At 35.2% G+C, this 115,343-nt stretch carries 118 protein-coding genes, 1 tRNA gene, 1 other RNA gene, 1 riboswitch and 2 other annotated features (1 of these 123 running past the window's edge); of the genes, 103 read left to right on the top strand and 17 right to left on the bottom strand.

Features of this window, described 5'->3' with window-relative positions:
• A riboswitch (FMN riboswitch) is annotated at positions 1 to 108 on the top strand (it extends 13 nt beyond the left edge of the window).
• Positions 109 to 190: 82 nt separating this feature from the next.
• The 9 genes from J3U50_RS02430 to J3U50_RS02390 all read left to right on the top strand — a co-directional run bounded on the left by J3U50_RS02430 (position 191) and on the right by J3U50_RS02390 (position 9,041).
• Positions 191 to 772 (top strand): ECF transporter S component, encoded by a 582-nt coding sequence (locus J3U50_RS02430; protein ID WP_301945495.1) that lies wholly within the window; start codon positions 191 to 193, stop codon positions 770 to 772.
• Between the two features lie 3 nt (positions 773 to 775).
• A complete protein-coding gene (locus J3U50_RS02425) occupies positions 776 to 1,813 on the top strand; it encodes a helix-turn-helix domain-containing protein (RefSeq protein ID WP_301945494.1) in 1,038 nt (345 codons plus the stop codon).
• Positions 1,803 to 3,248 carry an ATP-dependent DNA helicase RecQ gene (locus tag J3U50_RS02420; RefSeq protein ID WP_054608196.1) on the top strand — a complete coding sequence of 482 codons (1,446 nt, stop codon included), beginning with the start codon at positions 1,803 to 1,805 and terminating at the stop codon, positions 3,246 to 3,248. Before J3U50_RS02425 ends, J3U50_RS02420 begins: the two co-directional genes overlap by 11 nt.
• Positions 3,249 to 3,298: 50 nt before the next feature.
• Positions 3,299 to 3,865: a LysM domain-containing protein gene (locus J3U50_RS02415; protein WP_054608195.1), complete on the top strand. Its 567-nt coding sequence runs from the start codon at positions 3,299 to 3,301 to the stop codon at positions 3,863 to 3,865.
• Positions 3,866 to 3,886: 21 nt separating this feature from the next.
• On the top strand, positions 3,887 to 4,567 hold the full coding sequence (gene cmk / locus J3U50_RS02410; protein WP_034530802.1) for a (d)CMP kinase: 681 nt from the start codon (positions 3,887 to 3,889) through the stop codon (positions 4,565 to 4,567).
• Between the two features lie 77 nt (positions 4,568 to 4,644).
• Positions 4,645 to 5,862, top strand: a complete 1,218-nt coding sequence (gene rpsA / locus J3U50_RS02405; RefSeq protein ID WP_301945493.1) for a 30S ribosomal protein S1 — start codon at positions 4,645 to 4,647, stop codon at positions 5,860 to 5,862.
• 79 nt (positions 5,863 to 5,941) lie between these two features.
• Positions 5,942 to 7,249 carry a ribosome biogenesis GTPase Der gene (gene der / locus J3U50_RS02400; RefSeq protein WP_034530806.1) on the top strand — a complete coding sequence of 436 codons (1,308 nt, stop codon included), beginning with the start codon at positions 5,942 to 5,944 and terminating at the stop codon, positions 7,247 to 7,249.
• A gap of 173 nt (positions 7,250 to 7,422) precedes the next feature.
• Positions 7,423 to 7,698, top strand: a complete 276-nt coding sequence (locus J3U50_RS02395) for an HU family DNA-binding protein (RefSeq protein WP_034530808.1) — start codon at positions 7,423 to 7,425, stop codon at positions 7,696 to 7,698.
• Between the two features lie 80 nt (positions 7,699 to 7,778).
• Complete coding sequence (locus J3U50_RS02390) at positions 7,779 to 9,041, top strand: lipopolysaccharide assembly protein LapB (protein WP_301945492.1); 1,263 nt, start codon at positions 7,779 to 7,781, stop codon at positions 9,039 to 9,041.
• Here J3U50_RS02390 and J3U50_RS02385 read toward each other — a convergent pair.
• Positions 9,038 to 9,859, bottom strand: a complete 822-nt coding sequence (locus J3U50_RS02385; protein WP_301945491.1) for a phage integrase N-terminal SAM-like domain-containing protein — start codon at positions 9,857 to 9,859, stop codon at positions 9,038 to 9,040. The two genes, J3U50_RS02390 and J3U50_RS02385, sit on opposite strands and share 4 nt — an antisense overlap.
• Positions 9,860 to 9,987: 128 nt before the next feature.
• Here J3U50_RS02385 and J3U50_RS02380 point away from each other — a divergent pair, with 128 nt between their 5' ends.
• The 13 genes from J3U50_RS02380 (at position 9,988) to J3U50_RS02320 (ending at position 23,061) form a co-directional block, all read left to right on the top strand.
• A complete protein-coding gene (locus J3U50_RS02380) occupies positions 9,988 to 11,196 on the top strand; it encodes a CCA tRNA nucleotidyltransferase (protein WP_263504913.1) in 1,209 nt (402 codons plus the stop codon).
• A gap of 4 nt (positions 11,197 to 11,200) precedes the next feature.
• The gene (locus J3U50_RS02375) at positions 11,201 to 13,105 is read left to right on the top strand and encodes an ABC-F family ATP-binding cassette domain-containing protein (RefSeq protein WP_263504912.1); all 1,905 of its coding nucleotides are present in this window, start codon (positions 11,201 to 11,203) and stop codon (positions 13,103 to 13,105) included.
• 10 nt (positions 13,106 to 13,115) lie between these two features.
• Positions 13,116 to 14,066, top strand: coding sequence for a thymidylate synthase (locus J3U50_RS02370; RefSeq protein ID WP_263504911.1), 951 nt, complete (start codon positions 13,116 to 13,118; stop codon positions 14,064 to 14,066).
• Between the two features lie 22 nt (positions 14,067 to 14,088).
• Positions 14,089 to 14,580: a dihydrofolate reductase gene (locus J3U50_RS02365; protein WP_053791792.1), complete on the top strand. Its 492-nt coding sequence runs from the start codon at positions 14,089 to 14,091 to the stop codon at positions 14,578 to 14,580.
• Positions 14,581 to 14,636: 56 nt separating this feature from the next.
• A complete protein-coding gene (locus J3U50_RS02360; protein WP_301945490.1) occupies positions 14,637 to 15,521 on the top strand; it encodes a GDSL-type esterase/lipase family protein in 885 nt (294 codons plus the stop codon).
• A gap of 11 nt (positions 15,522 to 15,532) precedes the next feature.
• Positions 15,533 to 16,123 (top strand): YpmS family protein, encoded by a 591-nt coding sequence (locus J3U50_RS02355; RefSeq protein WP_301945489.1) that lies wholly within the window; start codon positions 15,533 to 15,535, stop codon positions 16,121 to 16,123.
• 10 nt (positions 16,124 to 16,133) lie between these two features.
• Positions 16,134 to 16,352, top strand: a complete 219-nt coding sequence (locus tag J3U50_RS02350; RefSeq protein WP_034530821.1) for a YozE family protein — start codon at positions 16,134 to 16,136, stop codon at positions 16,350 to 16,352.
• 83 nt (positions 16,353 to 16,435) lie between these two features.
• Positions 16,436 to 17,293, top strand: coding sequence for a ribosome biogenesis GTPase YlqF (gene ylqF / locus J3U50_RS02345; RefSeq protein ID WP_301945488.1), 858 nt, complete (start codon positions 16,436 to 16,438; stop codon positions 17,291 to 17,293).
• A gap of 2 nt (positions 17,294 to 17,295) precedes the next feature.
• The gene (locus tag J3U50_RS02340; RefSeq protein ID WP_301945487.1) at positions 17,296 to 18,060 is read left to right on the top strand and encodes a ribonuclease HII; all 765 of its coding nucleotides are present in this window, start codon (positions 17,296 to 17,298) and stop codon (positions 18,058 to 18,060) included.
• A 40-nt stretch (positions 18,061 to 18,100) separates the two neighbouring features.
• Positions 18,101 to 18,979, top strand: a complete 879-nt coding sequence (dprA, locus tag J3U50_RS02335) for a DNA-processing protein DprA (protein ID WP_301945486.1) — start codon at positions 18,101 to 18,103, stop codon at positions 18,977 to 18,979.
• Positions 18,980 to 19,031: 52 nt separating this feature from the next.
• Positions 19,032 to 21,140: a type I DNA topoisomerase gene (topA, locus tag J3U50_RS02330; RefSeq protein WP_054608185.1), complete on the top strand. Its 2,109-nt coding sequence runs from the start codon at positions 19,032 to 19,034 to the stop codon at positions 21,138 to 21,140.
• A 66-nt stretch (positions 21,141 to 21,206) separates the two neighbouring features.
• Positions 21,207 to 22,118 (top strand): tyrosine recombinase XerC, encoded by a 912-nt coding sequence (gene xerC / locus J3U50_RS02325; RefSeq protein ID WP_054608184.1) that lies wholly within the window; start codon positions 21,207 to 21,209, stop codon positions 22,116 to 22,118.
• A gap of 67 nt (positions 22,119 to 22,185) precedes the next feature.
• On the top strand, positions 22,186 to 23,061 hold the full coding sequence (locus J3U50_RS02320) for an aldose 1-epimerase family protein (protein WP_237756980.1): 876 nt from the start codon (positions 22,186 to 22,188) through the stop codon (positions 23,059 to 23,061).
• 45 nt (positions 23,062 to 23,106) lie between these two features.
• Here the strand turns inward: J3U50_RS02320 and yidC are convergent, their stop codons facing one another.
• Both yidC and J3U50_RS02310 read right to left on the bottom strand, forming a co-directional pair.
• Entirely contained in the window at positions 23,107 to 24,036 is a 930-nt protein-coding gene (gene yidC / locus J3U50_RS02315) for a membrane protein insertase YidC (RefSeq protein ID WP_054608183.1), read from the bottom strand.
• 75 nt (positions 24,037 to 24,111) lie between these two features.
• Entirely contained in the window at positions 24,112 to 24,387 is a 276-nt protein-coding gene (locus J3U50_RS02310) for an acylphosphatase (protein ID WP_054608182.1), read from the bottom strand.
• A 102-nt stretch (positions 24,388 to 24,489) separates the two neighbouring features.
• On the opposite strand from J3U50_RS02310, the gene J3U50_RS02305 reads away from it, so the two are divergent.
• From J3U50_RS02305 to greA, 8 genes are all read left to right on the top strand, one after another.
• Positions 24,490 to 25,260: an RNA methyltransferase gene (locus tag J3U50_RS02305; RefSeq protein WP_034530835.1), complete on the top strand. Its 771-nt coding sequence runs from the start codon at positions 24,490 to 24,492 to the stop codon at positions 25,258 to 25,260.
• A gap of 24 nt (positions 25,261 to 25,284) precedes the next feature.
• Positions 25,285 to 25,812, top strand: a complete 528-nt coding sequence (locus tag J3U50_RS02300; protein WP_034535299.1) for a hypothetical protein — start codon at positions 25,285 to 25,287, stop codon at positions 25,810 to 25,812.
• Positions 25,791 to 26,138, top strand: coding sequence for a helix-turn-helix domain-containing protein (locus J3U50_RS02295; RefSeq protein ID WP_301945485.1), 348 nt, complete (start codon positions 25,791 to 25,793; stop codon positions 26,136 to 26,138). Before J3U50_RS02300 ends, J3U50_RS02295 begins: the two co-directional genes overlap by 22 nt.
• 35 nt (positions 26,139 to 26,173) lie before the next feature.
• Positions 26,174 to 26,392: a binding site (T-box leader), on the top strand.
• A 39-nt stretch (positions 26,393 to 26,431) separates the two neighbouring features.
• A complete protein-coding gene (gene pheS, locus J3U50_RS02290) occupies positions 26,432 to 27,472 on the top strand; it encodes a phenylalanine--tRNA ligase subunit alpha (RefSeq protein ID WP_054608180.1) in 1,041 nt (346 codons plus the stop codon).
• A gap of 12 nt (positions 27,473 to 27,484) precedes the next feature.
• Positions 27,485 to 29,896, top strand: coding sequence for a phenylalanine--tRNA ligase subunit beta (gene pheT, locus J3U50_RS02285; RefSeq protein WP_301945484.1), 2,412 nt, complete (start codon positions 27,485 to 27,487; stop codon positions 29,894 to 29,896).
• 22 nt (positions 29,897 to 29,918) lie between these two features.
• Entirely contained in the window at positions 29,919 to 31,043 is a 1,125-nt protein-coding gene (mltG, locus tag J3U50_RS02280; RefSeq protein WP_054608178.1) for an endolytic transglycosylase MltG, read from the top strand.
• 21 nt (positions 31,044 to 31,064) lie between these two features.
• Positions 31,065 to 31,739, top strand: a complete 675-nt coding sequence (udk, locus tag J3U50_RS02275; protein ID WP_034530846.1) for a uridine kinase — start codon at positions 31,065 to 31,067, stop codon at positions 31,737 to 31,739.
• A 22-nt stretch (positions 31,740 to 31,761) separates the two neighbouring features.
• Positions 31,762 to 32,238 carry a transcription elongation factor GreA gene (gene greA / locus J3U50_RS02270; RefSeq protein ID WP_034530847.1) on the top strand — a complete coding sequence of 159 codons (477 nt, stop codon included), beginning with the start codon at positions 31,762 to 31,764 and terminating at the stop codon, positions 32,236 to 32,238.
• A 42-nt stretch (positions 32,239 to 32,280) separates the two neighbouring features.
• Here greA and J3U50_RS02265 read toward each other — a convergent pair whose 3' ends face one another.
• Positions 32,281 to 34,878, bottom strand: coding sequence for a YfhO family protein (locus J3U50_RS02265; protein ID WP_301945483.1), 2,598 nt, complete (start codon positions 34,876 to 34,878; stop codon positions 32,281 to 32,283).
• Between the two features lie 113 nt (positions 34,879 to 34,991).
• Here J3U50_RS02265 and J3U50_RS02260 point away from each other — a divergent pair, with 113 nt between their 5' ends.
• The 7 genes from J3U50_RS02260 to J3U50_RS02230 all read left to right on the top strand — a co-directional run bounded on the left by J3U50_RS02260 (position 34,992) and on the right by J3U50_RS02230 (position 40,219).
• Positions 34,992 to 37,055 (top strand): penicillin-binding protein 2, encoded by a 2,064-nt coding sequence (locus J3U50_RS02260; RefSeq protein ID WP_054608176.1) that lies wholly within the window; start codon positions 34,992 to 34,994, stop codon positions 37,053 to 37,055.
• A gap of 135 nt (positions 37,056 to 37,190) precedes the next feature.
• On the top strand, positions 37,191 to 37,340 hold the full coding sequence (gene rpmG, locus J3U50_RS02255; RefSeq protein ID WP_034530852.1) for a 50S ribosomal protein L33: 150 nt from the start codon (positions 37,191 to 37,193) through the stop codon (positions 37,338 to 37,340).
• A gap of 53 nt (positions 37,341 to 37,393) precedes the next feature.
• Complete coding sequence (locus J3U50_RS02250) at positions 37,394 to 37,936, top strand: 5-formyltetrahydrofolate cyclo-ligase (protein ID WP_081006894.1); 543 nt, start codon at positions 37,394 to 37,396, stop codon at positions 37,934 to 37,936.
• A 34-nt stretch (positions 37,937 to 37,970) separates the two neighbouring features.
• Positions 37,971 to 38,597 (top strand): rhomboid family intramembrane serine protease, encoded by a 627-nt coding sequence (locus tag J3U50_RS02245; RefSeq protein ID WP_054608283.1) that lies wholly within the window; start codon positions 37,971 to 37,973, stop codon positions 38,595 to 38,597.
• Positions 38,598 to 38,627: 30 nt separating this feature from the next.
• Positions 38,628 to 38,825: a YqgQ family protein gene (locus J3U50_RS02240; RefSeq protein WP_034530853.1), complete on the top strand. Its 198-nt coding sequence runs from the start codon at positions 38,628 to 38,630 to the stop codon at positions 38,823 to 38,825.
• Positions 38,826 to 38,849: 24 nt separating this feature from the next.
• Entirely contained in the window at positions 38,850 to 39,818 is a 969-nt protein-coding gene (locus tag J3U50_RS02235; RefSeq protein ID WP_034530854.1) for an ROK family glucokinase, read from the top strand.
• Between the two features lie 20 nt (positions 39,819 to 39,838).
• On the top strand, positions 39,839 to 40,219 hold the full coding sequence (locus J3U50_RS02230; RefSeq protein WP_054608175.1) for a rhodanese-like domain-containing protein: 381 nt from the start codon (positions 39,839 to 39,841) through the stop codon (positions 40,217 to 40,219).
• A 50-nt stretch (positions 40,220 to 40,269) separates the two neighbouring features.
• Here J3U50_RS02230 and J3U50_RS02225 read toward each other — a convergent pair whose 3' ends face one another.
• Complete coding sequence (locus J3U50_RS02225) at positions 40,270 to 40,446, bottom strand: DUF3042 family protein (protein ID WP_034531052.1); 177 nt, start codon at positions 40,444 to 40,446, stop codon at positions 40,270 to 40,272.
• Between the two features lie 135 nt (positions 40,447 to 40,581).
• Between J3U50_RS02225 and miaA the strand changes: the two genes are divergently transcribed.
• The 28 genes from miaA to J3U50_RS02085 all read left to right on the top strand — a co-directional run bounded on the left by miaA (position 40,582) and on the right by J3U50_RS02085 (position 64,631).
• Positions 40,582 to 41,511: a tRNA (adenosine(37)-N6)-dimethylallyltransferase MiaA gene (gene miaA, locus J3U50_RS02220; RefSeq protein ID WP_301945482.1), complete on the top strand. Its 930-nt coding sequence runs from the start codon at positions 40,582 to 40,584 to the stop codon at positions 41,509 to 41,511.
• 77 nt (positions 41,512 to 41,588) lie between these two features.
• Positions 41,589 to 41,957, top strand: coding sequence for a MerR family transcriptional regulator (locus J3U50_RS02215; RefSeq protein ID WP_053791775.1), 369 nt, complete (start codon positions 41,589 to 41,591; stop codon positions 41,955 to 41,957).
• Between the two features lie 36 nt (positions 41,958 to 41,993).
• On the top strand, positions 41,994 to 43,337 hold the full coding sequence (gene glnA / locus J3U50_RS02210) for a type I glutamate--ammonia ligase (protein ID WP_034531055.1): 1,344 nt from the start codon (positions 41,994 to 41,996) through the stop codon (positions 43,335 to 43,337).
• 91 nt (positions 43,338 to 43,428) lie between these two features.
• Positions 43,429 to 43,941 carry a hypothetical protein gene (locus J3U50_RS02205; RefSeq protein ID WP_054608173.1) on the top strand — a complete coding sequence of 171 codons (513 nt, stop codon included), beginning with the start codon at positions 43,429 to 43,431 and terminating at the stop codon, positions 43,939 to 43,941.
• A gap of 75 nt (positions 43,942 to 44,016) precedes the next feature.
• Positions 44,017 to 44,090, top strand: a tRNA-Arg gene (locus tag J3U50_RS02200).
• 98 nt (positions 44,091 to 44,188) lie between these two features.
• Positions 44,189 to 44,265, top strand: a sequence feature (ribosomal protein L21 leader region).
• 18 nt (positions 44,266 to 44,283) lie between these two features.
• A complete protein-coding gene (gene rplU, locus J3U50_RS02195; RefSeq protein WP_034531057.1) occupies positions 44,284 to 44,592 on the top strand; it encodes a 50S ribosomal protein L21 in 309 nt (102 codons plus the stop codon).
• 14 nt (positions 44,593 to 44,606) lie between these two features.
• Positions 44,607 to 44,951: a ribosomal-processing cysteine protease Prp gene (locus J3U50_RS02190; protein ID WP_301945481.1), complete on the top strand. Its 345-nt coding sequence runs from the start codon at positions 44,607 to 44,609 to the stop codon at positions 44,949 to 44,951.
• A 21-nt stretch (positions 44,952 to 44,972) separates the two neighbouring features.
• Positions 44,973 to 45,269: a 50S ribosomal protein L27 gene (gene rpmA, locus J3U50_RS02185; protein ID WP_034531059.1), complete on the top strand. Its 297-nt coding sequence runs from the start codon at positions 44,973 to 44,975 to the stop codon at positions 45,267 to 45,269.
• Positions 45,270 to 45,441: 172 nt separating this feature from the next.
• On the top strand, positions 45,442 to 46,005 hold the full coding sequence (gene efp, locus J3U50_RS02180) for an elongation factor P (RefSeq protein WP_034531060.1): 564 nt from the start codon (positions 45,442 to 45,444) through the stop codon (positions 46,003 to 46,005).
• Positions 46,006 to 46,050: 45 nt separating this feature from the next.
• A complete protein-coding gene (locus J3U50_RS02175) occupies positions 46,051 to 46,488 on the top strand; it encodes an Asp23/Gls24 family envelope stress response protein (protein WP_034531061.1) in 438 nt (145 codons plus the stop codon).
• Positions 46,488 to 46,889 carry a transcription antitermination factor NusB gene (nusB, locus tag J3U50_RS02170; RefSeq protein ID WP_034531062.1) on the top strand — a complete coding sequence of 134 codons (402 nt, stop codon included), beginning with the start codon at positions 46,488 to 46,490 and terminating at the stop codon, positions 46,887 to 46,889. Before J3U50_RS02175 ends, nusB begins: the two co-directional genes overlap by 1 nt.
• Positions 46,890 to 46,989: 100 nt before the next feature.
• Positions 46,990 to 47,847: a bifunctional 5,10-methylenetetrahydrofolate dehydrogenase/5,10-methenyltetrahydrofolate cyclohydrolase gene (locus J3U50_RS02165; protein ID WP_187155376.1), complete on the top strand. Its 858-nt coding sequence runs from the start codon at positions 46,990 to 46,992 to the stop codon at positions 47,845 to 47,847.
• Positions 47,840 to 49,180, top strand: coding sequence for an exodeoxyribonuclease VII large subunit (xseA, locus tag J3U50_RS02160; RefSeq protein ID WP_301945480.1), 1,341 nt, complete (start codon positions 47,840 to 47,842; stop codon positions 49,178 to 49,180). Before J3U50_RS02165 ends, xseA begins: the two co-directional genes overlap by 8 nt.
• Positions 49,180 to 49,410 carry an exodeoxyribonuclease VII small subunit gene (locus J3U50_RS02155; RefSeq protein WP_034531065.1) on the top strand — a complete coding sequence of 77 codons (231 nt, stop codon included), beginning with the start codon at positions 49,180 to 49,182 and terminating at the stop codon, positions 49,408 to 49,410. Before xseA ends, J3U50_RS02155 begins: the two co-directional genes overlap by 1 nt.
• Positions 49,410 to 50,303 (top strand): polyprenyl synthetase family protein, encoded by an 894-nt coding sequence (locus tag J3U50_RS02150; protein WP_054608171.1) that lies wholly within the window; start codon positions 49,410 to 49,412, stop codon positions 50,301 to 50,303. The genes J3U50_RS02155 and J3U50_RS02150 overlap by 1 nt, the downstream gene beginning before the upstream one ends.
• Positions 50,304 to 50,314: 11 nt before the next feature.
• Positions 50,315 to 51,121 carry a TlyA family RNA methyltransferase gene (locus J3U50_RS02145; protein WP_034531067.1) on the top strand — a complete coding sequence of 269 codons (807 nt, stop codon included), beginning with the start codon at positions 50,315 to 50,317 and terminating at the stop codon, positions 51,119 to 51,121.
• 18 nt (positions 51,122 to 51,139) lie between these two features.
• Positions 51,140 to 52,831, top strand: coding sequence for a DNA repair protein RecN (gene recN / locus J3U50_RS02140; RefSeq protein WP_301945479.1), 1,692 nt, complete (start codon positions 51,140 to 51,142; stop codon positions 52,829 to 52,831).
• 63 nt (positions 52,832 to 52,894) lie between these two features.
• Positions 52,895 to 53,512 carry a guanylate kinase gene (gmk, locus tag J3U50_RS02135; RefSeq protein ID WP_034531069.1) on the top strand — a complete coding sequence of 206 codons (618 nt, stop codon included), beginning with the start codon at positions 52,895 to 52,897 and terminating at the stop codon, positions 53,510 to 53,512.
• Positions 53,512 to 53,715, top strand: a complete 204-nt coding sequence (gene rpoZ, locus J3U50_RS02130; RefSeq protein WP_041152297.1) for a DNA-directed RNA polymerase subunit omega — start codon at positions 53,512 to 53,514, stop codon at positions 53,713 to 53,715. Before gmk ends, rpoZ begins: the two co-directional genes overlap by 1 nt.
• A 97-nt stretch (positions 53,716 to 53,812) precedes the next feature.
• Positions 53,813 to 55,003, top strand: coding sequence for a bifunctional phosphopantothenoylcysteine decarboxylase/phosphopantothenate--cysteine ligase CoaBC (coaBC, locus tag J3U50_RS02125; protein WP_368042533.1), 1,191 nt, complete (start codon positions 53,813 to 53,815; stop codon positions 55,001 to 55,003).
• A gap of 18 nt (positions 55,004 to 55,021) precedes the next feature.
• The gene (gene priA, locus J3U50_RS02120) at positions 55,022 to 57,436 is read left to right on the top strand and encodes a primosomal protein N' (protein WP_301945477.1); all 2,415 of its coding nucleotides are present in this window, start codon (positions 55,022 to 55,024) and stop codon (positions 57,434 to 57,436) included.
• A gap of 13 nt (positions 57,437 to 57,449) precedes the next feature.
• The gene (gene fmt / locus J3U50_RS02115; protein ID WP_054608168.1) at positions 57,450 to 58,406 is read left to right on the top strand and encodes a methionyl-tRNA formyltransferase; all 957 of its coding nucleotides are present in this window, start codon (positions 57,450 to 57,452) and stop codon (positions 58,404 to 58,406) included.
• Complete coding sequence (gene rsmB / locus J3U50_RS02110) at positions 58,396 to 59,733, top strand: 16S rRNA (cytosine(967)-C(5))-methyltransferase RsmB (RefSeq protein ID WP_301945476.1); 1,338 nt, start codon at positions 58,396 to 58,398, stop codon at positions 59,731 to 59,733. Before fmt ends, rsmB begins: the two co-directional genes overlap by 11 nt.
• Positions 59,734 to 59,735: 2 nt before the next feature.
• Positions 59,736 to 60,467, top strand: coding sequence for a Stp1/IreP family PP2C-type Ser/Thr phosphatase (locus J3U50_RS02105; protein ID WP_301945475.1), 732 nt, complete (start codon positions 59,736 to 59,738; stop codon positions 60,465 to 60,467).
• Between the two features lie 12 nt (positions 60,468 to 60,479).
• A complete protein-coding gene (pknB, locus tag J3U50_RS02100; protein ID WP_054608165.1) occupies positions 60,480 to 62,375 on the top strand; it encodes a Stk1 family PASTA domain-containing Ser/Thr kinase in 1,896 nt (631 codons plus the stop codon).
• 45 nt (positions 62,376 to 62,420) lie between these two features.
• Positions 62,421 to 63,320 (top strand): ribosome small subunit-dependent GTPase A, encoded by a 900-nt coding sequence (rsgA, locus tag J3U50_RS02095; protein ID WP_301945474.1) that lies wholly within the window; start codon positions 62,421 to 62,423, stop codon positions 63,318 to 63,320.
• A gap of 10 nt (positions 63,321 to 63,330) precedes the next feature.
• On the top strand, positions 63,331 to 63,981 hold the full coding sequence (gene rpe, locus J3U50_RS02090; protein ID WP_053791762.1) for a ribulose-phosphate 3-epimerase: 651 nt from the start codon (positions 63,331 to 63,333) through the stop codon (positions 63,979 to 63,981).
• A gap of 2 nt (positions 63,982 to 63,983) precedes the next feature.
• The gene (locus tag J3U50_RS02085; RefSeq protein ID WP_301945473.1) at positions 63,984 to 64,631 is read left to right on the top strand and encodes a thiamine diphosphokinase; all 648 of its coding nucleotides are present in this window, start codon (positions 63,984 to 63,986) and stop codon (positions 64,629 to 64,631) included.
• A gap of 87 nt (positions 64,632 to 64,718) precedes the next feature.
• Here J3U50_RS02085 and rpmB read toward each other — a convergent pair whose 3' ends face one another.
• Complete coding sequence (gene rpmB, locus J3U50_RS02080) at positions 64,719 to 64,904, bottom strand: 50S ribosomal protein L28 (RefSeq protein ID WP_034531080.1); 186 nt, start codon at positions 64,902 to 64,904, stop codon at positions 64,719 to 64,721.
• A 227-nt stretch (positions 64,905 to 65,131) separates the two neighbouring features.
• Between rpmB and J3U50_RS02075 the strand changes: the two genes are divergently transcribed.
• The 18 genes from J3U50_RS02075 (at position 65,132) to rplS (ending at position 83,155) form a co-directional block, all read left to right on the top strand.
• Entirely contained in the window at positions 65,132 to 65,491 is a 360-nt protein-coding gene (locus tag J3U50_RS02075; RefSeq protein ID WP_034531081.1) for an Asp23/Gls24 family envelope stress response protein, read from the top strand.
• A gap of 55 nt (positions 65,492 to 65,546) precedes the next feature.
• Entirely contained in the window at positions 65,547 to 67,184 is a 1,638-nt protein-coding gene (locus J3U50_RS02070; RefSeq protein ID WP_301945552.1) for a DAK2 domain-containing protein, read from the top strand.
• 51 nt (positions 67,185 to 67,235) lie between these two features.
• Positions 67,236 to 69,269 (top strand): ATP-dependent DNA helicase RecG, encoded by a 2,034-nt coding sequence (gene recG / locus J3U50_RS02065; protein ID WP_301945472.1) that lies wholly within the window; start codon positions 67,236 to 67,238, stop codon positions 69,267 to 69,269.
• Positions 69,270 to 69,282: 13 nt separating this feature from the next.
• The gene (plsX, locus tag J3U50_RS02060) at positions 69,283 to 70,323 is read left to right on the top strand and encodes a phosphate acyltransferase PlsX (RefSeq protein WP_053791758.1); all 1,041 of its coding nucleotides are present in this window, start codon (positions 69,283 to 69,285) and stop codon (positions 70,321 to 70,323) included.
• 49 nt (positions 70,324 to 70,372) lie between these two features.
• Complete coding sequence (gene acpP / locus J3U50_RS02055; RefSeq protein WP_034531085.1) at positions 70,373 to 70,621, top strand: acyl carrier protein; 249 nt, start codon at positions 70,373 to 70,375, stop codon at positions 70,619 to 70,621.
• Between the two features lie 62 nt (positions 70,622 to 70,683).
• Positions 70,684 to 71,376 carry a ribonuclease III gene (rnc, locus tag J3U50_RS02050; protein ID WP_034531086.1) on the top strand — a complete coding sequence of 231 codons (693 nt, stop codon included), beginning with the start codon at positions 70,684 to 70,686 and terminating at the stop codon, positions 71,374 to 71,376.
• A 21-nt stretch (positions 71,377 to 71,397) separates the two neighbouring features.
• Positions 71,398 to 74,949 carry a chromosome segregation protein SMC gene (smc, locus tag J3U50_RS02045; protein WP_301945471.1) on the top strand — a complete coding sequence of 1,184 codons (3,552 nt, stop codon included), beginning with the start codon at positions 71,398 to 71,400 and terminating at the stop codon, positions 74,947 to 74,949.
• Between the two features lie 3 nt (positions 74,950 to 74,952).
• Positions 74,953 to 76,176, top strand: coding sequence for a signal recognition particle-docking protein FtsY (gene ftsY, locus J3U50_RS02040; protein WP_301945470.1), 1,224 nt, complete (start codon positions 74,953 to 74,955; stop codon positions 76,174 to 76,176).
• Positions 76,177 to 76,201: 25 nt separating this feature from the next.
• On the top strand, positions 76,202 to 76,543 hold the full coding sequence (locus tag J3U50_RS02035) for a putative DNA-binding protein (RefSeq protein ID WP_034531089.1): 342 nt from the start codon (positions 76,202 to 76,204) through the stop codon (positions 76,541 to 76,543).
• A 14-nt stretch (positions 76,544 to 76,557) separates the two neighbouring features.
• Entirely contained in the window at positions 76,558 to 78,036 is a 1,479-nt protein-coding gene (gene ffh / locus J3U50_RS02030; RefSeq protein WP_301945469.1) for a signal recognition particle protein, read from the top strand.
• 53 nt (positions 78,037 to 78,089) lie between these two features.
• Positions 78,090 to 79,190: an ATP-binding protein gene (locus J3U50_RS02025; RefSeq protein WP_301945468.1), complete on the top strand. Its 1,101-nt coding sequence runs from the start codon at positions 78,090 to 78,092 to the stop codon at positions 79,188 to 79,190.
• Positions 79,191 to 79,195: 5 nt separating this feature from the next.
• The gene (locus J3U50_RS02020; protein ID WP_301945467.1) at positions 79,196 to 80,425 is read left to right on the top strand and encodes a VWA-like domain-containing protein; all 1,230 of its coding nucleotides are present in this window, start codon (positions 79,196 to 79,198) and stop codon (positions 80,423 to 80,425) included.
• Positions 80,426 to 80,429: 4 nt separating this feature from the next.
• Positions 80,430 to 80,717, top strand: a complete 288-nt coding sequence (locus J3U50_RS02015) for a hypothetical protein (RefSeq protein WP_054608154.1) — start codon at positions 80,430 to 80,432, stop codon at positions 80,715 to 80,717.
• Positions 80,718 to 80,809: 92 nt separating this feature from the next.
• Positions 80,810 to 81,085 carry a 30S ribosomal protein S16 gene (rpsP, locus tag J3U50_RS02010; protein WP_034531094.1) on the top strand — a complete coding sequence of 92 codons (276 nt, stop codon included), beginning with the start codon at positions 80,810 to 80,812 and terminating at the stop codon, positions 81,083 to 81,085.
• A gap of 13 nt (positions 81,086 to 81,098) precedes the next feature.
• Positions 81,099 to 81,356 carry a KH domain-containing protein gene (locus J3U50_RS02005; RefSeq protein WP_034531095.1) on the top strand — a complete coding sequence of 86 codons (258 nt, stop codon included), beginning with the start codon at positions 81,099 to 81,101 and terminating at the stop codon, positions 81,354 to 81,356.
• 55 nt (positions 81,357 to 81,411) lie between these two features.
• Positions 81,412 to 81,936, top strand: a complete 525-nt coding sequence (gene rimM, locus J3U50_RS02000; protein WP_034533544.1) for a ribosome maturation factor RimM — start codon at positions 81,412 to 81,414, stop codon at positions 81,934 to 81,936.
• Positions 81,926 to 82,672 carry a tRNA (guanosine(37)-N1)-methyltransferase TrmD gene (gene trmD, locus J3U50_RS01995; protein WP_054608153.1) on the top strand — a complete coding sequence of 249 codons (747 nt, stop codon included), beginning with the start codon at positions 81,926 to 81,928 and terminating at the stop codon, positions 82,670 to 82,672. Before rimM ends, trmD begins: the two co-directional genes overlap by 11 nt.
• Before the next feature lie 126 nt (positions 82,673 to 82,798).
• Positions 82,799 to 83,155, top strand: a complete 357-nt coding sequence (rplS, locus tag J3U50_RS01990; RefSeq protein WP_034531098.1) for a 50S ribosomal protein L19 — start codon at positions 82,799 to 82,801, stop codon at positions 83,153 to 83,155.
• Positions 83,156 to 83,246: 91 nt separating this feature from the next.
• Here rplS and J3U50_RS01985 read toward each other — a convergent pair whose 3' ends face one another.
• Positions 83,247 to 84,677 carry a C69 family dipeptidase gene (locus J3U50_RS01985; RefSeq protein WP_054608152.1) on the bottom strand — a complete coding sequence of 477 codons (1,431 nt, stop codon included), beginning with the start codon at positions 84,675 to 84,677 and terminating at the stop codon, positions 83,247 to 83,249.
• 117 nt (positions 84,678 to 84,794) lie between these two features.
• Here J3U50_RS01985 and J3U50_RS01980 point away from each other — a divergent pair, with 117 nt between their 5' ends.
• Together J3U50_RS01980 and glpK are read left to right on the top strand one after the other, a co-directional pair.
• Positions 84,795 to 84,983 (top strand): 2-hydroxymuconate tautomerase, encoded by a 189-nt coding sequence (locus J3U50_RS01980; RefSeq protein WP_034531102.1) that lies wholly within the window; start codon positions 84,795 to 84,797, stop codon positions 84,981 to 84,983.
• Positions 84,984 to 84,999: 16 nt separating this feature from the next.
• Positions 85,000 to 86,505: a glycerol kinase GlpK gene (glpK, locus tag J3U50_RS01975; RefSeq protein WP_301945466.1), complete on the top strand. Its 1,506-nt coding sequence runs from the start codon at positions 85,000 to 85,002 to the stop codon at positions 86,503 to 86,505.
• A 37-nt stretch (positions 86,506 to 86,542) separates the two neighbouring features.
• Here the strand turns inward: glpK and J3U50_RS01970 are convergent, their stop codons facing one another.
• Complete coding sequence (locus J3U50_RS01970; RefSeq protein ID WP_054608150.1) at positions 86,543 to 87,349, bottom strand: Cof-type HAD-IIB family hydrolase; 807 nt, start codon at positions 87,347 to 87,349, stop codon at positions 86,543 to 86,545.
• An 86-nt stretch (positions 87,350 to 87,435) separates the two neighbouring features.
• On the opposite strand from J3U50_RS01970, the gene J3U50_RS01965 reads away from it, so the two are divergent.
• The 3 genes from J3U50_RS01965 (at position 87,436) to J3U50_RS01955 (ending at position 91,265) form a co-directional block, all read left to right on the top strand.
• A complete protein-coding gene (locus tag J3U50_RS01965) occupies positions 87,436 to 88,779 on the top strand; it encodes an RsmF rRNA methyltransferase first C-terminal domain-containing protein (protein ID WP_301945465.1) in 1,344 nt (447 codons plus the stop codon).
• A 149-nt stretch (positions 88,780 to 88,928) separates the two neighbouring features.
• Positions 88,929 to 89,723, top strand: a complete 795-nt coding sequence (locus J3U50_RS01960) for a zinc ribbon domain-containing protein (protein ID WP_248597263.1) — start codon at positions 88,929 to 88,931, stop codon at positions 89,721 to 89,723.
• A 21-nt stretch (positions 89,724 to 89,744) separates the two neighbouring features.
• Positions 89,745 to 91,265 carry a zinc ribbon domain-containing protein gene (locus J3U50_RS01955; RefSeq protein WP_301945464.1) on the top strand — a complete coding sequence of 507 codons (1,521 nt, stop codon included), beginning with the start codon at positions 89,745 to 89,747 and terminating at the stop codon, positions 91,263 to 91,265.
• Between the two features lie 149 nt (positions 91,266 to 91,414).
• On the opposite strand, the gene fni is transcribed toward J3U50_RS01955, so the two are convergent.
• The 4 genes from fni to mvk are packed head-to-tail and all read right to left on the bottom strand — an operon-like array spanning position 91,415 to position 95,460.
• Positions 91,415 to 92,452, bottom strand: a complete 1,038-nt coding sequence (gene fni, locus J3U50_RS01950) for a type 2 isopentenyl-diphosphate Delta-isomerase (protein WP_301945463.1) — start codon at positions 92,450 to 92,452, stop codon at positions 91,415 to 91,417.
• Positions 92,453 to 92,455: 3 nt separating this feature from the next.
• Positions 92,456 to 93,520, bottom strand: a complete 1,065-nt coding sequence (locus J3U50_RS01945) for a phosphomevalonate kinase (RefSeq protein WP_301945462.1) — start codon at positions 93,518 to 93,520, stop codon at positions 92,456 to 92,458.
• 20 nt (positions 93,521 to 93,540) lie between these two features.
• Positions 93,541 to 94,509, bottom strand: coding sequence for a diphosphomevalonate decarboxylase (gene mvaD / locus J3U50_RS01940; RefSeq protein WP_054608144.1), 969 nt, complete (start codon positions 94,507 to 94,509; stop codon positions 93,541 to 93,543).
• Positions 94,510 to 94,530: 21 nt separating this feature from the next.
• Positions 94,531 to 95,460, bottom strand: coding sequence for a mevalonate kinase (gene mvk, locus J3U50_RS01935; protein ID WP_237756978.1), 930 nt, complete (start codon positions 95,458 to 95,460; stop codon positions 94,531 to 94,533).
• A gap of 159 nt (positions 95,461 to 95,619) precedes the next feature.
• Here mvk and J3U50_RS01930 point away from each other — a divergent pair, with 159 nt between their 5' ends.
• Genes J3U50_RS01930 through J3U50_RS01920 form a run of 3 tightly spaced genes read left to right on the top strand, consistent with a single transcriptional unit; the run spans position 95,620 to position 99,597 of the window.
• Complete coding sequence (locus J3U50_RS01930; RefSeq protein WP_054608143.1) at positions 95,620 to 98,328, top strand: exonuclease domain-containing protein; 2,709 nt, start codon at positions 95,620 to 95,622, stop codon at positions 98,326 to 98,328.
• Between the two features lie 12 nt (positions 98,329 to 98,340).
• Positions 98,341 to 98,844: a DUF5590 domain-containing protein gene (locus J3U50_RS01925; RefSeq protein WP_301945461.1), complete on the top strand. Its 504-nt coding sequence runs from the start codon at positions 98,341 to 98,343 to the stop codon at positions 98,842 to 98,844.
• Positions 98,845 to 98,862: 18 nt separating this feature from the next.
• Positions 98,863 to 99,597, top strand: a complete 735-nt coding sequence (locus tag J3U50_RS01920) for a DnaD domain-containing protein (RefSeq protein WP_054608141.1) — start codon at positions 98,863 to 98,865, stop codon at positions 99,595 to 99,597.
• A 45-nt stretch (positions 99,598 to 99,642) separates the two neighbouring features.
• Here J3U50_RS01920 and J3U50_RS01915 read toward each other — a convergent pair whose 3' ends face one another.
• A complete protein-coding gene (locus tag J3U50_RS01915; RefSeq protein WP_301945460.1) occupies positions 99,643 to 101,961 on the bottom strand; it encodes a PBP1A family penicillin-binding protein in 2,319 nt (772 codons plus the stop codon).
• A 19-nt stretch (positions 101,962 to 101,980) separates the two neighbouring features.
• A complete protein-coding gene (gene recU, locus J3U50_RS01910; RefSeq protein WP_054608139.1) occupies positions 101,981 to 102,592 on the bottom strand; it encodes a Holliday junction resolvase RecU in 612 nt (203 codons plus the stop codon).
• A 101-nt stretch (positions 102,593 to 102,693) separates the two neighbouring features.
• On the opposite strand from recU, the gene J3U50_RS01905 reads away from it, so the two are divergent.
• From J3U50_RS01905 to J3U50_RS01885, 5 genes are all read left to right on the top strand, one after another.
• On the top strand, positions 102,694 to 103,260 hold the full coding sequence (locus J3U50_RS01905) for a DUF1273 domain-containing protein (protein ID WP_301945551.1): 567 nt from the start codon (positions 102,694 to 102,696) through the stop codon (positions 103,258 to 103,260).
• A gap of 69 nt (positions 103,261 to 103,329) precedes the next feature.
• A complete protein-coding gene (gene gpsB, locus J3U50_RS01900) occupies positions 103,330 to 103,716 on the top strand; it encodes a cell division regulator GpsB (RefSeq protein WP_034531132.1) in 387 nt (128 codons plus the stop codon).
• Positions 103,717 to 103,734: 18 nt separating this feature from the next.
• Positions 103,735 to 104,110: RNase P RNA component class B (gene rnpB / locus J3U50_RS01895), an RNA gene on the top strand.
• An 85-nt stretch (positions 104,111 to 104,195) separates the two neighbouring features.
• A complete protein-coding gene (locus J3U50_RS01890) occupies positions 104,196 to 105,329 on the top strand; it encodes a class I SAM-dependent RNA methyltransferase (protein ID WP_041152259.1) in 1,134 nt (377 codons plus the stop codon).
• Positions 105,330 to 105,341: 12 nt separating this feature from the next.
• The gene (locus J3U50_RS01885) at positions 105,342 to 106,466 is read left to right on the top strand and encodes an FAD-binding oxidoreductase (protein WP_301945459.1); all 1,125 of its coding nucleotides are present in this window, start codon (positions 105,342 to 105,344) and stop codon (positions 106,464 to 106,466) included.
• Here J3U50_RS01885 and J3U50_RS01880 read toward each other — a convergent pair.
• Positions 106,455 to 106,844, bottom strand: a complete 390-nt coding sequence (locus J3U50_RS01880) for a ribonuclease HI family protein (protein WP_034533593.1) — start codon at positions 106,842 to 106,844, stop codon at positions 106,455 to 106,457. The two genes, J3U50_RS01885 and J3U50_RS01880, sit on opposite strands and share 12 nt — an antisense overlap.
• A 31-nt stretch (positions 106,845 to 106,875) precedes the next feature.
• Between J3U50_RS01880 and J3U50_RS01875 the strand changes: the two genes are divergently transcribed.
• The 7 genes from J3U50_RS01875 to J3U50_RS01845 are packed head-to-tail and all read left to right on the top strand — an operon-like array spanning position 106,876 to position 114,473.
• A complete protein-coding gene (locus J3U50_RS01875) occupies positions 106,876 to 107,259 on the top strand; it encodes an EbsA family protein (protein WP_054605557.1) in 384 nt (127 codons plus the stop codon).
• A 29-nt stretch (positions 107,260 to 107,288) separates the two neighbouring features.
• Positions 107,289 to 108,944, top strand: coding sequence for a formate--tetrahydrofolate ligase (locus J3U50_RS01870; RefSeq protein WP_301945458.1), 1,656 nt, complete (start codon positions 107,289 to 107,291; stop codon positions 108,942 to 108,944).
• Between the two features lie 18 nt (positions 108,945 to 108,962).
• Entirely contained in the window at positions 108,963 to 109,409 is a 447-nt protein-coding gene (lspA, locus tag J3U50_RS01865; protein ID WP_155451846.1) for a signal peptidase II, read from the top strand.
• The gene (locus tag J3U50_RS01860; protein WP_301945550.1) at positions 109,405 to 110,322 is read left to right on the top strand and encodes an RluA family pseudouridine synthase; all 918 of its coding nucleotides are present in this window, start codon (positions 109,405 to 109,407) and stop codon (positions 110,320 to 110,322) included. Before lspA ends, J3U50_RS01860 begins: the two co-directional genes overlap by 5 nt.
• A gap of 11 nt (positions 110,323 to 110,333) precedes the next feature.
• A complete protein-coding gene (pyrR, locus tag J3U50_RS01855) occupies positions 110,334 to 110,861 on the top strand; it encodes a bifunctional pyr operon transcriptional regulator/uracil phosphoribosyltransferase PyrR (protein WP_034531143.1) in 528 nt (175 codons plus the stop codon).
• Positions 110,862 to 110,894: 33 nt separating this feature from the next.
• Complete coding sequence (locus J3U50_RS01850; RefSeq protein WP_041152254.1) at positions 110,895 to 111,968, top strand: carbamoyl phosphate synthase small subunit; 1,074 nt, start codon at positions 110,895 to 110,897, stop codon at positions 111,966 to 111,968.
• A gap of 3 nt (positions 111,969 to 111,971) precedes the next feature.
• The gene (locus J3U50_RS01845; RefSeq protein ID WP_301945457.1) at positions 111,972 to 114,473 is read left to right on the top strand and encodes a carbamoyl phosphate synthase; all 2,502 of its coding nucleotides are present in this window, start codon (positions 111,972 to 111,974) and stop codon (positions 114,471 to 114,473) included.
• Between the two features lie 79 nt (positions 114,474 to 114,552).
• Here J3U50_RS01845 and J3U50_RS01840 read toward each other — a convergent pair whose 3' ends face one another.
• Both J3U50_RS01840 and J3U50_RS01835 read right to left on the bottom strand, forming a co-directional pair.
• Positions 114,553 to 114,711 carry a hypothetical protein gene (locus tag J3U50_RS01840; protein ID WP_301945456.1) on the bottom strand — a complete coding sequence of 53 codons (159 nt, stop codon included), beginning with the start codon at positions 114,709 to 114,711 and terminating at the stop codon, positions 114,553 to 114,555.
• 130 nt (positions 114,712 to 114,841) lie between these two features.
• Positions 114,842 to 115,343 (bottom strand): DDE-type integrase/transposase/recombinase (locus J3U50_RS01835; protein ID WP_301945455.1); only part of this gene is annotated, 502 nt, incomplete at its 5' end.

Below are 115,343 nucleotides of genomic sequence, written 5' to 3'. Positions count from 1 at the left end.
GCAGGGTTAGATTCCCGACCGGCGGTTACAGCCCGCTACCTATCGTTTGATAGTTGATTTGGTGAAATTCCAAAGCCGACAGTACAGTCTGGTATAAAGAAGATCTCTTTTTGAGTACGCAAAAAGCTCATTGGTCTTCGATGGATCAATGGGCTTTTTTTGAAGATATTCCTCATATGGAGGATTTATTATGTTAAGTAGTACAAGTAGTCGTTTTAGTTTGAAGAACCTGGTTCAGGTTTCTATTTTAGGAGGATTGGCATATCTATTGACCTATCTTTCAGTGCCTATCTTACCAATGGCACCATACATGAAGTTAGATTTTGGTGATATCCCAATTCTTTTAGCAACTGTGTTATTATCAACTCGTAGTGGTTTGATCGTAGCATTGCTAAGAGCGGTACTATACTTCGTCTTTACCGGTGTTTCTTTGATTAATCTGATTGGAATTTCAGCGTTATTAGTCGCTAGTTTAACAATCGTGTTATCAGTTACATTGGTTAATAAATTAGTTCAAAACAACGCTAAATACGTTATTATGGTTCTGTTTGAAACAGTCATGTTAGCTCTAGTTATGAGTGTATTGAACTATTTTGTGATTACACCACTATACATCAATTTAACTGGGTTTAAATTGAGCTTTAGCCTATTGGATTCTGTGTTATACACAGTCGCACCATTTAACATTATCAAGGGATTATTCATTGGTATTGTCTTCGTGATTGTATATAACAGAAGCAATGCATGGGAAAAATATAAAGAAAAGAGATAAACAATGAACAAAGATTTGCTGTTATTGCTTCTATCATCGACGCAACCAAGAAGAATTAAACTAATTCAAAACTTGCTAAACGGGAAAAGAACCGTTTCAACACTTTTCTGGGCAATGCGTTACGGTATCTTACAATACTCAGCAATTCTAAAAACATATGATCTAAATTCTATCAACGGATCACTCAAAAAGTTAATCATTGACGGTCTAGCAAAACAAGTTGATGAATTTCAGTATCAATTGACCACAAAGGGTCAAATTAAAAAGGATTCTGTAAAGGAATCCTTTTACATATTACAGAACACATCGTATCAATATGATTATGATGTAAATGAGTTTAAGGCAAGAATATTATTGGCCATTCAATCTGTTTCAGAATATAGCTATCAAAATAAGAACTATTATCCAGTTAAAACAGATATGAAGAGCGCGATGATTGTTAAAAGATGGTTTATTCAAAATAAGGCAGAAATCGTAAGTCGACTAGAAGATTATTTAACCAAGTACTTATCACAAGTCGATGAGAAGAAGGCTAATATCATTGCTCAACAAATGATTGGCCATGATGTTTATGGAATGACAAACGGTCAATTGGCGGATATCCTGGGCATTTCAAATGTTGAAGCATTCTTCATGGAATACGATGGTTGGGTCGATTTTATTAACTATATTATTAATGATGATGATCAGTTATTATTACCATTGATAAATGACGTGCGAACTTTAAAGATGAACCATCATGCGATTCAAACGTATAAACAATTTGTTAGTGGTAATACGCTAGATCAAATCGCTAATAACCTAAGCGTAAAGTTATCAACTGTGAGAGAACATCTATTAGAGATGGCAATTTGGTTACCGGAAAGTAAGTTTCCTTACACTAAAATCGTTAGTGCTGAAGATGAAAGAACATTACGCCGATCTTTTGATAACCTGCCAATTGATGATTGGCAATATCGTCAGATCAGTGAAAGCACAGATATCAATTTTTTTGAGTTCAGAATCTATCAAATATTAAGGAGCAAACAAGATGTTAAGTGATGAAGAATTAAAGAAACATCTAAAGAAATGGTTTGGCTTTGATGACTTTCGTTCTGGGCAAAAAGAGGTTATCCAATCAATCCTAGATGGTAAGGATACATTAGGCGTGTTGCCAACAGGTACGGGTAAGACCCTTATTTATCAATACGTTGGTAAGATGGTTAATGGGATGGTAATCGTGGTATCTCCGCTTATTTCATTAATGCAAGATCAAGTTGATAGAATGAGGTACCTGGGTGAAAAACAAACGGTCGCGATAACATCTAATCTTTCTTGGGTTGATCGCAAAAGAGTCATCAATAATTTAAATAACTACAAGTACGTTTACGTTTCACCAGAGATGTTGTCTAATTCAGATGTATTAGATGCTTTTAAGCAGCACAAAATTTCTTTATTTGTGGTAGATGAGGCGCACTGTATTAATCAATGGGGACCAGATTTTAGACCTGAGTATCTAAACTTAAAGGAGATAATCATCAGTTTAAATCATCCGACTGCCTTAATGCTGACTGCTACCGCATCTAATGATGTCGTTTCAGACATTAAAGAAAAAATTGGTTTACCAAACGTAGAAACGATTAAGTACTCGACGAATCGACCTAACATTGCATTGGCCGTTGATACGTTTACTAGTAATGAGGATAAAAATGATCACTTGCTATACCTAGTGAATAAATTGATGAAGCCAGGGATTATTTACTTCTCTAGTAAGAAGGTTGCTAACGCAGTTTGTGAGTGGTTAAAAGAAAAAACCAAATTAAACGTTGAGGTTTACCATGCTGATTTAGATGCTGATAGTCGATATCGAATTCAACATCAGTTTATTAGTGACCAAATTGATATAATTTGTGCCACAAGTGCATTTGGAATGGGAATCGATAAGGATAACATCAGATTTGTCATTCATTACCACATGCCCGCTAATTTGGAATCATACGTCCAAGAGATGGGAAGAGCTGGTAGGGATGGTAAACAAAGCATCTCAGTTATTTTGTATAAAGAAAAAGACGAAATTTTACAATATCGATTTATTGATGACACAATTCCAAGTGAGGATATGATTAACTTCTTTTATGATCATTATCAACAACTGAAAAACAATGAATTGGACGAAAAAGCCAATCTCATTAACTATTATTTTCAAAGTGGTTTTACGAAAAACGAAGTAATTAATATATTTGAGGGAAGAAGAAACGAATTAGTAACATCCTTAAACCAAATGTTGGGTTATGTGAAAACAAAGGGATGTAAGCGTGCATTTTTACTTAGATACTTTAACGAAATTTTTTCTGAACACGATGAAAATTGTTGTAATGGAGAAGACACCCAATTACAATTAGAACAGATGGATTTAGTTCAAGAAAGCAAAAGCTTGAATTCGCGGCCACAGAATGTCAAATGGCAAAGTATTATTCAAACTCTTTTTTCTAAATAGTAAAATTCATGTATAATTAAGACATAAGATATTATTAGGAGGTCATTATTTTGAATAATAACGACGATTACAGTAATTTTTCAAGAGTAGAAAGTAGAAGAAAACATAGAGGACATAAGACAGTTGCAATCGTTTTAATCACAATCCTAGTAGTAATTGGATTATTTGCTCTAGTATACGGAATGATTAGTAGTCCAAGTGGTAGCAACAATGTTGACTCTACAACAACTAATTCTTCATCATCTTCTTCAATGTCTTCAAAGAAGAAATCAAGTGATAATGATAAAGAAAGTTCAAGTTCAATGATGTCTAGCTCAAGTTCAATGAGTAGTTCTTCAGCAATGAGCAGTTCATCAAGCATGAACAACACAATGAATAACTCAAACAATAATACTCAAGGTCAAACTAATGGCAATAACACACAAAACCAAACAACAACTACCAACCAATCAACAACTGCTAACAACAGTGGATACGCTGTTATTGGCCAAGATGGTATGACTGATTTATACCGTGTTGCTAAGAAGTACGGTACAAGTGTTCAAAGTCTAATGAGAATTAACGGTATTGCTGATTCTAACAAGGTTAGAAACGGCCAAAAGATTCTAGTAAAATAAAATTAAGTGGTGTTTAAGTTTATGAATAATAGTAAGTTACAAGTAGCGATTGACGGACCAGCATCTGCTGGAAAAAGTACAGTTGCCAAATTAGTTGCAGCAAGATTTTCATACATTTACTGTGATACTGGTGCAATGTATAGATCAACTACTCTAAAGGCCTTACGATTAGGCTATCCTTTGGATGACGAAAAAGTGATTTTAGACATGTTAAATGATACTGAAATTACTTTTGAACCTGGGGAAAAACAACAAAAGGTTTTCCTTGATGGACAAGAAGTTACTAACGATATTAGACAAGAAGATGTTACTAATAACGTATCAACTGTTGCTAGTCTAGGTGCAGTTAGAAAAGAACTTGTTCAAAGACAACAAGATATTGCAGCTAAGGGTGGTATTGTTATGGACGGTAGAGATATCGGAACAACAGTTTTACCAGATGCTGAAGTTAAAATTTTCTTGATTGCTAGTGTTGATGAAAGAGCTGATCGTCGTTTTAAAGATAATGCCGAAAAGGGTATTCATGTTCCACTAGAACAATTGAAAAAAGAAATTGAAGAAAGAGACTACAAAGACTCTCATAGAGCCGTGTCTCCATTGACAAAAGCTGCTGATGCAAAGGAAATTGACACTACTTCGATGTCAATTGATCAAGTGGTTGATGCCATCTCTGATGAAATAACAAAAAAACAAACACTATAATTTAATCATTAAACTAGATTTTATTAATAACATAGTCTAGAATGTAAGTTATAGTAGTCTCAAGGAGGAAATATCAGATGAGTGAATCAGATGAACAAACAAACAAAGATTTATTAGAAGCCTTGGATAGTGTGGACCAAGTTAATATTAACGATGTTGTCAGTGGTGAAATTTTGGCCTTTGACAAGGATCATCAATTAATTATTGGTATTGACAACACCGGGGTTGAAGGAGTTGTTCCTCGTCGTGAACTATCCTCACAACCTGTTGATGACGTTGAAAGCAAATTTAAAGTTGGCGACAAAGGTAAATTTGTTGTAATTTCACGTATCGGTGATGATAAAGAAGGTGGAAGCTTCCTTCTATCAATTCGTCGTTTAGAAGAACGTAAGGTTTGGGACGAATTAAAGGCAAAAGCTGAAAACAATGAAACTATTACTGTTACTGTTCAAAACGCAGTACGTGGTGGTTTAGTAGTAGACGCTGGTGTACGTGGATTTATCCCTGCATCAATGATTACTAACCACTTTGTAAGAAACTTAAACCAATACAACGGTCAACAATTCGAATGTAAGATTGTTGAAATCGTTCCTGAAAAGAACCGATTAGTTCTTTCACACAGTGATGTTGTAGCTAAGAACCAAGAAGAAGCTCGTTCAGAAGTTATGGACAAGCTAAATGTTGGTGATGTTGTTGAAGGTAAAGTTGCACGTATGACTGATTTTGGTGCTTTCGTTGACCTTGGTGGTATCGACGGACTAGTTCACGTTTCAGAAATTTCATACGAACGTGTAAACAAGCCTGCTGACGTTCTAGAAAATGGCCAAGACGTTAAAGTTAAGGTTATTGCTATGGACGAGGAACGTGGAAGAATTTCACTTTCAATCAAGCAAACTAAGCCACAACCATGGGATGAAATTGAAGAAAAAGCTCCTCAAGGTATTACTGTAAAGGCAACTATCAAGAGATTAGTTGATTTTGGTGCTTTTGCTGAAGTAATTCCTGGTGTTGAAGGGTTAATTCACATTTCTCAAATTTCACACAAACATGTTAATACACCTTCTGATGTATTAAAGGTTGGTCAAACTGTTGATGCTAAAGTTTTAGATGTTAACCCAAGTGAACATCGTTTAGCTTTATCATTACGTGCTCTTGAACCTGAACCAGAAAATGCTCAAGATTCAAGTGAACATGTCGAAGCTACTGATAATGCTACTGAAAATGCTCCTGAAGAAGAAAATGGATTCACTTTAGGTGACATTGTTGGTAAAGGATTAGACGAAGATAATCAATAATATATTATAATCTTTAAAAATATCCTTCATTTTTTGGTGAAGGATATTTTTTCATTATGAAAGAAAGGGTGAATATTAAATGAGTTTACCTACAGTTGCAATTGTTGGAAAACCAAACGTTGGAAAGTCAACAATTTTTAACCGTATTGCTGGGGAACGAATCTCTATCGTTGAAGATACTCCTGGTGTTACCAGAGATAGAATTTATTCTCACGGTGAATGGTTAGGACACGAATTTAGTATGATTGATACCGGTGGTATTGAAATCGGTGATCAACCATTCGTTAAACAAATCACTGCACAAGCAGAAATCGCAATTGATGAAGCTGATGTAATTATCTTCATGGTTAATGGAAAAGAAGGAATTACTAACGCTGATGATAATATTGCCAGAATTTTATACAGAACCAATAAGCCAATCGTTTTAGCAGTTAACAAAGTTGATAACTTTGAAAGTCGCGCTAACATCTATGACTTCTATTCCTTAGGATTTGGCGATCCATATCCAATTTCTGGTGCCCATGGATTAGGTCTAGGTGACTTATTGGACGAAGTTATTAAGAACTTCGATGAAAAAACAGAAGAAGAAAATGACGACAACATCAAGTTTAGTTTGATTGGACGTCCTAATGTTGGTAAATCTTCACTTGTTAACGCCATTTTAGGTGAAGATAGAGTAATCGTTTCAAACGTTGCCGGAACAACTAGAGATGCCATTAATACTGAATTTGAACAAGACGGTCAAGAATTCACCATGGTGGATACTGCCGGATTAAGAAAACGTGGTAAGGTTTACGAAAATACTGAAAGATACTCAGTAATGAGAGCGATGAAAGCCATCGATAATAGTGATGTTGCCTTAATCGTTTTAAATGCTGAAGAAGGTATTCGTGAACAAGACAAGCGTATTGCTGGTTATGCCCACGAAGGTGGGAAAGGTGTCATTATCATTGTTAACAAATGGGATACTTTGAAGAAGACCAGTAAGACGCAACAAGAATTTGAAGCAGGGATTAGAAGTCAATTCCAATACCTATCATATGCTCCAATCTTGTTTGTTTCAGCTAAGACTAAGCAACGTCTAAGCCAAATTCCTGACTTGATCAAACGTGTCTATGACAACCACGCTAAGCGTATTTCTTCATCAATGCTAAATGATGTATTGATGGATGCAATTGCCATGACACCAACACCAAGTATCAATGGTAGAAAATTACGTATTTACTACGCAACCCAAGTTACCAGTGAACCACCTACCATTGTTATCTTTGTAAATGATGAAGAACTAATGCATTTCTCATATAGAAGATATATCGAAAATCAAATTAGAGAACACTTTGACTTTTCTGGGACTCCGATTAAAATCATTTCTAGAAAACGTAAGTAATAAAGGTTATTTAGCAAAAAATTTTAATGTTTTATGCTAAAAAATATTAAAAATCGTTGAATTGCGGGCATTTATGTGATATCTTGAATAACTGTAATGACATTAATTTGTTGTGATTACATAAGTCGAAAAGCATAGATTGTTTTCCGAACATTGTGGGAGGTGAAACACACATGGCTAACAAGGCAGAATTAGTAAGTAGTGTTGCTACTAAAACTGGTTTAACTAAGAAGGATGCAACTGCAGCAGTTGATGCTGTATTTGATTCAATCCAAGGTAGTTTGGCTAAGGGCGAAAAGGTACAATTAATCGGCTTCGGTAACTTCGAAGTACGTGAACGTGCTGCTCGTAAGGGTCGTAACCCTCAAACTGGTGCAGAAATTCAAATTCCTGCAAGCAAAGTACCTGCATTCAAACCAGGTAAGGCTTTAAAGGATGCTGTTAAATAATAACAGTATGCTATAATTAGGCTAGTCCGTTTTACGGGCTGGCCTTTTTTTATATGTTTTAAATGATAGGAGCGAGATTTTTGAGCTACTCACAAAAAGCACTAGAATTCCTTGAAGAAGGAAAAATCGATGAATTTAATAAACAATATAATCTAGCATTACACCATGATAGCGATGAAATGGTGTACTCACTTGCTGAAGAACTATACTCATATGGTTTCACCAACCAAGCCAAGGAACTATATGAAAAGCTATTGAAGAAGTTCCCTGATGAAGACGAACTAAGAACCGACATCGCTGATATTTTAATCAGTGAAGGTAATACTGATGAAGCTTTGGAACAATTAAGCAAGATTAGCAAAGATTCACCTGCTTATCTTCAATCTTTGATGGTTCAAGCCGACTTATACCAAACTCAGGAGTTATTTGAAGTTAGCCGTGAAAAGCTGCTAGAAGCTAAAAAATTAGCACCTGACGAGGAAGTAATCACATTTGCGTTGGCGGAATTGTATTACACAATGGGTGAATACAATAAGGCTATTCCTTTGTATTTAAGTTTGATCAAAGAGGGAATTACCAATCTATCAGCTGTTAACATTGTTGAAAGAATTGGGATTTCATACGCTAATGACAGTAACTTTGAAAATGCAATTGGATACCTAAAGCAAATTAAGACAATTGATATGTCTTCAGACGTTAAGTTCGAAACAGCGTTCACTTACCTACAACTAAAGGAATACGACGAAGCAATTGATTTATTTGAAGAACTTCGTGATTCAGATCCTCAATACGCAACACTTTACCCATACTTGGGACAAGCATTAGATGCCGTAAATAAACAAGAAGAAGCATATCGTGTATTGCAAGAAGGGCTAAGCGTTGACCAATACAACGAAAAGCTATTCTTAGCGACAGCCCGTGAAGCACTTAAGCTTTCCGAAAACGATGAAGCATTGGGATACCTACAACAAGGAAACGAAATTGATCCAGACGATATTGAAATTGTCTTGGAAATGTCTAACCTATTGGTTGCCAAGGAAGACTATGAAGAAAACATTAAATTGTTGAATAGTTACATTGAAAACCACGAATTGGATCCACAATTCTACTGGAACCTAGCCGTTTCATACGACAAGTTAGATAAACTAAAAGAAGCTCACAAGAATTACCTAGCAGCCAAGCCATATTTCTCTGATAATGCTAGTTTCTTAAAACAAGCAGCATTATTCTTCCGTGAATACGGTGATCGCGATAATTCGTATGAACTTCTTAAAAAGTATGTTCAACTTCAACCAAATGATGATGAAGCTGCATTTATGCTTGATGAATACATGGATGATTAGTCTTTTTTGATTAATCCTTTGTAGTAATTAATCGATGATAAATCCAGATTTAATTGACTTGATAGTTTTGAGTCAATTAGGTCTGGATTTTTTTTGATAAAATCAACGACATAACTCTTGAATAGTTCAGATGGGCTAAGTGAAAATCCTAGATATTGTTCACTAGGGGTTAGGTATTTATGCAATCCAGCAGAAGTGATGTGTGGATCCTTAGTAAGTCGTTGTTTTAAAAAGATATCTTGACTGTTTTGCTTTAACTGAATTGGCTCAATGAACTTATCAAATAAGTTGATGAACACTTTTTCTTCATCAGAGAATGTAATCTGATTAAATAATCGATAAAAACCAGGTTGGAGGAACTCCTCAGATTTGAATCCCTTACTAATTAATAAAACGGTCATTCTAGCGTAAAAATGGACGTTTGCGTCAGTTAGAATGTCATTTAGCTTATCTAACCAGGAAGTATCTAATTCACTCTTAGGTTCGTGTTTTAAGCCCTTAATATCAATTGTCGGTAAATTATTATTCAATTGATGGGTGAACAGGTAGTTAAAATAGACATTAATGTGTGATAGGACCTTGTTATAAGTGTTATGGTTGATTTTGCGTTCGTCTAAAAGCATTTGAAGGTATTCTTCAATATCACGATTAAACAAGTTACTAACTTTATGATTTTCTTGATAGCCCTTATTGAAATCGGATAGGTAGTCAAACATGTCAGAAAGGATTTTGGTGTATTCGTTAATAGTTACTTTTGCTAATCCTTTATTCTGTAAATCAATCTCAAAAGTATCTTGATATGGATAATCATTAGACATTTGGCTAGTTCAACTCCTAATAGTTATTTATTCCTATTACAGCACTAAAGTTAGCAAACTTCAATCTGTAAATTGTAATGCTAATCTGTTAATATTTAATATAGATTGTATTGAGAGTAGGTATAAAGATGAAGATAGAAAACTTACCGAACGAATTTGAAAAAGCTCGTCCAGTGATGCAAAAAATTGAAGATGCTGGTTTTGAAGCTTATTTTGTTGGCGGAAGTGTTCGTGACACAATATTAGGACTAGACATTCATGATGTTGATATCGCAACGAGTGCTTACCCAGAAGAAATTAAAAAGATATTCAAAAAAACTGTGGATACCGGAATTGAACACGGTACTGTAATGGTAATTCATGAAAAAAAGGGTTATGAAATTACAACCTTTAGAACTGAGTCAGGATACCAAGACTATAGACGCCCGGACAAAGTTGAATTTGTAAGATCACTAGCGGAAGACTTAAAGCGTCGTGACTTCACAATTAATGCATTCGCGATGAGAGAAAACGGGGATGTTACTGATTTATTCGATGGTTTAACCGACTTAAAAAATCATCTAATTAGAGCGGTTGGCAACCCCAATGAACGTTTCCATGAAGATGCATTAAGAATGATGCGTGCGGTGAGATTTGCCAGCAAACTAGATTTTGATATCGAATCAGAAACGCTAGCGGCAATCAAATCAAACAGTGCGTTGTTAGAAAAAATTGCGGTAGAACGAATTTATACCGAATTTGTTAAGATGATGATGGCCAAAAGACCTAAGCAAGGTATCTCAGACATGCTTAATACAGACATGTATAAATACGTTCCCGGATTTGCTAGTCATCAAAACGAATTAGAAGCAATTGCTAAGATTGATGATTTAGACTTATCCGATGAAGTTTCAGTATGGTCATTGCTATCTTTTGAATTTGGCCTTGATAGAACTGGTATTACCAGTTTTCTAAAGTCATGGAAGGCTTCTAATGACATCATTAAGAATACAGAAATTTGTACAAAGGCCGTAGAAAAGCTAAGGGATGATTCTTTAGACAAATGGGCGATGTATGAAACTGGTAAGGAACTTCTAGTTTTGGCTAACCACATTGCTAAAATGTATGGTTTTGCCGAATCCGAAGAAGATTTAGTATCTCAATACGATGCTTTACCAATCAAAAACAAAAAAGAAATTGCAGTCAATGGTGGCGACTTAATTAAGAACGGTATTGTCAAACCGGGTCCAGCATTGGGTAAAATATTATATGCAATTGAAACTGGAATCGTGAACGGAGAATTCCAAAACGAAAAAGCTGAATTAATTGAAGCTGCGAAAAAAATTGTGAAAGAGTGATTACATGCAAACGTTAAGAGCGGAAGGCTTAACTAAAACATATGGTGAAAAGACCTTATTCAAGGATCTAGATTTCATCATCAACGAACAAGATCGAATTGGTTTAATTGGGACCAATGGTAGTGGTAAGTCATCACTTTTAAATGTTTTATCACAGGAAGATATTGATTCTACTGGTGAAATTATTACCTCAAAGACATACACAATTGGTTACTTAAAACAACAACCTAGGTTGGACGAATCATTAACCATTTTAGAAGCTGTGTTTGCCGGAAGTCAGGATATTTTTAACACCATCAGAAGATATGAACAAACCTTACAAAACTATTCCAATCATCCAGATGATCCAAAGGCAGAAAGACAATATCTTGATGCCGAAGCCAAGATGAACGAAGAAGATGCATGGAATGCTGAAAACGACGTTAAGACCATCTTGACCCAACTAAAGATTGATGACGTTAACCAAGTGGTTAGCACACTATCAGGGGGTCAAAAGAGACGTGTTGGTTTAGCCCAAGTATTAATTCAATCACCTGATTTGTTAATCTTAGACGAACCTACCAACCATTTAGATTTTGACTCAATCGAATGGTTACAAGAATACCTAGCTAAGTATAAGGGTGCTTTACTATTCGTAACCCATGATAGATACTTCTTAGATCAAATTGCTAACAAGATTTGGGAACTATCATTTGGAAGTCTTTACGAATACACAGGTAACTACCAAGATTACTTGGAACAAAAGGCCGAACGAGTTGACCTAGAAGTTGCTGCCGAACATAAAAAGCAAAAGCTTTACAAACAAGAATTAGCTTGGATGAAAAAGGGTGCTAAGGCCAGAACCACCAAGCAACAAGCCAGAATTAATCGTTTTAATGACCTAAAGGAAAATGTTGGTAACCTACAAACAGAAGAAGATATCGACATCAACCTAGGCCAACAACGACTAGGGAAAAAGGTTATCGAAATTAAGGATGCTAACCTAACCCTAAACAATAAGACGATTTTGAAGAACTTCAGTGATTTGGTTCAACGAAACGAAAGAATCGGTATTTCAGGTGAAAATGGTGCTGGTAAATCATCACTACTAAACGTAATTACCGGGAAGTTACCACTAGACAGTGGAACCATTGAAATTGGTGAAACCGTTAAGATGGCTTACTATACACAACAAACCGAACCAATTCCAGAAGACAAGCGTGTAATTAACTATTTAACAGATGTTGGTGAACACGTTACAGATAACACTGGAAATAAGATTAGTGTTACCGACTTATTGGAACAATTCCTATTTCCAAAGTTCATGCACGGAACATTGATTCGTAAGTTGTCCGGTGGTGAAAAACGTCGTTTGTATTTATTAAAACTATTGATGCAACAACCAAACGTTTTACTACTTGATGAACCAACCAATGACTTGGATATCTCCACATTAACGGTGCTAGAAGACTATATTTCACACTTTAGTGGAACTGTAATTACTGTTTCTCATGACCGATACTTCTTAGATAAGGTTGCAAACCGTCTATTAATCTTTAACGGTGATGGTGATATCGAAAGTCATGTCGGATTGTTCACTGACTACTTGAAGCAAGCAGCCGAACAAAACAAGACAGAAAAGAAACAAGCACATGTTGAACATGCTGCAAAGAAAAAAGAAGAGCAACAACCAGCAGAAGAAAAGACTACCAAGAAGAAACTAACTTATGCTGAACAAATGGAATACGATCAGTTAGAAAAAGACATTGATGATTTAGATCAACAAATCAGTCAATTGAAAGAAGAAATGACCCATTTGGGAAATGATTATGATAAACTAGCTGAAACACAATTAAAGATTGACGACTTAAATAAACAGTCCGACGAAAAGATTAGTCGCTGGGAATATTTAAGCGAATATGTTGAATAGGGGTAATGACATGTTAGAAGATGCTTATTTAAATCTTGCCAAGTACGTTTTAGAAAATGGCCATCGTAAGGAAGATAGAACAGGAACAGGGACAATTAGTACATTTGGCTACCAAATGCGTTTTGATCTATCAGAAGGATTTCCTTTATTAACTACCAAGAAGGTTCCTTTTGGATTAATCAAGAGTGAATTATTATGGTTCTTACGCGGGGACACTAATATTCAATTCTTACTAAAGCACAAGAACCATATCTGGGATGAATGGGCTTTTAAAAACTGGGTTGAATCAGATGAATACACTGGCCCAGACATGACCGATTTCGGTTTGAGAGCTGAAAAGGATGCAGAATTTAAGAAACAATACCTAGCTGAAAAGAAAAAGTTCTGTCAAAGAATCGTTGAAGATGATGACTTTGCCAAGAAATACGGTGATTTAGGACTTGTTTACGGTAGCCAATGGCGTAAATGGAAGACCACTACTGGTGGCACCATCGACCAAATTCAAAACGTAATTGATCAAATCAAGACAAATCCTGATTCAAGAAGATTAATTGTTTCAGCATGGAATCCAGAAGACATTCCATTTGTAGCGTTACCACCTTGCCACACAATGTTCCAATTCTACGTGAACGACGGTAAGTTAAGCTGCCAATTATACCAACGTTCTGGTGACATCTTCTTAGGAGTACCATTTAATATTGCAAGTTACGCATTATTAACTTCACTAATCGCTAAGGAATGTGGATTAGAACCTGGTGAATTTATCCATACTTTAGGGGATGCTCATATTTACTCAAACCACGTTTCTCAAATTGAAGAACAATTGAGTAGAGAACCATACGAAGCTCCTAAGTTATGGTTAAACCCTGACAAGGAAAGTATTTTTGATTACGATATGGACGACATTAAGGTAATCGATTATAAGCACCATGATCCAATCAAGGCACCAGTTGCTGTATAAATAATAAAGGGGACTATTACTAATGATTTCATTTTTATGGGCTGAATCAGATCATCATATTATTGGTTTAAATGGTGGATTGCCATGGCATCTACCAGCTGATATGAAGTACTTTAAGGAAACTACCACACATCAAATCATCATGGCAGGAAGAACAACATACGAAAGTTTTAAGCGACCACTACCAAATCGTTTAAACACAGTATTAACCAGTCATGATAAAAGTGAATATCCTAACGACGTTGTTGTCTTTAACACTCTAGATGAATTTCTAGCTTTTGCTAAAAAGTTTAGCGATAAGGAAATTTTCGTTGTTGGTGGTGCTAAGATTTTTGCTGAATTACTTCCATACGTTGATCGTTTATACAAGACAGTAATCGACCACGACTTTGAAGGTGATACTCAAATGCCAGAAATTGATTACAGTCAATTTGATTTGGTATCAACCAAAGAAGGAATCATTGATGATAAGAACATTTATCCATACCGTTTTGAAATATTTGAACGTAAATAAAATAATAAAGAAAGGTTATGGATTGCTGCATAACCTTTTTTTATGGGGTGATTATTATGAAAAAAATATTTAAATTCATACTATTTTTGATTGTAGTATTTGGAATTGCCGGTGTGAGCTACCAGGTATATTCAAACGTTAGACATAAGGCCAAAATTACGAATGTTAGCAAGAACAAAAAAGTATCAATCGTTGCTTTAGGTGATTCATTAACACAAGGAGTTGGTGACCCTAAAAAGGCCGGTGGGTATGTCTCAAGAACTAAACAGGCATTTAATAAAAAGGGGTATAAGCACGTCACAACAGTTAACTACGGAATTGCGGGACAACGTAGTGATCAAATCGATAAGCGTGTTCAAAACAATGTTAAAGGTCTTTCAAGTAGTTTGAAAAAGGCCAACATTATTGTTCTAACCGTTGGTGGTAATGACTTACTACAAAGCTTACAAAGTAACGCTTTAGTTGATGGTAAAACTAAGTTTAATAGCAGGATGAAGCAAGCTTCTATCACTTATCAAGCCAAAGTGAATAGATTAATGAATGATATTCGAAAAGAAAATAAAAAAGCACCAATCTATGTGTTTGGTATCTATAATCCAATCTATGTATACTTTGCAAACGTTGATGTGATTAATCAATACGTTAAGAAGTATAATCAAATTACTTCTGGTGTTGTGCTAAGAAATAAAAAAGCACATTTTGTTGACATCACACCGTTATCATATGGACAATATAAGAGTAAGGCTCAAAAAGAAAAATTAGTTGAATCAAGTGATGAAGTAACTTTTGATCCGTTGGACATTTTAAAATTAGATGATACAAAGGGTGAGTTAAATAATTATATTTCCCCAGATGATCATTTCCATCCAAATGATAAGGGATATAACTACATGACCGACAGACTTGTATCACAATTATTTAGATTTAATGACTGGAATTAGAGGCAATTGTAATGGAAAAAGCAAAAGAGAAAAAACTATTTAAGTACCTATTTATTTTATTAGTCATCGTACTACTTGGTGGTGCATTCTATGCTTGGAAAGAAATGAATAGTGAAACCGTAAATCCACAAATGGGAACAGCGTCAAAAAATAATACACCAATTAGTGTTAGTTTGAATAAAAAACAAATTAACGCATTATCAAGTTACTACCTAGAAAAGTTCGAAAAGAAAGAAAAAAACATGGACTACAAGTTCTGGGTAGACAAACAAGCCTACGTTTATGGTAAGATTACCATCTTGGGTTCCAAAGTTGGATACCTTTTAAGTTTGGATCCACATCTATTAAGCAACGGTGATGTAGAACTAACCGCAAGTAAGCTTGAAGTTGGTAAGTTAAACGTACCACCTCGTTTTGTAATTGGTTATGTTGGTAAGCATTACAACATTCCAAAGTGGGTTGAATTAGATAGTAAGAACAGTCGCATTATCTTACATGTCAACAAATTAGGTGGTAAGAAAGAACTTTCATACCAAGCTAATAAAATTGATATGAATGGTGACGGTGACTTTGAATTTAAAGTCTTAATTCCTAATCAATAAAGGAGCAACTATGAAAAGTTTTTACCAGTATTTAATGACTGAACGTAATCCTAAGAGTACCGAAGCGGTTGCTCAATTTGCAAACAACGCATTTTACGATCAATCATTTCCCAAGCAATCGACTGATTATGATGAAATTTCAGAATACTTGGAAGAAAATGCTAGTTATCTACCAAGTATGACAATTTTTGATGATGCTTGGATGGATTTTCAAAATAGTAAACACTAAAAAAATGAACCTATGAATTTAGGTTCATTTTTTGGTGATTAATATAGTACAATTAATATATATAAGTTAGGAGCGGATAAAATATGATTCAATGGTTTCCAGGACATATGGCGAAAGCAATTCGTCAATTTGAAGAAAATATTCATTTAGTAGATATTGTATTTGAACTGGTGGATGCAAGATGCCCATTTAGTTCAATCAACCCGGAAGTAGCAAGAATTAGTCAAGGTAAGCCTAGATTAATGATTCTTACAAAGGCAGATTTGGCAAACCCAAACATTACCAACCAATGGTTATCATACTTTAAGAATCAAGGATATGCAGCAATCGCAATTGATTCAAAGAAAAACACCACAGGTAAGTACATCACCAAGGTTGTTAAGGATCTTTTAGCCGATAAGATTGATGATGCTAAGGAAAGAGGATTCTATAAGAAGGTTATTCGTGCAATTTGTGTTGGGGTGCCAAACGTTGGTAAGTCAACATTATTGAACCAAATTGTTAAGAGACGTGCCGCTCAAGTTGGTAACCGTGCCGGAGTTACTAAGGGTCAACAATGGCTAAAATCTAGTGACGAGCTAGAACTATTGGATACCCCAGGTATCTTATGGCCTAAGTTCCAAAATGACGACATTGCTAACAAGCTAGCGATGACAGGAGCGATTAAGGATAGCATTTACCACAGTGATGATGTTGGTTTGTTTGCTCTTCATTTCTTTAGAAGCACTAATCCAAAAGAGTTAATCGATCGTTACCATCTATCAGAAGATGATATGGAATTATCTGATGTTGATTTACTACTAAAGATTACTAAAAAAGTCGGCATGCAAGATGACTACGAAAGAGCTTCAATGAGAATTATTTTAGATTCCAGAAAAGGTAAGATCGGCCGTTTTACTCTAGATGATGTTAACGACCTATCTACAGAAGAGGAAGAATAAATATGGCTGAATCAATCAAAGATATCAAAGAAATTTTAAAATCTGTTGATGATGTAAACTCCAAACTACTGCAAAAATATCAAGATGATAGTAGAATCGGCGTGCAAAAATTAATCACACAGCGTGTTAAACAGATTGAGAAAAGAAATCATGAGATAGAGGAATTTCACCAACGCTTAAAGTATGAACATGAATTTTGGAATGAAGGAATTAATGTCATTGCGGGAGTTGATGAAGTTGGAAGAGGACCACTCGCTGGACCGGTTGTTACATGTGCAGTGGTATTACCCCATGACTTTGATGTCTACGAAGTTAATGATTCAAAGCAACTTTCTGAAAAGAAAAGATATGAATTAGCTGACCAAATTAAAGCTAAGGCCATTGATTATTCATATGGAATTGCTGATAACAAGTTAATTGATGATATTAATATCTATGAAGCAACTAGAGTAGCGATGAAAGAAGCGGTATTAGGATTAAAGGCATTACCACAGGAAATCATCGTTGATGCAATGCAAATTGATGTTGATATCCATCAACTTAAATTGATCAAGGGGGATGCAAAGAGTGCTAGTGTTTCTGCTGCCAGCATCTTAGCTAAGACCTATCGTGATGACTTAATGAAAGAATACGATCAGCAATATCCAGAATACGATTTTGCTAACAATGCCGGTTATGGTACCAAGAAGCACTTAGACGCTTTACACAAGTACGGCGCAACCCCAATTCATCGAAGAAGTTTTAAACCAGTTTCTGATTTATTATAATCACTTTTATCGTATATACCTTGTAAAAGTGGAGGTATATATGAAAACAAGAGAATTATTATTAAAACTAAAATTAGCTAAGGGCATCGGTATTAAATCTGAATATCGATTTTATCGATGGTTAAAAAGCGCTTATGACGTAATTCCTGACGAGTTGAATATGACTGCTGAAGAGATTGCAGAAACATTAATGTTATCTAAAAATAAATCAAAAACATTTATTAATTTCTATAATAGTGATAAATTAAATAGTGAACTTGATCATCATATAAATCATGTTAAATGGATAACCATTATAGATGACTTATATCCGGAGAATTTAAAAGAAGCATATTTGCCACCAATTGTGTTATTTTATTTTGGTGATTTAAGGCTTTTAGAAAATAAAGCATTAGCAATTGTTGGTTCTAGAAATAATACTGAATATTCCGTTGAGGTCATTAGGCGATTAGTGCCTGAGATTGTTAGTAACGGAATAACGATTGTTTCTGGACTAGCCAAGGGGGTTGATAGACTTTCTCACTTGGCAGCAATTGCCAATCATGGTAAAACGATTGCTGTGATTGGAACCGGTTTAGATCAATATTATCCAAGAGAAAATGAATCGCTACAACGAACAATTGCCAAAAATCATTTGTTGCTAAGCGAATATCCAGTTGGCTGTCGACCAGCTAGGTACCATTTTCCGGAAAGAAATCGAATTATAGCTGGATTGGTACGTTCTATACTGGTAACGGAAGCCAAGTATAGATCCGGTAGTTTAATCACCGCTAATTTAGCACTACAAAATAACCGAAACGTCTTAGCAGTCCCAGGGAGGATTGATAGTCCGTTATCGGTTGGTTGTAATGATTTAATTCAAGCTGGTGCCAAACCAGTAATTACTGCCAAAGACATATTAGAAGAATATAAATATTAATAATTAGCCTTTGGGAGATATTAAAAAAGAAATAAAATGACGAGGGATGTAAATGGCGACTACTACAAAATCAACAACAAAGAAAAAAAGACAGTCGGCAAAAAAGAAACTAGTGATTGTCGAATCTCCAACCAAGGCTAAAACCATTCAAAAATACCTAGGTAGAACCTACCGTGTTATTGCTAGTAAGGGTCACGTTAGAGATTTACCAAAGAGTAAGATGGGTGTAGACGTCGACAACGATTTTGAACCTCACTACATCTCTATTCGTGGTAAGGGTGAAACAATCAAGGAACTAAAGGCTGAAGCTAAAAAAGCCAAAAATGTTTACCTTGCATCTGACCCGGATAGAGAAGGAGAATCTATCGCATGGCATCTATCACACTTACTTGGCTTGAAAGAAGACGATAAGAATCGTGTTGCTTTCCATGAAATTACCAAGGATGCCGTTAAGGAAGCATTTAAGAACCCTCGAGAAATTGACATGAACTTAGTTGATGCTCAACAAGCTCGTCGTGTTTTAGACCGTTTAGTTGGTTATTCCATTTCTCCATTACTATGGAAAAAGGTTAAAAAGGGTCTAAGTGCTGGACGTGTTCAATCAATCGCTTTATGGTTGATCATCCAAAGAGAACGTGAAATCAAAGAATTCGTTCCAAAGGAATACTGGACCATTGACGCCGACATGAAGAAGGGTCGAGAAGCATTCAAGGCTAGTTTTTACGGAGTGAACGCTAAGAAGGCTGAACTAAACAGTAATGATGAAGTTAAAGCTGTGTTAGCTAAATTCGATAAGAGCAAACCATTTGAGGTTCAAAACGTTGTTAAAAAGGAACGTAAGAGACAACCTCAACCACCATTTACTACCAGTACAATGCAACAAGACGCCAACGTTAAGCTGAACTTCAAGACAGGTAAGACAATGATGGCGGCTCAACAATTGTATGAAGGTATCAATATTGGTAAAGATGGTAACCAAGGTTTGATTACTTACATGAGAACTGATTCAACTAGAATTTCTGCTTTAGCTAAGCACGAAGCATCCGAATTTATTCATGATAAGTACGGTGCAGAGTTTGCTGCAACTAAGCCAGTTAAGGGTAAGTTACCAGAAGGTGCCCAAGATGCCCATGAAGCAATTCGTCCAACCTCTGTTAAGAGAACTCCAGCAAGCCTAAAGCAATACCTAACCAACGATCAATACAAGTTATACAATTTGATTTGGTCTAGATTCATGGCTAGTCAAATGACACCTGCTATCATGGATACCATGACAGTAGACATGGAACAAAACGGTGTTGATTTCAGAGCGAACGGTTCAAAGCTTAAGTTCGAAGGTTTCCTAAAGGTTTACAACAAGGGAAAAGAAAAAGACAATATCTTACCTGACCTAGCCAAGGGTGACGAAGTGAAGATGGCTAAGAACAATCCAGATCAACACTTCACTCAACCACCTGCCAGATACAGTGAAGCTAAGCTAATCAGAACACTTGAAGAAAACGGTGTAGGTAGACCATCTACCTTCGCTCCAACTTTGAGTACGATCCAAAAGAGATACTATGTTAAGTTAGTTGGTAGAAGATTCGAACCTACTGAATTAGGTGAAATCGTTAATAACATCATCGAAGAATACTTCCCTGACATCGTTAACATTGAATTTACTGCCGATCTTGAAAATAACTTAGATGAAATCGAAGAAGCTAAGCAAAACTGGGTTGAAGTGGTCGATAAGTACTTCAGACCATTTGAAAAAGAAGTTAAGAACGCCGAAAAGAACATGGAAGATGTTCAAATTAAAGACGAACCAGCTGGTTACAACTGTGAAGTCTGTGGTGCTCCAATGGTTATCAAGATGGGAAGATATGGTAAGTTCTATGCTTGTTCCAGATTCCCAGATTGTCGAAACACACAAGCTATCGTTAAAAAGATTGGCGTTACATGTCCAAAATGTAAGAAGGGCGATGTTATTGAACGTAAATCAAAGAAGAATCGTATCTTCTATGGTTGTTCAAGATACCCTGAATGTGATTTTGTTACATGGGATAAACCAATCGGAAGAGACTGTCCTAAGGATGGAAACTTCTTGGTAGAAAAGAAGATTAAAGGTGGTACCCAAGTGGTATGTCCTAACGGTGATTACGAAGAAGCCGTACAAAAATAGTTAATAGCCCCTAAAGATTTAAAACTCTTAGGGGCTATTAGTTTAATAAGATAAGAGAGATAGCCAATGAAAAAATATCAAGATGAAGAATTAATTGAATGGTACATGGAATATTTAATCAATGAACGTCAATATTCTGATAATACAGCAATTGCTTATCAATCTGATATCAATGAATTTGTAAAAACATTAGAGGAAGAAGATCGTAGCCTACAGCAAACCGATGATTTGGATGTTAGTAATTATCTTACGATTTTGAAGAAACGCGATGAAAGTAGAAATACTGTCATCAGAAAGATTTCATCACTTCGTTCTTTCTTCCATTTTTTGGAACGAAATGATGTCGTCTCACAAAATCCGTTTGATCAGGTGAACTTAAAAAAGCATCCTAATCATTTGCCTCGTTTCTTTTATCAAAAGGAACTATATGAGCTATTTGAAGCAGCCAAGCATGGTAAAAATGAGATGCTTAGTTACAGAAACTATGCAATTATTGAAATCCTATACGATACGGGGATGCGTGTAAGCGAATGTGTGAACTTACAGTTTAGCGATATCGACTTTGATAATCGGATTATTAAGGTAATTGGTAAAGGAAATAAACAAAGATACTTACCATTTGGTAGCTATTTGATTAAAGCGTTAAAGCAATATCAAACTAACTGTCGTGATTTGTTAGTTAATAAGTATCACAAACACCATGATTATGTTTTTGTAAACCAATACGGAGACGAATTAACGAGTCGTGGAGTAGAATACATCTTAGATGAGATTGTTAAACAAACATCTTTAACAACCAATATTCATCCGCATATGTTAAGACATACTTTTGCTACCGAAATGCTTAATAATGGTGCTGATTTAAGAACAGTCCAAGAATTATTAGGACATAGCAGTTTGTCAACGACACAAATCTATACTCACGTTTCTAATGAACATTTATTGCGTGATTATAATAAGTTTTTTCCAAGATCTTAACATAATAATTGCATAATGAAAGCGCTTTATTGTAAAATATAGTTATAAATTTGTTAGGGGGGAGACTATGATTAAAACAATTAGTAATGAATACCTAAAAGTGAAAATTAATACGCATGGTGCTGAAATTAACAGCGTTAAAAGTACTCATGGATTAGAATACATTTGGTCCGGTGAAAAAAAGTATTGGGCTCGTCATGCGCCAATTTTGTTTCCAATTGTTGGACGTCTAAAGGATAATCAATACACATATGACGGCAAGACTTATGAAATGGGTCAACATGGATTCGCAAGGGATATGGAATTTGATGTTTTAGACCAAGGTAGTGATTGGATTGACTTGCAACTTGTTAGTAACGAAGAAACTAAGAAGATGTATCCATTTGCTTTCAAATTAGTTATTCACTATCAATTGGATGATCATAAGTTGTCTACTAACATTAACGTGTTTAATACCGACACTAAAGAAATGTACTTTTCAGTCGGTGCCCATCCAGCATTCAACGTGCCATTGGTGAAGGATGGAAGTGAACAATATGACGATTATTCAGTTAAGTTCGCTAACAAAGGAACATATGATCAAATTCAATTTGATGTTCCATATGCCAACCTTGAAAAAGTCGAAAAAATTCAATTAGATCAACCAATTAAACTATCGCATGAATTGTTTTATGATGATGCTAAAGTGGTTGAAATTAAGAATAAAGAGTTTACCACTATTCTATCTAACGACGTTTCAGATCATGGAGTATCTATGACTGCCTACGATATTGAATACGGTGGATTATGGTCTGCAAAAGACGCACCATTCGTTTGTCTTGAACCATGGTGGGGAATTGCAGACGATGTTCATACAGATGGAAAGATTGAACATAAAGTCGGCATTAACAAGATTAGCCCAGACAAAAAGTTCACTGCTAAGTATGATTTATTATTCTTCTAAAAAATATGTAACAAAAAAACACCTTTTTAAAAGGTGTTTTTTGTTTTATCTATTTTGTTTTCCTGAATTACGTTTTCTCAAATCGTCATGAGTATCATGTTCATCAACTGTTTCGATTTGTTCAGGTTCATCTGATGAATCTTCTTCTTCTACATCGTGTAGAATGACTTTTTCATCGCTTTGCGCTTGAGCAGCTGCTTGTGCTGCAACTTCTGCTCTAATCTTTGGACGGTACATGTTAATGATTAATGTTTGTAAACAAGCAAACAAACCACTAATGAAGAAGTAAATACCTAATCCGGCAGGAGCACTGAATGTTACCAATACAATCATGATTGGTGTGAAGTATGCCATCATCTTCATTTGTTTCTTTTGATCTTCTGGAAGACCTAAAGTCATCAAGTATCCTTGAAGAACGTATGCTAAGAATGACAATACAACCAAGATTAAACTCTTGTCACCAAGTTTTACACCTAAGAACATAGTGTGTGAAACTTCTGGTGAGAAACGAATTCCGTTATATAAGGCAAGGTAAATTGGCATTTGAATGATTAATGGTAGACAACCAATACCACCGGCCATGCTAATGTTGTTATCCTTATATAGTTGCATCATTTCTTGTTGAATCTTCATTTGTTCTTCTTTTGAAGAAGCATTTTTTTGTCTTTCTTGAATTTCTTGCATCTTAGGCTTGATGAAGCTCATTTTTTCTTGCATGATAGTAGACTTCTTAGTTTGACTAATCATTGCAGGAAGCAAGATCATTCTAACAATGATAGTTAAAATGATAATCGCCCAACCATATCCACCGAAGAATCTAGCAATAAAGTCTAGAATGTGTTGACCTGGTAGAGCAAGGTATTCATATGTAAGACCATATGGTTTACCGTTTGAATCCACACGTACACATCCTGATAAGACTAAAGCCATTACTCCAATCAAAGATAGGGCACTGAATCTCTTTAATTTTTTCATTACAAAAAACCTTTCCTGTAAATTTCATTTACAATAATACCAGAAAATTGGAATTATATCAGATAAAAACCCGAATTATTTTATTATAAACCCTTTATCGTGAATTTCATTGATATTAGTTATTTTCATATTATCTACTCGTCCATAAGGTGTAGGTGAATCTTTAATTTTAGAAACGAATTCATCAACTATGGATGTTTCGCCGTTAACGTGAATCAAGACGCTTCCATCTCTTAAGTTTTGGACAAAACCATTTAGATTCATTCTATCTGCGACTTTCTTGGTACTGTATCTAAAACCAACACCTTGAACTCTTCCTAAAACAATGATTTCAATATTTTTATTGGTCATATTGATTCCTCCTTACTAAACAATAGTAACATATATGTTTTATTCGATTATTATGCTAAAATAATAGGAAAGATAAATAATTTAAAGGGGTCATATCCAGTAATGGAAAAAATTGTTTCTGCAAAAAATGAACGAGTAAAAAAATGGTCAAAGTTAAAAACTAAAAAGGGCCGTTTAAATAGTAACCAATACATTTTGGAAAGTTGGCATCTAGTATCTGAAGCGATTAATGCTAACCAAAACGTTGAAGTTGTATTAACTACAAACAAGCAATACGAACTACATCAAGCTGAAATTGATGCTTTTAACGGTGAAGTAATTGAAATTACCGACGATGTTTCAAAGGCATTGGGTTCAACATCAACTCCACAAGGAATCTTTGGAATTGTTGAATTACCAAAAGAGGATCATTTTGATTCATTAGACATGAATGGTTCTTGGCTATTGCTAGACCAAATTCAAGATCCAGGTAACATCGGAACAATGGTTAGAACTGCAGATGCTGCCGGTTTCGACGGCGTTATCTTTGGTGAAGGAACATCCAGTCAATTTAATCCAAAGGTATTACGTTCAATGCAAGGCAGTCAATTCCATTTGAAGTTACTGGAAGGTGACCTACTTGATTGGATTGGCAAGTTTAAGGAAAACAATGTGCCGGTTTATGGAACAGAATTAAATCCTCAAGCAGTGAGTTATGATCAGATTGAAAAACAGGATGCTTTTGCCTTAGTAATGGGAAATGAAGGTAATGGTATGCAAGATAAAATACTTGACCAAACCACTAAAAATTTATATATTCCTATCAAGGGAAAGGCAGAATCACTTAATGTTGCGATTGCTGCTGGAATCGCAATGTTCCATCTTAAAAAATAAATTATTGAGTTAGGAGATAGTATATTGAAAGAAGATGCATGGCGAAATGATAAAGAATATGTTAGCTATGTTTCTGATTTACTAAGCAGTCCAGAAGTCTTGAGACTAGATAACTATATCCAACATCATTCATCAACTCGTTTACAACATTGTATTCATGTGTCATATGAAAGTTATTTAATCGCTAAGAAATTCGGTTTAGATGCTAAAGCCACAGCCCGTGGAGGATTACTGCATGACCTGTTTTTCTACGATTGGCGAGTAAGCAAGTTCCGCTTGGGTTCCCATGCTTATATGCACCCAAGAGTGGCGCTTAGAAATGCTGAAAAAATAACTAAGCTAAACGATAAGGAAAGAGATATTATCACTAAGCATATGTGGGGATTGACTTTAACCAAGCCCAAGTATGCTGAGAGTGTGGTCGTTTCACTTATCGATGATTACGATGCTATTCGAGAATATTTCGCACCAAAATACCAAAATTTAAAAAACAAAATTAAAAATAGACACTATAAAAAGGAGGTTAGTTCATGGCAAAAGAAAGTCAAATGAGCACCACAATCGATTTTCATTTGTGTCCTAAGTTTGAACAAACTTTTCAAATGCTAGGTAAGAAATGGAATGGTTTAATTATTGAAACACTATTGGTCAATGGACCACAACGTTTCAAATGTATCGCAAACGTGGTTTATAAGTGCAGTGATCGTGTATTAGTTGAAAGACTAAAGGAACTTGAAGAAGACGGTATCATTACTCGTAAAACATTTTGCGATTCTTCATTAATTCAATATGAATTAACTGAAAAAGGAGAAGCATTGGGTCCAATCATGGAACAAATTCATGACTGGTCAGATCAATGGTGTGATATTAACGATTAATCTTGACCGACTAATGTTTTTAAGATATTATTTAATTAAATGTGTTGAAGAAAAATTAGTAGGCGACAAACAATACAGAAAGACTGCATTTGATGAGAGTAGTCACAAGTCAGCTGAATTCATTTTCTGAACTGATATTGGGAGTTACAATTAACGAAAAATAATCCGGTATTCCACCGTTATGGATTTAGAGTGTATGAATTGCGAACCGCAATTTATAAACTAGGGTGGTACCGCGAAGCTTCGTCCCTTTTGGGATGAGGCTTTTTTTGTTGAAATGAGAGGAGAATACTATGTCATTAAAAGATGATTTAACCAAGTTGCGTGATGATGGAATTGCTCAAATAAATCAAGCAACCGACGTTAACGAAATTACTAAAGAAATTAAAGTTAATTTACTTGGTAAAAAAGGTCCAATTACTCAGGCACTAAGAGGTATTAAGGACTTACCAGTTGAAAAAAGACCTGAAGTTGGTAGTTATGCCAACGAAATCAGAGATGAAATTCAAAATGCCTTGGATGCAAAGTTAACAGAATTAGAAAACAAGGCCTTAGAAGCACAACTAGTTGCTGAAAAAATCGATGTTACTCTTCCAAGTACTCCAGTGGCTAAGGGACATCCACATGTTATCCAATCAATTATTGATGAAATTTGTGACATGTTCATCGGTATGGGTTACGAAGTTAAAAGTGGTCCAGAAGTAGAAGAAGACAAGTATAACTTTGAAATGATGAACCTACCAAAGGATCATCCAGCCAGAGATATGCAAGATACTTTCTACATTACTAAAGAAATCTTGATGAGAACTCAAACCTCTCCTATGCAAGCAAGAACTCTTGAAAAACACGACTTCAGTAATGGTCCATTGAAGATGATTTCACCAGGTGTCGTATACAGACGTGATACAGATGATCCTACTCATTCACACCAATTCCACCAAGTAGAAGGAATCGTGATTGATAAGAACATTACAATGGGTGACTTAAAAGGAACTCTTGAATACTTACTACACCAATTATTTGGTAACAAGTACGATATTCGTTTGAGACCAAGTTACTTCCCATTCACTGAACCATCAGTTGAAGCAGACGTTACTTGTTTCAAGTGTGATGGTAAGGGTTGTGATGTATGTAAGCACTCAGGATGGATTGAAGTCCTAGGTGCCGGAATGGTACATCCAAACGTATTGAAGATGGCCGGTGTAGATGCTGACGTATACGGTGGTTTCGCATTTGGACTAGGTCCAGATCGTTTTGCAATGTTGAAATACGGTGTAGAAGATATTCGTGATTTCTACCTAAACGATGTTAGATTTTTATCGCAATTTAATTAAGGAGAGATACTAATGAAAATTTCATACAATTGGCTAAAGGAATACATTGACTTAGATATTCCTGCTGACGAATTAGCCGAAAAAATTGAACGTTCATCAGTCGAAGTTGACTCTGTTATCAAACCTAGCGATGGACTTAAAAAAATCGTTGTAGGTAAGATTGTGGAAATGGAAAACCATCCAGATTCAGATCACTTACACATTTGCCAAGTTGATGTTGGTGAAGACGAACCAGTTCAAATTGTCTGTGGAGCTCCAAATGCTCAAGTAGGCAAGAATGTTATTACAGCATTATCTGGTGCCAGAGTTGCTGATAACATGAAGATTAAAAAATCAAAGATGCGTGGAGTTCAATCCAATGGGATGCTTTGTGCACTAGATGAAATTGGTTACCCTAAAGATGTTGTGCCAAAGGAATGGGCCGACGGTATTTACTTCTTACCAGAAGATGCTACCTTGGGTGACGATGTTTACAAGTACCTTGGTATGGATGACGCACTAATTGATTTAGATGTAACTCCTAACCGTGGTGACATGCTAAGCATTTACGGTACTGTTCATGATTTAGCTGCTATCTACAACAAGCCAGCCAAGTTTGATTTAGATAAAGTTAGCGAAACTTCAGATAAATTAACATCTGATCAAATCCAAAGTGATGTTAACGAAGAAATTGCTTGGACATACCTAAACCGTGTTGTTAATGATGTTGAAGTAAAACCAAGTCCACTATGGATGCAAGTTAGACTTTGGAATGCCGGAATTAAACCAGTAAATAACATCGTTGATATCACAAACTACTCAATGCTTAAGTTTGGTCAACCAATGCACGCATATGACCTAGATAAACTTTCAGGCAATGTATCAGTTAGATACGCTAATGACGGTGAAAAGATTACTACTTTAGATGAAAACGAAGTGGAATTAGATTCAAACGATTTAGTAGTTGCTGATGACAACGGCCCAATCGCAATGGCTGGTGTAATTGGTGGTATGGATAGTTCAATTACTGCTGATACTAAGAACGTATTGTTCGAATGTGCTATCTTTGACCCAATTAAAGTTAGAAAAATGGCTAGAAAACACGTTATTCATACTGAAGCATCTCAACGTTTCGAACGTGGTGTAGATCCAATGGCTGTTGAAGATGTTTTATCTTCAGCTAGTGAAATGGCAAGAGAAATTGCCAACGGTTCAGTTACAAGTGATGTTTTAGTTGGTAGCAAGTACGATGCCAAGAAGGCTGTTATTGAAATCTCAGTTTCTCGTATTAACCATGTCCTAGGTATGGAATTAAGTGCCGCTGATGTGACAGATATTTTTGAAAGACTTGGTTTCGAAGTTAAGGCTAATGGTGATGATTTAGTTGTTACAATTCCAACTAGACGTGGTGATATCCATATTCAAGCTGACTTAATTGAAGAAGTTGCTAGAATTTACGGATACGATAACCTACCAAGCACCTTACCAACAACTACTATGACGACTGGTGGTTTAAATGCTGAACAACAATTAATCAGAGACAGTCGTCATATTCTAGAAGGTTTAGGTTTAACTCATGCCATCTCATATGCTTTAACTACTGAAGAAAAAGCTAAGATGTTCATGATGGGTGAATCAGCACAAACTGATTTAAGTTACCCAATGAGCAGTGATCACACTACATTAAGAATGAACCTAGTTTCAGGACTTTTAGATGACATTGCTTACAACAAGGCTAGAAAAGTTGATAACGTTGCCTTATACGAACAAGGCCGTGTTTTCCATAAGGAAAATGCAGATGTTGTTAAACCAGATGAAATTGAACATTTAGCTGGTGCAATGACTGGTTCACTAGTTGATAATTCATGGAACCAACCTGCAAAGAACGTTGATTTCTTCCAAATTAAGGGAATTGTTAACGAATACTTGGAAACAATTGGTCTAAACGGTGAAATTAGCTATGTTGCTAACGAATCTTACCCAGAAATGCACCCAGGTAGAACTGCTGATATCTTTGTTCACGGTCACTATGTTGGTTTTGTGGGACAAGTTCATCCAAAGATTGCAAAGCAATTTAAGATTAATGAAACTTATGTTTTTGACCTAAACCTACAAACAATCATTGACTTACCTAAGAAAGAACAAAGCTACGAATTAGTTTCAAAATATCCTTCAATCAAGCGTGATATCGCAATGTTAATCGATAAGGATGTTGAAAACGATTCAATCGTTAAGGTAATTGAAAAACGTGGTGGAGCATACTTAGTAGATGTTAAGTTGTTTGACTTATACGAAGGTGAACATGTTCCTGAAGACAAGAAGTCATTAGCATATTCATTAACATTCCAAAACAAGCATGATACTTTGGTTGATGATGATGTAAATAATGCAATGGACAAAGTGCAAAGAAATCTTGAAAAAGAATTCAATGTAGAAATACGTTAATTTTTAAATGGAGGAAATGGATTTGAATGAAGAAAAGAACTCCAATGATTTCGAAAAGAAGCACACTAATTTAGGCAAAAAGATTTCACTAAGTATTATCGCCATCTTAATAGTTTTGGGAATTTTTATATTTATTCTTGGACATCAATACGTTAAAGAATCACTAAAACCATTGAATCCTAAGGATAAAGAATTAATTCAAGTTCAAATCCCAATGGGTGCTTCCGATAAGAAAATTGGATCAATCTTACAAGAAAGTAAAATTGTCAAAAGTGGTTTAGTATTCGACTATTTTGTTAATAGTCATAACTATTCTGGTCTAAAGGCGGGTTATTATGAACTTTCACCTTCAATGAGTTTACAAAAGATTGCTGACAAGTTGAAAAAGGGTGGAACAGCTCAACCGCTACAAGGTAAATATGGTCGCTTGCTTGTTCGTGAAGGTGATAACATCGATGAAATTGCCCAATCAGTAGAACAAAGCAGTCAATATTCAAGTGCTGACTTCAAAAAGCTAATGAAGGATACTGATTTCTTGAATCAATTGAAGAAAAAATATCCTAAGCTTTTAGATTCAGCATTTAAGGCTAAGAATAGAAAGTATGTGTTAGAAGGATACCTATATCCAGCCACATACAATTCACAAAAGAACGTCACCTTGAAACAAATTGTTAACCAAATGGTTGCAAAGACTAATTATGAATTTAGTCCATATTTCAAGGAAATAAAGAAACAAAACCTAACAGTCGATGAAGCAATTACTTTGGCTTCATTTATTGAACACAATCATGTTGATAAAAAAGATCAAGAAAAGATTGCGGGAATATTATATAATCGTCTAAATAGTAATTTACCTCTTGAAGTGCAATCTTCTATTAGGTATGCTAATGGTAAAGTTTCTGGACAAAAACTTTCAAAGAAAGATTATGATGCTAATACCCCTTATAATTTATATAAGAATATTGGATTCCCACCTAGTGCAATTAATAACCCAACGGTTAAGTCACTAGATTCAATTTTGAATCCAAAGGATATGACTACTTTTTATTTAGCATATAGTGTTAATATGAATGATAAGAAGGTTAAGTATTATAATTCAGATAAAGATGTCGATGACTTAATCGGCAATGATAGTGTTATGAGATAAATCGGTTATGGAGAGATTATTATGGTAGAAAAGAAAAAGCGTCCCGTTGTTATTGGTGTTACTGGTGGTTCAGGTAGTGGTAAAACTACTGTTAGTCGTGCCATCTTTAACCAACTATTGGGTCATTCAATTATGATTTTGCAACAAGATTCTTACTACAAGGATCAATCACATAAGACAATGGCTGAAAGAGAAGAAACTAACTACGATCATCCATTAGCTTTTGATAGTGACTTATTACTAGAACATTTGAATAAGCTTCTAAACTATGAAGCAATTGAAAAACCGGTTTATGACTACACTAAATTAAATCGTAGTACTGAAACAGTTACTCAAGAACCACGTGATGTTATCATCCTAGAAGGAATCTTAATCCTAGACGACAAGCGTCTTAGAGATTTAATGGACATTAAGGTGTTCGTTGATACTGACGACGACATTCGTATTTTAAGAAGAATTCAAAGAGATACCAAGGAACGTGGCAGAACATTGGATGAAGTTATCCAACAATACTTGGAAACTGTTCGCCCAATGTACAACCAATTTGTTGAACCAAGTAAGCGTTACGCAGATATCATCGTTCCAGAAGGTGGTAAGAACCAAGTTGCGATTGATTTATTAACAACTAAGATTCAATCAATCTTGGTAAAACACGGTAACAACAAGGTTTTCAATAATATTGATACAACAATCTAATTAATTTAAAGGAGAGTTTATAATGGCTAAAGATGAAAGCTACCCAATGACAGTCGAAGGTAAACAAAAACTTGAAGCTGAATTGGAAGATTTAAGATTAAATCAACGTCCACAAATCATTGAAAGAATCAAGATTGCCAGAAGTTATGGTGATTTATCAGAAAATTCTGAATATGAATCAGCTAAGAACGAACAAAGTATGCTAGAAAGCCGTATTACAACTGTAGAACACATGCTACAATACGCTGACGTTGTTGATAACGATGACGTTGAAAGTGATATGGTAAACGTTGGTAAGAAGGTTACTTTTAAAGAACTACCAGATGAAGACCCAGAAACTTACCAAATCGTTGGTGCTGCTGAAGCAGATCCATTGGAAGGTAAAATTTCAAACGATTCACCAATTGCTAAAGGGCTATTAGGCCACAAGGTTAACGATGAAGTAGTTATCGAAATTCCTGCCGGTGACATGAAAGTTAAGATTATTTCTGTTGAATAATTTTATAAAATAAAAAGGACTCGTTTAGACGAGTCCTTTTTATTATCTTTTTTTCTTGTAAATATAAAATCCAACTACAAACATCAATGTTAGTGCTGAGATTATTATTCCAGCATTTAATCCTGAAGGATAGAATGATAACTGGATTTTGTGTTTGCCGATTGAAAGATTATCAAAGCCAATGAATTCATCATTGATTACCTTAATAGGGTGTTTCTTACCGTCGACAGTCAACGTCCATCCATTGGAGTATGGAATTGATGTTGCAACGGCTTGACGCTTTGTAGATACGTTAATATCAGCAGAAACGGTATTACCGTTAAGTTTAATATTGTTGTTTTGTTTTCTAATTGCCTTTGTTTCACTTAGGAATTTAGGTAGGTTTAAGGAAGCGATATTAAACTCATTAGTGTATACTTTGCCGTTTAATAGCTTGATGGTAATTTTATTATCCTTGTTGTTTGGCAAGCTTACAACGAAAGTACTTTGAAATTCGCTTGGAAGGTTTAATTCTTCACCATTAACCTTAATGCTACATTTTTGTTGATTCATTGAAGCTGGAACTATCATGTAAGGCACCTTGTTATTTTGGTGCTTATACTTGATTACGATTTCGCCATCTTTTAGAAGATTGTTTTTAGCGATTACTTGGTTGTTTAAGCCAGTTAATGCATTAGTGTTTTCAGAAAGAATAGTGTAGTGCATGTTTTCATTGAACACGTCGCTATTATTACCAGTGACTTGTTTAACCATCGAGTTTTGGTACTTAATAGGATCTGATGCAATGATTTTTGAAAATACATTATCAGATGCTGTGTAAACAAGTGGGAATGCATTGTTTGATTTAAAGGTTTGGAAGATATCTATCTTTTGCACATCATTATTGACGATATCATAACGATTGCTACTCTTTTGAATCATCGGATATGTCTTATTGTAGTTAATCGTATTAATGAAGTACTTAAATGAAAGTAATGAGTCAGTTACGATGGTTCCGTTTGAATAATCAATTGATCCGGTAGTATATGCATTACCAATCTTTTGGTTGAAATCCGGTGTTGATTTTCTAAGTGTCGATGAGAATGTCGAACCACCGTAAAAGTTTGATTCGATTGGATCATCTCTAGTTCGATAGAAATCTTTACTGATTCGATAGAAACCATTATCCTTTTGTTTAATATCATTCACGTGACGATTTAATGTTGCTGTGTACTTCATATAATCATCATTTGATACATAACTAATGGCGTTTAAGGAATTAAACGCGTTCAGTCCCGTATCACCAATTGCAATAACTACCAAGCAAAGTAGGTAGTACTTATTGTCTTTGTTTGATACATGGATAACGATAAAACTAATGGCAACAAATGCCAATGAAATTAAATACTTGGTTAGAGATAAGTAGTTAAAGCTATTAATGTTTAGAGCTGTATAAATTAAACCAGCAATCAAAATAACCCCGGAGATGATAATTTCTTTGATGTTAATGTGTCCAGCTTGCTTATCCAAACCAATTGCAGCGATATAAATAATCCAAAAGCAAAAAATGAATGAAAAACGGTAAGGATACCAAATTGGAAATTGCATTGCGTGCCATAGTAAATCTAATGGTTCAAAGAACATCGAAACAATTAGGATAACTGTGATGGCAAGTGCAGTGATTTTTCGTTTTAACTGAATTTGTTTATTGCAGAAGAATATTATGAAACCAATTACGGCAATCGCACCAATAAAGATGTTAGGGTAACCGCTTGGCATTTGAGAAAAGTTGAAGCTACCATCGAAAAGCTTACTTATCATTTTCAATGGGCTATATTCAACCTTCCACTTAAATGTTGATAGAGTATATGCACCTTTACCGTTTTTAAGTTCGATTAGGTTTGGTAAAAAAATGAATGCTGAAAGCAGTAATGATACGAAATAACTAACACCAATCGAGATTAATCTACCAAGACGCATCTTTAATGAATGATCATCATTGATTAACTTACCAATTACATAGATAACCGAAAAAATCGTAATCATGTATGCAATGTAGTAGTTAATGACTAACATTGCCGTGTAACTAATAATGAATAAACTATATTTGTTGTGTTTAAAAATTCGATCAATACCCATAATGATAATTGGTAGTAGGATAACACCATCCAACCACATTACATTTAATTGGTTAGCAATCATCCATCCATTAAGAGCATAGGTAATTGCCATTGATAAAATAATTAGGTCTTTTTTGATACCTTTATGTTTTAGAAAAATGCTGAAAGTTAATCCTGATAAACCGTATTTAAATAGCGTTATCAAAAGAATTGAGAAGTTGATAAACTTAGCAGGGATGATTAATAAAATGATATTAAGCGGACTTAATAGGTAATATCCCCAAATTCCAATCATTTCTCCACCATATCCGTTTGAAAATGAGTATAATATGCTATGTAGGTCTAAAGATAGAATTGTTCGACGGAAATATGCGAATAAATCTACATATTGTTGACCTAGATCTACAGTTAAAATGCTACTATTTCCAAATGGAAACATATTGCGGTAAGCAAAATAACATGACATAATAATAAATGGAATAAAAAAGCTTAATAAGTATAAGCGGTGTTTTTTTATGATTTTTTTAATTGAATTAATCATAGTTAATACTTCCTATGTATTTTGATTGTTACTTATAAAGTAACCAACTATAGTATACAATAAACCAGACTAAATGACTGATTAACATATAATAATTAAGGAGTTAGATTGTTTTGAATAGTTTTTTGCAAAAAATATTCCACCACAGTGATCGTGGGGAAAATTCAAAGGTACCATTTAGATTAAATATTATTCTGACAGTTGTCGGAGTTTTATTTGCCATTCTAATAATCCAGTTGGGTTATTTACAAGTTATTAATGGAAACCAATATAAGGCTGAAGTTAGCCGATCTGATAATTCCGTTAAGTATGGAAATGTGCAAAGAGGGATGATTTACGATTCTACCGGTCGTGTACTTGTTGGAAATAAAGCCCACCAAGCTATTCAATACACTAAGGGATTATCAGTAACTAGTGCTGACTTATATAAGATTGCCAACACATTAGGCAAATACTTAACTGTTGACACTTCAGCATTAACTCCTAGACAAGAAGCTGATTTTTACTTAGCTAATGCCGATAACCTTAAGAAAGTAAGCTCTAGTATTACTTTTCCTAAGGGCGCAAGTACTAGTGAAGAATACGCTCTAGAACTTCAAAAAGTTATGAATGACAAGCTATACAGCACAGATAAAGCAACTAAGAATGCTGCATCAATCTTCCAAAAGATGAGTGGTTCTTACCAATTATCAACTACATACATCAAGACAACCAATGTTACTAATAAGGAAATTGCCGAAATTGGTGAACATTTAGATGAAATGCCTGGTGTCCAAATTGGTGATAGTTGGACAAGAGAATATCCAAATGGAAACGCCATTCAAAGTATTGTTGGAACTGTTTCTTCTGAAAAGGTTGGTTTGCCAAGTGACAGAATCAATACACTATTAGCAGAAGGTTACTCCAGAAATGATAGTGTTGGTCAAAGTTACCTAGAAGAAAAATACGAAGCTACTTTACGTGGTTCAAAATCACAAACCTTAATCAAGGGTGGTAGCTTAGATAAAGCTGTTAAACAATATGGTGGTCAAAAGGGTGATAACCTTCAATTAACTATTAACTCTGAATTCGAAAAGAAGATTCAATCACTAGTTGAAGAAGCTGATCAAGGTACTGGTAATTCAACAGGTGCATACGCAGTTGTTATGAACCCTAATACTGGTGGAATTATCGGTTTAGCTGGGGTTAGTCGTGATCCAGAAACTGGAAAAGAAACTCCAAATGCTCTTGGAACAATTAACAGTTCAATCGTTATGGGTTCTGTTGTTAAAGGTGCCATGATTTCTGGTGCTTTAATGGACAAGGTTATTACACCAACTAACTCTACTTTAACTGATAAGCCAATTTTAACTGGTGGAATCAGAAAGGCATCATGGTTTAACCAAAATGGTAATCATGATATTGCACTCGATGCTTCAACAGCGCTTGAAGTTTCATCTAACTCTTACATGATGCAATTAGCAATGAAAGAAGCTAAGTTCAACTACGTTGAAGGTGGAGCATTAACAATGAATCCAGATGTCTTCAATATTATGAGAGGTTACTTCAACCAATTTGGTTTAGGTGTATACACTGGAATTGATTTACCTGGTGAAACAAAGGGTATTCAAGGTCCTAGTGGTTCAGCAAACATTGGTAAGGCACTTGATTTATCTTACGGTAACTATGATGCTTACACACCAATGCAAGTTGCTCAATACATTTCTACAATTGCTAATGGTGGATACAGAATTGAACCTCACATCGTTCAAAGCATCCGTGCTTCAAATAAGAGTGGTAAGTTAGGTCGAGTTAAATACACTGTTACACCAACTGTACTAAACAAGATTGATATGACAGCTGCACAAAGAAAAGTTGTTACTGATGGTTTCTACAAGGTGGTTCATGGTACTAACGAATACAGAACCGGTATTACTTTAAATACTGTTAAACCTTCAATTTCAGCTAAGACTGGTACTGCCCAAACATTCTACTCAAGTGGAAAGAAGGGTTCAAAACCAGTTGAAACTGTTACTTTGAGTTTGGGATCATTTGCTCCTTCAGATAATCCACAAGTGGTAGTTGTAGTTGCAATTCCAAACTTGCCAAGTAACGCAGAAAGCAATAATATTGACTTAGCTCAAAAGATTTATCAAGCATACTGGAAGTACGTTCAATCCGACAGTGGCTTGAAATAATTGCTGTTAAGTAATTTTCCTTAACAATATTTATATAAACTCTGGTCAAATCAAAGAAAAAATGATAATATATTAAGAGTTGAAAGTTGTTTATATAAAAATTAAAAATACAACTAACTTGGAGGTGTAACTAAGATGAGAGTACACATTACTTTAGAATGTACAGAATGTCACGAACGTAATTACTTATCAACTAAGAGTCGTCGTAACAACCCTGATCGTTTGGAATTAAAGAAATACTGTCCACGTGAAAGAAAAGTTACATTACATCGTGAAACAAAATAAGGATTCGGGTTTAAAGGCCCAAATCCTTTTTTTATATTCTGGGAAGTGAATAGATGGATAAATCAGCAGCTCGAAGTGAAATTTTAAATAAACTTAAAAATTTAGATAATAGAGAAGATGTACAATATTTATATAATCAGTTGTTTGAAACTAATGAGTGGATTGCGGCAACTTCAATTGGAGTAACCCTTAGTACTGATATCGAGATTGATACTGATCCAATCATTGAAAAAGCACTAAGTGATAACAAAAGAGTATATGTTCCCAAGGTGATTAATAAGAGCGATATGGATTTCATTGAGTACAACCATGAAACCAAGTTGTTTGTTAATAAAATGGGGATTTCTGAACCAGTTGATGGTCAAGGCGTCGACGTCAATGATATTGATTTGTTGATTGTTCCGGGAATGGCTTTTGATATGTCTAATAATAATCGACTTGGCTATGGTGGTGGATACTATGACCGAGTTTTAGTTGATTATCCTGGAAATACTATTGCACTTGCTGATAGAATTAGAATGTATGAAAAATCAATATGGAAAGTAGATGAGTTTGATCAACAAGTTGAAACAATTATTCACTCAAATTTCAAATAATCGTTTATATCGAAAAATAGATGATGTTCCTTTTATGACTGAAGGAATTTTAGCAATAATTATATTCGTATATTTATTTGGTATCGTTACAAATTCAACGGATGCAATTATTAATTATGGTGCTATGTATCGTCCACTAGTCCAATTTGGTCAATGGTGGAGATTCATCACACCAATATTTATTCATCTATCATTTCTACATATTTTAATGAACGGAATTAGTTTATACTATGTAGGGATTCAGCTTGAAAAGATTTTTGGACACATTAGATTTCTTGTGATTTTCATGTTGTCAGGAATATTTGGTAACATTGCCGGATTTGCATTCTCAAATGGAGCAAGTGCTGGTGCAAGTACCGCTATCTTTGGATTGTTCGGTGTATTTTTGATGTTAGGTGAAACATTTCATGATAATATGTATGTCAGAAGAATGTCACAAAGTTTTCTATTACTAATCGTCTTGAACATTGGATTCGACTTAATGTCACCAGATATTGATATAATAGGTCATATTGGTGGTTTAATTGCTGGGTTCTTATTGCCTTACGTAGTAGGACTACCATCAGAGTTTAAAATTCCAATGGTAAAGAAAATATTGGCATTAATTGTATTGCTAGTATTTGCATATTTTTGCTTAAAAACTGGTTATTTTGCAAATTAATTAGTGCATTTTTCGTTAGGATGTGGGAAAATGAAGACGTTGTACGATGTTCAACAACTTTTAAAAAAATTTGGAATCTATGTTTACGTTGGCAAAAGATTGTGGGATATAGAGGTTATGGCATTAGAGCTTGATCATCTACATGATGCTGGACTCGTAACTAAAGAAGAGTTCATACAGGCAAAGCTTGTATTAAAACATGAACATGGAATCGAAGAAAAGAAATAATACAATTTTTAGGAGGAAACTAAAATGGTACGTAAGTTAATTGGAATCGATTTAGGAGGTACAACAACTAAGTTGGCATTCCTAACTGATAGCGGTGAAATCTTAGATAAGTGGGCTATTACCACCGATGTAAGCGCTAACGGAGAAAATATTGTTCCAAATATCATTAACTCTATCGCAAAAAAGATGGAGGACTCTGATCATAAAATTGACGACTTTATTGGAATTGGAATGGGAACTCCAGGTTCAGTAAACCGTGAGGAAGGTACTGTAATTGGGGCTTACAACCTAAACTGGAAGACTACCCAACATATTAAGGATCAAATCGAAAAAGCATTAGGCCTACCATTTGCTTTAGATAACGATGCTAACGTTGCTTCACTAGGTGAATACTGGAAGGGTGCCGGAAGTAAGGACTCAGACGTTGTATTCGTAACACTAGGAACTGGTGTTGGTGGAGGTGTTATCGTTAACGGTGAATTAGCTCACGGTGTTAACGGTGGTGCCGGTGAAATTGGTCACATTACTGTTGAACCAGGTGGATTCGAATGTACTTGTGGTAAGCGCGGTTGTCTAGAACAATACGCTTCAGCTACTGGTGTTGTTAAGGTTGCTAAGAACCTTTCAAGCGAATTCACTGGTCAATCAAGACTAAAGGAAATGATTAATTCAGGTGAAGAAGTAACTTCAAAGGTTGTCTTCTTCCTAGCTGACAACGGTGATATTTTTGCAAACCAAGTCGTAGATCACGTATGTTACTACTTAGGTCTTGCATTAGCTAACGTTGGTAACACATTGAACCCTGACAACATTGTTATCGGTGGTGGTGTTTCAAACGCTGGAAACACATTATTACAACCAACAACTAAGTACTTCCAAGAAAATGCATTTAGACCTGTTAGAGATTCTACCAAGATTCGTCTAGCTCAATTAGGTAACGATGCTGGGGTAATTGGTGCTGGTTCATTAGCTTTAAGAAACATTAACAAATAACATTAGGGGTGTAATAACACATGATTCCATCCATGCTTTTAATTGTTGTTATTCTATTAGCAATCCTAATCTATAACAGCATTACTAGAATGAGAGCAAACCGTGTTGCTACTTTTGTTGATGAAGAAGAATTCAAGCAAGGTAGTCACAGGGGACAAATTGTTGACTTAAGAGAAAACAGAGACTTTGAATCTGGTCACATTTTAGGTGCCAGAAGTATTCCTTACTCAACAATCAAGATGTTTTATAAGAACATTCGAAAAGACATGCCAGTGTACTTATACGACCAAGGTAAGACTTTGAGTATTAAGACAGCTATTTTACTTGGTAAGAATGGATACAAAGATATTTATATCCTAAAATCAGGTTTTAGAAACTGGAATGGAAAGACTAAGAAGTAAATAAAAAAAGCACTTTACAATTCGTAAAGTGCTTTTTTTATTATTTCATATTAGTTTAAATGAGCGGAACGTTGTTTACGAACAACTCTTTTTCTGTTTTCTTCTAGTTTATCAGCTTGACCTTCAACAGGGTCTACAACTTTTTTCTTGAAAGAGAATAATGCTCCAGCAACTGCGCTTGAAGTTGCTAATGCACCAACAAAGAATCCTTTAGCGAATTTTTTCATTTTAAGTCCTCCTATATAATAATTTGCTTTACACTTACCATTATGATGTTTTTTTATTTATTTATCCAGTCTTAAGTATATTTTAATTCAATATTTTATATGCTAAACTTATATAGGCAGAAATGGTGGGATAATATGCAAAAAGTGCTAATAATTGTCGGACCAACAGCGGTCGGAAAAACAAGTTTATCAATTAAGTTGGCTAAGAAATTAAATGGTGAAGTTATTTCTGGTGATTCTATGCAGGTTTACAAACACTTAGACATTGGAACAGCCAAAGTGACAAAAGAAGAATCAGAGGGAATTGTTCATCATTTAATCGATATTATTGATGTCGACAAAAGATATTCAGCGGCTGATTTTGTTGAATCGGCTAATAAATTAATTGATGATATTCATAAACGGGGAAAACTTCCAATTATTGTGGGAGGAACTGGATTTTATATTCAATCACTTGTCGATGGATTGAACCTTGGCGGTGATCACTATGATAATGAAGCCTATCGAAATCAAATGCATGCGTTTGCCGAAGAAAACGGCAAGCATGCATTGTGGCTTAAATTAAAGAACGTTGATGAAGTATCCGCCAAAAAGATTGGTGAAGAAAATGAACGCCGAGTAATTAGAGCTCTAGAAGTTTATCACAACACAGGTATTAAATTCTCAGAACAAACCAATAATGCCGTATCAATTGATCCATATATTATTGCACTTAATACCGATAGAAAGGTATTGTATGATCGCATCAATAAACGTGTTGATATTATGTTTAAAGAAGGTTTAATCGACGAAGCGAAATGGTTGAATCAAAAAGGTGACATTTCCTTACCAGCATATAAGGGAATTGGTTACCGGGAATTCATCAACTATTTCCATGGTGATTTAGACTTAGAGGATGTTTCCGAATTAATTAAGAAAGATTCTAGACATTATGCTAAAAGACAGCTAACTTGGTTTAGAAATAAGATGAAAGTTAACTGGTATGACATAATATCTAACATGGAAGTTGTAAAAAACATCGAAAAAGATGTATTTAATTGGCTAAATGATAAAAAAGTGCCATAATATGTTAGAAGTTGTTACATTAAATGTTGACATATTAAAATATAATGTTATTATAATGTTGTTAGAAGGAGTTAGATATGAAAGAAAAGGATTTAAGACGTTCGCTTTCAGTACTTCCAATCGGAACTGTTATGAAGTTAACTAGCTTGACCGCAAGACAAATTAGATATTACGAAGAACAGGGATTGGTTTCACCTGAAAGAAATGATGGTAACCGCCGTATGTATTCTTTGAATGATATCGATGTGATTTTAGAAATTAAGGATTATTTAGACGAAGGTTTAAATATTGCTAAGATTCAAGAAATCTACAAGAAGCGTAAAGAAGATAACAAGAATAACGATACGAAGGAATTAACTGATCAAGAAGCACGTAAAATTTTATCTGATGAACTTTTGAACATCGGTGGATTAAATTCACATGATGCTGCAAATAATTCTTTTTAACTAATTTAATGTTGAATACGTTAGGAGTAGGTGTATATGGCTACAAAGCATGATTATTCAAAAGACGACATTCGTCGTATTGTTAAAGAAGAGGACGTAAAATTCTTACGTTTAATGTTTACTGATGTTTTAGGAACTTTAAAGAATGTTGAAGTTCCAATCAGTCAATTAGATGATTTATTAAATGACAAGATTATGTTTGATGGATCATCAATCGAAGGATTCGTAAGAATCGAAGAAAGTGACATGTATTTACATCCTGATTTATCAACTTGGATGATTTTCCCATGGAGTTCAGAACGCGGTAAGATTGCTCGAGTTATTTGTGAAGTTTACAAGACTGATGGAACACCATTTGAAGGTGATCCAAGAAATAACTTAATCCGTGTTCTAAAGGACATGAAGGATGCTGGATTTACATCATTTAACATTGGACCTGAACCTGAATTCTTCCTATTCAAGATGGATGAAGATGGCAAACCAACTGTTAAATTAAATGACGAAGGTAGCTACTTTGATATGGCACCACTTGACTTAGGTGGTAACTGTCGTCGTGAAATCGTTCTAACTTTGGAAGAAATGGGATTTGACGTTGAAGCAGCTCACCACGAAGTTGCTCCTGGTCAACATGAAATTGATTTCGAATATGCAGATGCTCTAAACGCTGCTGATAATATTCAAACATTTAAATTAGTTGTTAAAACAATCGCAAGAAAATACGGCTTATACGCTACATTTATGCCAAAACCACTAAGTGGTATCAATGGTTCTGGAATGCATTTAAACATGTCATTATTTGACGACAGTGGTGATGTATTCTACGACGAAAATGGTGACTTGAAGTTATCAGAAACTGCTTACCACTTCTTAGGTGGTTTAATCAAACATGCGAAGAGTTACACTGCAATTTGTAACCCATTAGTAAACTCATACAAACGTCTTGTTCCTGGATACGAAGCACCAGTTTACGTTGCTTGGTCTGGTTCAAACAGATCTCCACTTATCCGAGTACCAAATGCTCGTGGACAAGCTACACGTCTTGAATTAAGAAGTGCTGATGCTTCAGCAAACCCATATCTAGCAATTGCTTCTGTTCTAGAAGCTGGTCTAGATGGTTTGAAGAACGGTATCGTACCTCCTAAGAGTGTTGACCGTAACATCTACAGAATGGATGCTCAAGAAAGAAAAGAAAATGAAATTGTTAACTTACCAGATGACTTACTAGATGCTCTAGAAGAATTATCTGCTGATGAAACAATGAAACATGCATTAGGTTCAAAGATCTTCAACAGTTACTTAGCTGCTAAGCATTTAGAATACGATGCTTACCGTGCTCAAGTTTCTGATTGGGAACGTAACCAATACATGGAAAAATACTAATAACAATTTAAAAAGAGTCGGCTTTTTGCCGGCTCTTTTTTATTTTTCAAACGTTTGTCATAATGATAAAATAGAATGTGAGGTGTTTAGATTGCTAAAATTTGACGAAATGATTCAACAAGCTGTTGCCAAGTTCAATAACATGGGGCAAAAGCAACAATTGCTCTTAAACGGCAATAATAAGCAACAAAAGCTATTTATCCAATTGGATTTATCTTTAGCTAAATTAGCAGAGGATTCAAAGCGTTTCTCTGTATACAAAAAAGATCAAGAAAATATTGATGTAAAAAACTATAAGGAAATGATTACTAAAGACGTTGCCAACGTAATGAAGTATTACTTGTTGTTTGCTAGCGTTCATAACTGGTTGGACGTAATCGTTATTGATGAAGAAGATTACAACAAAATCACAAACATTGATGCTGATCGTGACTTTAACCAAGTATATTTATCAATTAAACGAATGATGTTTAACGGTTTTTATAATCATTCTAAAAAAGATTTCCAATTTTCCTGGAAAATGTTCCTAAAATTTGGTATAGTAGACCTTGGCGTTGATGATAAATCATTGTCAGCTCAATTTAGTGAAATTAATTCATTATAAAAATTTTAATTGATTTAAAAATGATATTGACGCCATGTCGATTATCCGATATAATGTTTTTTGTTGAGTTTTGATGTCGCGATAGCTCAGCTGGATAGAGCAACGGTCTTCTAAACCGTAGGTCGAGAGTTCGAATCTCTCTCGCGACATTTGAATAAATTGTTGAAGCATATCACTTATGATATGCTTTTTTTCTTGACTAAATTATTCAAAATATGTATACTTACTTTGTTGTATTTGTGGACTTTCACAGCTACAACCGCACGGACTGAGTATTAAGTCTTCTTATTGAAGCGCTTATGTTCGGCGAGTCTAAGCATATTATTCAAGGAGGTGCACATTATGTACGCAATTATCGTAACAGGCGGAAAGCAATACAAAGTTGCTGAAGGTGAAGCAATCTACGTTGAAAAGCTAAACGCAAACGAAGGTGAAAAGGTTACTTTTGATCAAGTAGTTTTCGTTGGTGGTGACTCAGCTAAGGTTGGTACTCCACTTGTAGACGGTGCTTCAGTTGAAGGTACTGTTGAAAAGCAAGGCCGTGGTAAGAAGATTACTATTCTTCGTTACAAGCCTAAGAAGGGTTCTCGTTCTAAGAAGGGTCATAGACAACCATACACTAAGGTTATGATTGACTCAATCAAGGCTTAATTAGAGGATTAAAAATGATATTAGCAAATATTATTCATGATAAGCAAAGTGATCGAATTACTAGTTTTAGTTTATCCGGTCATGCTGATTCAGGTGAGTATGGTAAGGACATTGTATGCGCTGCGGTTTCTGTTTTATCCATTTCTACTGTAAATGGGTTAACCGAAGTTGCTAACCTAGAACCTAAAGTTGTCAGTGATGACATCGAAGGTGGTTTTATGGAAGTTACAGTTCCTGAGGCTAATTCTTCCGAAGATGAGATTGCTGCTCAAGCAATTTTATCAACATTCCAAAATGGAATGTGGGATATTTCTCAAAGTTATGCTGATTATATTAAATTAGATATTACAATAGATTAAATTGTACGGAGGTGTAATCCAATGTTAGAAATGAATTTACAATTCTTCTCTCACCATAAAGGGGGAGGTTCAACAGCCAATGGTCGTGACTCTGCAGGTCGTCGTCTAGGTACAAAGGCTGCTGATGGATCAAAAGTTACTACTGGTTCAATCATTTACCGTCAACGTGGTACTCACATTTACCCAGGTAAAAACGTTAAGCGTGCCGGTGATGATACTTTATTTGCTTTAGTTGATGGTGTTGTACGTTTCGAACGTATGGGCCGCAGCAAGCGCCAAGTTTCAGTATACCCAGTATCTGAAGCAGTTGCTAAGTAATTAGTGAATAATGTAGAAAAAGCCTGATTTATTTTCAGGCTTTTTTTATTACCAAAGACTTATTTAAATAAAGCTAACATGATACAATGGTAGTAACGATTACGATTGCAATCGCTGCACTAACATTGCTATCATATAAAACATATTAGTAATACTAGGAGGAGTTTTAATCATGGCAACAATTTCAACTGCCCAATTTAAAACAGGATTAACTATTGAAGTAGATAACGCAATTTGGCGTATCATCAACTTCCAACACGTAAAGCCAGGTAAGGGTGGTGCGTTCGTACGTACTAAACTTAAGAACCTAAGAACAGGTGCTGTTCAAGACAAGACTTTCCGTGCCGGTGCTAAGATGGAACAAGCACAAATTGACACTAGAAACATGCAATACCTATACGAAGATGGTGCAGGTTACGTATTCATGGATATGGATTCATACGAACAAATTACTGTACCTGGTGATAAGATCAAGGATGCTTTAAACTACTTACAAGAAAACATGGACGTAAGTATCGTTCAATACGAAAATGAAGTTATCGGTATCGAAGTACCAAACACTGTTACTCTAGAAGTTGCAGAAACTGAACCAAGTATCAAAGGTAACACTGCTTCAGGTGGAAGCAAGCCAGCTACTATGACTACTGGTTTAATTGTACAAGTACCATTCTTTGTTAACGCTGGTGACAAGCTAGTTATTAACACCAATGATGCAACATACATCTCAAGAGCTTAATTAATAAATAATTGATGCTTTTATTTTGATTGGAGGGTAATTTTTATGGCAGAACAAACAAATATTTCTTTACCAAAGGCTAGTTCAAAGTTTGGGGATATTCAAATTTCACCAAACGTATTGGAAGTAATCGCAAGTATTGCCTCTGTCCAAGTAAAGGGCGTAAAGCGCATGCGTGGCTCATTGGCAACAAGTGTTAATGAACTATTCGGTCGTAAAGAAATGGGTAAGGGCATTAGACTTAATTTTAAAGATGAAAAATTAATCGTTGATGTTTACGTATATCTAAATTACGGGGTTTCTGTTCCTAAAGTTGCTCTAGAAATTCAAGAACAAGTAAAACAACAACTTCTATTCATGACCGAACTTGATTTAGGTGAAGTTAATGTTCATGTAGAAGGTGTCGTTCATGAAAAACAAGATAAAAGAGCTAATTCAAAAAGTTTATTAAACGGCAATAGTAGCGATAAGGGTGAAAAATAGTGGAATTTACTAGACATAAAATAAGAGAGTATGCATTTCAAACATTGTTTGCTATCAATGCAAATGATACAACCGATAAAGAACTATTTTTTCATGCTATCTCAAGAACCGATGAAGAAACAGAAATTCCATCATACTACAACACTTTAGTAGATGGAGTTATCGAAAATAAGGATAGCTTAGACGATAGTATAATCTCATATCTTGTTTCCGGTTGGTCCATTAACAGAATTGCTAAGACAGACCTTGCAATTCTAAGACTTGCGTTTTTTGAAATTAAATACGTTGACGATGTCCCTACAAAGGTGGCAATCAATGAAGCGTTGGAATTAACAAAGAAATACAGTGATGATCACTCGAGAAAATTTGTTAATGGAGTTTTATCAAACACAATTGCTTAAGAAAAATGATTCGCGTAAAAGCGAGTCTTTTTTTATTACATAAACATTTTTTTATATGCTAAAATAAAAGAGAATTAAATAATCCTTTGGAGGTTTTACGATGAGCAATATTATTGATGGAAAATCTTTAGCAAAGAAAGTTAATCAAGAGACTGCAGATATGGTCTCAGAATTAAACGAACAAGGTAAGAACCCTTGTCTAGCTGTGATTATCGTCGGCGATGATCAAGCTAGCCACCGCTATGTGAGAAGCAAGCATAAGAAAGCTCAACAATTAGGAATTAAGTCAATCGTTAAGGCTCTTCCTGCAGAAACCACTGAAGACGAATTATTGAACATATTGAACGACTACAACCATGACGATGATATTGATGCAATTTTGATTCAATCACCACTACCAAAACACATCAACGAAAAATACGTTATGAGTCAAATTAACCCAGATAAAGACGTGGATGGATTCCAAGTGATTAATTCTGGTAAATTATTCTTAAATGAACAAAGTAATTATCCCGTGGCATGTACACCAAAGGGTGTCATGACTATGTTTGAAGAATATGGTATTGATTTGAAGGGTAAAAAAGCAGTTGTAATTGGTAGAAGTACCATCGTTGGTAGACCAATGGCAGCCTTATTAATCAATGCTGGTGCAGAAGTAACAGTGTTAAATCATTATGCAAATATTAAAGAATACACATTAGACGCGGATATTATCGTATCTGCTACTGGTAAGGTTAATACAGTAACAGAAAGTGATGTAAAAGATGGCGTAGTTGTAATTGACGTTGGTCAAAACGTGAATGATGAAGGTAAATTAGTTGGAGACGTTGATTATGATGGTATTGCTAAAAAAGCCTCATACATAACTCCTGTACCTGGTGGTGTTGGTCCAATGACCATCGCTACATTGATGAGACAAACCGTAGAACTATCAAAGTGGAGTGATATTAATGGGTAATGATTACCTAAGTGTTAGCGATTTAACAAGCTATATTAAGAAAAAGTTTGATCGTGATCCTTATTTAGATAAGGTTTATTTAACTGGTGAAATTTCTAACTTTAGATTGAGACCGGCACATCAATACTTTAGCTTGAAGGATGATAACGCCAAGATTAGCGCTATCATGTTTAAATCCGCTTTCGATAAGGTTAAGTTTAAACCCGAAGAAGGAATGAAAGTATTAGTTACTGGTAGAATTTCAGTCTATGAAGCAACCGGTAACTATCAAATTTATATTGATCACATGGAACCAGATGGTGTTGGTGCCTTGTATCAAGCATATGAACAATTAAAGAAAAAGCTATCTGATGAAGGATTATTCAACGCCCCTAAAAAGGCCTTGGAAAAGTATCCAAAGAGAATTGCGGTAGTTACTTCACCTAGTGGGGCTGTTATTAGAGATATTATTACAACTACTAGAAGAAGATATCCAATTGCTCAAATCGTTTTATATCCTGCCGTCGTGCAAGGTGATGCAGCCGCTTCCGATATTGTTAGACAAATTAATCGTGTGAATGAACGCGGTGATTTTGACACATTGATTATTGGACGTGGTGGAGGTTCGATTGAAGACCTTTGGCCATTTAACGAGGAAATCGTTGCCAGAGCAATCTTTGATAGTAAGATTCCAGTGATCTCTTCAGTTGGACACGAAACAGACACAACAATTGCTGATTTAGTCGCGGATGTAAGAGCAGCGACACCAACTGCCGCTGCCGAACTAGCGGTACCAGTATTGACTGATGTCATGACTGATATTAAAAATGACCAAGTACGAATTTTTAATGCTTTTAGAAACAAATTAAATCAATTACAACAACGTTTAGCTAAAATCCAACAATCATACATTTTCAAGCAACCTGAACGCTTGTATGATTCATACGTCCAAAAGATTGACATGCTAAACGAAAGATTGATGAACGCCCTAAAGGAAACAATCAACCAGTCCGATAGAAAGCTAAATGACTTAGTATATAATCTAAAAATCAATTCACCAAAGAACTTAATCAAAGAACAACAACAAGTTTTACAGGTAAAAGATGACCAATTAAAGAGAAACATTATGTTGTTGATTCAAAATAAACAAAATCAACTAACACAAAGAGTTGATGCGTTAGATCATCTAAGCCCATTAAAAGTTATGTCTCGTGGATTTAGTTTTACAACTAACAGCGAAGGCAAGGTCGTAAAGAAAGTTGACGACATTAAGCAAAATGATGATATTGAACTAAAATTAATTGATGGATATGCGAAAGCAACTGTTAACGAAGTGAAAAAGGAGAGTAAATAATGGCTGAAAAAGCAAGTTTTGAAGATAACATGAACAAACTAGAACAAATCGTTTCCGAATTAGAACAAGGTGACATTCCTTTGGAAAAGGCACTAAGTGAATTCCAAAAAGGTGTTAAGCTAAGTGGCGAACTACAAAGTACTTTGAAGAATGCTGAAAAGACATTAGCTAAAGAAATGACAGATGATGATTCTGAAGTTGCGTTCGAAAAAGAAAGTGAAGATAAGTAATGAGTCAATCTGTAGTTTTATCTGATTTTATTGATGAATATAAACCACAAATTGAAAGTCAACTAGCTAATCAAGTAAAAAAAGATGTTAGCAATGATCAACTGGCTGATTCAATGAGATATTCATTGATGGCCGGTGGAAAAAGACTAAGACCACTAATGAGCATTGCGACATTAAATACTTTAAATCACGAAATGACAGACGATGATTTAAAGGCGATTAGTGCACTTGAATTACTACACACTTATTCATTAATCCATGATGACTTGCCCGCTATGGATGATGATGATTTAAGACGTGGTAAGAAGACTAATCATGTTATTTATGGTGCCGGTTTAGCCACATTAGCCGGTGACGGATTATTAACATTAGCCTTTCAATGGTTAACCGATAATGACCTAGATGAGCATAAAAAGGCTCAATTAGTTTATTATCTATCTAAATTTGCTGGCCCATCAGGGATGGTTGCCGGTCAATCAATGGATATTTTGAATGAAAACAAACAGCTTTCCTTGCATGAAATTAAGAAATTACACGAAGGAAAAACTGGTGCATTGATTAGATATGCCATGATTTCTGGTGGTATTTTGGCAAATGCTAATCATGATGTGATTGATAAGTTAGATCAGTTTGGTGCCGACTATGGTTTGGCCTTTCAAATTTACGATGACATCTTAGATGTTGTCTCCAGTCAAGAAGAACTAGGAAAACCAGTGCACCAAGATGGCGTCAAAAACACTTATACTAATCATTTAGGATTAGATAAGGCATATTCTTACTTAGAAGACACAATTAGCCATAGCCGTCAAATTTTAGACGAATTAAAAGATGAAAATGATGTCGATACAAAATTGTTATCATCATTTTTAGATTACTTTAAAATAGAAAAATAGGAGTAGTTCGCATGAAAAAAGAAAGAGTAGACGTGCTACTTGTTCAACAGGGTATTTTTGATACAAGAGAAAAAGCCAAGAGAGCCGTAATGGCCGGAGAAGTTTTAGGTAAAAACGAAGAACGTTTGGATAAACCAGGTGTTAAGATTCCTGAAGACACAAAGTTGCATTTAAAAGGAAAACCAATGCCATACGTTAGTCGAGGTGGTCTAAAGCTTGAAAAAGCCTTGAAGGTATTTAATCTTGATGTTAAAGATAAGACTGTTTTAGATATCGGATCATCCACTGGTGGATTTACTGATGTGATGTTACAAAATGGTGCTAAAAAAAGTTACGCTTTGGATGTTGGTAGTAACCAACTAGTATGGAAGCTTCGTGAAGATCCACGAGTTGTTGTGATGGAACACACCAACTTTAGATACTCAAAGCTAGATGATTTTACAGAAGGTCAACCAGAATTTGCTTCAATTGACGTTTCTTTCATTTCACTTCACTTGATTTTGCCACCACTAAAAGATATTCTTGTAAAAAATGGCCACGTTGCGGCGTTAATTAAGCCACAATTTGAAGCCGGAAGAGATAAAATCGGTAAACACGGTATCGTTAGAGATCACGCTGTTCATGCCGAAGTTTTGGAAGATATTATAAAATTTGCCGTTAGCGCTGGTTACTCAGTTGAAGGATTAGACTTCTCACCAATCAAGGGTGGCGAAGGAAACATTGAATTCTTAGTAGACTTAAAGTCTGTTGATAATCCTTCAATTAATCCAGATATTTCGATTGAAGATACTATCAAACGAGCTGACGAACTAAAGTAATGAGAGGGAGTCTTTTGATTGCTTGAAAACCTATCAATTAGCGATTTTGCGATTATCGACCATTTGGAAATTGATTTTTCCAATGGAATGACTGTTTTAACTGGTGAAACTGGTGCTGGTAAGTCAATTATTATCGATGCCGTTGGCCTATTAGCTGGTGGCAGAGGTTCACAAAACCTTATTAGAACTGGTAGTAACAAGTTATTAATTCAAGGTTTATTTGTGTTTCCTGAAGATGGTCTAACCTATAAAGTGTTAGATGACATGGGAATTGATCATAGCGATAATAGCGTCATTTTACAAAGAGAAATCTATAGAAATGGTCGTAATATTTGTCGTGTCAATGGGATGCTTGTTAATACCACAATGCTAAAGAAAATTGGTGAGACAATCGTTGACATCCATGGTCAAAATGAACATCAAGAATTAATGCAACCAGAAAGACACGTTCATTTACTTGATGAATTTGGTCATAAACAAATTGGCGATAATTTAACTAAGTACCAAGAAACTTTTGATCACTACCAGCAATTGAAAGCATCAATCAAAGAAAAACGTGGTAATGAAAAAGAATGGTCACAACGTCTTGATATGTTGGAATTTCAGGAAAATGAAATTAGCAATGCTCATCTAGAAGTTGGCGAAGAAGAAGAACTAGTTAGCCAAAGAGACCATTTGCTTAACTATCAAAAAATTGTTGATGCCTTAAACATGAGTTTTAGTGCCATTAACGGTGATGAAACATTCAATCCTTTAGATGTAATTGGTGAAGCCAAGAATTCAATGGAATCAATTGAAGAAGTTGACCCTCAATTTAGAGAAATTTCTGACAACATCAAGAATGCTTTTTACTTACTACAAGATGCTTCTGACAACATTTCTGATCAAATGGACTTACAAGAATTCGACCAAGGTCATTTAGAAGAAATCGAAGAAAGATTGAATGTCATCTACGGTTTAAAACGTAAGTATGGTGATTCAATTGAACAAATCCTAAAGCATTACGATAATGTGGTTAAGGAACTTTCAACCATGCAAGCCGACCAAACTACTGGTGAAGATTTAAATGAACAATATGAATCAACCGTAAACAAGTTGAGTGATTTAGCTGATGAATTGAACACAGAGCGTCACGCTGTCGCAACCAAGCTTGAAGAAGCAGTGCATGATCAACTATCTGATTTATACATGGCTAAGACCGAATTCAAAGTTAACTTTGAAAAGTTACCAATCGGTGAATTTCACAGATACGGAACAGAACGTGTTGAATTCTATATGAGAACCAATCCAGGTGAAGCAATGTTGCCACTATCAAAGATTGCTTCCGGTGGTGAACTATCTAGAATTATGTTGGCATTAAAGACTTTATTCACTAATATGCAAGGTGTTACTTCAATCATCTTCGACGAAGTAGATACTGGTGTTTCCGGTAGAGTTGCTCAAGCAATCGCCGAAAAAATCAGCAAGATTGCGCAAAAATCTCAGGTTCTATGTATTACGCATTTACCACAGGTTGCTGCAATGTCTGATCATCATTACTTTATTGAAAAGAAGATTGATAAGAATCGTACCAAGACAAGTATCATCAAGTTATCAGTTCAAAAACGTGTTGATGAACTTGCTAGAATGTTATCTGGTACAACGGTCACTGATTTAACACTTCAACACGCTAACGAATTATTAAAGTTAGCTGATGAAACCAAAAAATAAATTTGAAAAAATCAGTAAAATAGGCCATAATGGTAGTATTATAAAATTTTGAGGGGTTTTAAAATGGCAAAAAGAGGAATGCTAATTGTTCTTTCAGGACCTTCTGGTGTTGGTAAAGGTACTGTTAGAAAAGCATTGTTTAACGAACCAGACGTTGATTTCAAGTACTCAATTTCAATGACTACTAGAAGTCCTCGTGAAGGTGAAGTAAACGGTAAAGACTATTTCTTTGTTAGTAAAGAAGAATTCGAAGACCATATCAAAAATGGTGAAATGCTAGAATATGCAAAGTACGTTGACAATTACTATGGAACTCCATTGAACTATGTTAATAAGACTTTGGATGAAGGTCATGACGTATTCTTAGAAATCGAAGTTAATGGTGCAATGCAGGTTAGAGCTAATTGCCCAGAAGCAGTATTTGTATTTCTAACCCCACCTGATTTAGTTGTGCTAAAGAATCGTTTAATTGGTCGTGGAACTGATGACATGGACGTTATCGATAAGCGTATCAAGACAGCCGTTTCTGAAATCAAGATGATGAGAAATTATGACTATGCTGTATTAAACGACAAAGTTGAAAATGCTGTAGATAGAATTAAGACTATCGTTAACAGCGAAAGACTAAAAGTTAACCGCGTAATGCCGGATTATCTATCAATGTTAGGAGAAGAAGACTAATGCTATTATATCCATCTGTTGACAAACTACTTGAAAGAGTTGATTCAAGATACTCATTAATCATGCTAGCAAGTAAGAGAGCTCATGATATTGATGCTGGATCACCATTATTATTAGACTCATACAAATCTAGAAAATCTGTTGGTAAGGCTTTCGAAGAAATCGTTGCCGGCAAGGTTGAACTAACTAGAGATAACAAATAATAAATAAATTAACCCTTTGCAGCAATGCAAGGGTTTTTATTTTGATTTTTTGATACAATATAGGTAATAAGTTCTTAAGATATGGGAGGTTTGATTGGTGAATAATAAAAAAATAGCACTATATGTTACCGGAAGTATTGCCGCATATAAGTCATTAACCTTAGCGCGATTATTAGTTAAAAATGGAAACGATGTCAGAGTCGTTATGAGCGGTGGTGCACAACAATTCGTTACACCATTGGCTTTTCAAACATTGACTAAAAACTTTGTTTTCACTGATACTTTTGACGAAAAGGATGCTAATGAAATCACTCATATTGATATTGCAACATGGGCTGATATTTCAATTGTTGCCCCAGCCACAGCAAACACTATTGCCAAGTTGGCTAATGGGATTGGTGACGAAGCAGTTACTACGACACTGCTTGCAACACCTTCTACAAAAGTGATTGTTCCAGCAATGAACAATAATATGTGGGATAATCCTGCAACCCAAAGAAATATTCAACGAATCGAGGCTGATGGTTGTAAAATTATCTATCCAACTTCAGGATTCTTAGCTGAAGGATACGAAGCCAAGGGTAGAATGATTGAACCAGAAGAGATTATCGAAAGACTAGAATTAATGGTTGAACAAGATAATCGATTAGCTGGTAAGAAGATGATTGTCACAGCTGGTGGAACAAGAGAAGCCATTGATCCGGTTAGATACATTAGTAATAATTCATCAGGTAAGATGGGATATGCGATTGCCAGAGCGGCCATGAATGCTGGCGCCGATGTGACTTTAATTTCATCTTCAGAAACTCAACATATCAACGGTAATGTGAACGTTATCAATGTTAGTTCAGCCAGTGAAATGAAGAGTGCGATTGAGGATAACTTCAATGATGCTGATGTTTTAGTAATGGCTGCAGCTGTTTCTGACTACACACCAGCCAAATATTCAGAACAAAAAATCAAGAAAAATGGTGATGAATTAGACATCCATTTGGTAAAAACACCTGATATTTTAAAGGAATTATCAAAGATAAAGGATGATCAATTTGTCGTAGGTTTTGCTGCAGAAACTCAAAACCTATTGGATAACGCCAAACAAAAACTAGCCAAGAAAAAATTAGACTTATTGTTAGCTAATGATGTTAGCAACAAGGCAATCGGATTTAACAGTGATAATAACCAAGTTTCATTTATCGATGAAAACGGGGTATTTAAGAAAAGCGATGTAGAAAGTAAGGATAAAATTGCTAATGAATTGATTGATATCATTAGTGAAAAAATCGATTAAATTAAAGGGGGAGTTAGATTGAATTTAGCAAAAGTAATTGTTGATGTGCCAACAATGCAAACTAACGAACCATATACTTACTTAGTGCCAGATGAGTTAAGCGATAAGCTTCAAAAAGGGATGCGTGTCATTGTTCCATTTGGAAATGGTGGACGCAAAATCCAGGGAATCGTTTGGGATATCGATAATAATGGAACCTTTGACGGTGAATTAAAGGAAATTTCAGGACTATTGGATTTGGATCCGGTATTGAATACTGAATTACTGGACATGTCTAAATGGATGGCAGAAAACACCTATTCCTTTCAAATTAGTTGTATTTTAACAATGCTCCCAAGTGTAATGAGAGCGAAGTATCAAAAACAACTAGTGTTAAATGCTTCAAGTGAAATCGACGACGATATTTTAGCCATTTTTGGTGATGATACTGTCGTTGATTTTGACGTGGATGAATATCCAGCAGCAGTATTAAAGAAGATTATTCAATATCGTAAAGAAAATAAACTTTCTGTCGAATACAAGGTTTCAGATGGTGCAAAGGCTAAAAAGATTTATGCCATTAAACCAAGTCTAACAACTGAACAAGCAAAAAAAGAGTTAACTAAGGTCCGTAAGAACTCAAAGAACCTGATTAAAATTCTAGATTTTATCGTCAATCATAATGATAAAGAGATTGCTCAACGTAAGTTGGTTCATGACTTTGATATTCCTGAAGCTGCGATTAAAAGTGCGGTTGACAAGGGATGGTTTACTAGGTTCTTGCAAGAAGAATACCGTAATCCATACCAAGGTAAAGTTGGCACAAACAAACCGTTAAAATTAAACGCCGATCAACAAAGTGCTGTCGATAGAATTAGTGCAGCAACTAAGCGGAACCAGGATACGGTCTTTTTACTAGAAGGTGTTACTGGTTCTGGAAAGACTGAAGTATATCTTCAATCAATCCAAAAGGCGCTTGAATTAGGCAAGACGGCATTAATGCTAGTCCCTGAAATCTCGTTAACTCCTCAGATGGTAAAAAGAGTTAAAGGTCGATTTGGTAATCGAGTAGCGATGTTACATAGTGGTTTATCAAATGGTGAAAAGTACGATGAATGGCGCAGAGTCAATAATGGTGAAGCTGACGTGGTCGTTGGAGCCCGTTCTGCCATCTTTGCTCCGTTAGATAATATCGGTATCATCATCATGGATGAGGAACATGAAGCTAGTTATAAGCAGGATGATTCACCTCGATACCATACAAGAGACGTTGCTAAATGGCGAGCAACTTTTCACAACTGTCCGTTAGTTTTAGGTAGTGCGACTCCTTCATTGGAATCAAGAGCAAGAGCTACCAAGGGCGTATATCAACTAATCAAACTTCCACACAGAATAAATAACCAAGCCCTACCAGAGGTTAGGGTTATTGACATGAAGGAAGAGGTTAAAAATAGCGGTCAAGAAGATTTTTCATCTGAATTGCTATCTGCGATTAACAATCGTTTACAAAAACACGAACAGATTGTGTTGATGTTAAACCGCAGAGGATACTCATCATTTGTCATGTGTCGTAGTTGTGGTTTCGTATTGCATTGTCCAAACTGTGATATCTCACTTACTCTACACATGGATTCAAGAACGATGAAGTGTCACTACTGTGGTCACGAGGAACCAATTCCTAATAAGTGTAAAAACTGTGGTAGTAAAAAAATCAGATACTACGGTACTGGAACTCAAAAGGTCCAAGAAAAACTTCAATCATTGGTACCCAACGCTCGGATTCTAAGAATGGACGTTGATACCACAAGAAGAAAAGGTTCACACGAACGAATCTTACAAAAGTTTGGTAACGGTGAAGCCGACATCTTACTTGGAACTCAAATGATTGCGAAGGGACTAGACTTTCCTAACGTTACACTTGTCGGTGTTTTAAATGCTGATACCTCACTGGATTTACCTGATTTTCGTTCTAGTGAAAGAACATTTAATTTGTTAACTCAGGTGAGTGGACGTGCTGGTCGTGCAGAGAAAAAAGGATTGGTTTATATTCAGACCTTTAATCCGGATCACTATGCAATTAGACTAGCGCAAAGACAGGACTATGAATTGTTCTATCGTAAGGAAATGAATGTTAGACATCAGACTAACTATCCGCCTTATTATTTCACTGTTAAGATATCAGCTTCTGATGTCAACGAAGCTAAGGCAGCTGCAAAGATGTACGAAATTGCGAAGATTTTAAAGGCCAAGCTAAGTGACCAAGCAATTATGTTAGGACCATCTCCTAGTTCAATCTTAAAATTAAAGAATAAGTACTACTATCAAATTATTATTAAGTATAAAAACGAACCAAATATGAAGCCATGTTTGGAATATATATTAAATCATTATCAAAAGGATGCTCAAAAGGGACTATATGTAAACATAGACCCTGATCCTTTGAACTTTATGTAAGGATGTAGATAAAATGAAAAAAGTTGTATTTATGGGAACTCCATCGTTTGCAGTTCCTGTATTAAAAGGGTTAGTGGAAAGTAACGACTATGATGTACAAGCTGTCGTGACCCAACCAGATCGACCTTTCGGAAGAAAAAGAGTATTAAAACCATCACCGGTAAAGGAAGCGGCACAAGAATTATCGATTCCAGTGCTACAACCTGAAAAAATTAGTGGTAGCGATGAAATGGCTAAGATTGTAGAAATTAATCCTGATTTCATTATCACTGCTGCTTTTGGTCAATTCTTACCGGAAAAGCTATTGAATGCTGCTAAGATTGCCGCAGTTAACGTTCACGGTTCATTGTTACCAAAGTACCGCGGTGGTGCACCAGTTCAATATTCATTGATTAATGGTGATAAGCAAACAGGAATTTCAATCATGTACATGGTTAAGAAGATGGATGCGGGGGATGTATTATCTCAACAAGCATTGGATATTCAACCAGATGATGATACCCAATCATTATTTGATAAGTTAAGTATCATTGGACGAGATTTACTTCTTGAAACCTTACCTAAGGTGGCAGCTGGGGATGTTAACCCAACTCCGCAAGATGAAGACAAGGTGGTATTTTCACCAAACATCACAAGAGAACAAGAAGAACTAGACTTTTCTAAGTCAGCCTTTCTAGTCGATCGAAAGATTAGAGCGCTACGTCCATCACCAAATGCATTTGCCATGATGTTAGGCAAACGTACTAAGTTCTGGAGTGCTAAACCTTTAGACGAAACCACTGACTTAAAACCTGGCCAAGTGGTCGAAAAGACAAAGAAAGCCTTGAAGATTGCCTGTGGAGATGGAACTGTTCTACAACTTTTGGAAATCCAACCTTCAGGTAAACCAAAACAACCAATTAACGCCTTCTTAAATGGTGCAGGTCAATCAATTCAACAAGGAGATATGGTGATAGAAGATGTCAAGTAACCCTAGATTACTGGCTGTAAAGACGCTTAGTAAAATTTCAAACGGAGCATACTCCAACCTACAATTAAATCAAGTCATTGAAAATAGTGACTTAAGCAGTCGTGATATCGCATTGCTTACCAACATTGTTTACGGTGTTATTCAACATCGTTTAACATTAGAATACCAGTTAAACCGCTTCCTAAAGAATGCCAATAAGGTTGATGATTGGGTCAAGGAATTATTGTATTCAGCGATTTATCAAATGGAATACTTGGATAAAATTCCTACTAGAGCCGTCTTTAATGAAACCATCAAGATTGCGAAGAAAATGGGCCATGATGGTATTAGACGCTTAGTTACCGGTGTTCTCCATCAAATTGAAAGAAAAGGGTTACCGGACTTTTCTGACATTGATGATCCGATTAAGAAACTTTCAATCGAATACAGTATTTCTGAATGGATGATTGAAGAATTGAATAAACAAGTGGGTGAAGAGAAGACACTTTCCATCCTAAAGAGTATTAATCAACCTTCAAAGCAGTCAGTGCGTTTTAATTCTAAGTTAATTAGTAAGCAATCATTATCAGATAAACTAAAAGCTGATGGTTATGGTGTACAAAACAGTAAGCTGGTTGATTCAGGACTAATCTTAACCAAGAAGTCTGCTAGTTACAGTGATACTTTTAAGAACGGTCAAATGACAATTCAAGATGAAAGTGCAATGCTACCAGTGGAATCCATGGACATTAAAGAGTCCGATGTAATTCTGGATGCTTGTTCAGCACCTGGTGGAAAAACCACTCAAATTGCAGAACACCTATCCAAAGAAGCTGGTGGCCACGTTGAAGCGTTGGACTTGCACAATAATCGTTTGAAACAAGTGCAAAAGAATGCTAAACGACTAGGTGTTAGTGATGTTTTATCCACTCAAGCATGTGATGCTAGAAAGCTTGATGATTTATATGATGATGAAACATTCAACCAAATTTTAATTGATGCACCATGTTCAGGAATTGGTTTGATTAGAAGAAAACCAGAAATTAGATACGAAAAGAAGATGGAAGATGTTAAAAAGTTAGCATCCATCCAATTGGACATCTTAACTTCTGCGGCCAAAAAACTTAAAAAAGGTGGTAAGCTAGTCTACAGTACTTGTACCATCCTAAATCAAGAAAATTCAGACGTGATTGCTGAATTCTTAAAGCAAAATCCTGATTTTAAACGTGTTGATCCATTTTCCAAAATGGGTATTCCGCTAAATGATGGTTACATTCGAATCTACCCAGATGATTACGATTCAGACGGATTCTTCGTATGTAATTTAATAAAAAATGGTGGTGAATAGAAATGGAAGTTGCTGCTAATTCTGTTATTGGTAAACAAAGAATTAGTAATGAAGATTATGTTGGCTATTTTAAAAATCAACAGGGCGCTTTAATTGCAATACTAGCCGATGGAGTTGGGGGAAGCAATGGTGGTGAAATTGCTGCTTCAACAGCGGTTGATTTTATTGGACAAGCTTTTCAAAATCATCATATTAGTTCAATTATTGATACTAAATCATGGCTATCTCAAACGATTAGCGATGTAAATAATAAGATTGTTGAAATGGGAATTAAGGATGAAAGTTTAAGTAAAATGGCAACCACTGTTGTTGTCGCATTGTTCTTTGGAAATCAATATCTACTAACCCATCTGGGTGATAGTCGTTGTTATCTATTAAGAAGTAGTCAACTTAAGCAACTTACCGTTGATCATTCATACATTAACTTTTTAATTGAAAAAGGCGAAGTTAAAGATGGAGAAAGCATCGATTCCAATTTACAAAACGTAATTGTAAAGGGATTGGGAGTTTCTTCAGATGCGGATGTCGACATCTCAAACATTCAATTTAGACCAGGTGATCAACTATTATTATGTAGTGATGGTTTAACCAAAATGGTTAGTGATGAGACAATCTCAAAAATTTTAAACATGCGATTAAGTGGGAAACAAAAGGTTGATAGTTTAATTGATACTGCCAATGATAACGGTGGAAAAGATAATATTTCCGCTATTTTAATCGATGATTTGGGTTAGGAGTGATCGTTTATGGAAAAAGGATACGTTTTAAATGACCGCTATAAAATCATCGATAAGATTGGTGAAGGTGGGATGGTTAATGTCTATCTTTCATATGATATGAAGGAAAACCGTCTTGTTACAATTAAAATTATTCGAATTGATTTTCAAGGTAGTCAAAAAGCTAAACGTCATTTTAAGTATGAAAAACTAGCTATTAATAAATTAAATAGTAAGCATATTGCTCAGGTATACGACTTGAATCAATCAGGTGATTTACAGTATTTGGTAACTGAATACGTTGATGGACAGGACTTAAAGAATTACATTCAAAAGCACTATCCAATCAGTATTGATAAAGTTATTGCAATCATGACGCAACTAATTGATGCGGTTTATGAAGCGCATAGTCATGGAATTATTCATCGTGATTTAAAACCACAGAACGTGTTAATTGATAAGAAGGGTGTCGTTAAGGTAACAGACTTTGGGATTGCCTTAATTGAAAGTCAAAATGCATTAACTCAAACCAATGCAGTTGTTGGTTCAATTCACTATATTTCACCTGAACAAGCATTGGGCAAGAAGGTTACTACCCAATCGGATGTTTATTCATTGGGAATTATCTTGTACGAATTACTTACAGGGAAAGTTCCTTTTGATGGTGATTCACCAGTAAACATTGCAATGAAGCATACCAAGGAAAACTTGCCTTCGATAATTGAACAAAACAGTCTAGTTACACAAGCGCTAGAAAATGTTGTGATTAAGGCAACTGCCAAAAAATTATCGGATCGTTACAGTTCTGTTTTAGACATGAAGGAAGACCTTCTTACTTCAATGAGCAAAGAAAGAATGGATGAAGCGAAATTACACTTTATGATTCCGAAGACTGAAATCGATGATGGTGAAACCAAGGTCTTGGACCTAAAGGATTTAAACAAATATCATGATCATCATGTAGATGAAGAACATGAATATAAGGATAAATATCGTATCTTTAAATTACTTACATTAATTGTGATACTATTTGCGTTTATTTCGGGAATATTCTTATTCTTTAACTTCACTTTCTTCACCCGAGTAACGGTACCAAACGTTTCCAACATGTCAATTAGTAAAGCTACGAAGGTTTTAAAGAAGTCCCACTTAATCGTCAGCAAGGTGAAATACACTTATAATACTGACGTTGCTGTGAATAAGGTAATTGGTACTGATCCAGCCAAGGGAACCAAGATGATTAACCATTCTGGAATCGTTTTGAAGGTTTCGGGTGGTTATAAGAAGGTCAAGATGGATAATTACCTAGGTGATTCAATCGATTCTGCTGAACATTCATTGACAACAATGGGATTCACGGTTAAAAAATCATACAGTTATGATACTTCATTTAAGTCTGACACCATTCTTAGCCAAAGCATTCGCCCTGGAACTTTGGTGGAACCACATAACACAACAATTAACCTGGTAGTGGCAATTAACACTAGAAATTTTAAGATGGTTAATTTAATTGGTAAGACCGAAGAACAGGCAAGAAACTACGCGAAGGGAAACCATTTAAATGTTAAGGTTTTCTACGAAAATTCTAAGAGTCAACCTGCCGGAAAAGTCTACCAACAAAGTCCATCAACTGGTTTATTGTTAAGTTACGGAGACGAGGTAGAACTTTGGATATCGAAGGGAAGCTCTGATAACCAAAATCTAAGAAGAAGCGTTAACGTATCGGTAAAATTACCTTATAAAAAGGTTGATAGCAGTGGACTAAATAAGATCACAATCTACTCTAATAAGGATGGCGGTAACGAAAAATTTTATCGAACCGTCTATATAAATAAAGATACTACCATCAGCATTCCTTACAGTTTAAAGAAAAATCAAAAACCACAATATCGAATTTATCGAAATGGTGATTTGATAATGAAGTAATGCAAGGTATAATAAAAATAGTAAATAAATTAACGAGGTGATACATTGGCTGAAGGAAAAATTTTCCAATCCCTAAGTGGATTCTATGATATTATTAGTGACGGAAAGATATACCGAACAAGAGCTAGAGGTAACTTTAGAAAAAGAAAAATAACTCCTTTAGTTGGTGATGACGTCGAGTTTGAATCTAGTTCACAAAAAGAAGGATACTTACTAAAGATTTTTGACCGTAAAAATTCATTGGTGAGACCTCCAATTGCAAACATTGATCAAGCCGTAGTTGTTACTTCCGCTGTTCAGCCAGATTTTTCATATAATTTGTTAGACCGTCAATTAGTTGCGGTTGAAATTAACAAAATTACACCAATCATTTACTTTACTAAGACTGATTTATTAGATGATAAACAGTTTGAGTACTTTAAGGGTGTTAAAGAGGTTTATGAACAAGCTGGATATAAGGTTATCCTTCCTAGCAACAGCGATGATAAAGTCGAATCAGTTAATGAAATTAAATCATTGTTTGAAAATAAAGAAACTGTCTTTATGGGTCAAACAGGGGCAGGTAAATCAACATTGTTGAATCAAATCTCTCCAGATTTAAATTTAGCAACTGGTGAAATTTCCATGGCATTAAACCGTGGGAAACATACAACTAGAAAAGTTAGCTTTATTCAAATTAATAATGGATTAGTAGCTGATACACCTGGTTTCTCATCTTACGAAGCTTTTGACATCAGACCTGAAGAACTAAGGGATTACTTCCCTGAATTCAGAGCAAATGCTGATAGGTGTAAATTCAGGGGATGTGTTCACATCAACGAACCTGGTTGTGCAATCAAGGCAATGTTAGATGAAGATGAACTATCACATGAACGCTATCATGATTATGTTCAGTTATATGATTTATTAAAGAATAAAAAACCAATTTATAATAAAAAGAAATGAGGAATTAATAATGATTAAAGTAGCACCATCAATCTTAAGTGCAGATTACTTAAACCTACAAAGAGATATTGAAAAAGTTGAAAAGGACGCAGAACTATTACATATTGATGTAATGGACGGCTCATTTGTTCCAGCAATTTCATACGGTCCAAATTGGGTTCCACAAATCAGAAAGATTTCTAACTTAGTATTAGATGTTCACTTGATGGTAGTTAACCCAGAAAGATTCGTTGATGAATTTGCAGACAAGGGTGCGGACATTATTGGTGTGCATGTTGAAGCAACTCCACACATTCACCGTGCTTTACAAATGATTAAGAATAAGGGTGTTAAGGCTGAAGTAGTAATCAACCCAGGTACTCCTGTAGAAGCTATCAAACCAGTACTATACATGGTTGACCAAGTTCTAGTAATGACTGTTAACCCTGGTTTTGGTGGTCAAAAGTTCCTAGACGAAACTGTTAAGAAGATTAAGCAATTAGACGACATCAAGAAGGCTGAAGGATACGACTTTGACATCGAAATTGATGGTGGAGTTAACAACGAAACTGTTCAAGCTGCTGCCAAAGCTGGTGCAACTGTTGCAGTTGCTGGTTCATACGTATTCGGTGCTGAAAATCCTGCTGAAAGAATTCAAGCAATTAAGGACGCTACTAAATAATTATGAAAACGATCAATTTATTAGTCGGTGGGCCAACTGATTTATGGCCTGATAGTTTAAGACAAGGCAAAATCAATGGTGATTGGATTGGAGTCGATCGAGGAAATGTGTGGTTAGTTCAAATGGGAATTAAACCATTAATTTCAATTGGTGATTTTGATTCAATGGATCAATCGGAATTTGAAATTATTTCAAACAACGTTTCTGATATTCGAACTTATAATCCTGATAAAGACTATACTGATACCCAACTAGCATTAAAAATTGCTTCTGATGAATTAAAGGCGGATGTTATTAATATCTTTGGTGCTACTGGTGGTAGAATTGATCACTTTATTTCTAACTACTTATTGGCGACTGAACCTAAATTTAGGGATATCGTTGAAAAAATTAGAATTATTGATAAACAAAATGTAATTCAATACTTTACTCCGGGAGAACATGAAATTACAAAGATTGATATGATGCATTACTTAGCGTTTATTCCAATGAATGCAATGCACTTATCAATTCTTGATGCGGTATATAAACTGGCTAACTACTATGTTGAAAGACCGTTTGCTTATTCCAGCAATCAATTCGATGGTGATAAATGTCACTTCGATTTTGATGATGGGGTATTATGTGTAATCCAAAGTAAAGATGCATAGAAAAAAGAGAACTGATTATATCAGTTCTCTTTTTTGTTATTTAGGGTATAAAAAAAGTCTGACATTAAGAGTCAGACTTAAATATTGTTAGGCACGAGTAACTTTACCTGATTTTAGAGTACGGGCACTAACCCAAACTTTCTTAGGCTTTCCATCTACAAGGATACGAACCTTTTGTAGATTTGGCTTCCAGCTACGACGTGAAGAATTCAAAGCATGGGAACGTTTGTTACCATAATGAGTTCTTTTACCATTAATAAAATCTTTAGCCATTGGTAAATTCCTCCTTTAATTGATTTCTAGTCAAAAGCGTTGCTTTTATTACATCTCACTCTAATAATTTAGCATATTGAAGCCTGTTTTGCAATGCTTTTCTTTCAAGTGAATATACTTGACAGCCTTCGATATTCATTATATCAATACTTTAGCTTTTTTTAAACATGTGGTAATATTATATTACGAATATATTAAGAAATCTATCTTTTAAGGAGGCTATTGTGATGGCCGTAAAAATGAGAACTGATTATGGATTAATTGATATTGATAACAATGTAATTGCCACCGTAGTTGGTGGAGCTGCTACTGATAACTACGGAGTTGTTGGTATGGCAAGTAAAAATCAAATTCGAGACAATGTAAACGATATTTTGAAAAAAGATAACTATTCCCGTGGAGTTGTGGTAACACAACAAGACAATGATGTTGCAATTGAAGTAAATATTATTGTTAGCTACGGTACTAAAATTTCAGAAGTATGTAAAAATGTTCAAAGCAAGGTTAAGTACAATTTGGAATCTATGCTTGGCATTAGTGCAAGTTCTGTTAATGTCGTTGTTCAAGGTGTAAGAGTTCTAGACTAAAAGGAGGTTCATTTTTGTGTCTATTTCAAATATAGATAGATCAAAATTTGATCAAATGGTGCAAGCCGCTGCTACTACCCTTAATAATAATGCAGAATTTATAAACTCACTTAATGTTTTCCCAGTTCCAGATGGTGATACTGGTACTAATATGAGTATGTCTTTCCAAAGTGGGGCTGATTACGTTAGTCGTGATACTAGCGAATCTGTTGGAGAATTAGCTCAATCATTAGCTAAAGGGCTATTGATGGGAGCAAGAGGTAACTCTGGAGTTATCTTGTCACAAATATTTAGAGGTTTTTCAAAGTCTGTTGCTGAAAAGGATAACCTTTCTGCTCAAGACATCGTAGAAGCTTTTAAAAACAGTGAAAAAACAGCTTATGGTTCAGTTATGAAACCAACTGAAGGAACAATTCTAACAGTTATTAGAGGGATTTCTGAAGCAGGTCAAAGTGCAACCACAAGCGACCTAGCTGAATTATTTGATATTTTAGCTGATGCTGCTGAACAAGCTCTTCAATCAACACCTGATTTGTTACCAGTATTGAAACAAGTTGGTGTTGTTGATTCAGGTGGACAAGGTTTAGTTTTCGTTGTTAAAGCATTTAGTGATGTTTTAAATGGACGAGAAATTGAAACTAGCCATCAACCAAATACTGGTGAAATGGATCAAATGATTGATGCAAGCCATGAACAAAGTCATGAAAGTGCACAAGGTAAGTTAAACCCAGACGACATTAAGTTTGGATACTGTACCCAAATCATGGTGAGAATTGGTCGCGGTAAGGAAGTTGAATACGACTTTGACTACGATAAGTTCTATGATCATTTAGCCGGTTTAGGTGACTCATTATTAGTTGTTAATGATGATGAAATTGTTAAGGTCCATGTTCATACTGAACAACCTGGTGAAGTTATTTCATGGGGACAAAAGTTCGGTGACTTAGCCAACGTTAAGATTGATAATATGCGTTTACAACAAGAAACAATTATTGAAAAAGACGATGAATCTAAGAAAGAAACTAAGTCAGAACCAAAAGAAACAGCAATTATTGCAGTCGCTTCTGGTGACGGAATTGGTGAACTATTTACCAGTCTAGGTGTTACTGATGTTATCAAGGGTGGTCAAACCATGAACCCAAGTACTCAAGACATTCTAGATGCTATTAATAATAGCAATGCTAAGAAAGCAATTATTCTTCCAAATAACGGTAATATCTTCATGGCTGCTCAACAAGCTGCTGATGTTGCCGAAATTCCTGTTGAAATTGTTCACGCAAAGACAATTCAACAAGGTTTAACAACAATGCTTTCTTTCAATCCTGATGCTAGTCTAGACTATAACGTATCTGAAATGGAAGATATGTTAGACACTGTAGTTAGTGGAGATGTTACTAACGCTGTTAGAGACACCGAAATTGATGGTGTTAAAATCAAGAAAGACGATTACATGGGAATTATCGATGGTAAGATTAAGGTTGTTAAAGACGACTTAAATGAAACTACTATCGATATGATTAAGGAAATGCTTGATGAAGATAGTGAAGTCGTAACCATTATTTATGGTGAAGGCATGACACAAAATCAAGCTGATGAATTAGCTGAACAAGTTGAAGCAATTGATGATGACTTAGAAGTTGAAGTTCATCCGGGAGGACAACCAGTCTACCCATACTTAATTTCTGTTGAATAAAATGTCGGAGTTTTCTCCGATTTTTTTATTACATAAGTAAAATGAGGTGATATGTTGAAAGATTTAAACGATAGTGTGTCCGTTTTAAAGGGTGTTGGTCCTAAAAAGGTCGAAGCTTTGGATGAATTGGGTATCGATACTATATATGATTTATTGACATATTACCCATTTAGATACGATGATTTTCAAGTAAAAGACTTATCGCAAATTGAAGACCAAGAAAAGGTAACGATTAAAGGTAAGATTGCAGCTGATCCAGTGGTTGCACACTTCGGTCGGAAAAGAAATCTATTGAACATAAGACTATTGGTTAATAACGATGTCGTAAAGGTTACATTTTTTAATCAACCATGGTTAAAGAAACAGCTTCCTGTTGGAAAAGAAGTTCTTATATACGGTCGGTTTGATAAGGCCAAAGCGTCATTATCTGGAATCAAGATTTTATCAGCCGTTGATGGTAATGAAATGAATCCAATCTATCCGGCTAATAAGCATATTCGTCAAAAGACAATCAGTGATTTGGTGAAGTTGGCGTTTGATGAATACAAGGATGTAATTGATGATGTCGTTCCAGAAGACATCATTGAAAAATATAAATTGGAATCACAAAAGCAAGTTATTCAGGATATGCATTTCCCTAATGACACTAAGGATGCATACCTAGCTAGAAGAACCGCAAAGTTTAATGAATTCTTCTTATTTCAAATGCGTTTGCAAGCATTAAAGAGTGAAGAACAAAAGGATGCTGGTTTAGCCATTAAGTTTAATCAAGACGATATGGATACTTTTATTAATCAACTTCCATTTTCATTAACAAACGCGCAACAGCGTGTGGTAAATGAAATCCAAAACGATTTATCATCTACTCGTCAGATGAACCGTTTGCTTCAAGGGGATGTAGGATCTGGTAAAACAATTGTGGCTGCTTTAGCAATCCTGGCATGTATTGATGGCGGATATCAAGCAGCCTTAATGGCACCGACTGAAATATTGGCTGAACAACATGCCAATAAACTAGCAACACTTTTTAAAGATACAAAAGTGAATGTTGCGTTGTTAACTGGAGATACGAAACAAGCTGCCAGAAAAGAACTTTTACCAAGAATTAAGTCTGGTGAAATTAACTTGGTTATTGGAACTCATGCCTTGATTCAGGATAGCGTTGAATACAAGAATTTAGGTTTAGCTATCATCGATGAACAACATCGTTTTGGTGTAAACCAACGTGCCAAGTTAAGGCAGAAAAACGATGGAACTAATGTTTTAGCAATGACGGCAACCCCAATTCCTAGAACCTTAGCCATTACTTCCTATGGAGAAATGGATGTTTCAATTATTGACGAACTTCCTAATGGTCGCCAACCGGTTAAAACAGCGTGGATAAAGGAAGGTCAATTCAATAATTCTGTTGGTTTTATTAAAGAAAGATTGAATGCCGGAGAACAGATTTACGTGGTAACACCATTGGTTGAAGAATCAGAAGCTGTCGACATGAAGAATGCCATCAACATCTATGACAATTTTAAGAATATGTTTGAACCAGAATTCAAAGTTGGTCTACTTCATGGTAGAATGAAAGATGAAGATAAAAATTTGGTGATGACAGAATTTAAAAACAATGAGTTTCAAATTTTGGTCTCTACGACAGTTATTGAAGTAGGTGTGGACGTTAGTAATGCCACTATGATGATCGTATTTAATGCTGATCATTTTGGATTGGCTCAGTTACATCAATTACGAGGTCGAGTTGGAAGAGGAAGTAGTCAGTCATACTGTTTATTAGTATCTGATCCCAAAACTGAGACAGGTGTTAAACGAATGAATGTCATGGTCGAAAGTAACGATGGTTTCGTTATATCGCAAAAGGACCTAGAACTTAGAGGACCTGGTGATATCATGGGGAAAGCACAATCTGGTCTTCCTGATTTTAAGGTAGGAGATCCGGTTGCAGATTTAACGATGCTAAGTGTTGCTCAACAAGAGGCAATTCAGATCGTAAGTACAAATGATTGGCAAAACAATCCAATGTATAGTAAATTATATAGTTACGTTCACCAAAAAAATAATAAGAAAATGTTTGATTAAAGGAGTTTTATAAATGAAAATCGCAATTGATGCCATGGGTGGAGACAACGCCCCACTAGAAGTTGTTAAAGGGGTAGAAATGGCAAGAGACCAATATCCTGATATTGAGTTCAAGTTATTCGGTCAAATCGATAAAGTTAAACCATTAATTCAAAATGAAGAAAGAATTGAACTAGTTCAATCTGACGAAGTTATTGAAATGGGTGAAGAACCTGTTAAGGCTGTTATGAAGAAGAAAAACTCAAGTCTAGACATGGCTGCTCAAGCTGTTAAGGACAAAGAAGCAGATGCATTCTTCTCAGCTGGTAACACTGGTGCTATCCTAGCTGCTGGTCTATTTATTATTGGTAGAATTAAGGGAATTGACCGTCCAGGTCTTGCAACTACTTTACCAATCGTAAATGATGAAGATCATGATAACTTTGTTATGCTAGATGTTGGTGCTAATGCTGAATCAAAACTATTCAACCTATACCAATACGCATTCATGGGTAAGTACTATGCTGAAACTGTTAGACATATTGAAAACCCACGTATCGGTCTATTAAACAACGGTACTGAAGCAGATAAAGGTGATTCATTACATAAGGCAGCTAACGAAATGCTTTCTAAGGATGAAAACCTAAACTTCATTGGTAACGTTGAATCACGTGAATTATTAAATGGTGCTGCTGATGTTGTTGTTACTGATGGTTTCACTGGTAACGCTGCATTGAAGGCAATCGAAGGAACTGCACTTTCATTACTTACTCTAATCAAGGGTGAAATCATGTCTGGTGGCGTGAAGTCAAAAGTTGGTGCTTTAATGCTTAAACCAACATTTAAGAAGATTGCTAAGGAAATGGATTACTCACAATATGGTGGTGCCGTATTAATGGGTACTAAGGCTCCTGTTGTTAAGGCTCACGGTAGTAGTGAAGCTGTTACAATCAAGAACACTATTTTCCAAATTAAGACAATGATTGATAATAAGACTATTGATGACGTTGTTGAATACTTTGATAAGCATGCTGATGATATGCAACAAATCAAACAAAACGCCAAAAATAACTAAAAATCTGTTATAATTAGAATTATCAATTACGATTTTAAGGAGATAGATTATGACAAAAGAAGAAGTATTTAACAAAATTGCTGATATGGTTGCTGATCAATTCAGTATTGATAGAGATACCATCAAAGGTGATTTAAACTTTCAAAACGATTTAGACGCTGATTCAATTGATTTTGTTGAGTTTGTATTATCTCTAGAAAGTACTTTTGGTACTGATATCTCAGATGAAGATGCAGAAAACATTAAGACTATTGATGAAGCTGTAGACTACGTTATGTCTAACGCTGATAACAAATAATTAAAAAGGCGATTACTCAATAGTAATCGTCTTTTGTTGTATTATTCACTGGAGGGAAAGACTTGGAAAAAGAATTTGATGATTTATTAGAAAAACGATTTAACATTAAGTTCAAGGATGAATCATTATTAGATGAAGCCTTTACTCAAGCTTCATACGTTAATGAACATCCAGGTAAGAATTTAAAATTTTATGAACGAATTGAATTTTTGGGTGATGCTGTATACGAACTAGTAGTATCAGAATACATTTACAAACGTTATCCAAATTTACCACAAGGCCGCTTAACTAGATTAAGAGCCGCAATGGTAAATGAACACAGCTTTAGTAGTTTTGCTAGAGAATGTGAATTTGATAAATACATTCGTTTAGGTAAGGGTGAAGAAAAAGCTCAAGCTAGAACTAGAGATTCACTATTATGTGATATTTTTGAATCATTCATTGGTGCGGTATACCTTGACCAAGGAATGGAACCTGTAGTTAAGTTTTGTCATCAAGTAATTTTCCCTAAATTAGACGAGGGATGGTTCGACGAATTCTTTGATCACAAAACTGAATTACAAGAATTAGCACAATCAAATGGACCAGTCGATATTGAATATCACTTATTAGACGAAAATGGTCCGGAAAACGACCGTCGCTTTAAGGTATCCGTTACCATCGATGGTGTTGAAAAAGGTGTTGGCCTAGGTCACTCCAAGAAGAATGCAGAACAAGGTGCTGCTAAGAAGGCAATTAAAAACCTTACAGAATAAAAACAGGATGGGGAAATCGCTTTGAAGTTAAAATCATTAGAGATTGCTGGATTTAAATCCTTTGCAAACAAAACAACCATTAACTTTACAGATGGTTTAACTGCGATTGTTGGTCCTAATGGTAGTGGTAAAAGTAATGTTATCGAAGCTATCAGATGGGTACTCGGGGAACAATCTTCTAAGACTTTACGTGGTTCAAAGATGTCCGACGTTATTTTTTCTGGTTCTAGTACTCATAAACCGGTCAATCGTGCCGAAGTTAAGTTAACCTTGGACAATACCGACCAATACATTAATAGTTCATATTCAGAAATTATCATTACAAGACGTTTGTATCGTAGTGGTGAAAGCCAATACTTAATTAATAATTCTGAATGTCGATTAAAAGATATCAATAACTTATTTATGGACACAGGGATGGGAATTGGTTCATTTTCAATCATTTCTCAAGGTAGTGTTGAAGATATCTTTAACAGTAAACCTGAAGATCGTCGTTCTATTATTGAAACAGCAGCCGGTGTTTTTAAGTATAAACAACAAAAACATGATGCCAACTTAAAGCTTCAACAAACTCATGAAAATCTTGATCGTGTTGAAGACATTATTTTCGAACTTAAAGATCGAAATGACCAATTAAAAGAGCAAAGTGAAACAGCAATTAAGTATTTAGATTTAAAAAAAGAATTGAAAAAATACGATGTTTCAAGAATTGCGCTTGAATTAAATCAAGTTGGGGCTGACTGGAATAATACCAAGGCGATTATTGCTGAAGAAAAGCAAAACGCCGAAGATATTAACAAACACTTAAATGAGCTTACCGGTCAAAAGAAGTCATTGAATGAACAACTTGAGTTGCTTCTAACCAAGAAGGAAGAACAACAAGATAATCTTTTGAACTACTCTAAGAAGATTGAACAGTTATCTGGTCAACAAAATCTTTCTAAGCAAGAAATTGAATTTAAAAAGACTAGCTTGAAGGAACATAAGTCCAACCTAGAAAAGTTAAATTCACAAGTTACTGATTTACAAGCAAAAGAAAAAGAAATCAACTCTGAAATCGACAAGTTAAATCAAGAAATTGATAAGCATAAACAATATCTTGAAGAAATCGATGAAGATAAGATTGACCAAATGATTGCTGATAAAAAAGCAGAGTATGAAGATGTTCGTGGTGAATATTTAGCAATTATGCAAAAGATTGCTAATGTTAACAATGAATCTACTTATCTAGAAAAGACCCAAAAACAAGCTGATGTTCAAAATGATTCCAATCGTCAAAAGATTTCTGGAGTAAACGATGAAATCAATCAATTGGAACAATCAGTTGAAGAGTTAAATCAAGCCTACAACAAGAAGAACGAAGAAGTTCAAAAGGTGCAAAGCGATTTTAACGACTATCAAGCTCAGGTGAACGGTTTAAAGAAACAAGTAGATGATCAACAAGCCATCTGGTATAAACAATTAGAAGATACGCAAAATTTAAAAATTAAATACAATAGTTTGAATAATTTGCAAAACGACCACAGTAACTTCTATCGTGGTGCCCAAAGTGTCTTAAACAATAAAGACCATCTTAATGGTGTATTGGGTTCAGTATCCGACTTTATCAAAGTACCTGCTGAATATACCACAGCAATTGAAACTGCTTTAGGTAATCAATTACAACAAATTGTGGTCACTAACAATGCTTCTGCTAGACAAGCGGTTAAGTTTTTAAACGATAATCGTTTGGGAAGAGCTACTTTCTTGCCCGTTAATGAGATTTCACAACGCAGCGTTAACAATAACGTTTTAAGTACCTGCCAAAATAGCGATGGATTCGTTGGTGTAGCCAATGAATTGGTCCAAATTAATGACAAGCTTAAATCTGTTACTAGTCATTTGCTAGGTAATGTTTTAATTGTTAAAGATTTACATACTGCTACTGATATTAGTAACAAGATTAGACATTCTAACCGAATTGTGACCCTAAGGGGTGAAATCGTTAATGCTGGTGGTTCAATCACCGGTGGTTCTAACAAACGTCAATATGATGGTGTCTTGACCCAAAAGAATAAGTTAGAAGATTTAGAAAAGCAATTTAAGGAAAGCCAAGAGGTTGCTAAGCAAACTGAGGCTAAGCTGGTTGAATTACAAGATCAACTAAAAGAGTTAAATGCGAAGTCAGACTCTTTCTATGACAACAAGCGTCAATACGATGGTCAATTAGACTCAATCAATAACAAATTGACATTTGCCAAGGAATCCCTAGTTAGAAAACAACGTGAACTAAAGGCAATCAGAATGTCTAATGGTGGATTGTTTGATGATGATATTGATGAAAAACAACGTCAAAACAAGAAACTAAAAGAACAATTGAATATTGATTTGGTCAATAATCAAACTAAATCAAAAGATATTCAAGAAAAGATTGAAACTTTGGAATCAATGAAGGATAATAACTCTTCAAAGGTACAATCAACTCGTGAAAAGTTGATTGTCTTGAAGGAAAAACTATCCAATTTCCGTGACCAAAAAGCAAATCTAATTGAAGATTTTGACCGATTAGATGCTGACATTGATGACGAAAAAGAAAACATTGATGGGTTAAACGAAGCAATTAGTAATAATATGCTTTCAGTAAACCAAGATGACGAAATTAAGTTAGTTAACCAACAAATTCAATCAATCCAAAGTAATCTACAAGAATGCAAAGAATCCATTGATAAACACCAAGCTGAAATCAAGAAAGTCGAAGACCAAATTGATAAGCAAACAATGGATTCTGTTAACCAACAAAATTATCTAAATAAACAAATTAATAAGTTTGATCAATTGGAAAAGCAACTTGCTAGTCTAAAACAACAACTAATTGGTAAGTATGAGGTTAACCTAAATGAAATTGATGATATCGTTGTCGACGATACTATCGATAACATTAAGGCTCATATCGACGATTTACGTCGTTCCATCGACCATCTAGGGGTTGTCAATGTATCCGCAATTGATGAGTACAAGGAAGTATCAAAACGATACGAATTCCTAGTACAACAATCAGATGATTTGAAGAATTCTAGCCAACAACTAACTGATACCATGAACAAGATTGATGTTACCGTTGAAAAGAAATTCAAGGATACTTTCGATGCAATCGCTACCCAATTCTCAAAAGTTTATAACGAAATTTTTGGTGGTGGAAAAGCGAAGTTATTACTTACGGATCCAAATGATTTGTTAACTACTGGAATTGAAATTATGGCACAGCCACCTGGTAAGAAGTACCGTCATATGTCTCTATTATCAGGAGGAGAAAAAGCATTAACAGCCATTGCATTACTTTTCGCCGTGTTAAAAGTTAAGCCGGTACCTTTTAGTATCTTGGATGAAGCTGAATCCGCATTGGATGCAGAAAATGTCGATAGATACGCTCGATACATGACTAAACTAGATGATGGAACTCAATTCATCGTTATCACGCATAGAAAAGAAACAATGGTTTATGCCGATACATTGTATGGAGTTACCATGCAAAATTCCGGAGTTTCTAAAGTGGTTACAGCTAACCTAAATAAATTTAATGCCGCGGAGGAATAAGCTATGGGATTATTTGATATTTTTAAAAAGCGTAATAACGAAGAAGAAAACAACAATAGTAAAGTTGAAGAAGTAAAAAACGATGAAACTGATGCTGCTGTTGATGATGAACAAAAAACAGATGATAAAGTCGACCAAGCTAGTGAACAAAAAACTGTAACTAGTGAAGAAGAACAACAATCATCTGACCAAGAAGAATCTTCAAAAGAATCAGACGTTGATGACAACGCTGACGAAGAAAAATTTGAAGAACAAACTGATGAGAAACAACCTGCTTTTGAAAAGCCTGTTGAAGATGATCAAACTAAGTTTACTGAAGGACTAGAAAAATCCAGAAGTACATTTGGTGAACGTCTAAACCGTTTGTTTGCTAACTTTAGAAGTGTTGACGAAGACTTCTTCGAAGATTTAGAAGATACTTTAATTGAATCAGACGTTGGTTTTGATATGGCCGTTAACTTAACAGACCAATTAAGAGATGAAGTTAAGTTACAAAATGCCAAAAGCAAAGACGACGTGCAAAACGTTATCATTCAAAAGATGATTGATATCTACGATCAAAATGGTAATGATGAAAACACAGAAATTCATTTTGCTGACCAAGGTCCAACTGTTATTTTATTCGTTGGGGTTAATGGTGTTGGTAAGACAACTACCATCGGTAAGATGGCTAATATGTATAAACAACAAGGCAAGAAGGTATTATTAGCTGCGGCTGATACCTTTAGAGCTGGTGCTATTCAACAATTAGATGAATGGGCAAAACGTGATGGCGTTGATATTGTCAAGAAGCCGGAACAAAGTGACCCATCCGCAGTTGTTTATGAAGCAGTTCATAAGGCCAAGGATGAAAACTATGATATTTTATTCGTAGATACTGCTGGTAGACTTCAAAACAAGGTTAACTTGATGAACGAACTTGCTAAGATGAAGAAGGTCTTAACTAGAGAAATCCCAGACGCTCCTCATGAAGTTTTATTAGTTCTAGATTCAACCACAGGTCAAAATGCCTTAAACCAAGCTAAGCTATTCAAGGAAACAACCAATGTCTCTGGTATCGTACTAACTAAGCTAGACGGTACCGCCAAGGGTGGAATTGTTTTAGCAATTAGAAACGAACTTCACGTTCCAGTTAAGTACGTTGGTTTAGGTGAAAAGGTAGAAGATTTAAGAGAATTTAACGCAAATGATTTTGTATATGGATTATTTAAGGGTCTAATTAAATAGTCTGAACTGAAAGGACTTGATTTAATTGGAAATGGAAAAAAATTATCGAATTAACTCTTTATTCGAATTTTATCGTCCATTATTAACAAATAAGCAAGATAGTTATATTCAACTTTATTATGCTGACGATTACTCATTGGGAGAAATTTCTGAAGAGTTTAATGTCAGTAGACAGGCTGTGTATGATAACATAAGAAGAACAGAAGTGATTCTGGAAAAATATGAAGAACAACTTCATTTGTATGCAGATTTTGTGAAACGAAATGATCAAACTGATGCAATTAGAAATTACGTTAAGGATAACTATCCAAATGACGATAAACTAAATCAATTAGTTGATGATTTAGAAATAACTGAAGAAAAATGAAAGTGGTGAAATAAATGGCATTTGAAGGATTAACAGAACGTCTTCAAAAAGCAATGCGTAATTTACGTGGTAAAGGTAAAGTTTCTGAAGCTGACTTAAGAGAAACAATGCGTGAAATTAGACTTGCTTTACTTGAAGCCGATGTTAACTTCACAGTTGTAAGAAATTTTGTTAAGCGTGTCCAAGAACGTTCTCGTGGAGCGGAAGTATTGGAAGGATTGAATCCAGCTCAACAAATCGTAAAGATTGTTAATGAAGAATTAACAAAGACAATGGGTGAAGAAGCAGTCCCATTGAACAAGTCTGAAAAGATTCCAACTGTTATCATGATGGCTGGTTTACAAGGGGCAGGTAAAACTACCACTGTTGGTAAATTAGCTTTAAAACTTAAAAAAGAAGAAAATGCTCGTCCATTACTAATCGCAGCCGACGTTTACCGTCCAGCTGCCATTGACCAATTGGAAACAGTCGGTAAGCAAATTGATGTTCCAGTTTTCCAACAAGGAACTGACGTCGATCCAGTTGAAATTGTTAGAAATGGGATGGCTAAGGCCAAAGAAGACCATAATGACTATGTATTAATTGATACTGCTGGTCGACTACAAATCGATGAAGCCTTAATGGACGAATTAAAGAACATTAAGGAATTGACTCATCCAGACGAAATTCTATTGGTTGTTGATGCCATGACCGGTCAAAATGCCGTTAATACCGCAGAAGGTTTTAACGATGCACTAGATATTACCGGTGTTGTTCTAACTAAGTTAGATGGTGACACTCGTGGTGGGGCTGCCCTTTCAATTCGTGAAGTAACCCAAAAACCAATTAAGTTTGTGGGACAAGGTGAAAAGATGGAAGCACTTGATGTCTTACATCCAGACCGAATGGCTTCTCGTATCCTTGGAATGGGTGATATCTTATCATTAATCGAAAAGACTCAAAACGATTATGATGAAAAGCAAGCAAAAGAATTAGCCGAAAAGATGCAAAATAACACTTTTGGATTTGAAGACTTCTTAGACCAACTAGAACAAATTCAAAAGATGGGTCCTTTGGATGAAATCATGAAGATGATTCCAGGGATGGCTAATAATCCTGCCTTGAAGAACGTGAACATGGATCCTAAGGATTTAGAACACATCAAGGCAATTATCTATTCAATGACCTATGAAGAACGTAATAACCCTGATTTATTAAATCCATCAAGAAGACGTCGTATCTCACGTGGATGTGGACGTCCAATTCAAGAAGTTAACCGTATGATTAAGCAATTTAATCAAATGAAGGACATGATGAATAAGATGTCTAACGGTAACATGTCTGGTATGGAACAAATGATGGGTAACATGGGCGTGGATGGAATGCCTTCAATGCCAGGAATGGGTGGCGGCCTAGGTGGCAAGATCTCACAAATGGCAATGAAACGTATGAGCAGAAAAATTAGCAAGAAAATGAATAAAAACAAGCGCAAACGTAACAAGAAGCGTAAATAATGGAAAAGGCATAATTACCCTGGGTAGTTGTGTCTTTTTTAGGAGGGATTTTTATGGCATTAGGTTTTATTAAAACAATGCAAGCAGTAAATTTGATTGAAAAAAGTGGTGCTGTGGCAAATATTGTTGGTCTTGCCGGGATTGGTAAGTCGGCATTAGTAAATCAATTAGCTGAACAAAATCATGCCAGATTATTTACTACGGTCGTGAGTTTATCCGAGAAAGGTGACTTGGCGATTCCGGTGCCACCATTAACAGACAAATCATTTATTGAGACTGATAATTATGGGACATTAGCGGATGTTAAATTCGGATACTCCCACACCATTATTGAAATTATCAAATATGCCGAGGCCAATCCTGATACACCAATTTATTGGTTCCTAGATGAATTCAATCGTGGAACCTCTGATGTCCAAAGTGAGTTAATGAATCTGGTTTTACAACGCCGCATTAATTCGGTGGTGTTACCAAAACAAGTCCACATCATCATTGCTGAAAACCCAGATGACATGAATGCTAATTATGATGTTTATGCTAGTGATGATGCCATTACTGATAGAACTGTGCGAGTTAACATGCAAACAGATGTTAATGACTGGTTAAAGTGGGCAAAAGATAACAAAGTTAATCAACAAGTCATTAATTTTATTAGCGACAATCCAGAGTTTTTAGACCATGGGAATGATGAGATTAAACCAACGCCTAGATCTTGGCACCGTGTGTCCAATATCGTTAATCAATACAATGACGATTATGATGAAGACATTTTAATCGAGGTCGTCTCAGGAAATGTCGGTCCATCCATCGCAGAATCCTTTGTTAAATTTATGCATCAATCTATCGATGACAAGATTGAATTAAATGGTGACTTACAGGATATTGTTGATAAACTAGCATCTAAAGATGAGATTACTAAGCAATCATTAGTCAGTGAATATGTAAAATCAGTATCAACATTAAGCGATGATGTTTGTCACCGTTTAACAAATTTTATCGATTTATTAAGTTCAGATGGTCAATACGCAATTGCTCGAACATTGATTAACGACAGTGGTTTAATCGATGATATCTACAACATGGCCGAAACCAGTTTAGCTGCTAAACAGTTATATGATAAGTTAACCGAAATTAGTTTTAATGCATACAGGTGATTAATATGACACTCAATAGTGATATTTACAACCTAATTAATATCGATTCACAGCAAAATAGTCCAACTGAGGTAGATGGAATCATTTCTAAAGGGATTTTATCCTTAATTCGTAATAAGAGCTTCTATGGCGAAATTTTGCTTCATTTAAACAGGAATGCAGATGATACGATTGATTCATTTCTAGCATTGAAGTGGTCAAATAACCGATTGGAATTGGCATATAATCCTACTCATTTAAAAGATGACTTGGCAGATGCTAATGATTTGATTGCTATCTTGGAGCATCTAGCGATGCATATCATTTGGTTGCATCCCCTCAGATACTTCAATCACAACCAATTAAACGACGTGGCATCCGATGTAGCGGTTAACCAATACGTCTCAGATGTTTATTCCAAGGGATGGACTTTAGATAAGCTTAACTACCAATACAATCTTGATATGAAACCTAATCTGGATTCTAGTCAGTATGCTAAGCAGCTTTATGATTTGTTTAGTCAGGATAAACAGGATGGTGTTGGTAAATTGGATAACGATAACGTACGAATTGTCGATGATCATCGATACTTTGATGATGAAGGCAATATCAGTAATCAAGACTATGAACAAAGAAAGAAATCAATTGATAGGCTGTTAAGGGATGTTTATAGCCAATATCGTGGTGAACTTTCAATGGCAGTTGACAAACAGATTAAGTCCGTTGTGATGCCTAGAATTAATTTGCAGCAAATCTTTAGAAGGATTACTGGAAATAAAAGTAATCGACCAAAGAAAAACTATACTCGATTTAATCGCAGGCAGCCATATCGCATGGATATCCCAGGTAGAATTAGACATCAAAATGAACATGTGAATGTTTTTATTGATAGTTCAGGTTCAATCAGTGATGAACAGTATGCCAACATGATTAGTGTTGTTAAGGCAATTCAATCGATCCCAAATATTGAGGTTAATTGCTATACGTTTGATGCTGAAGTTCATGCGATTAGCGATAGTCTCATTTCTAATCAGCGTTTATTGCAAGGTGGTACCAAGTATCAAAGTATCGTTGACTATGTGCATGAACATAAGTTAGCTAGTCAGGGATGCATCGTTTTCACCGATGGTAAGGGTGAAGAATATTTGAACCAACCAAACTTCAATATCAAATGGGTATTATTGGGATACGAGAACGAGTTATCAGTACGTAATCAAAAGGCCAACGTCTTATATTTAGACCAAATTAGGATGTGATAAAATGTTAAAACCGGATATATTAAAAATGGCGATTAATAATAACGTAAATATTAAAAGAGCAAAGGCATTACTATCTAATTCTTGGGATGAGATTTATGAAGACTCACCATTTGTGGCAAAGATGTCAGTTAATGATGTTAATTTGGCTAAAGAGTTAGATAGAAATCAGGTATTTAAGAATGTTAAAATCGATTTCGATGATTATAAAAACGTCCATAATTTTGTTATTAATAACGAAAAATACATGGATGAACTGGCAAAAAGTGCTCTTTTAGCTGATTTTCAATAAAAAAATCATGGTGTAAAGAAAAAAACCTTTACAAGCATCTAAATAACTGTTATATTTAATATCGTTAAAAGAAATACAGGAGGTGTTTATTAATGTCTGTTAAAATTCGTTTGAAGAGAATGGGTTCAAAGAAGCGTCCTTTCTACCGTGTTGTAGTTGCTGATTCACGTAGCCCTCGTGATGGTCGTTTCATCCAAACTGTTGGTACTTACAACCCATTAACTCAACCAAGTACTGTTAAACTAGAAGAAGAAGATATCTTCGAATGGTTAAACAAGGGTGCACAACCTTCAGATACTGTACGTAACTTACTATCTGATGCTGGTATCATGAAGAAATATCATGAAGCTAAATACTCTAAGAAATAAGTGATATCGAGTTATGACTAATTTTGATGAGCTGATTAAAAAAATCGTAAAACCACTGGTGGAATACCCAGAGGATGTTGCTATCGATCATAGTGAATCGGATCGTTTCTATGAATATCATCTTGTTACTAATCCTGCCGATGTCGGTAGAATTATTGGTAAAAAGGGCCATGTAGCGCAAACAATTCGTACGATTGTTTACAGTGCTCGTGTTTCTGGTGATAAGCGCGTAAGACTGATTATTGATGATAGTAAGAATAAAAACTCTTAAATGAAACCTTGGTGTTTTGTTTAAGAGTTTTTTAACATAAAAGGGGAAATGAATAATGAACTTTTATAATATTGGAAAGATTGTAAATACTCAGGGACTTCGTGGTGAAGTTCGTGTAATGTCTATTACCGATTTCCCTGAAAAACGTTTTAAAGTTGGTAATGAAGTTTATGCGTTTTTAAATGATACTAAGAGTGAAAAGCTAGTGATCGATGGTGTTAGAACTCATAAGAACTTCATCTTACTACACTTTAAAGACAAGCCAACTATCAATGACGTTGAATACTTAAAACCTTCAGAATTAAAGATTGCTGAAGATCAACTTGATAGTGATGACTTACAACCTGGCGAATACTACTATCACCAAATCATTGGTTTAGATGTTTTAGATACTGACGGACAAAAGATTGGTTCCGTTAAGGAAATTCTTTCACCAGGTGCCAATGATGTTTGGGTTGTCTCACGTGATAACAAGTCCGATTTATTATTACCTAAGATTGATTCAGTCATCTTAGATGTTAATTTAGACGATGAAGTAATTACTGTGGATGTTCCTAGGGGGCTCGACGATGAAGATTGATATCTTAAGCTTATTTCCAGATATGTTTGATGGCCCTTTGGGTGATTCAATCCTTGGAAAAGCAAAGGATAAAGGATTACTAGATATTAATATTACTAACTTTAGAGACTATTCGACCAATAAGCATGGTAACGTTGATGACTACCCATTTGGTGGTGGTGCAGGAATGCTACTACAAGCTCAACCAATTTTTGATGCGCTTTCTCATACCCAAGAAGAGGCTGCTAAGGAAGGCATTTCTAAGGGACGTGTAATTCTGTTGGATCCAGCAGGAAAGAAGTTTGATCAAAAAGAGGCCGAAAAGTTATCTAAGGAAGACCATTTAACTTTCATTTGTGGTCACTATGAAGGATATGACGAAAGAATTAAGACATTGGTTACCGATGAATACTCATTAGGTGACTTTGTCTTAACCGGTGGAGAATTACCAGCAATGGTAATGATTGATGCAACTGCTCGATTATTATCTGACGTTTTGGGTAACGATGAATCTGCACCTGGTGATTCATTCTCAAGTGGATTACTAGAATATCCTCAATACACTAGACCAGCAGATTTTAGGGGCATGACAGTACCCGATGTGTTGACTAGTGGTAATCACCAAAAGATTGAAGAATGGCGCGAAAAAGAGGCGCTAAGAAAGACTTACCTTAGACGCCCAGATCTAATTGATTATAGTCAATTAACTGATTTACAAAAGAAACTATTAGCGGAAGTAAAAATAGAAGAAGAATAAAATAATCTTTACAAGTAATTGTGGTTATGTTAGTATTCTAATTGACTATTTTTATAGTTAAATAAAAACGGTATTCCGCTGTTGCAACAAGTAAAGACAAGAATGCTAGTTGGAGGATGTTATATTATGCGTCAAAACGAATTAATCTCAAAGATTAACGCGGAACAACTAAAGAGTGATGTTCCAGAATTTAGAGCCGGAGATACTGTAAAGGTATCTGTAAAGGTTGTTGAAGGTAGCAACGAACGTATCCAAGTATTCGAAGGTGTTGTTATCAAACGCCACGGTACAGGTATCCAAGCTACTTACACTGTTCGTAAGATTACTTCAGGTGTAGGTGTTGAACGTATCTTCCCACTACACTCACCACGTGTTGCTAAGTTAGAAGTAACTCGTCGTGGTGCCGTACGTCGTGCTAAGCTATACTACTTACGCGAACGTCATGGTAAGGCTGCTCGTATTAAAGAAGCACGTCGTCGTTAAGATAAAATTTATATCTAAAATGAAGAGTAACGCTTATGCGTTGCTCTTTTTTTGTACAAAAAAAGGATGGCAATTAAGCCATCCTTTTATTTTATAGGTTTTCGTCAGTATTATAGTTTAACTTCGAAAAGTCGGTTGATTTGGAGATCATTTCGTATGATAGATGTCTGTAACTGTCCATTGCATATTCAGCACATTCATTACTGATCTTTGTGACAAAATCAGAAACTTCTTGTGGTGCTAAATCATTGGCCTTGATATCAGCTTCGTTAATCTTTTGTTGGAAGTAGATATTAAGTTTTTCTTGGACATCACCGACAACGTCAACAAATGTATTGTAGTGTGGATCTAATAACACTCCGGCCAGTTTGAAAATCCAATAAGCTGACTTTGGTTCATAGGTTAACTTACCAATCTTGTATTCAAGTGGGGTATCCTTGATGCCGGCAAAGAATGGAACAAAGACGCTTTGTGCAGCAACACCCATTGATAACCAGTGAATACCACCAACTTCGATTGGTAGGTTAGGACGAATTTGTAAGACATGAGATTCTTGGGCCTTTGCCAAACTGATTGGACGGTATCTGGTCTTGTCCTCGTGACTACCTTTACCAACTGGGTCAAATTGAGTGCCTTGGTAGTGTGATGCTAGGAAGTCCTTAGCATCTTGAACTGAGATTAAGCGACTTGGCTTTCTGACAAATGGTAGGTCATATGATTCCGGATCTTGTTTAATTTCTGGGTTAAACATGCGTTGACCGTACCAAACACGTGGGTTGTTGTAGTATAGGTCAGACTCATTTCTAGTTCCAAAGATTTCTCTAAAGTTAAAACTACCATTATTAGAGTTATTTAAGTGGTTCTTTCTCACAAAATCAATGATATCTTCTGACCACATAAAGTTATCAGGGTCATCGAAATCGATGTTTTGAATGGCTAAGCGATTTGATACGACTGCGTAGCAATCATCAGGGATTCTCATCGCAACCCATTGATGACCGGAACCAATTTCAAAATACCAAACTTCATCTTGGTCTGAGAATAAGATTCCGTTACTTTCGCTGGAACCATATTTTGAGACGATTTCACCTAGGCGTTTAACACCCTCACGTGCTGTTTTAACGTATGGTAGAACAACAGTGACAACAGAAGCTTCGCTAATACCGTCTTCAACTAGTGGATCAAATCCTAATACATAACTATTTGAGTAGGCACTTTCGGTAGCACTCATAGCGACACCGTATTCATTAATACCTTCTTCTTCAAATAATCCCTCTTTATTAGTCCATTCTGGAGTAGCGGTGTATTTACCCCTAACAGTAGGTAATTCCATTGTAAAGGCGTTTTCTTGAGCTTTAAACACTGGTTTTTCCTTATACTCCTTATGAGGATGAACAACAAAATGTTTTGGCCAGGTTGCTTTGCAATCTTCGTTACGACCAATCATGGTAGAACCATCAACAGATGCTTTCTTACCGATTAAGATACTAGTACATGCATCGTATTCTGGAAACTTTGGCATGTTAAACACTCCCTCGTTAGTTTCATTTCTATAATTGTACATTAAACTTTTAAAAAATTGAAATATATAAGTATCTAAAGTATAATCAGAATAAAATTATAGGTTAGGAGAATGATTATGCCATTAGTACATATTGATTTAATCGAAGGAAGAAACGAAGAACAATTAAAGGGACTAGTTGCTGATGTTACCAGCGCAATCGTGAAGAACACTGGTGCACCAGCTGAACACGTTCACATCGTTTTAAACGAAATGAAGAAGAGTAACTACAGTGTTGCAGGTAAACTAAAGAGCGACGAAAAATAATAACTGAGGAAATAACATGCAAAACGAACAGTATATAATGTCAATTGATGAGGGAACTACCAGTGTTCGCGCCATGATTTTTAATCATAGTGGCGAAGTGGTAAGTAAGTCACAAAAGGAAATTACGCAGTTTTTCCCTCAATCAGGATGGGTTGAACATGATGCAAATGAAATATGGGACGCTGTGCAGACCGTTATCTCAGAAGCATTAATTCACTCCAAGATACCGCCTTATAAGGTTCGTGGAATTGGGATTACCAACCAAAGAGAAACCACAGTCATGTGGGATAGAATTACGGGTGAACCAGTTCATAATGCAATTGTATGGCAATCAAAACAAACCAGTGATATTGCGAATGATTTAAAAGCTGCTGGTTATACCGAGATGATCCATGAAAAGACCGGATTAGTTATCGACTCATACTTCTCAGCCACTAAGATTAAGTGGTTGTTAGATAACGTCGATGGGATTAGAGAAAAGGCTGAAAATGGTGACATCTTATTTGGAACCATTGATACCTGGATTCTATGGAAACTAACCGGTGGTCATGTTCATGCGACTGATTATTCCAATGCAAGTAGAACAATGCTGTATAACATTCACACGCTAAGTTGGGATGATGAAATCCTAGCGGCGTTGGATATTCCAAAACAAATATTGCCAAGTGTTAGATCATCATCTAAGATTTATGGTTACACTGCCGGTTATGCTTTTTATGGTGTGCAAATTCCTGTTTCAGGAATTGCCGGTGACCAACAAGCTGCGTTATTTGGTCAATTAGGACTAGAAGCCGGAAGTATTAAGAATACATACGGAACTGGTTCATTCATTGTGATGAATACGGGTAATAAACCAGTATTGTCTGATCGTGGGTTACTAACAACCATTGCATATGGAATTGACGGCAAGGTTAACTATGCCCTTGAAGGAAGTGTCTTTGTCGCAGGTTCCGCCATTCAATGGTTAAGAGATGGCCTTAGAATGATTAATGATGCTAAGGAAACCCAGGAATTAGCATTTAATTCTGCCAATGATCACGATGTTTACGTTGTTCCAGCATTTACTGGTCTAGGTGCCCCATATTGGGACCAAGACAGTCGAGGAGCAATCTTCGGGTTAACTAGAGCTACTTCCAAGGAAGACTTTGTTAAGGCTACTTTAGACTCACTAGCATATCAAACCAAGGATGTTGTTAATACCATGGTTGATGATACTCAATTGGATTTGAAACATTTAAAGGTTGATGGTGGGGCTGCGCAAAATGATTATTTGATGCAATTCCAATCAGACATCTTAAATACACCAATTGAAAGATCATCCATATCTGAAACAACTGCATTAGGTGCTGCTTACTTAGCGGGATTAGCAGTTGGATTTTGGAAAGATATCGATGAGATTAAGCAAATAAAACCCAAACAAGACGAGTTTTATCCAAAGATGGATGAAGACAAACGTAATCACTACTATGAAGGTTGGCAATTAGCGGTTAAGAGTACGCAAATGTTTCATCCAAATAAATAAGCAAAAGAAAAAAGACTTGAGTTAATCTCAAGTCTTTTTATAGTTCAAAGTATTCGTCTAGGTAACGAGCTAAACCGTCATTATCGTTATCGTATTTAGTAACGTCATCGGCTAGTTGTTTAATCTTAGGTTGACCATTCTTCATAGCAACACCTAAGCCAGCGTACTTCAACATGGTTTCATCGTTAAATTCATCACCAAAAGCAATGATGTTAGATTGGTCAATATTGTAGTAGTCAGATAGTACTTCTAGACCAGTTTCCTTACTAACGTTCTTAGATGCTAATTCAACGATTGAATCAGGACCTCCCCATGGTGAGATTTGTAGGGTATCACCATAGTTGCGATCTACATAGTTAATGAATTTATCCATCTTATTGTGTTGAATTTGTAGGGTTAGACAAATTGGGTTTTCGTTTAAGTTCTCTTTAGTAATGAATTCAGAAGGTTCAAGACTAGTTGGGAAGAAACCAACTTCATCGTTTGCTTCACGGTTAGCCAAGAATAGTTCTTTACCTTCAACGGCCATTAGGTTAATGCCTAAGTCTTTATCTTGTTTTAAGACATCAAAGACGATATCTCGATTGATATTGTATTCGTAGGCCTTATTCCAATTAGTTAGTGGATTGTATCCCAGACTACCGTTAAAACTAATTAATGGATTGTCTAAACCAATTTGGTTATAGATGTCTGTAATCAAACGTGGTGGACGACCTGATACAATATTGACAACATGACCTAAATCAATTACTTTATTTAAAGTATTAATAGTTTTTTGTGAAACCTTTGACTCACTATTCAGTGTAGTTCCATCAAGGTCAATTGCGATAAGTTTCTTATCCATGTAGTTGTTTCACCTCTTTTAAAAAAATATAATAGTAATATGTTAACTAATTAAAAAATGTAAGTCAATGCAAAAGGAGTAATCTCGTGCAATTACCAAACGATTTTAAAACTAAATATCAAAAACTACTGGGGAATGATGCAGAATCATTCTTTGCCAGTCTAGATAAAGAGACCAATCCTGGATTTAGAATTAATCCATTAAAGGAACATATGCCTTCAGAACCCAATAATGAATCAATCGAATACTGCCAATACGGATACTATGGTGATGTAAACGGTAAGAGTGTTGAACATCAAAGTGGTGCGATTTACTCACAAGAACCTAGTGCGATGTATGTAGGTGAAGTAGCAGATATTAAACCAGGAGATTACGTTTTGGACTTATGTGCTGCTCCCGGTGGGAAGACAACCCATGTTGCTAGTTACATGGATAACCAAGGGCTACTAGTAACCAATGAAATCGATCATAAGCGTGCAAAAGTCCTTGTAGAAAACGTCGAAAGATTTGGGATTAGAAACGCACTAATTTTAAATGAAAATCCAAATAACCTAGCCAAGCACTTCCCACGTTTCTTCGACAAGATTCTAATCGATGCTCCATGTTCTGGTGAAGGGATGTTTAGAAAGAATAACGATGCTATCCAATACTGGAACGCAGACTATCCAAGTCAATGTGCTACTCGTCAAAAGGAGATCATCGAACAAGCAGTTAAGATGTTAAAACCAGGTGGAAAGATTATCTACTCAACATGTACGTTTGCTCCAGAAGAGGATGAACAAATTGTTGAATGGATGAAAGACACTTATGACTTCTCCATCGAGCCAATTAAGAAATACGAAGGGATGTTAAGTGGTAAACCACAATGGGCAGACGGTAATGAAGAATTATCTAATACCGTTAGATTATTCCCTAATCATTTCAAAGGAGAAGGCCACTTTGTTTCAAAATTATCTAGTAATGATGAAGGCAATGCTAAGAAGATTAAACATCGTCTACAAAGTAACCTATCGATTGATGATAAGAAACTATGGAATGAATTCAAGGAGGCTAATCTAAATAACTTTGATCCAAAACATTTAATTTTATTTGGGGATCAATTATACACCTTTGATAATACTCTTCCTGACTTGAAGGGATTAAAGGTAATGCGTCCAGGACTACATCTAGGAACAATTAAGAAGAAACGTTTTGAACCAAGTTATGCATTAGCATTGGCTTTGCATAGTGATGAGGTTGTTAATCGTTTAGAAATATCTGAGGATGATTGGAAACAATACGTCCATGGGGATGTTATCAACTATGATAAGGATGTTAAGAAGGGATGGTACCAACTAATCTGTAAGAATCAACCCGTTGGTTTTGGTAAGGTTGTAAATGGTACGATTAAAAACTTCTTCCCTAAGGGACTAAGATTTAACGTAGATTAATAAATCAAAAGAGCTGCACTAAATTGCAGCTCTTTTTTATACGTTTGTATATAAAATAATTTATTGAATGATAAGATAATTAAATAAAAATGTGTTATGATTAATATTGGTATAATATTTTTTATTACATATTTCTGGAGGTATTTTATATGAGTGCTAAATTTTGCCCAAAATGTGGTAACGAATTAAAGGAAGGAGCAAAGTTCTGCCCTAAGTGTGGAGCTCAAATCGTACAAAACCTACAACCAAATGGTGCTAACACCAACGGTGCACAAAATCAAAACGTTGTTCCTAACCAAAGCGCAGAACAAGCTAAGAACTATGCTAAGGATTTCTTTAAGTGGTTCTGGAGTAGCGTTAAACATCCTTCACTAAGTGGAAAGGCTTCAAACAAATACTTTGGTCTAACTTCATTTGTTGCTAGCGCAGTATTTGCTATTTTATCTATTATGTTGATCACTTCAAAGATTAACGGCGCAATTGACCTAGCTTCAAGCGGTCTTGGTGGCGATACAGCTTCATCACTCGCTGTCGTATTCCAAAACTTAGTAAGTGATGGTGCAGGTAAAGTTGAATTATTCTCAGTATTAATGATCGTTGTTTTCGTTGCATTAGCATATGGTTTTAGAGCTTTTGCAGTTGCTGGTACTGGTGAAAAGACTGATTTCTTCGAATTCATTAACAAATTAGCTGCATACACTAACATTTCGGTTATGCTATCAGCTATCATGTTCTTATTCCTACTAATTGGTGGTCTTATCGCATTACCATTAAACATGTTTATCTTCCTATTTGTTGTAATTAACGACCTAATTGGTTTTACTTACGCAATTATCGATGGTCAAAACTCAAACAAATTTGATAAGTTGTATGTTCTATTATTAGCTCACTTATCATTAGTTATTGTATTCTTTATTGTTTTCATTAAGTCACTAACAGCTTAATTTAAATTAGGGGGTTAAATTATGGGGGAATCAAGATTCTGTCAAAATTGTGGTGCTAAAGTTGATGCTGACGAACAATTCTGTCACAACTGTGGTGCACAATTAGACAACGAAGTAACTGATCAAACAAATCAATCTAGTCAAGCAAGTGTTGATAATACAGTTAATGATTACCAACAACCTCAAAGTAATAACAATAATGCTGCCCAACAACCACAATTTAATAACGGTAATAACGTTTCTCAACAACCAGCAAACAATGGGAACGTTAGGGCATCAAGGAACGGTTTTAAGAAGAGTAAAAAACATCAAACTAGAAACCTAATTATTGGAATCGTGGTTTCAGTTGTTGTTGTATTCGGTTTTATCGGATACCTTTTCGGAAACCACTACTACTCAAAGAGTGCAGTCTTAGATCGTGCGATGACTTCATTAACTAGTGACAAGAATACCGATTCATACTTTGAATCAACTGATAGTCGCGTTACTTTAAATGACAGCACAATGGCACCATTATCTAAACACATGAACAAGAATAATGACGAATTACAATCATTGAAGGGCCAACTAAGTGATTCAGGTACTTCAAAGGATGGTAATTTTGAATATGTTCAAGACGGACGCAAATGGTTATTATTCCCTAACTACCAAGTTAAGGTAAAAGCAGTTGTTCCAACAATTACAACTAGTGAAAAGTCTGCAGATGTTACCTTGAACAATAATAAGATTGGTCAAACATCTGACTCAGATTCAGAATTTAGTTTAGGTCGCATCCTACCAGGTGACTATGACATTACTGTTTCAAAGACATTATCAGGTAAAAAAGTTACTAATGCACAAACTACTTACCTTGATAACAATGACAACATCTACATGCCATTAAAGACTATTAAGTTCACTGTTAAGGCTGGTCCCAATGCTGATATTTACATCAATGATAAGAAAGTTGGTACAAGTAACGGCGATGGTGACTACAAGGTTTCAGACATGCCATTCTCATCTGCAATTTACATCTATGGTGTAATGCATTCAGATGGTAAGTCAGTTACCTCAGACAAGTATCATTTGAGTGAAAGTGACGATGGACAAGAAGTAAGTCTAAACTATCCAGGGGCAGTTGATAAAGACGATGCCTCGAATCTAATCAGTAATTTCTCAAATGACCTTAGTTCTGCTGTTAATGACAACAACGATTTTGATCCAAGTGATTACTTCGTTGATGGTTCAAATAACAGTGATGCACAAGGTTTCATTACTTGGGCAAAACAACAAGCTGATCAAGTTAACGATAACAAATATGATAGCGTAAGCATTGATTCATCAGTGGATTCTGTTGTTCCTGCAGGGGACCACTCAGTTGTTTCTGGTACTTTGAAGTATACCTTCGATGTTCCTGACGACGACGGTGACGAGCACGATCACATTCAAATCTTCAAGTTTACTTCTAACATGAAGAAGGTAGATGGTTCACTTAAGCTACAAACACTTAAGGCGCCAGATAAACTTAAAGATTATGATAAAAGCGATGACGATGATGACTAAATCATAAAAAAAATAAGGCTTCTACTTAAATGCAGAGGTCTTTTTTTATTTGTAAAATTAGTTAAATTAATCTATTTTGGTTATAAGTATAAAGTTACTTTAACTTATAAAAATAAAAGAAAAAAGCAAGCAAAAATCGCTTGCTTAAATTAGTAGGGAAGTCCTCGTTGGGAAACGTAAGATAGAAGATCCGAACTCAATATTAATTTTTTACTTTGTAAATCAGATAAGTTTTTGGAACCAAGTATAGTCATTATTGATTTCATTCCATAAATAAAGTCATTAATGAATTCAATGGTTTCTTCTTCACCGTCTTTGATTAGTGAATATAGAATAGGGGCTGCAATTCCAACGGAATTAGCACCAAGTGCGATTGCCTTAATAGCATCAAGTGGTGTTCTGATACCGCCGGAAGCAATGATATTAACCTTGTTTTTAAATAGTTGAGCTTCTAGAAGGGATTCAACGGTTGTTTGTCCCCAATCTTCTAGGTAGTCCATTTCTTGTTTCTTTCTACGGTAGTTTTCAATCATACTGAAACTAGTGCCACCTTTACCGCTGATATTAATATTTTTAATACCAGCATCAACTAGTTGTTGAATGGTTTCTTTAGACATACCGAAACCGACTTCTTTTACGATAACGGGGCAAGCTAGTTCTTCTTGAATGGATTTAATATTTTCAATCCAGTTAAATTCACGATCACCTTCAGGCATAATCATTTCTTGCGGAGTATTAATATGAATTTCAATTGCATCGGAATTCATCATTTTTACCGCTGCCTTAGCTCTTGAAACATCAGCTGAAGCGCCTAAATTGGAAAATACAATTCCATTTGGATTGGTTTCTCTAACAATCTCAAATGAAGAAGCAACTGAATTGTCTTTTAAAGCGACACTTTGAGAACCAGTGGCCATAGCAATCCCAGTAATCTTTGCGATTCTAGCTAGCTTTTGATTTAACTTCTTTGTATATTCGCTTCCACCGGTCATGGCTTCGATATAGATTGGAAAGTCCATTTTGATATTTTCGACAGTTGTTGATGTATCGATATCATCCAAACTGATTTCTGGAATCCCTTGATGGACAAATCTTAGTTGATCAAAACCTGCATGACTGGTTTTATCGTAGAACTTAATAGCTAATGAAACGTGTTCATCTTTTCGATGAGATTGGATACTAACCATTGATTATGCCTCCTGTTCTGAGTAGATATTTAGATGAAGTGGGATAATGCCATTTTCTGTCCATTTTGATTCGATATCTTTAATGGGGGATTGTTTTTCAACAATGGCAATTCCACAATCTCCACCTCCGGCACCAGAGGATTTTCCCGAACCGTTATATTCTTCAGCGATTTCACATAGTCGTTTTAGTTTACTTGTTTCGATGTCGATACCAGTGAAACTGGCCAATTCGACGATGATATTTCTGTTTTCTTTAATTTGATTCTTAATAACAGCGATATCTTTATTTTTAAAGCCATTGATCATCTTATCGATACAGCGCTTGCTCTTAACTAAAAATTGCTTGTATCTATCAACATTTGATGATGATTCAACGCTCTTAAGTAAATTGGAAGTTGAAGCAGGAGTTCCTGTCCAGCCAATAAGTAATTCGAGGTCAGAAGGTGGGGTAAGTGGTTCTATCATTAGATGAGGCCAACTTTGTTCCATCACGTCTTTTAAATTGGTTTGATTTGCTAACCATTTCTTATCGAATGAACTATAAGCAATCCAACCACCAAAACTACTAGCAGCGACGTCGCCCAATGAACCGTTACCTTGAATGCTTAAATGAGCAATGGCAGCTAGCTTGAATATTTGTAGTTTGCTTAAGTTTAAACCATATAGTTCGTTTAGAGCTTTGATTGTTGCGACAGTGACAGCTGCTGAGGAACCTAATCCATATTTCTTACCGTCTTCACTGTTTAAATTACTATCAATATCAATGTTATATAATTTATGTTTTATATTTAATTCTTCGACATATTTCTCGAATGTTTTCATTGCTGAAATTACGTAGTTGAAAGAACTGTTATCGTTTAGAGGTTTGATTTGATTATCATCGTAAACCCATTCAATTTTGTCGTTTTCATACTGTTTTGAATGAATAACACCAACATTATTTTCGGATTCACTAATATTAGCTGTAATATATTGATCAATTGCAACAATGATAGCTGGATATCCGTTTTCAACCACAGCATATTCACCAGCAATATATAGCTTTCCGGGTGCTTTTACAGAAATCATTTTAAATTAGTCCTTTCAATTTATAGATACTTTATTCCTTCGCCAGGTCCAGATACTTTGAGTTGGTCATTAGAAAATTTATCAGACAACTTATCAGTAATTGCACTGATTTTATCACTTTGACAGATTATTTTGACATTGGGACCTGCATCCATTGTGTAATAGCATTCAACGCCGTTTTCTCTTAGTTCTTTAACCATGTTAATGACTTCAAGACTATCGGCATTTATGTATAAGTATGAAGGATCAGAGCTTAATGTTAGTGAGTGCATTCTCATCGCATTTAGTTCTGCTGTTTTACCTAAAGTGGTAAAGTCATTTTCCTTAATTGCTTCTTCGATTGTTTGAAAATCAGCGGTAGTTTGTTGAATCCAACTTTGATAGTAGGGAGAAGTTTCAATAGAAATCTTCATTCCTTTTCTACTACTAATTTTCTTAGGTTGATTATCAAGAATGATTGCAATCATATTAACGTCCATTTTTACTGGATCTTCAATACTGTAACCATATGAGGATTCATCATCAGTTCCTTTATGCCATGCTGCAAAACCACCAAATATTGAACGGGTTGCCGAACCGGAACCACGTCTTGCTAAACGGGATAAATCTTTTTGACTTAGATTAAGTCCGTAAGCCTTACTACCAGCTGCAGCTAAAGCAGCATATGCAGAAGCAGAAGATGCCAGTCCGGCTGAAGTAGGGACATGATTGGTTGATTCAATGCGCGCAAATGTATTGATGTTTGTTTTTTGACGAATGATATCCATAAATTTGGTGATTTTTTCATCATCAACAACGTTCCCGTTTAAGGTAACCTCATCGGAACTAAGAGACTCATCAAATTGAACACTTGTGTCAGTATAAAATTCATCAAGTGTTAGCGATAGGCTACTATTAGCAGGGATAATTAACTCTTCATTTTCTTTTCCCCAATATTTAACTAAGGCAATATTTGTGTGTGCTCTTGCGGTAATTTTTTCACCTAACATTTTGTATAATTCCTCCGAGTTTTAGTTAAAAGGTTGAATCCAGGTATCTAAAGCACCGGCTTTTAATAGCGCATTTTCAATACTTTGGGCTTCATGAATGTTTCTTGCTAAAGCAATGATACATCCCCCAAGTCCGCTACCTGTTAGCTTGGTACCTAATGAGCCATTTCGATTTGCAATTTCAACTAGTTCATCAATCTTATCGTTACTTACTTTTAATTTCTTTAATTCTTTTTGATTTTCAGTCATTAGTTTACCAAGTTCAATTGGATTATCATTTTCGATATCAAACTTAGCACGAGTAACAAGTTCACCAATATGTTTAATTGACTTCATGGTATCTTCTTTATTGTTATTTAGTTGTTGTTTAACGTAGTTAATTGCAATGTCGGTTCTTCCTTTGATACCGGAATCGGCAATTACTAGTACGGCATTTAAGTTGAAATTAATTTCGTTTAAAGTTTCATTTCTGATAAACCATACAGGATTATCTGATCCAGCGGTCGCTGTATCTAAACCAGAAGGGTTACCGTGTGTGATTGTTTCTTCAACATTACTTAAATCAAGCAATAAATCCTTATCAAAACTGACGTTAAAGTAGTGAAATAATGCTTTGACGATGGCAACTGATGTTGCTGCTGAAGAACCCATTCCACGTTCAGATGGAATTGAACTATCAATAATCATTTCAAAAGAGGCTTCCTCTTTGTGCAGTTTAGCAAGGGTGCTATCAATTAAGTTTTTAATTCCTAATAGGTCATTGGGGACGTTATTTAAGTTACCAATGAAGTACTTACTATTAATGTAAATACCATTTTGTTTTTCCATTATTCTAACGTTTAAGTCAATTTTAGGAACGGGTAGTGCAATGGCTGGTTGACCATATACAACACTGTGCTCGCCCATAAGTATTATTTTGGCATGACTATGTCCAATTGCTTGATTTGTCAATGTTATCGCTCACTTTCTCTTAATGTTAATATTATCATAAAATCATCATAATAAAAATAACTTAAATATTTATATTTGTGTCCTGAAATAATAGATAAACACCTAATAAATGTAGTATTATTAAGTTAAGTATTTTTTGAAAGATTGGTGAACGAAATCATGAGTAATACCATTTTTTCAGTGGTGGACATTGAGACTACTGGTAGTAGTCAGTCCAACTATACTAATCGAATCATCCAATTTAGTTGTACTTTTGTACAAAACAACAAGATTATTGGATCATTTAATTCATTTATTAATCCTGAAATTAGTATTCCAACTGAAATTACAAAATTAACTGGAATATCAAACCAAACAGTCGTTAATGCACCAACATTTGCTGAAGTAGCAGATAAGATTTATCAGTTACTAGATAAGACAATTTTTGTTGCGCATAACGTCAATTTTGATTTCCCGTTTTTAAATTTTGAATTTAAAAGGGTGAATCATAAAGAACTTACTAATAAGGCAATTGATACCGTTACATTAAGTCAATTGCTATTACCAACAGAACCTAGCTACAAACTTACAGATTTAAGTAAAAACCTAAATATTGTTCATGATCATCCACATTCATCAAGCAGTGACGCATTAGCAACTGCTAAAATCTTAATTATCCTATTACATCAGTTGGATAATTTACCAAAGAAGACCGTTAAACAGATTTTAGACATTAATCCTTCCCTTCCGATGGATACTTTAATCATGTTTACACGTGCTTACCATTTAAAACACAAAGATGATAATCCTAAGATTATGAACATTAAGAATCTTAAGGTTAGAAAAATTAAATATCATACTGATAGTGACTTTGTTGAGTTGAAATACCCTAATAATAAAAGAAAGAAATCAAAAATGTTTAAAGGGGTTACTCAGTTTAATAATACCGAAAATAAGCTGATGAATTCGATTTACGGAAACTATCATTCCGCTTCAGATAGTAATAATTTATTAATTGAGGAAAATAGGGAGTTTAACTATGACTTTAGTTATTTATTCCCACTTAGTTATCTACTTAAGAAGGATCAAAAGATTGTTATTGCTGGCGATGAAGATTTTAACTCAGAATCATCATTGGTTACTCAAGTGAAGAACATCAATAAAATCACTTCTGACCGTCTTAGATGTTTGATTGTTCGACCAGTAACTGATTATATCGATTTGGATAAGTTTTCAGATAGTTTAAATGTGGTTAGCAACTCTAAGAATACCGAATTTCTAAAGTGTAAAATTTTGGTTTGGTTAACATTTACCAAAACCGGTGATATTAACGAACTAAAATTGGATAAGGATAATAACCAGAACTACTTCTTAAACGTTGTTAGTGATGAACAAAATAGAGGATACTACATTAAGAAGTTAGCTCATGATTACCAAAGCGCTAACGTTATCTTGGTATCTCATGACTATTTATTGCAAAACGTCCAAAGGTTGCATCAAAACGACCCATACTTAGTGATTAAAGATTCTAGAAGGCTAAGTGATAATGCACTAGATAACTACCGAATCCAATTTAAGCTAAGTGAAAACAAGATTATTTGTAATCACATTACTAACTTGATGTATCAAACTCATAACAGAAACGTGTTTGATATCTTTAGTAAAGCTAAAAAGCTTGCTGGCATGGCTAAAAAGATTGAAAACCTATTAGCAAAGAATAGTGATCAGTTCGAAACGATTAAGGATGACTTCCTTAATGCATTTTATTCCAAGAGCAAGCTTAATCGAACTGTTGATGGATACATTGTTAAACCGGATGTTGAAAGATTTAAGACATTTGTCTTGAACAAGAAATCATTATTTAACTCAATCTCTAGAAACCAACAAACTATTTTGGACATTGTTGATGACATGAAGAGATCAATTAATCATTTCAATGGTCACGACAAAGCTATCTTATATGCGTTCTTCGATAAGTTAGAAGAATATTGTTCATTTATCGAGAATAACCTAGTCCGTTTATTTAAGCTAAATAAGCTTGGTAAACAACTAGTCTTTGCTTTTAACGTTAATGAAGATAAGGATGTTGAAAATGGACTGTTGTATGGTGGATTAGTTAGAAATGAAAACATTCTACCAAATGAGCTATACAAATACTTCAAAGGGATTATCTTCTTAGATAGTGCTATCTATTCGTCAAAACGTTCTCAATATTTCTACGATAAATTGGAATTAAAACGTCAAAATACACGAATGATTAAGTTCGAAGATGAAAATGATTTAAACGGACAGGTTAATTTGATCTTGGATGAATCCTTACAAATTCCGATGCCACTTGAAAAAGTGATGAAGTATAATAAGAGCAATTCATTTATTCTTACACGTTCGAAACAACGAGTAAAAGAAATTGCTAAGTCCTTATATGAATCTGACGTCAACGAACACAACGTCATCTTAAGTCAGGATTTCAGCGGAAATGACGACAAAATCGTCAAGAAGATTGTGGTTGATTCACAGAACATAATTGTTGGAAATAATGATTTATTAAAATCGTTACGCAACAAGAATAAACCAATCAATACACTAATCATTGATTCAATGGCTATCGATTCTTTTGATGATATCTACTTACAAGCGCAATATGATTTAATCAACAGTGAGCATGGTAATCCAAATGATGGATTGTCTATCCCATTGAGCATCCTAAATATCAAGGATGCGATTAAAGATGTGATAGAATTATCTGGTTCAAAGGGATTAATTTATCTAAGAGATAAGGAAGTCATTGAAGGACCATATGGTAGTAATCTAATTGACTTAATTCCGAGTCATATTAAGCCACAACTACTTGATAAAAGAAAGATTATCGAAAAACTAAAAAAGGTGTAAGGGAGTCAGAAGATGAACGTTTCGTTTTTAAAGAAGATTAACTATTTCAGAATTTTTAAATGGTTAATCGGAATCATAATCGTTTTATTTTTAATAATCATGGGTCTGTTCCTATGGGCTAGACAACCACTTTCATCTGCTAAGCACCAAGCGACTACATTGGCGGAAAAGAAGGTTGGTATTAAATCAGTCGATCATTTCTACATGTCTGATTTAAATAGAACTTATTACACTATTGAAGGTCCTAATAAAGACAACCAAAAACAATACGTAATAATTGAAAAGAAGACTGGTAGCATTAATGTTGCCAACGTTAAAGATGGGATTTCAGCAAATGAAGCTAAAAGCGTCGCTAATCAAAAGCAAAGAATTGCAGAATTGATTAGTGTTGCTCCAACAATCTTTAACGAAAAACCTGCCTGGGCAGTTAGTTACTTTAATTCAAAAAATGAATTAAACTATGCTGTTATTGACTTTAAGTCGGGTAAAGTACTTAGATTTATTGCTAACGTATAGATAAAGGGGTATGTTTTAATGGATAAATTTGCAAAGACGATACTTCAATCAGGTCAAACTACTATTTCTAATTATCTATTAAAGAATTATCCTAAATTAGGAATGACTAGTGACCAACTGGTGATTTATCTTCAAATTAAAAGAAACATCGATATAGGTAATTATTTCCCTGATATCAACGACATTACAAATTCAACTGGTTTTTCAAGTGCAAAGGCTTATCAAGTCTTGCATGAACTGGTAGAGAAAAAGTTAATGAGAATTAAGACACTATCAAATACAAAGGGACAAGCGTTTGATGTCTATGATTTCTCTTTAATGTACGAAAAGTTATCAGAATTAGATCCAGAAACCTCAGAAGACGAAACTTCAAGTGAAGTTTTCGAAGGTAACATGGCTTCCAATGAAATTACAGAATCTGATCGTAAAAAAGTATTTAATTCTATTGAATCAGAATTTGGTCGACCATTATCACCGATCGAAATTGAAACAATCAACCAATGGATTAATGATGATGAATACGATCCTCAAATGATTAAGTTGGCACTTAGAGAGTCTGTTTTAAATCAGGTATATAGTTTGAAGTATATGGATAGAATTCTAGTCAACTGGGAAAAAGCCAATATCAAAACGCCAGCTGATGTTGAACGTAATCGTCGCAACCATGAACAAAAATTTAACAAGAGCGCTAAATTTAGCGATAAGGGAACACAAAACAAACCAGACATTCCTTTATTTAAAATTGATAAATAAAAAAGCACCTAGAATTTTTCTAGGTGCTTTTTTCGTATCTATAAATTAATGGTTGTTGTTATTGCCATTGTTGTTATTTTGTTGATTATTGTTATTGGCATTATTTGTGTTATTACCATTATTGTTGTTCTGGTTTTGGTTATTTTGTTGATTCTTGTTTGAATCATTATTATTGTTACCGTTTGAACCAGCACTCTTCTTAGCTTCGTTTTTATCTTTTTGAGAATCCTTGTCGTCATCATCATCTGATGATTTGTTTGACTTAGTATCCTTTGTTTGCTTCTTGGTACTATCTAGTACTGATGAAAGTGATCCACCAGCATAACCGGTTGTCTTATCACCTTGAATAGATGAGTAACCGTCTTTGTAGTATTCAGTTTGACCACCAGACTTAACAGCAGTTACGTTGCTTGGTTTTACCCAATCGCTATTAGTTTGGTTTTGAGAAATGTATTGCATTTCGTATTTGTAAATTCTTTGAGCAATATCAGTTTGAGCCGCCGTTAGATAATTACCGGTTTGATATGGGTGATCATATCCTGTCCAAACAGATAGGGCATAGTTTTGAGTATAACCAGTGAACCATGAATCCATAGCTGCATATGCAGGTAGGTAACCATTGTAAGTGTTGTCAGGGTATTGAGTAGTACCCGTCTTACCAGCTTGGTATAAACCAGGAATGTAAGCGGCAGTACCAGAACCATTTGATTGGTTCATAACACCTTTTAGCATTGATGTCATCATGAATGCAGTAGCAGGACTCATTACTTGAGAACCTTCAGAACTGAAGTCATGTGATTCGTTATCAGGAGTAACAACCTTACTAATTAAGTATGGTTTGTGGTATACACCATTGTTAGCGAATGCTGAGTAAGCTGCAGCTTCTTGTTCGGTTGAAATGTATAAACCGATACCATTTTGTAGTGATAATGGATCACTGAATGACATACCTAATGAACTTAAGAAGTCGGTTGCCTTACTTACACCAACGTTTTCAAGTGTTCTGATGGCTGGAATATTTCTTGATTCAACCAATGCCTTGTGCATTGAAATTGTACCTTCATATCTACCATCAAAATCCTTTAGAGTTGTGCTTGTTCCAGCATAAGTGTAAGGAGTATCGTGAACTAATTGATAAGTAGGGTAGTTTAGGTATTCAATTGCTGGACCGTAATCCATTAATGGCTTTGCAGTAGAACCACTTGATCTATCAGTTTGTACGGCTCTATTTAAACCTAATTGAATATCAGTTTTTCTATTACCAATCATGGCGTTAACAGCACCAGTCTTTGGATTTACTAATGTTGCACCAACTTGCATAGTGTTGTTAGGGAATCCAACGGATGCATCGTTATTAGCTAAATCATAAAGTTTCTTTTGCGCAGATAAATCTAAGTTAGTGTAAACCTTCAAACCAGATTGAGTGTTGTAACCCTTGGCTTTAAGTTCTTGAATCACTTGTTTTAGATATGAATCAATATATTTTTCTTTAACAGATTCAAATGAACTGCTCTTAGGATTCTTAACTAAACCAGACTTGATACTTGTCTTTTTAGCATCTGCAGCTTGCTTTTGGGTAATAGCACCATATGATGCCATTGCGTTCAATACTTCGTTTCTTCTTTCTTTTGCATATTGAGGATATACATAAGGGTTGTAGTAACTTGGTGATTGAGGCATACCAGCTAATAAAGCAGTTTGTGCTATAGATAGTTTACTTAATGATTTACCGAAGTAGTATTCTGAAGCAGTTTCCATACCGTATACATTGTTACCCATGTATACCTTATTAATGTAGAATTCTAGAATTTGTTGCTTTGAATATGTGCGTTCAATCTTAAGTGCTAACCATGCTTCTTGAGCCTTTCTCTTGAAAGTTCTATCAGAAGCAGCAGTGGAGAACACTGATAACTTAACTAATTGTTGAGTTAGTGTAGAACCACCTTGAAGATTTAAAGAACCAGAAGTTATGTTTGATAATGAAGCTCCCATAATTCTGATTGGGTCAACACCATGATGCTTGTAGAAACGACGGTCTTCAATTGAGACAATCGCATTCTTTAGTTGGCTAGGAATCTTATCGGACTTAATATAATCTCGATCTTGAACTCCTAGTCGTGAAATAACATGGCCAGAATTGTCGTAAATCTTGGTTGAGTTATCACTTGATAGTGATTGATAGCTAATTTCAGGTGCGCTAGAGGCAAAAATCATGAAGACAATGCTTCCTAGCACAATTAGCAATGAAATAAATCCTAATCCACCTACAATGACCTTTTTGATCCATGTAGCGTGTTTAGACGATTTATGTTGCTTTTGGTTTCTTTGGACACGACTGCCCAAGTTAGGATTGTTTTGAGACATTACTATTCTCCTTTACGGTCTATATTAATTCATCCACGGCATCCAAATAAGGTATCGTGGGATTTAATGAATAATTAATTTTATAACCAAGTTCCTCAATTATATCCTTTTTTATGGATTTTTTTCCACCATTATTTTGTTTATCCCAGAAATAAAAGAGGTCGGAAGCCTTAAATAAATAAACTTCATCCAACACTACGAATTTGATAATTGCAAAACAAATTCCACCATTATCAATGCATTTTCTCATATGTTCTACTTGATGTTCATGAAAGTTAGATAGTGGAAACGATGTCTTATTTTTGGTTTCCTTTGCATCGAAGTCTATGTATCTTCCTTTATATACACCATTGTAATCGGTAGTAGATGCTTTACGAAAATACGCTTCTTTTATCGTAGCAGCACTTCTTTTAGGATAATCAACTTTAACGATTTGAATAGGGGTTGGTTTTTTGTGTATTACGGCAATATCTTTACTTAAATAATACTCATTGCTTCGATTCAATTCTTCTTCAAGAGTCATTCCACGACCACCATATAATGTTGGTTTTACGTATCTACTCTTGGGTGATGAACTCTTTTTATCCAAGCCGGTATTATAAGACTTACCATTTGGATAACGGATAGCCATGTGTACCACCTTTCAAAAAATAATAAATTATTACTGTAAGTTTATTAATGATATTATACCATTAGTATTGAAAAGTTAATAATAAGGTAGGGGGCGTTACTATCTCAAGACTTTGGGTAACCGGATATCGAAGTTATGAACTAGGCGTGTTTGGTGATAAGGATCCAAAAGAACTAGTTATCAAAAATGTAATCGAAAATAATTTAAAACAAGCAATTGAAGATGGGGTTGATTGGATAATAACTGGTGGTCAAATGGGTGTCGAACAATGGACAGTCGAGGTGGCAGACCAGCTAAAAGAGGAATATCCAGATGAATTTCAAATTTCTATGATGCTACCATTCAAGGAGTTTGGTAACCAATGGAACGAACAAAATCAAATGAAATTATCACAAAGTATTAATAAAGTAGACTTCTCTGCCAGTGTTTCTAATGATCCATATAAATCACCAATGCAGTTAAGAGCATATCAGGATTTTATGCTCAACCACACGGATAAAGCGCTACTAATCTATGATGTTGACAATCCTGGTAAAACACAATATGATTATGAGCAGATTAAAAGATTTTCAGAAATACATGACTATGATTATCATTTAATTGACTTTGACGAACTACAAGAAGCCGCGAATGAGTACCAAAATAATTTAAATAATTTTGAGGAATAAATTGAAAATGTTTAAATTTCTGGTACAATAATACTTGTTCGTGATTATTTATGATATGAGGTGTGAATAATGAACAATATACAATTTACCCCTAAGGACATCTTAGAAAAGACATTTTCTCAAAAGATGAGAGGGTACGATCCAAATGAAGTAGATACTTTCTTGGACGGTATTATCAAGGACTACCAAGCATTCGATAACCGAATCAATAGTCTAGAAAACGAAAACAATCAACTAAGAATGGAAGTACAAAGATTAAAGCAATCTGCTGGTACTGTTACACCAGAACCAAGCGTTTCTCCATCTGGTTATTTCAATGATTCAAATTCAGCACCATCAAATCATGATACTTTAGGTAGAACACGTATTGAAAATGAACTTCTAAAACGTGTATCTAACCTAGAACAACGTGTATTTGGTTCTACTGAAGGACCAAGTAGCATCGACAGATATTAATCGTTAATAACTGGTGTATGTTCTGAGTAATCGCGGTCAACTTATGTTGGCTGAGGAAAGTCCACTCTCGCACAAGCTGCGATGCTTGTAGTGTTCGTGCTCGGTGAAAAAATAAGCCGGGGGACTACAATTTGTAGTAATGGCGAAGAAACGAGCTAAGGTTTTGCTATGCTTTAGTACTTCTGAAAGTGCCACAGTGACGATACAGGATTGGAAACGATACTGGTGGAACGCGGTAAACCCCGCGAGCGGGAAACCCAAACTTTGGTAGGGGAGCTTCACACACGGAAATTGAACCAAGTGTGGGGGAGAAATTTATTTCTCAGATAGATGATTACTACTTTATATTTAAAGGCCTGACTTAAATATAAAGCACAAAACATGGCTTACAGGAATGTACACCATTCAGGAAAAGGGTGGAAGTTTTCTTCCTCCCTTTTTTTATTGAAAATAAATAATTCATAAAAAGGATGAATTAAATGAAAACTTTTAAATTAATGGCAACTTGTGCCGCCGGAATTGAAGCTTTAGTTGGTAGAGAACTTCGTGACTTGGGTTATGAAGTGCAGGTCGAAAACGGAAGAGTTAGATTCGAAGGAACAATTGAAGACATTATCAATACTAACCTTTGGTTAAGAACCGCCGATCGTGTTGAAATTATTGTTGGTGAATTCGAAGCCAAGACTTTTGAAGACCTATTCCAAAATGTTAAAGCACTTCCTTGGGACGAATTGTTACCAATGGATGCTCAATTTCCGATGAATGGACGTTCTCACAACTCTGCATTACACAGTGTTCCAGACGTTCAAGCAATCGCTAAAAAGGCTGTAGTAAATAAGTTAAATGAAACTTATCACCGTCGTACAAGACTTCCAGAAACCGGTCAACTTTACAAGCTTGAAACTAGAATTAATAAAGATCACGTTATGGTCACTCTAGATACAACTGGTGAAAGTTTATTCAAACGTGGATACCGTGTTGCCAAAGGTCCTGCACCCATCAAGGAAAACATGGCTGCAGCACTAATCATGTTAACCAGTTGGTACCCAGACATGCCTTTCTTAGATCCAATGTGTGGTTCTGGAACTATTCCAATCGAAGCAGCTATGATTGCAAGAAACATTGCACCTGGTTTTAACCGTGAATTCTCATGTGAAAAATGGGATTGGGTAGATGAAGACGTCGTTGAAGATGTTCGAAACAAAGCTGATGAAAAAGCTGACTACGATAAAGAATTAGATATCATGGCTTCTGATGTAGATGGAAACATGATTGATATTGCTAAAGTTAATGCTCAAGAAGTTGGATTACTTCATGATATTCAATTTAAGCAATTATCTGTTCTAGATTTCAAGACTGACAAGATTAATGGCGTAGTTGTTTCAAACCCACCATACGGTGAACGACTAAGTGATAAACAAGAAGTTCGTAAGCTATACAAGGGATTAGGACGCGTATTTAAACCAATGACTAGTTGGTCTAAGTACTTCCTTACATCAGATTTGGAATTTGATAAGTTCTACGGACAAGCTCCAACTAAGACTCGTAAACTATACAATGGTTACTTAAGAACCGATTATTTCCAATTCTGGGGTAAAAAGATTAGAAAATAAAGGGTGTATATATTGACCAAGAAAATAGCAATTATTGGTGGCGGAATTGTCGGATCAACGGCTGCTTATTTCCTAAGCCAACTAGATTCTGGTAATGATTTTGAAGTAACCATGTTTGATGATGGTAATGGACAAGCCACAAAGGCAGCTGCAGGTATCATTTCACCATGGTTATCAAAGAGAAGAAACAAAAAATGGTATAACTTAGCCCGTGATGGCGCAACATTGTTAAAACAAATATCTAAGCAATCCAAAATGCCTGGAAGTATTTACAACCAATGCGGTACCATCATTACGCGTGAAGATTCTGAAAAGTTAAAGGAACTTTATCAATTAGCTGAAGAACGTCGCGCAGAAACTGATACAATTGGTGAAATTAAAGAACTCACTTCAGATGAAGTAATGAGATTTGTTCCGATTATTGATAGTTCATATCCTGGAGTATTTGTCTCAGGTGGTGCTAGATTGAATGGTGATAAATACGCCAGTCATTTGACTAAGATCGCTAAGAAAAAGAATTTAACAATAATCAAACAACCTGTATCAATTAATAAAGATGGTAATGTTGAATTAGATGGACAAGTCCTAGAATTCGATAATATCATCTTAGCAACTGGTGCTTGGACAAAGAATATTTTAAAAGAACTTCCTTTAGATGTTGATGTTAGACCACAAAAGGGACAATTAATCGAATTATCTACCACTCAAATCCTTGGTGCTAACGTTGATATGCCGGTTGTGATGCCTGAAGGTGAATCAGATTTCATCCCATTAGGTAATGGACGTTTAATTGTGGGAGCTAGTCATGAAAATGATAAGGGGTTTGATTTATCTGCCGATGCGGATATTATTGATGAACTATTAAATAGTGCTCACAGTATGTCTAATCAAATTAATGCTGAAAACTTAATTAGGGTAAAAATTGGAACCAGAGCTTATACATCCGATTTTGCTCCATTCTTTGGACGCATCCCTGGATACGAAAAAATCCTAGTCGGCAGTGGACTAGGATCATCTGGTTTAACAACTGGACCTTTAGTAGGTAAGATTTTAGCAGAAATGATTGCTGATAAAGTCGATTACGATCTCGATGAGTATCGCAAACCAATTCAAAATTATATTAAATTAGTAAAATAAGTGAAGGGCCTGTGTCGCAAGATTATGGGCACCTTCATTTTTTGTATCCGGAATCCAATTATTGATTACCATGCTGTACTTAGCTTGTTCTTCTAGAATTTGATCAACATATTCTTGATAATGTTTAGCGTATTGTTTTTCCAAACTTTCATGAACAATTTTACTGTCTGTATAATAAACAATGATTGAGTCCTTATTGGTTAAAGGTGAAATCGCTTTAAAGCCGAGGAGACAAGCTTCAAACTCTGCTTCATGATTGTCTTTTGAAGTTAATTTAAGTTTTTCTTGGTATTGTTCACTATCATGAACAATTAAAATTCCACAAGAACTGTTCCCAGAATTGTTCATTGTGGCCGCATCAGTGTATAATTTAAACATAATCTAATTCTCCAAAGGAAGGTTTTACTTAATGATAACCCAAAAACGAACATTTTTATACCAGCCAGAACCTTTGTATACAGTAATCACCTGGGCTTGGACCTTTGCTCTTCTATTTATTGGAATTATTTTCTGGCTTGAAGTAACAGTGATTCAATGGATTACAATCTTTTTCTTTTTAGTATTCTTCTTATTTGCGATTTTTCAAATTATTTTTAGAAGAATCACCATTGAAAATGATAAAATAACAGTAAGTAAGCTAATGAATCCAAAATGGTTGGAAGCAAATATTAGCGATATTGATAACGTTAGTTTCACCAAGCATACTGCTGACATTGAAGTTAACAAAAAGCACTACAGATTGTTATTACCTGTCAATTCAATAATTGAGCTAAGCAACTTACTTAAAAAATAAATTACATAATTCTAGGAGATGTTCTTACCATGAAAACAGATATTGAAATTTCACAATCAGCTGAGTTAAAAAACATTAGCGAAATTGCATCAAGTTTAAATATAAGTGACGATCAAATGGATCCTTATGGTAAATATAAAGCGAAAATCAACTTACCATTTGCTGGTTCAAAAAACGGTAAACTGATTTTAGTAACATCAATTAATCCAACCGCTGCTGGTGAAGGTAAAACAACTTTAACCATCGGTTTAGGTGACGCATTCCACAGAATTAATAAGTCTGTTGCAATCGCACTAAGGGAACCATCACTTGGACCTGTTATGGGAATTAAGGGTGGCGCTACTGGTGGTGGATATGCTCAAGTAGCTCCAATGGAAGATATTAACCTATTCTTTACTGGTGATTTTCCTGCTATTACTGAAGCACATGACACCTTATCAGCATTAATTGATAATCACATTCATCATGGTAACAAGTTAAACATTGATCCTAGAACAATTACCTGGAAGAGAGTCGTTGATATTAACGACAGAGAATTAAGAAACGTAATCGTTGGATTGGGTGGACGTACGTCTGGTGTCCCTCGTGAAGATGGCTTTGACATTACTGTTGCAAGTGAAATCATGGCAGTTTTATGTTTAAGTGAAGATTTAAACGACTTAAAAGAAAAATTAGGTAAAATCCTAATTGGTTACAACTACGATAGACAACCAGTTACTGTTAGTGATTTGGGTGTTACTGGTGCATTGGCATTACTATTAAAGGATGCAATCAAGCCCAACTTAGTGCAAACACTAGAACACACCCCAGCATTCATTCATGGTGGACCTTTTGCTAATATCGCTCATGGTTGTAACAGTATTTTAGCTACTAAAGCAGCCATTCAACATGCGGATTACGCAATTACCGAAGCTGGTTTCGGTGCTGATTTAGGTGGAGAAAAGTTCCTAGACATTACATCTGAAAAGTTAGGTCAACGTCCAGATGCGATTGTTATTGTTGCCACTGTTAGAGCATTAAAGCTAAATGGTGGTGTTAACAAGAACGACCTAGATCAAGAAAACGTAGATGCATTACTAAAGGGTGCTAAGAACTTAGGTAGACACATTGCTAACATGAAGCAATACAACAAACCGGTTGTAGTTGCTGTAAATGAATTTACCAGCGATACTGAAAAAGAAATTAACGCACTAAACGATTACATCAAAGAACAAGGTGTGAAACCATTCAATACAACTGTATGGGAAAATGGTGGAGCAGGTGCTACTGAATTAGCTGAAGAATTAGTTGACGTTTGTGACAACAATCAAGAATTCAAACCACTATACAATAGCGATGATGACTTTATGGACAAGTTAAATGCCATCGTTACTAAAATTTATGGTGGAAATGGTGTTGTTTTAAGTAATAAAGCTAAGACTCAACTAAAGAAACTAGTTAAAAATGGTTGGGATAAGTTACCAATTTGTGTAGCTAAGACTCAATACTCATTCACTGATAACGCTAAAGAATTAGGTGCACCAGTTGACTTCTCAATTAATGTTTCTGACATCCAACCTAAACTAGGTGCCGGTTTTATCGTTGTATTAACTGGTAAGATTCTAACAATGCCTGGTTTACCATCACATCCAGCCGCTTTAGACATGGATATTGATAATGATGGTAAGATTACCGGACTATTCTAAAGGAGTTTTTCAATGCCAATTGTATATATTTTAATTAGCCTATGTACTCTTGTTGGAATTGATCAAGCAATCAAAATTTGGATTTCTGCAAACATTTCAGAAACATCAAGTACAACAATCATCCCTGGAGTATTATCAATTACCAATCTGCATAACAGTGGTGCTGCTTGGAGTATCCTGGAAGGCCAACAATGGTTATTTTCCATTATTACTTTAGTAGCAGTCGTAGCGATTGTTTATTTTATGATAAAATTAAAAGGTAGAAAGCTTTATTTAACAAGTACAACAATCTTATTAGCTGGAATTTTAGGTAACTTCATTAACCGCTTCTTACAAGGTTATGTAGTTGATATGTTCCAAGTTGATTTTATTAATTTCCCAGTGTTTAACTTCGCAGATATCTGCATTACATTTGGAATTATCTTGTTATTTTTTGCAATATTAAGAGATGGTGATTTAGATTAAAGATACAGTAACTTATACAGTCACAAAAGGAAATGTTCGACTAGACAAATCATTAACTGATAACGTTGAAGATTTAAGTCGTTCAAGAGCCAAAAGTTTGATTGAAGACGGATTAGTTTTGGTGGATGGGCAAAAGAAAAAGGCAAAATACGATGTTAAAGACGGTGAAGTAATTCAGGTAACCATTCCTGAACCAGAAACAATGAACGTTGAACCTGAAAACATCAACATTGATATTGTATATGAGGATGATGATGTAATTGTCGTCAATAAGCCGCAAGGAATGGTTGTTCATCCTTCTCCAGGGCATCCTGATCATACGTTAGTGAATGCATTACTTTATCATTCACCACTTTCAACAATTAATGGAACCTATAGACCAGGAATTGTTCATAGAATTGATAAAGATACATCTGGTCTATTAATGGTTGCCAAGAATAATTATGCTCATGAATCTTTATCCAACCAATTAAAGGATAAATCAAACATTCGTGAATATATTGCGTTAGTACATGGAAATATCAAGGAAAATAGTGGCGTTATTAACGCACCAATTGGTAGATCTAAAAAAGACCGTAAAAAACAGGCAATCGTAGATGATGGAAAGAATGCCGTTACTCATTTTAAAGTCCTAGAACGATTCGGTGGAGAATATACACTTGTTTCATGTGTCTTAGAAACAGGTCGTACGCACCAAATTAGAGTTCATATGAAGTATATTGGTCATCCACTTGCTGGAGATCCTCTATACGGACCAAAGAACACTTTAAAGGGTAATGGGCAATTCTTACATGCTAAGAAATTAGGCTTCGTTCATCCAAAAACCAACGAACAAATGATTTTTGAAACACCATTGCCAGAGATTTTTGAACAAACAATTACTAAATTAAGAAATAAGTACAATCAAAAATAGGAGGATTTGTAATGAGTAAAGTCGTTGTTGATAAAATGGCCATGCAAAGAGCGTTAACTCGTATTACTTACGAAATTATCGAAAAAAACAAAGGGGTAAATAACCTAGTATTGGTTGGAATTAAGACTCGTGGTATTTATCTTGCTAAACGCATTGCTAACCGTTTACAAAAACTTGAAAACAAAGAAGTTCCTGTTGTTGGAATCGACGTTACAAAGTATCGTGATGATATTCAACACACTGACAACGAACCAGCAGTCCTTTCTGATGAAGCTGTTTCATTAAAGGACAAAAACATCATCTTAGTTGATGACGTTTTATTCACTGGTAGAACTATTAACGCTGCCTTATCAGCAATTGCTGAGTTAGGTCGTCCTAAGAACATCAGATTAGCTGTATTAGTTGATCGTGGACACCGTGAATTACCAATTAGAGCTGACTTTGTTGGTAAGAACATTCCAACTTCAAAACAAGAAATCATCAATGTTCAAGTTGATGAAATCGATGATCAAGATTCTGTTGAAATTGATGAAAAGTAACTCTTAAATAAAATATTTAAGGAGATTGTTGTTATGACCACTAGATATTTAATATTAGAAGATGGAACTTCATATAAAGGTAAAGCCTTCGGGGCTGAAGCAACCACAACTGGAGAAATTATTGTAAATTCTAATATGTTAGGCTATCAAGAAGTTATAACAAATCAAATTTACCATAATCAAATCATTGTGTTTACACAGCCATCTATTGGTAATACTGGAATTAACCACAAGAGTTTTGAAGCGATTGTAACTAATTCAAAAGGGGTAGTTGTTAAAGAATACTCCAATATTTCCACCAATAGATTAGGAAACTTAAACTTAGATTTATTTTTAAAGCAACACAACATTCCTGGTATTGCTGGAATTGATACTAGAGAATTAACACGTCGCTTAAATCGAAAACAAACAATGAAGGCAAGTATTGTTGATATGGATGATGAACATGCTTTTGATCAACTTCATGCAACGGTGCTTACTAACCAACAAGTAAATCAAGTTTCTACCAAAGCGCCATTTCCAAATACTGGTGATGGATACAATATTGTATTGATTGATTTCGGTCTTAAATACGGTATTTTACGTAAGTTGGCTGACCTTGATTGTAATGTTATTGTGATGCCATTTGAAACAACTAGTCAGGAAATCTTTGATTTAGACCCTGATGGTGTTGTTTTATCAACCGGACCTGGTTCTCCAAGAGATTTACCAGATTCTGTCCTACAGATGATTAGAGAGGTCCAAAAAGAAATCCCAATGTTTGCGATGGGATTAGGACATGAATTGTTTGCATTAGCAAATGATGCCAACGTTTACAAATTAGACGGTGAACATCACGGTAGTAATCATCCAATTAGACAAGTTATTACCAATCAAATCATTTATGCATCACAAAGCGAAGGATATGCTGTTGATCCTAAATCAATCATCCATGATCAGTTGTTGATTACATATGTTGATTTAGTTAATGGTACTGTCCAAGGTATCAGACATCGTGATTATCCTGCTTTTTCTGTTCAATTCTCACCGGATGGTGGACCTGGTCCACAAGATAGTGCAGACTTGTTTGAAGAATTTCTAGAAAACGTTAGCTCACAAAGGAGATAACTAATGATAGATAATAAAATCAAGAAGGTATTAATTTTAGGTGGTGGACCTTCTAAAATTGGTAGTGAAACTGAGCTTGATGCTGCTGCATTTCAAATGATGACAGCCTTAAAGAAAAATGGCGTTCAAGTTTTAGTGATTGATAATAATCCTTTTTCACTTACACTTTCAGAAGTTCAACCGGCTAATGTCTTTATAAAAGAAATTAATTTAAAAAATGTTCTTGATGTAATTAAGAAGGAATCTCCTGATGCAATTATTCCAATCGCAGGGGGATTAAGAGCAATTCACGTTACACAGGAACTATTAAACCAAGGAATTCTAAGTGATTTAGGAGTCCGTGTTTTAGGGATCTCTAAAGAGTCCTTAAAGGTTATTAATAATCCAGATAAGATGAAGATTGCTATTAATAGCATTGATGAACCTGCAGTACCTTCTAAAATCGTTAGAAGTGAATCCGAAGCATTTGAAGTCGTTCGAGAAATTGGTTTTCCTGTTAACATCAAAAAAGTTAACCATAAGGAAAGTACTGAAAGAATCATCTGTAATAATGCTGAAGAACTTTCTGACATGCTAGAAGACGAATTTCAAGACGACAGCGTATGTATCATTGAAAAGAGCATTGTTGGTTACAAACAAATCGAAACTGTTGCCGTAAGAGATCAAACCAACACCAAGATTCTAATTAGTGGTTTGGAAAATATCGATGCTGTTGGTGTCCATTCTGGTGATTCAATCGTAATTTCACCGGTTCAAACACTGGGTGATATTGAGTACCAAAGTTTAAGAACTGCAACATTTAAGATGATGGACTTATTAAACATCGTTGGTTTATGCCACATTCAATTTGCGCTAGATCCCAATGATGGTAGCAATTACTACATCACAAAGATTAATCCAATGATTAATAGTAGTTCAGCCTTAGCTGCTAGATCTACAGGCTATCCATTGGTTTACGTATGTACAAATCTTTTGTTAGGTAATTCATTACCAGAAATTCAATTACACGCTAATTACCACCGTTTGACACCAATCATGGAACCAACATTAGACCACGTTGTAATTAAGATGCCGGTTTGGCCATTTGATAATGTCCCAGAAGCTAATCAACATCTAAATACTACTATGAAGTCTGTTGGTTCAACGATTGGGGTAGGTAGAACCGTTGAAGAAGCAATGTTGAAAGCTTTGCGTAGCTCGCAATTCTCACCTCGTGATGTTCTACCCAGCATGTATGAAATCAGTAGTGATGAATTAATCAGTCAATTGATTCATCCTAAGTCAGATCGTTTATTAGTGCTAATTGAAGCTCTAAGACGTGGTTACCAAGTTGATGAATTAGAAGAATTAACCAAGATTAATCAATTCTATTTCTACAAGTTAAAGGAATTGTTGGATGTAGAAGAACTAATTATTAAAGAACCAATGAAACTAAGCACCATTGAAGTTGCTCATGATCATGGCTTTGGTGATGGTATGATGGCTGAAACTTGGCACCAACCAATCGAAAAAGTAAGAGAGTTATACCATGCTGCTGGTGAATACCCAACATATAAGGCAATTGAACCTTCAGCTGGTGAATTTGATCAAAACATTCGTTCATTCTATAGTAGTTATGAAATAGAAAACGAATCTAGTCAAGAATCAGAAAAGACCGCTTTAGTAATCGGTCGTGGTGGAAACAAGTTAGGTCCTAATACGGCTGCTGATTACTACACAGCTGAAATGTTAATCCAACTACACAGAATCGGTTACAAGACAATTGTCATGAATAACAATCCAAACGCATTATCACTAAGTCCACAAATTAGTGATAAACAATATATTGAACCAATTCAATTAGGGGCAATTCTAAACATTATTGAACTGGAAAAACCAGTTAGAGTATTTATTCCAGGAAACAGACATTTCCTACTAAAACAATTGAAGAAATACACTGATTTAAACGTTCAAGTATTGCCACCTGATCAAGAAACAGGGGTTGTTTTACCTAAGGACGTTACCTATGCATTGAACTTCTTTGTAACTCAAGATGAAAGTTACTTTATCTCATCAGAAAAGCTAATTAGTAATAACAAGAGTGACTTAGACTACGTAACTGCATATGAAACTCCATATGTCTTGGATGATGAGGCATTACAAAGAGATATTGAAGAATCTAAATCCCATATTCAAAGTTCTAATTGGATTGGATTAGTCCAAATCTTGTTTAATCAAAACAAGAAGGGCGAATCAGAGTATGTTGGTATTAGACCGCTACGTTTAACCGAAACAATATTCTTAAGCAGAGCAACTGGAATTAATTGGGTTAGGGCACTTGTTCGTTTCTACACCAAGAGATTGGATATTAACGAATTAATGAAGAATATGCCTGATATGTCTAACAGAGTTACTCATATGCAAGCAACCTTCCCATTCAAACAATTAAATGTTAAAGTTGATCATGCTAATAGTTCCCAAGAAGTAGGGGCTAAAATCAAATTTAGATTAGTCGATGACAAATAAAAAAGCATTCCAAAATGGAATGCTTTTTTATTATCAAAATGTAGTCAAAGCGGCTGACGTGTTTTTATTAATACTTTTATTATATATCATTACCAGCTGGTTCAAAGGTTATCTTACCTGTATTCACTTTTCCAGCTATCTTTTGATATATATTACCCTCTATTTTATTATCTACTATTTTTAAATCATTAAATTGTCTTAAAGCTTGACCCTTATATGGTCCAACTACAGCAATCATTTTAAAGCTATTAGGTTTCACAAAATCATATTTTGCTTGAGCGTCATAATCAACATGGTAGTTAATGTGAGATGAAGTAAAATATAAAACATCGCTGTTTGCACTAAATTTAAAGAAGTTTGTCTCACCATCAGGAAATGTTAATTTCCAAATTNNGTGACATTCCTCCCAGTTTTTGTTTTATACGATAATTGTTGTAATAGGATATATATTCCTTAACCGCTTGGTTAAGGGAATTATAATCTTTAAAATTATTATTATGAACAGTGCCGACCTTTAATTGATTAAAGAAGCTTTCTATGCATGCATTGTCTAAACAAGTAGCTTTTCTACTCATACTTTGAAACACTTTATTACTTTTTAAAACATTGATATATCTACCGTTTTGATACTGAAATCCTTGATCTGAATGAACAGTCATTCTGTAATTAGTTTTGGGACGTAGTCCCATTAATTCATTTAATGGAGAAACTACAAAATCAACGTTTGGGTGTAATCCTATATTCCAAGAAATTATTTCACCGTTGTATAAATCCATAAACGCTGTGAAATATGCTCTTTCTAAGGTTGTTTTGTTTCCCCATCTAAGTTCAGTAACGTCTGTAACTATCTTTTGATATGGTCGATCTGTT

It is taken from the genome of Lactobacillus sp. B3795 (assembly GCF_026535805.1).
Lineage (GTDB): Bacteria > Bacillota > Bacilli > Lactobacillales > Lactobacillaceae > Apilactobacillus > Apilactobacillus kunkeei_C.
This window is presented reverse-complemented; position numbering and strand designations above follow the sequence as displayed.

What these genes read in the sequence shown, in the direction of transcription:
- J3U50_RS02430 (WP_301945495.1), top strand. Translation starts at nt 191, where the DNA reads ATGTTAAGTAGTACAAGTAGTCGTTTTAGTTTGAAGAACCTGGTTCAG.
- J3U50_RS02425 (WP_301945494.1), top strand. Translation starts at nt 776, where the DNA reads ATGAACAAAGATTTGCTGTTATTGCTTCTATCATCGACGCAACCAAGA.
- J3U50_RS02420 (WP_054608196.1), top strand. Translation starts at nt 1,803, where the DNA reads ATGTTAAGTGATGAAGAATTAAAGAAACATCTAAAGAAATGGTTTGGC.
- cmk (WP_034530802.1), top strand. Translation starts at nt 3,887, where the DNA reads ATGAATAATAGTAAGTTACAAGTAGCGATTGACGGACCAGCATCTGCT.
- rpsA (WP_301945493.1), top strand. Translation starts at nt 4,645, where the DNA reads ATGAGTGAATCAGATGAACAAACAAACAAAGATTTATTAGAAGCCTTG.
- der (WP_034530806.1), top strand. Translation starts at nt 5,942, where the DNA reads ATGAGTTTACCTACAGTTGCAATTGTTGGAAAACCAAACGTTGGAAAG.
- J3U50_RS02395 (WP_034530808.1), top strand. Translation starts at nt 7,423, where the DNA reads ATGGCTAACAAGGCAGAATTAGTAAGTAGTGTTGCTACTAAAACTGGT.
- J3U50_RS02385 (WP_301945491.1), bottom strand. Translation starts at nt 9,859, where the DNA reads ATGTCTAATGATTATCCATATCAAGATACTTTTGAGATTGATTTACAG.
- J3U50_RS02380 (WP_263504913.1), top strand. Translation starts at nt 9,988, where the DNA reads ATGAAGATAGAAAACTTACCGAACGAATTTGAAAAAGCTCGTCCAGTG.
- J3U50_RS02375 (WP_263504912.1), top strand. Translation starts at nt 11,201, where the DNA reads ATGCAAACGTTAAGAGCGGAAGGCTTAACTAAAACATATGGTGAAAAG.
- J3U50_RS02370 (WP_263504911.1), top strand. Translation starts at nt 13,116, where the DNA reads ATGTTAGAAGATGCTTATTTAAATCTTGCCAAGTACGTTTTAGAAAAT.
- J3U50_RS02365 (WP_053791792.1), top strand. Translation starts at nt 14,089, where the DNA reads ATGATTTCATTTTTATGGGCTGAATCAGATCATCATATTATTGGTTTA.
- J3U50_RS02360 (WP_301945490.1), top strand. Translation starts at nt 14,637, where the DNA reads ATGAAAAAAATATTTAAATTCATACTATTTTTGATTGTAGTATTTGGA.
- J3U50_RS02355 (WP_301945489.1), top strand. Translation starts at nt 15,533, where the DNA reads ATGGAAAAAGCAAAAGAGAAAAAACTATTTAAGTACCTATTTATTTTA.
- J3U50_RS02350 (WP_034530821.1), top strand. Translation starts at nt 16,134, where the DNA reads ATGAAAAGTTTTTACCAGTATTTAATGACTGAACGTAATCCTAAGAGT.
- ylqF (WP_301945488.1), top strand. Translation starts at nt 16,436, where the DNA reads ATGATTCAATGGTTTCCAGGACATATGGCGAAAGCAATTCGTCAATTT.
- J3U50_RS02340 (WP_301945487.1), top strand. Translation starts at nt 17,296, where the DNA reads ATGGCTGAATCAATCAAAGATATCAAAGAAATTTTAAAATCTGTTGAT.
- dprA (WP_301945486.1), top strand. Translation starts at nt 18,101, where the DNA reads ATGAAAACAAGAGAATTATTATTAAAACTAAAATTAGCTAAGGGCATC.
- topA (WP_054608185.1), top strand. Translation starts at nt 19,032, where the DNA reads ATGGCGACTACTACAAAATCAACAACAAAGAAAAAAAGACAGTCGGCA.
- xerC (WP_054608184.1), top strand. Translation starts at nt 21,207, where the DNA reads ATGAAAAAATATCAAGATGAAGAATTAATTGAATGGTACATGGAATAT.
- J3U50_RS02320 (WP_237756980.1), top strand. Translation starts at nt 22,186, where the DNA reads ATGATTAAAACAATTAGTAATGAATACCTAAAAGTGAAAATTAATACG.
- yidC (WP_054608183.1), bottom strand. Translation starts at nt 24,036, where the DNA reads ATGAAAAAATTAAAGAGATTCAGTGCCCTATCTTTGATTGGAGTAATG.
- J3U50_RS02310 (WP_054608182.1), bottom strand. Translation starts at nt 24,387, where the DNA reads ATGACCAATAAAAATATTGAAATCATTGTTTTAGGAAGAGTTCAAGGT.
- J3U50_RS02305 (WP_034530835.1), top strand. Translation starts at nt 24,490, where the DNA reads ATGGAAAAAATTGTTTCTGCAAAAAATGAACGAGTAAAAAAATGGTCA.
- J3U50_RS02295 (WP_301945485.1), top strand. Translation starts at nt 25,791, where the DNA reads ATGGCAAAAGAAAGTCAAATGAGCACCACAATCGATTTTCATTTGTGT.
- pheS (WP_054608180.1), top strand. Translation starts at nt 26,432, where the DNA reads ATGTCATTAAAAGATGATTTAACCAAGTTGCGTGATGATGGAATTGCT.
- pheT (WP_301945484.1), top strand. Translation starts at nt 27,485, where the DNA reads ATGAAAATTTCATACAATTGGCTAAAGGAATACATTGACTTAGATATT.
- udk (WP_034530846.1), top strand. Translation starts at nt 31,065, where the DNA reads ATGGTAGAAAAGAAAAAGCGTCCCGTTGTTATTGGTGTTACTGGTGGT.
- greA (WP_034530847.1), top strand. Translation starts at nt 31,762, where the DNA reads ATGGCTAAAGATGAAAGCTACCCAATGACAGTCGAAGGTAAACAAAAA.
- J3U50_RS02265 (WP_301945483.1), bottom strand. Translation starts at nt 34,878, where the DNA reads ATGATTAATTCAATTAAAAAAATCATAAAAAAACACCGCTTATACTTA.
- rpmG (WP_034530852.1), top strand. Translation starts at nt 37,191, where the DNA reads ATGAGAGTACACATTACTTTAGAATGTACAGAATGTCACGAACGTAAT.
- J3U50_RS02250 (WP_081006894.1), top strand. Translation starts at nt 37,394, where the DNA reads ATGGATAAATCAGCAGCTCGAAGTGAAATTTTAAATAAACTTAAAAAT.
- J3U50_RS02245 (WP_054608283.1), top strand. Translation starts at nt 37,971, where the DNA reads ATGACTGAAGGAATTTTAGCAATAATTATATTCGTATATTTATTTGGT.
- J3U50_RS02240 (WP_034530853.1), top strand. Translation starts at nt 38,628, where the DNA reads ATGAAGACGTTGTACGATGTTCAACAACTTTTAAAAAAATTTGGAATC.
- J3U50_RS02235 (WP_034530854.1), top strand. Translation starts at nt 38,850, where the DNA reads ATGGTACGTAAGTTAATTGGAATCGATTTAGGAGGTACAACAACTAAG.
- J3U50_RS02230 (WP_054608175.1), top strand. Translation starts at nt 39,839, where the DNA reads ATGATTCCATCCATGCTTTTAATTGTTGTTATTCTATTAGCAATCCTA.
- J3U50_RS02225 (WP_034531052.1), bottom strand. Translation starts at nt 40,446, where the DNA reads ATGAAAAAATTCGCTAAAGGATTCTTTGTTGGTGCATTAGCAACTTCA.
- miaA (WP_301945482.1), top strand. Translation starts at nt 40,582, where the DNA reads ATGCAAAAAGTGCTAATAATTGTCGGACCAACAGCGGTCGGAAAAACA.
- J3U50_RS02215 (WP_053791775.1), top strand. Translation starts at nt 41,589, where the DNA reads ATGAAAGAAAAGGATTTAAGACGTTCGCTTTCAGTACTTCCAATCGGA.
- glnA (WP_034531055.1), top strand. Translation starts at nt 41,994, where the DNA reads ATGGCTACAAAGCATGATTATTCAAAAGACGACATTCGTCGTATTGTT.
- rplU (WP_034531057.1), top strand. Translation starts at nt 44,284, where the DNA reads ATGTACGCAATTATCGTAACAGGCGGAAAGCAATACAAAGTTGCTGAA.
- J3U50_RS02190 (WP_301945481.1), top strand. Translation starts at nt 44,607, where the DNA reads ATGATATTAGCAAATATTATTCATGATAAGCAAAGTGATCGAATTACT.
- rpmA (WP_034531059.1), top strand. Translation starts at nt 44,973, where the DNA reads ATGTTAGAAATGAATTTACAATTCTTCTCTCACCATAAAGGGGGAGGT.
- efp (WP_034531060.1), top strand. Translation starts at nt 45,442, where the DNA reads ATGGCAACAATTTCAACTGCCCAATTTAAAACAGGATTAACTATTGAA.
- J3U50_RS02175 (WP_034531061.1), top strand. Translation starts at nt 46,051, where the DNA reads ATGGCAGAACAAACAAATATTTCTTTACCAAAGGCTAGTTCAAAGTTT.
- J3U50_RS02165 (WP_187155376.1), top strand. Translation starts at nt 46,990, where the DNA reads ATGAGCAATATTATTGATGGAAAATCTTTAGCAAAGAAAGTTAATCAA.
- xseA (WP_301945480.1), top strand. Translation starts at nt 47,840, where the DNA reads ATGGGTAATGATTACCTAAGTGTTAGCGATTTAACAAGCTATATTAAG.
- J3U50_RS02155 (WP_034531065.1), top strand. Translation starts at nt 49,180, where the DNA reads ATGGCTGAAAAAGCAAGTTTTGAAGATAACATGAACAAACTAGAACAA.
- J3U50_RS02150 (WP_054608171.1), top strand. Translation starts at nt 49,410, where the DNA reads ATGAGTCAATCTGTAGTTTTATCTGATTTTATTGATGAATATAAACCA.
- J3U50_RS02145 (WP_034531067.1), top strand. Translation starts at nt 50,315, where the DNA reads ATGAAAAAAGAAAGAGTAGACGTGCTACTTGTTCAACAGGGTATTTTT.
- gmk (WP_034531069.1), top strand. Translation starts at nt 52,895, where the DNA reads ATGGCAAAAAGAGGAATGCTAATTGTTCTTTCAGGACCTTCTGGTGTT.
- rpoZ (WP_041152297.1), top strand. Translation starts at nt 53,512, where the DNA reads ATGCTATTATATCCATCTGTTGACAAACTACTTGAAAGAGTTGATTCA.
- fmt (WP_054608168.1), top strand. Translation starts at nt 57,450, where the DNA reads ATGAAAAAAGTTGTATTTATGGGAACTCCATCGTTTGCAGTTCCTGTA.
- rsmB (WP_301945476.1), top strand. Translation starts at nt 58,396, where the DNA reads ATGTCAAGTAACCCTAGATTACTGGCTGTAAAGACGCTTAGTAAAATT.
- J3U50_RS02105 (WP_301945475.1), top strand. Translation starts at nt 59,736, where the DNA reads ATGGAAGTTGCTGCTAATTCTGTTATTGGTAAACAAAGAATTAGTAAT.
- pknB (WP_054608165.1), top strand. Translation starts at nt 60,480, where the DNA reads ATGGAAAAAGGATACGTTTTAAATGACCGCTATAAAATCATCGATAAG.
- rpe (WP_053791762.1), top strand. Translation starts at nt 63,331, where the DNA reads ATGATTAAAGTAGCACCATCAATCTTAAGTGCAGATTACTTAAACCTA.
- J3U50_RS02085 (WP_301945473.1), top strand. Translation starts at nt 63,984, where the DNA reads ATGAAAACGATCAATTTATTAGTCGGTGGGCCAACTGATTTATGGCCT.
- rpmB (WP_034531080.1), bottom strand. Translation starts at nt 64,904, where the DNA reads ATGGCTAAAGATTTTATTAATGGTAAAAGAACTCATTATGGTAACAAA.
- J3U50_RS02075 (WP_034531081.1), top strand. Translation starts at nt 65,132, where the DNA reads ATGGCCGTAAAAATGAGAACTGATTATGGATTAATTGATATTGATAAC.
- J3U50_RS02070 (WP_301945552.1), top strand. Translation starts at nt 65,547, where the DNA reads ATGGTGCAAGCCGCTGCTACTACCCTTAATAATAATGCAGAATTTATA.
- recG (WP_301945472.1), top strand. Translation starts at nt 67,236, where the DNA reads ATGTTGAAAGATTTAAACGATAGTGTGTCCGTTTTAAAGGGTGTTGGT.
- plsX (WP_053791758.1), top strand. Translation starts at nt 69,283, where the DNA reads ATGAAAATCGCAATTGATGCCATGGGTGGAGACAACGCCCCACTAGAA.
- acpP (WP_034531085.1), top strand. Translation starts at nt 70,373, where the DNA reads ATGACAAAAGAAGAAGTATTTAACAAAATTGCTGATATGGTTGCTGAT.
- ftsY (WP_301945470.1), top strand. Translation starts at nt 74,953, where the DNA reads ATGGGATTATTTGATATTTTTAAAAAGCGTAATAACGAAGAAGAAAAC.
- ffh (WP_301945469.1), top strand. Translation starts at nt 76,558, where the DNA reads ATGGCATTTGAAGGATTAACAGAACGTCTTCAAAAAGCAATGCGTAAT.
- J3U50_RS02025 (WP_301945468.1), top strand. Translation starts at nt 78,090, where the DNA reads ATGGCATTAGGTTTTATTAAAACAATGCAAGCAGTAAATTTGATTGAA.
- J3U50_RS02020 (WP_301945467.1), top strand. Translation starts at nt 79,196, where the DNA reads ATGACACTCAATAGTGATATTTACAACCTAATTAATATCGATTCACAG.
- J3U50_RS02015 (WP_054608154.1), top strand. Translation starts at nt 80,430, where the DNA reads ATGTTAAAACCGGATATATTAAAAATGGCGATTAATAATAACGTAAAT.
- rpsP (WP_034531094.1), top strand. Translation starts at nt 80,810, where the DNA reads ATGTCTGTTAAAATTCGTTTGAAGAGAATGGGTTCAAAGAAGCGTCCT.
- J3U50_RS02005 (WP_034531095.1), top strand. Translation starts at nt 81,099, where the DNA reads ATGACTAATTTTGATGAGCTGATTAAAAAAATCGTAAAACCACTGGTG.
- rimM (WP_034533544.1), top strand. Translation starts at nt 81,412, where the DNA reads ATGAACTTTTATAATATTGGAAAGATTGTAAATACTCAGGGACTTCGT.
- trmD (WP_054608153.1), top strand. Translation starts at nt 81,926, where the DNA reads ATGAAGATTGATATCTTAAGCTTATTTCCAGATATGTTTGATGGCCCT.
- rplS (WP_034531098.1), top strand. Translation starts at nt 82,799, where the DNA reads ATGCGTCAAAACGAATTAATCTCAAAGATTAACGCGGAACAACTAAAG.
- J3U50_RS01985 (WP_054608152.1), bottom strand. Translation starts at nt 84,677, where the DNA reads ATGCCAAAGTTTCCAGAATACGATGCATGTACTAGTATCTTAATCGGT.
- J3U50_RS01980 (WP_034531102.1), top strand. Translation starts at nt 84,795, where the DNA reads ATGCCATTAGTACATATTGATTTAATCGAAGGAAGAAACGAAGAACAA.
- glpK (WP_301945466.1), top strand. Translation starts at nt 85,000, where the DNA reads ATGCAAAACGAACAGTATATAATGTCAATTGATGAGGGAACTACCAGT.
- J3U50_RS01970 (WP_054608150.1), bottom strand. Translation starts at nt 87,349, where the DNA reads ATGGATAAGAAACTTATCGCAATTGACCTTGATGGAACTACACTGAAT.
- J3U50_RS01960 (WP_248597263.1), top strand. Translation starts at nt 88,929, where the DNA reads ATGAGTGCTAAATTTTGCCCAAAATGTGGTAACGAATTAAAGGAAGGA.
- J3U50_RS01955 (WP_301945464.1), top strand. Translation starts at nt 89,745, where the DNA reads ATGGGGGAATCAAGATTCTGTCAAAATTGTGGTGCTAAAGTTGATGCT.
- fni (WP_301945463.1), bottom strand. Translation starts at nt 92,452, where the DNA reads ATGGTTAGTATCCAATCTCATCGAAAAGATGAACACGTTTCATTAGCT.
- J3U50_RS01945 (WP_301945462.1), bottom strand. Translation starts at nt 93,520, where the DNA reads ATGATTTCTGTAAAAGCACCCGGAAAGCTATATATTGCTGGTGAATAT.
- mvaD (WP_054608144.1), bottom strand. Translation starts at nt 94,509, where the DNA reads ATGTTAGGTGAAAAAATTACCGCAAGAGCACACACAAATATTGCCTTA.
- J3U50_RS01930 (WP_054608143.1), top strand. Translation starts at nt 95,620, where the DNA reads ATGAGTAATACCATTTTTTCAGTGGTGGACATTGAGACTACTGGTAGT.
- J3U50_RS01925 (WP_301945461.1), top strand. Translation starts at nt 98,341, where the DNA reads ATGAACGTTTCGTTTTTAAAGAAGATTAACTATTTCAGAATTTTTAAA.
- J3U50_RS01920 (WP_054608141.1), top strand. Translation starts at nt 98,863, where the DNA reads ATGGATAAATTTGCAAAGACGATACTTCAATCAGGTCAAACTACTATT.
- J3U50_RS01915 (WP_301945460.1), bottom strand. Translation starts at nt 101,961, where the DNA reads ATGTCTCAAAACAATCCTAACTTGGGCAGTCGTGTCCAAAGAAACCAA.
- recU (WP_054608139.1), bottom strand. Translation starts at nt 102,592, where the DNA reads ATGGCTATCCGTTATCCAAATGGTAAGTCTTATAATACCGGCTTGGAT.
- gpsB (WP_034531132.1), top strand. Translation starts at nt 103,330, where the DNA reads ATGAACAATATACAATTTACCCCTAAGGACATCTTAGAAAAGACATTT.
- J3U50_RS01890 (WP_041152259.1), top strand. Translation starts at nt 104,196, where the DNA reads ATGAAAACTTTTAAATTAATGGCAACTTGTGCCGCCGGAATTGAAGCT.
- J3U50_RS01880 (WP_034533593.1), bottom strand. Translation starts at nt 106,844, where the DNA reads ATGTTTAAATTATACACTGATGCGGCCACAATGAACAATTCTGGGAAC.
- J3U50_RS01875 (WP_054605557.1), top strand. Translation starts at nt 106,876, where the DNA reads ATGATAACCCAAAAACGAACATTTTTATACCAGCCAGAACCTTTGTAT.
- J3U50_RS01870 (WP_301945458.1), top strand. Translation starts at nt 107,289, where the DNA reads ATGAAAACAGATATTGAAATTTCACAATCAGCTGAGTTAAAAAACATT.
- pyrR (WP_034531143.1), top strand. Translation starts at nt 110,334, where the DNA reads ATGAGTAAAGTCGTTGTTGATAAAATGGCCATGCAAAGAGCGTTAACT.
- J3U50_RS01850 (WP_041152254.1), top strand. Translation starts at nt 110,895, where the DNA reads ATGACCACTAGATATTTAATATTAGAAGATGGAACTTCATATAAAGGT.
- J3U50_RS01845 (WP_301945457.1), top strand. Translation starts at nt 111,972, where the DNA reads ATGATAGATAATAAAATCAAGAAGGTATTAATTTTAGGTGGTGGACCT.
- J3U50_RS01840 (WP_301945456.1), bottom strand. Translation starts at nt 114,711, where the DNA reads ATGATTGCTGTAGTTGGACCATATAAGGGTCAAGCTTTAAGACAATTT.